The sequence below is a fragment of the Robertkochia sediminum genome (assembly GCF_016786255.1).
Lineage (GTDB): Bacteria > Bacteroidota > Bacteroidia > Flavobacteriales > Flavobacteriaceae > Robertkochia > Robertkochia sediminum.
On the sequence record NZ_JADMKT010000062.1, the window covers coordinates 1 to 115,343 of the forward strand.

Annotated in this window: 88 protein-coding genes (1 of these 88 running past the window's edge); 45 read left to right on the top strand and 43 right to left on the bottom strand. The window is 46.8% G+C overall.

Going from position 1 to position 115,343, the window contains the following annotated elements:
- From IS446_RS00350 to IS446_RS00375, 6 genes are all read right to left on the bottom strand, one after another.
- Nucleotides 1-489 (bottom strand): hypothetical protein (locus tag IS446_RS00350; RefSeq protein ID WP_203057174.1); only part of this gene is annotated, 489 nt, incomplete at its 3' end.
- Nucleotides 490-640: 151 nt separating this feature from the next.
- Nucleotides 641-1,630 carry a TlpA disulfide reductase family protein gene (locus IS446_RS00355; protein WP_203057179.1) on the bottom strand — a complete coding sequence of 330 codons (990 nt, stop codon included), beginning with the start codon at nt 1,628-1,630 and terminating at the stop codon, nt 641-643.
- 387 nt (nt 1,631-2,017) lie between these two features.
- The gene (locus IS446_RS00360) at nt 2,018-3,298 is read right to left on the bottom strand and encodes a site-specific integrase (protein ID WP_203057180.1); all 1,281 of its coding nucleotides are present in this window, start codon (nt 3,296-3,298) and stop codon (nt 2,018-2,020) included.
- A gap of 444 nt (nt 3,299-3,742) precedes the next feature.
- Nucleotides 3,743-4,201 carry a GNAT family N-acetyltransferase gene (locus IS446_RS15580; RefSeq protein WP_394370932.1) on the bottom strand — a complete coding sequence of 153 codons (459 nt, stop codon included), beginning with the start codon at nt 4,199-4,201 and terminating at the stop codon, nt 3,743-3,745.
- Nucleotides 4,116-4,772, bottom strand: a complete 657-nt coding sequence (locus IS446_RS00370; protein ID WP_203057182.1) for a hypothetical protein — start codon at nt 4,770-4,772, stop codon at nt 4,116-4,118. The genes IS446_RS15580 and IS446_RS00370 overlap by 86 nt, the downstream gene beginning before the upstream one ends.
- A gap of 674 nt (nt 4,773-5,446) precedes the next feature.
- Entirely contained in the window at nt 5,447-6,619 is a 1,173-nt protein-coding gene (locus IS446_RS00375) for a hypothetical protein (RefSeq protein WP_203057183.1), read from the bottom strand.
- Nucleotides 6,620-7,048: 429 nt separating this feature from the next.
- Between IS446_RS00375 and IS446_RS00380 the strand changes: the two genes are divergently transcribed.
- The 3 genes from IS446_RS00380 to IS446_RS00390 all read left to right on the top strand — a co-directional run bounded on the left by IS446_RS00380 (nt 7,049) and on the right by IS446_RS00390 (nt 10,839).
- Nucleotides 7,049-7,525, top strand: coding sequence for a cupin domain-containing protein (locus tag IS446_RS00380; RefSeq protein ID WP_203057184.1), 477 nt, complete (start codon nt 7,049-7,051; stop codon nt 7,523-7,525).
- Nucleotides 7,526-7,554: 29 nt separating this feature from the next.
- A complete protein-coding gene (locus tag IS446_RS00385; RefSeq protein ID WP_203057185.1) occupies nt 7,555-8,394 on the top strand; it encodes an alpha/beta hydrolase in 840 nt (279 codons plus the stop codon).
- Between the two features lie 102 nt (nt 8,395-8,496).
- The gene (locus IS446_RS00390; RefSeq protein ID WP_203057186.1) at nt 8,497-10,839 is read left to right on the top strand and encodes an amylo-alpha-1,6-glucosidase; all 2,343 of its coding nucleotides are present in this window, start codon (nt 8,497-8,499) and stop codon (nt 10,837-10,839) included.
- 31 nt (nt 10,840-10,870) lie between these two features.
- Here the strand turns inward: IS446_RS00390 and IS446_RS00395 are convergent, their stop codons facing one another.
- A complete protein-coding gene (locus IS446_RS00395) occupies nt 10,871-11,212 on the bottom strand; it encodes a VOC family protein (protein ID WP_203057187.1) in 342 nt (113 codons plus the stop codon).
- A 177-nt stretch (nt 11,213-11,389) separates the two neighbouring features.
- Here IS446_RS00395 and IS446_RS00400 point away from each other — a divergent pair, with 177 nt between their 5' ends.
- Entirely contained in the window at nt 11,390-12,919 is a 1,530-nt protein-coding gene (locus IS446_RS00400) for an amidohydrolase family protein (protein ID WP_235996363.1), read from the top strand.
- 21 nt (nt 12,920-12,940) lie between these two features.
- Here the strand turns inward: IS446_RS00400 and IS446_RS00405 are convergent, their stop codons facing one another.
- Both IS446_RS00405 and IS446_RS00410 read right to left on the bottom strand, forming a co-directional pair.
- Entirely contained in the window at nt 12,941-13,747 is an 807-nt protein-coding gene (locus IS446_RS00405; RefSeq protein WP_203057189.1) for a DUF547 domain-containing protein, read from the bottom strand.
- Between the two features lie 27 nt (nt 13,748-13,774).
- Complete coding sequence (locus tag IS446_RS00410; protein ID WP_203057190.1) at nt 13,775-14,386, bottom strand: peroxiredoxin-like family protein; 612 nt, start codon at nt 14,384-14,386, stop codon at nt 13,775-13,777.
- A 288-nt stretch (nt 14,387-14,674) separates the two neighbouring features.
- Here IS446_RS00410 and IS446_RS00415 point away from each other — a divergent pair, with 288 nt between their 5' ends.
- Nucleotides 14,675-15,658 (top strand): glycosyltransferase family 2 protein, encoded by a 984-nt coding sequence (locus IS446_RS00415; protein WP_203057191.1) that lies wholly within the window; start codon nt 14,675-14,677, stop codon nt 15,656-15,658.
- Here the strand turns inward: IS446_RS00415 and IS446_RS00420 are convergent.
- A complete protein-coding gene (locus tag IS446_RS00420; RefSeq protein WP_203057192.1) occupies nt 15,655-16,110 on the bottom strand; it encodes a hypothetical protein in 456 nt (151 codons plus the stop codon). The two genes, IS446_RS00415 and IS446_RS00420, sit on opposite strands and share 4 nt — an antisense overlap.
- Before the next feature lie 169 nt (nt 16,111-16,279).
- Nucleotides 16,280-18,577, bottom strand: a complete 2,298-nt coding sequence (locus IS446_RS00425) for a glycoside hydrolase family 20 protein (protein ID WP_203057193.1) — start codon at nt 18,575-18,577, stop codon at nt 16,280-16,282.
- Between the two features lie 313 nt (nt 18,578-18,890).
- Here IS446_RS00425 and IS446_RS15540 point away from each other — a divergent pair, with 313 nt between their 5' ends.
- Nucleotides 18,891-20,852, top strand: a complete 1,962-nt coding sequence (locus IS446_RS15540) for a BspA family leucine-rich repeat surface protein (RefSeq protein ID WP_203057194.1) — start codon at nt 18,891-18,893, stop codon at nt 20,850-20,852.
- 341 nt (nt 20,853-21,193) lie between these two features.
- Here IS446_RS15540 and IS446_RS00435 read toward each other — a convergent pair whose 3' ends face one another.
- The 5 genes from IS446_RS00435 to IS446_RS00455 form a co-directional block, all read right to left on the bottom strand.
- Nucleotides 21,194-22,642, bottom strand: coding sequence for a glycoside hydrolase family 30 protein (locus tag IS446_RS00435; RefSeq protein WP_203057805.1), 1,449 nt, complete (start codon nt 22,640-22,642; stop codon nt 21,194-21,196).
- An 82-nt stretch (nt 22,643-22,724) separates the two neighbouring features.
- The gene (locus tag IS446_RS00440; RefSeq protein WP_317192147.1) at nt 22,725-24,251 is read right to left on the bottom strand and encodes an MFS transporter; all 1,527 of its coding nucleotides are present in this window, start codon (nt 24,249-24,251) and stop codon (nt 22,725-22,727) included.
- Nucleotides 24,252-24,305: 54 nt separating this feature from the next.
- On the bottom strand, nt 24,306-25,376 hold the full coding sequence (locus tag IS446_RS00445) for a glycoside hydrolase family 2 TIM barrel-domain containing protein (RefSeq protein ID WP_235996351.1): 1,071 nt from the start codon (nt 25,374-25,376) through the stop codon (nt 24,306-24,308).
- A gap of 4 nt (nt 25,377-25,380) precedes the next feature.
- Nucleotides 25,381-26,655, bottom strand: a complete 1,275-nt coding sequence (locus IS446_RS00450; RefSeq protein WP_203057195.1) for a glycosyl hydrolase family 17 protein — start codon at nt 26,653-26,655, stop codon at nt 25,381-25,383.
- Between the two features lie 13 nt (nt 26,656-26,668).
- The gene (locus tag IS446_RS00455) at nt 26,669-30,133 is read right to left on the bottom strand and encodes a hypothetical protein (RefSeq protein ID WP_203057196.1); all 3,465 of its coding nucleotides are present in this window, start codon (nt 30,131-30,133) and stop codon (nt 26,669-26,671) included.
- 631 nt (nt 30,134-30,764) lie between these two features.
- Here IS446_RS00455 and trxA point away from each other — a divergent pair.
- Nucleotides 30,765-31,127 (top strand): thioredoxin, encoded by a 363-nt coding sequence (gene trxA / locus IS446_RS00460; protein WP_203057197.1) that lies wholly within the window; start codon nt 30,765-30,767, stop codon nt 31,125-31,127.
- 103 nt (nt 31,128-31,230) lie between these two features.
- Here trxA and IS446_RS00465 read toward each other — a convergent pair whose 3' ends face one another.
- The gene (locus IS446_RS00465; protein ID WP_203057198.1) at nt 31,231-32,502 is read right to left on the bottom strand and encodes a cupin domain-containing protein; all 1,272 of its coding nucleotides are present in this window, start codon (nt 32,500-32,502) and stop codon (nt 31,231-31,233) included.
- Between the two features lie 23 nt (nt 32,503-32,525).
- On the bottom strand, nt 32,526-33,746 hold the full coding sequence (locus tag IS446_RS00470) for a hypothetical protein (RefSeq protein ID WP_203057199.1): 1,221 nt from the start codon (nt 33,744-33,746) through the stop codon (nt 32,526-32,528).
- A 263-nt stretch (nt 33,747-34,009) separates the two neighbouring features.
- Here IS446_RS00470 and IS446_RS00475 point away from each other — a divergent pair, with 263 nt between their 5' ends.
- The 3 genes from IS446_RS00475 (at nt 34,010) to IS446_RS00485 (ending at nt 37,220) form a co-directional block, all read left to right on the top strand.
- Nucleotides 34,010-34,756, top strand: coding sequence for a hypothetical protein (locus IS446_RS00475; protein WP_203057200.1), 747 nt, complete (start codon nt 34,010-34,012; stop codon nt 34,754-34,756).
- A 24-nt stretch (nt 34,757-34,780) separates the two neighbouring features.
- Nucleotides 34,781-35,836: a PCMD domain-containing protein gene (locus tag IS446_RS00480; protein WP_203057201.1), complete on the top strand. Its 1,056-nt coding sequence runs from the start codon at nt 34,781-34,783 to the stop codon at nt 35,834-35,836.
- 82 nt (nt 35,837-35,918) lie between these two features.
- Nucleotides 35,919-37,220: a serine hydrolase domain-containing protein gene (locus IS446_RS00485; RefSeq protein ID WP_235996352.1), complete on the top strand. Its 1,302-nt coding sequence runs from the start codon at nt 35,919-35,921 to the stop codon at nt 37,218-37,220.
- 36 nt (nt 37,221-37,256) lie between these two features.
- Here IS446_RS00485 and IS446_RS00490 read toward each other — a convergent pair whose 3' ends face one another.
- Nucleotides 37,257-39,743: a mechanosensitive ion channel family protein gene (locus IS446_RS00490; protein WP_203057202.1), complete on the bottom strand. Its 2,487-nt coding sequence runs from the start codon at nt 39,741-39,743 to the stop codon at nt 37,257-37,259.
- Nucleotides 39,744-40,139: 396 nt separating this feature from the next.
- Complete coding sequence (locus tag IS446_RS00495) at nt 40,140-40,889, bottom strand: hypothetical protein (protein WP_203057203.1); 750 nt, start codon at nt 40,887-40,889, stop codon at nt 40,140-40,142.
- Between the two features lie 375 nt (nt 40,890-41,264).
- Here IS446_RS00495 and IS446_RS00500 point away from each other — a divergent pair, with 375 nt between their 5' ends.
- The 12 genes from IS446_RS00500 to IS446_RS00555 all read left to right on the top strand — a co-directional run bounded on the left by IS446_RS00500 (nt 41,265) and on the right by IS446_RS00555 (nt 59,197).
- Entirely contained in the window at nt 41,265-41,579 is a 315-nt protein-coding gene (locus IS446_RS00500; protein WP_203057204.1) for a hypothetical protein, read from the top strand.
- A gap of 96 nt (nt 41,580-41,675) precedes the next feature.
- The gene (locus IS446_RS00505) at nt 41,676-43,148 is read left to right on the top strand and encodes a proton-conducting transporter transmembrane domain-containing protein (RefSeq protein ID WP_203057205.1); all 1,473 of its coding nucleotides are present in this window, start codon (nt 41,676-41,678) and stop codon (nt 43,146-43,148) included.
- A 5-nt stretch (nt 43,149-43,153) separates the two neighbouring features.
- A complete protein-coding gene (locus IS446_RS00510) occupies nt 43,154-45,529 on the top strand; it encodes a DUF2309 domain-containing protein (RefSeq protein ID WP_203057206.1) in 2,376 nt (791 codons plus the stop codon).
- A gap of 213 nt (nt 45,530-45,742) precedes the next feature.
- Complete coding sequence (locus tag IS446_RS00515; protein ID WP_203057207.1) at nt 45,743-46,858, top strand: DUF2914 domain-containing protein; 1,116 nt, start codon at nt 45,743-45,745, stop codon at nt 46,856-46,858.
- A 269-nt stretch (nt 46,859-47,127) separates the two neighbouring features.
- Complete coding sequence (gene pflB, locus IS446_RS00520; protein ID WP_235996353.1) at nt 47,128-49,383, top strand: formate C-acetyltransferase; 2,256 nt, start codon at nt 47,128-47,130, stop codon at nt 49,381-49,383.
- 65 nt (nt 49,384-49,448) lie between these two features.
- A complete protein-coding gene (pflA, locus tag IS446_RS00525) occupies nt 49,449-50,195 on the top strand; it encodes a pyruvate formate-lyase-activating protein (RefSeq protein WP_203057208.1) in 747 nt (248 codons plus the stop codon).
- A 19-nt stretch (nt 50,196-50,214) separates the two neighbouring features.
- The gene (locus IS446_RS00530; protein WP_203057209.1) at nt 50,215-51,480 is read left to right on the top strand and encodes an L-lactate MFS transporter; all 1,266 of its coding nucleotides are present in this window, start codon (nt 50,215-50,217) and stop codon (nt 51,478-51,480) included.
- 223 nt (nt 51,481-51,703) lie between these two features.
- Nucleotides 51,704-54,115, top strand: coding sequence for a penicillin acylase family protein (locus IS446_RS00535; RefSeq protein WP_203057210.1), 2,412 nt, complete (start codon nt 51,704-51,706; stop codon nt 54,113-54,115).
- Between the two features lie 4 nt (nt 54,116-54,119).
- Nucleotides 54,120-54,470, top strand: a complete 351-nt coding sequence (locus IS446_RS00540; RefSeq protein WP_203057211.1) for a hypothetical protein — start codon at nt 54,120-54,122, stop codon at nt 54,468-54,470.
- Nucleotides 54,471-54,739: 269 nt separating this feature from the next.
- Nucleotides 54,740-57,991, top strand: coding sequence for a WD40/YVTN/BNR-like repeat-containing protein (locus tag IS446_RS00545; RefSeq protein ID WP_235996354.1), 3,252 nt, complete (start codon nt 54,740-54,742; stop codon nt 57,989-57,991).
- Between the two features lie 471 nt (nt 57,992-58,462).
- A complete protein-coding gene (locus IS446_RS00550; protein ID WP_203057212.1) occupies nt 58,463-58,819 on the top strand; it encodes a DUF1508 domain-containing protein in 357 nt (118 codons plus the stop codon).
- Nucleotides 58,820-58,909: 90 nt separating this feature from the next.
- Nucleotides 58,910-59,197, top strand: a complete 288-nt coding sequence (locus IS446_RS00555) for a hypothetical protein (RefSeq protein WP_203057213.1) — start codon at nt 58,910-58,912, stop codon at nt 59,195-59,197.
- Between the two features lie 82 nt (nt 59,198-59,279).
- On the opposite strand, the gene katG is transcribed toward IS446_RS00555, so the two are convergent.
- The 4 genes from katG to IS446_RS00575 form a co-directional block, all read right to left on the bottom strand.
- On the bottom strand, nt 59,280-61,520 hold the full coding sequence (gene katG, locus IS446_RS00560) for a catalase/peroxidase HPI (RefSeq protein WP_203057214.1): 2,241 nt from the start codon (nt 61,518-61,520) through the stop codon (nt 59,280-59,282).
- Between the two features lie 332 nt (nt 61,521-61,852).
- Nucleotides 61,853-62,974, bottom strand: a complete 1,122-nt coding sequence (locus IS446_RS00565) for a serine hydrolase domain-containing protein (RefSeq protein ID WP_203057215.1) — start codon at nt 62,972-62,974, stop codon at nt 61,853-61,855.
- 52 nt (nt 62,975-63,026) lie between these two features.
- Entirely contained in the window at nt 63,027-63,608 is a 582-nt protein-coding gene (locus IS446_RS00570) for a Crp/Fnr family transcriptional regulator (RefSeq protein ID WP_203057216.1), read from the bottom strand.
- Nucleotides 63,609-63,619: 11 nt separating this feature from the next.
- Nucleotides 63,620-64,969, bottom strand: coding sequence for an alpha-L-fucosidase (locus IS446_RS00575; RefSeq protein ID WP_203057217.1), 1,350 nt, complete (start codon nt 64,967-64,969; stop codon nt 63,620-63,622).
- A 251-nt stretch (nt 64,970-65,220) separates the two neighbouring features.
- Here IS446_RS00575 and IS446_RS00580 point away from each other — a divergent pair, with 251 nt between their 5' ends.
- The 10 genes from IS446_RS00580 (at nt 65,221) to IS446_RS00625 (ending at nt 74,833) form a co-directional block, all read left to right on the top strand.
- Nucleotides 65,221-66,006, top strand: a complete 786-nt coding sequence (locus IS446_RS00580) for a carboxypeptidase-like regulatory domain-containing protein (protein ID WP_203057218.1) — start codon at nt 65,221-65,223, stop codon at nt 66,004-66,006.
- Between the two features lie 59 nt (nt 66,007-66,065).
- Complete coding sequence (locus tag IS446_RS00585; RefSeq protein WP_203057219.1) at nt 66,066-69,182, top strand: WD40/YVTN/BNR-like repeat-containing protein; 3,117 nt, start codon at nt 66,066-66,068, stop codon at nt 69,180-69,182.
- 485 nt (nt 69,183-69,667) lie between these two features.
- Nucleotides 69,668-70,081 (top strand): hypothetical protein, encoded by a 414-nt coding sequence (locus IS446_RS00590; RefSeq protein WP_203057220.1) that lies wholly within the window; start codon nt 69,668-69,670, stop codon nt 70,079-70,081.
- Nucleotides 70,078-70,281, top strand: coding sequence for a helix-turn-helix transcriptional regulator (locus IS446_RS00595; protein ID WP_203057221.1), 204 nt, complete (start codon nt 70,078-70,080; stop codon nt 70,279-70,281). The genes IS446_RS00590 and IS446_RS00595 overlap by 4 nt, the downstream gene beginning before the upstream one ends.
- 205 nt (nt 70,282-70,486) lie before the next feature.
- A complete protein-coding gene (locus IS446_RS00600) occupies nt 70,487-71,767 on the top strand; it encodes an acetyl-CoA hydrolase/transferase family protein (RefSeq protein WP_203057222.1) in 1,281 nt (426 codons plus the stop codon).
- 69 nt (nt 71,768-71,836) lie between these two features.
- Entirely contained in the window at nt 71,837-72,334 is a 498-nt protein-coding gene (locus IS446_RS00605; RefSeq protein WP_235996355.1) for a hypothetical protein, read from the top strand.
- A gap of 67 nt (nt 72,335-72,401) precedes the next feature.
- Nucleotides 72,402-72,797 carry a group III truncated hemoglobin gene (locus IS446_RS00610; protein ID WP_203057223.1) on the top strand — a complete coding sequence of 132 codons (396 nt, stop codon included), beginning with the start codon at nt 72,402-72,404 and terminating at the stop codon, nt 72,795-72,797.
- 104 nt (nt 72,798-72,901) lie between these two features.
- On the top strand, nt 72,902-73,675 hold the full coding sequence (locus tag IS446_RS00615; RefSeq protein ID WP_203057224.1) for a hypothetical protein: 774 nt from the start codon (nt 72,902-72,904) through the stop codon (nt 73,673-73,675).
- A gap of 258 nt (nt 73,676-73,933) precedes the next feature.
- Entirely contained in the window at nt 73,934-74,152 is a 219-nt protein-coding gene (locus tag IS446_RS00620) for a hypothetical protein (RefSeq protein ID WP_203057225.1), read from the top strand.
- Between the two features lie 180 nt (nt 74,153-74,332).
- Nucleotides 74,333-74,833 (top strand): hypothetical protein, encoded by a 501-nt coding sequence (locus IS446_RS00625; RefSeq protein ID WP_203057226.1) that lies wholly within the window; start codon nt 74,333-74,335, stop codon nt 74,831-74,833.
- A 159-nt stretch (nt 74,834-74,992) separates the two neighbouring features.
- Here the strand turns inward: IS446_RS00625 and IS446_RS00630 are convergent, their stop codons facing one another.
- The 8 genes from IS446_RS00630 to IS446_RS00665 all read right to left on the bottom strand — a co-directional run bounded on the left by IS446_RS00630 (nt 74,993) and on the right by IS446_RS00665 (nt 85,227).
- The gene (locus IS446_RS00630; RefSeq protein ID WP_203057227.1) at nt 74,993-76,510 is read right to left on the bottom strand and encodes a carboxypeptidase regulatory-like domain-containing protein; all 1,518 of its coding nucleotides are present in this window, start codon (nt 76,508-76,510) and stop codon (nt 74,993-74,995) included.
- Nucleotides 76,511-76,524: 14 nt separating this feature from the next.
- Complete coding sequence (locus IS446_RS00635) at nt 76,525-77,904, bottom strand: CsgG/HfaB family protein (RefSeq protein ID WP_203057228.1); 1,380 nt, start codon at nt 77,902-77,904, stop codon at nt 76,525-76,527.
- A gap of 11 nt (nt 77,905-77,915) precedes the next feature.
- On the bottom strand, nt 77,916-78,314 hold the full coding sequence (locus tag IS446_RS00640; protein WP_203057229.1) for a curli assembly protein CsgF: 399 nt from the start codon (nt 78,312-78,314) through the stop codon (nt 77,916-77,918).
- A 2-nt stretch (nt 78,315-78,316) separates the two neighbouring features.
- On the bottom strand, nt 78,317-79,114 hold the full coding sequence (locus IS446_RS00645; RefSeq protein WP_203057230.1) for a CsgE family curli-type amyloid fiber assembly protein: 798 nt from the start codon (nt 79,112-79,114) through the stop codon (nt 78,317-78,319).
- 12 nt (nt 79,115-79,126) lie between these two features.
- Nucleotides 79,127-79,639 carry a hypothetical protein gene (locus IS446_RS00650; RefSeq protein ID WP_203057231.1) on the bottom strand — a complete coding sequence of 171 codons (513 nt, stop codon included), beginning with the start codon at nt 79,637-79,639 and terminating at the stop codon, nt 79,127-79,129.
- Between the two features lie 84 nt (nt 79,640-79,723).
- Complete coding sequence (locus IS446_RS00655) at nt 79,724-81,787, bottom strand: hypothetical protein (RefSeq protein WP_203057232.1); 2,064 nt, start codon at nt 81,785-81,787, stop codon at nt 79,724-79,726.
- Between the two features lie 900 nt (nt 81,788-82,687).
- Entirely contained in the window at nt 82,688-84,496 is a 1,809-nt protein-coding gene (locus IS446_RS00660) for a pyruvate kinase (protein ID WP_203057233.1), read from the bottom strand.
- A 155-nt stretch (nt 84,497-84,651) separates the two neighbouring features.
- Nucleotides 84,652-85,227 carry a hypothetical protein gene (locus IS446_RS00665; RefSeq protein WP_203057234.1) on the bottom strand — a complete coding sequence of 192 codons (576 nt, stop codon included), beginning with the start codon at nt 85,225-85,227 and terminating at the stop codon, nt 84,652-84,654.
- A 232-nt stretch (nt 85,228-85,459) separates the two neighbouring features.
- Between IS446_RS00665 and IS446_RS00670 the strand changes: the two genes are divergently transcribed.
- Entirely contained in the window at nt 85,460-85,621 is a 162-nt protein-coding gene (locus IS446_RS00670) for a DUF1328 domain-containing protein (RefSeq protein WP_203057235.1), read from the top strand.
- Between the two features lie 782 nt (nt 85,622-86,403).
- Nucleotides 86,404-87,768, top strand: a complete 1,365-nt coding sequence (gene hemN, locus IS446_RS00675; protein WP_203057236.1) for an oxygen-independent coproporphyrinogen III oxidase — start codon at nt 86,404-86,406, stop codon at nt 87,766-87,768.
- Between the two features lie 64 nt (nt 87,769-87,832).
- Here the strand turns inward: hemN and IS446_RS00680 are convergent, their stop codons facing one another.
- The 8 genes from IS446_RS00680 to IS446_RS00715 all read right to left on the bottom strand — a co-directional run bounded on the left by IS446_RS00680 (nt 87,833) and on the right by IS446_RS00715 (nt 96,637).
- On the bottom strand, nt 87,833-88,543 hold the full coding sequence (locus IS446_RS00680) for a sulfite exporter TauE/SafE family protein (RefSeq protein WP_203057237.1): 711 nt from the start codon (nt 88,541-88,543) through the stop codon (nt 87,833-87,835).
- Complete coding sequence (locus IS446_RS00685; protein ID WP_203057238.1) at nt 88,543-88,989, bottom strand: FixH family protein; 447 nt, start codon at nt 88,987-88,989, stop codon at nt 88,543-88,545. The genes IS446_RS00680 and IS446_RS00685 overlap by 1 nt, the downstream gene beginning before the upstream one ends.
- A gap of 187 nt (nt 88,990-89,176) precedes the next feature.
- A complete protein-coding gene (gene ccoG / locus IS446_RS00690; protein ID WP_203057239.1) occupies nt 89,177-90,598 on the bottom strand; it encodes a cytochrome c oxidase accessory protein CcoG in 1,422 nt (473 codons plus the stop codon).
- Nucleotides 90,599-90,633: 35 nt separating this feature from the next.
- Complete coding sequence (locus tag IS446_RS00695; RefSeq protein ID WP_203057240.1) at nt 90,634-91,605, bottom strand: cbb3-type cytochrome c oxidase N-terminal domain-containing protein; 972 nt, start codon at nt 91,603-91,605, stop codon at nt 90,634-90,636.
- A gap of 3 nt (nt 91,606-91,608) precedes the next feature.
- The gene (locus IS446_RS00700; RefSeq protein ID WP_203057241.1) at nt 91,609-91,788 is read right to left on the bottom strand and encodes a CcoQ/FixQ family Cbb3-type cytochrome c oxidase assembly chaperone; all 180 of its coding nucleotides are present in this window, start codon (nt 91,786-91,788) and stop codon (nt 91,609-91,611) included.
- Nucleotides 91,789-91,791: 3 nt separating this feature from the next.
- A complete protein-coding gene (ccoN, locus tag IS446_RS00705; protein WP_203057242.1) occupies nt 91,792-93,996 on the bottom strand; it encodes a cytochrome-c oxidase, cbb3-type subunit I in 2,205 nt (734 codons plus the stop codon).
- Nucleotides 93,997-94,001: 5 nt separating this feature from the next.
- A complete protein-coding gene (gene ccoS / locus IS446_RS00710; protein WP_203057243.1) occupies nt 94,002-94,196 on the bottom strand; it encodes a cbb3-type cytochrome oxidase assembly protein CcoS in 195 nt (64 codons plus the stop codon).
- A gap of 71 nt (nt 94,197-94,267) precedes the next feature.
- Nucleotides 94,268-96,637: a heavy metal translocating P-type ATPase gene (locus IS446_RS00715; RefSeq protein WP_203057244.1), complete on the bottom strand. Its 2,370-nt coding sequence runs from the start codon at nt 96,635-96,637 to the stop codon at nt 94,268-94,270.
- 110 nt (nt 96,638-96,747) lie between these two features.
- On the opposite strand from IS446_RS00715, the gene IS446_RS00720 reads away from it, so the two are divergent.
- The 5 genes from IS446_RS00720 (at nt 96,748) to IS446_RS00740 (ending at nt 101,829) form a co-directional block, all read left to right on the top strand.
- Complete coding sequence (locus IS446_RS00720; protein ID WP_203057245.1) at nt 96,748-97,434, top strand: Crp/Fnr family transcriptional regulator; 687 nt, start codon at nt 96,748-96,750, stop codon at nt 97,432-97,434.
- Nucleotides 97,435-97,784: 350 nt separating this feature from the next.
- Nucleotides 97,785-98,372, top strand: coding sequence for a YceI family protein (locus IS446_RS00725; protein WP_203057246.1), 588 nt, complete (start codon nt 97,785-97,787; stop codon nt 98,370-98,372).
- A gap of 46 nt (nt 98,373-98,418) precedes the next feature.
- Nucleotides 98,419-99,759, top strand: a complete 1,341-nt coding sequence (locus IS446_RS00730) for a hypothetical protein (RefSeq protein WP_203057247.1) — start codon at nt 98,419-98,421, stop codon at nt 99,757-99,759.
- 120 nt (nt 99,760-99,879) lie between these two features.
- Nucleotides 99,880-100,467 (top strand): hypothetical protein, encoded by a 588-nt coding sequence (locus tag IS446_RS00735; protein ID WP_203057248.1) that lies wholly within the window; start codon nt 99,880-99,882, stop codon nt 100,465-100,467.
- A 453-nt stretch (nt 100,468-100,920) separates the two neighbouring features.
- On the top strand, nt 100,921-101,829 hold the full coding sequence (locus IS446_RS00740) for a bestrophin family protein (protein ID WP_203057249.1): 909 nt from the start codon (nt 100,921-100,923) through the stop codon (nt 101,827-101,829).
- A gap of 173 nt (nt 101,830-102,002) precedes the next feature.
- On the opposite strand, the gene IS446_RS00745 is transcribed toward IS446_RS00740, so the two are convergent.
- The gene (locus IS446_RS00745) at nt 102,003-102,611 is read right to left on the bottom strand and encodes a superoxide dismutase (protein WP_203057250.1); all 609 of its coding nucleotides are present in this window, start codon (nt 102,609-102,611) and stop codon (nt 102,003-102,005) included.
- Nucleotides 102,612-102,738: 127 nt separating this feature from the next.
- On the opposite strand from IS446_RS00745, the gene IS446_RS15545 reads away from it, so the two are divergent.
- The 6 genes from IS446_RS15545 to IS446_RS00775 all read left to right on the top strand — a co-directional run bounded on the left by IS446_RS15545 (nt 102,739) and on the right by IS446_RS00775 (nt 113,382).
- Nucleotides 102,739-105,858 carry a UvrD-helicase domain-containing protein gene (locus tag IS446_RS15545; RefSeq protein ID WP_203057251.1) on the top strand — a complete coding sequence of 1,040 codons (3,120 nt, stop codon included), beginning with the start codon at nt 102,739-102,741 and terminating at the stop codon, nt 105,856-105,858.
- 32 nt (nt 105,859-105,890) lie between these two features.
- Nucleotides 105,891-107,084, top strand: a complete 1,194-nt coding sequence (gene kbl / locus IS446_RS00755; protein WP_203057252.1) for a glycine C-acetyltransferase — start codon at nt 105,891-105,893, stop codon at nt 107,082-107,084.
- Between the two features lie 107 nt (nt 107,085-107,191).
- A complete protein-coding gene (locus tag IS446_RS00760; RefSeq protein ID WP_203057253.1) occupies nt 107,192-108,547 on the top strand; it encodes an OmpA family protein in 1,356 nt (451 codons plus the stop codon).
- 92 nt (nt 108,548-108,639) lie between these two features.
- Complete coding sequence (locus tag IS446_RS00765; RefSeq protein WP_203057254.1) at nt 108,640-111,417, top strand: PD-(D/E)XK nuclease family protein; 2,778 nt, start codon at nt 108,640-108,642, stop codon at nt 111,415-111,417.
- A complete protein-coding gene (locus IS446_RS00770; RefSeq protein ID WP_203057255.1) occupies nt 111,407-112,243 on the top strand; it encodes an alpha/beta hydrolase family protein in 837 nt (278 codons plus the stop codon). Before IS446_RS00765 ends, IS446_RS00770 begins: the two co-directional genes overlap by 11 nt.
- 143 nt (nt 112,244-112,386) lie before the next feature.
- Entirely contained in the window at nt 112,387-113,382 is a 996-nt protein-coding gene (locus IS446_RS00775; RefSeq protein WP_203057256.1) for a succinylglutamate desuccinylase/aspartoacylase family protein, read from the top strand.
- A gap of 39 nt (nt 113,383-113,421) precedes the next feature.
- Here IS446_RS00775 and IS446_RS00780 read toward each other — a convergent pair whose 3' ends face one another.
- Both IS446_RS00780 and IS446_RS00785 read right to left on the bottom strand, forming a co-directional pair.
- Entirely contained in the window at nt 113,422-114,138 is a 717-nt protein-coding gene (locus IS446_RS00780) for an SDR family oxidoreductase (RefSeq protein WP_203057257.1), read from the bottom strand.
- 105 nt (nt 114,139-114,243) lie between these two features.
- Nucleotides 114,244-115,343, bottom strand: partial view of a carboxypeptidase-like regulatory domain-containing protein gene (locus IS446_RS00785; protein WP_203057258.1) — the 3' portion only. 388 nt of this gene lie beyond the right edge of the window; only the last 1,100 of its 1,488 coding nucleotides appear in the window; the start codon falls outside the window, past its right edge — the gene reads right to left on this strand; its stop codon occupies nt 114,244-114,246.

Sequence of the window (115,343 nt, forward strand, 5' to 3'; positions counted from 1 at the left end):
CATTAAATTGATGAATCGTTCTTTTTCCTTTAATTCAAATTCAGAATATTTATCTAGAAAAAAGGATGTCTTAAATTCCATAAAACTTATTATTTCGGAACCCATAATTTCAGCAAGGGAGCCATCAGCCTTTTCGACAATTACGCGGAACACTTCGAAATAGAATTCTAAATCGGAAGTATTCTCACTGAATAAAAGATCAATGCAACTTATCGTTTCGTCATTGTCCGAAGGATAAGATTCACCGGATAATATTGTTTTAGCGTATTGTTTTATTAGTAATGTGTCAATATTCTTAAGACTATTTTGACGGATATTGTATCTATAATTCTTTGTTTCAATTTCCTGTCTAGGACCTATATTCTCCTGAAGATTTTCGTCAATTATAGATGTTTGTTTAGGTAGAGATTTACTTTTTTCCTCTTTTACCTCATTACAGGAGGGGAAGATTGTGATTAACAGGCATATTATTATGATCGGATTTCTCATATTGTGGCCAACGGTCGGGCTATGGCTCGTGGCGGGCGGGTTGATTGTTGCGTCCGATGAAAACGAATAGCTCGGTTAAGTTCATGAATATTTTTTCTTTTTTAGAAGTACCACACTAGCCATGAGATATAGCCGATGTTGGCAACTGGCATTATTTCAATAATTCTTTCAGTTTTTCGTTTAACTTTTCTCCACGTAAATTCCGGGCAATTATTGTTCCATGTTGGTCAATAAGAAAGTTGTCAGGAATTCCATTAATCCCATATATCAGTGAAGCAGTATTGTTTTTACTTAAATCGCTTAATTGTAACCAAGGTAATTTGTCGTTTTCAATTGCTTTAATCCAACTTTCTCTTTTTATGTCCTCTGAAACGGCAAAAATTTCGAAACCTTTGTTTTTAAAATCGTTATAAGTTTTCACTAAGTTTGGATTCTCTTTTCTACAAGGCCCACAGTTTGAAGCCCAAAATTCCAATAAAACAAGTTTTCCATCAAATTCAGATAGTCTTCTTTTTTTTCCTTTGATGTCCGTCATTCCAAAATCAACATACTTCTCTCCAATCTTGGGGTCTTTATTAAGTTTAATGTATCTCAATGCATTTTTACCAAATTCTGAATCCTTGTTTTTATCTGATAGGTTATTATATAGTTCAGTAGTTTTCTCTTTTCCCCAAGAAGTGGCATAAAATGATAATAAATAAGCACTGTATAGTTTGTCTGGATTTTCAGTTATAAAATCAGCCCTGTACTTATGCCTTTTACTTCTTGGTATCGTGTCTAGTTTCTGCCCTAATGTTGTACTCAAATTTTCTGTTTCAGAGCCTAAAACTTTTGCGTTTTTGAAATCGGTATTAGTTGCATCGAAAGTCATTTGATTATTTTCCAACCATACAAACCGATATTGGGAAAAGTCATTAGTTCTCAAAATCACCTCTAATGGCGATTTAGATATTTCGGTATTGAATACAAAAGCATTATTCTTAATTTCTGTTGAATCAATTATTTCGTTATCAAGTTCTAAATATAGAGATGTCCCATCTTTAAGTCCATTTGTCTTTCCGATCAATGAAAATTCCGCTTTCGGTTTTTTGTTACAGGCAATCGTCAATAATGTTATAATTCCAAATAAAATTATTCTCATCAATTTTGGTTTATGCTTGTTGCCAACTTGTTTATATAAGTAGTTTTGTGGTTTATATCCCCCTAAATCCAGAGGTAAAACACTATCACTTACGTTGTATCGAATATAGTTTATATATGCTATTATTCAAAGGTTCTTCCCTCCTTTTCTTAAACATCTTAGTATAAAAAGAGGCGGAATAGCGAGAGGGTAACACGCCAAGGCATGTTACGTATTACTACAAATTCCGCTTAGCCCCTGTAAACATTAAAGCTACCCTATATTTTAGCTTACTAAAACTTTAGGGTGTTGGTAGTAACATTTTAGTACTTGCATTTCATAGGCTAGTTATGGAAGATTAGGGGAAGACTGTAGTACTAATTATTGATATTCTAACATGAAGCTGGCTTAAAGCAACTGAAGGACTGCCTGGTCGATCTTTGAAGAATCAAGCTCCTTTAAATAAGCCTGCGTTACAGATAGATTTTGATGACCAAGTGATTCGCTGATGATATCGGTTGCTACCCCTTTTTGTTTTAGGCAATTGGCAAAGCTGTGCCGTGCCACGTAACTGGTAACGTTTTTATCAATACCACAGACTTTGGCAATTTCCTTAAGATCTCGATTGTACCTCCTCATTACCTTATGTTTTCGATCTTCAATCTGAACAGGAGTAAGATCATCTTTAAGCAATATTGGAAAAACATAACCCGTACCGGAATTGTCTTCTTTGAAGTAGTTCAGGATAGCTCTTACAGGCTCGATTATTTGAATTGTAAAATGTCCTTTTGTTTTTGACCGTATGTAATAGATCTTTTCATTCCTGATATCATCCCATCTTAATTTCATCATATCGGCAAAGTTCATCCCCCTTGTATAGAAACTAAAAACAAACAGGTGACGTGCAAGGGTAAGGTCTGGATATTCTTCAAGATTCATATTTACGATCTTATTTACCTCCTCCATAGAGAGCGCTCGCTTTCTGGTGTGCACTTTAAACTTTGAGAGTTTATAGGCTTTAAATGGATAAAAGGATTCTTTGACCCAGCCCCTTTCAATCGCCTTATTGTACATGGCTCGAATACCACGCATGTAAACAATGATTCCATTATCCCTCCATCCCTCTGATCTTAGGTATACTTCGTACTTATTTAAAAAACGAGGATCTAAATCCTGGAAGGAAAATCGCCTGTTGAAGCGGGTGAATTTAAAAACTGAGTTTTTGACATTTTTATAGTAACGCGCATTACCCATCCGACCGGACTCGATCATTTCCTGAACTAATTCCTCCCAGAAGGGAAATACCTTTTGGGAGGCTGGATTACTTTTTACCCGGTATTTAAATTCAAAATCGTCAAGGGTGAATCCTTCCTGCTGTAATTTTAATTCAGTAAGTACCTCCAGTGCCTTATCCTTGAATTTAAGCAGAAGTCGATTTTGTTGAAGGTAATTTTCATGCTTACTGTTAAAGCAACCTTCAGATGCGTTCCATTGATTCCGTCTGACACTAAAAATAGTTTTGAAGTATTTAGATTGCCTGTTTTTTGTGACCCGAATATAGACCGGAAACCTTCCGTCAGCAAGTGGCTTTTTTCTTATTACTGTCTTTATACTGGTCATAGAAAATTGATAATGGGTACAACATGGGTACAACAAATCGCCTATAAAAGGTACAATTAATGAAACCAAATACAAAGTCAATCTTCGGGAAACCCAGTGTTTACAGGTGTTTTGAAAGCATATGAAAATTGATGAAAACCCATTCAGCACGCCTGTTAATCAGAGGGTCCTTGGTTCGAGCCCAAGAGGGGGAGCTTAAAAGCAGAAAGCCAGCCGTAAGGTTGGCTTTTTTTATTTGTGATACCTCGAAGGGCGAGAAGCCTGTCCCGAGAAGCTCAGCGACGAGGGAAGCCCAAGAGGGACGGCCTAGTGTTAAGAAAAGGTCCAGTGGACCTTTTTAACGAACCTGCCTGACGGCAGACAGGGGAGCAAGCTGGCGCGCATGCATTAAAACATGAATAGCTACAATACAGAAAGTCCAACATAAAAAGTTGGATTTGTTTTAGCTCTTATCTATAAAATCCTATATAAAAAAGTACAAATCCTCAAAACTCATTTTTCATATGTTATATTTTACTCTATCAACCAGTTAACATAATATTCTGATTCAAATTTTGTCCCAACATCATTTAGAACAGTGTCAAAAAATTGTAGAGATGCTTTATTATGTTTTGAAATCTTAAATCTTAGTTGATTGTTCTTATTTTTCAAAAGTAAATTTATCGTCTTCTTTCCATATCCCAATCTTTGATAGTTTTTGATGATATAAATAGAATAGTCTCTATATGTTTTATTATCAAAATAATATCCGCCACCAACTATAGTAGAGCTATCATAAATTAAAAAAAAGACTAAACTTCTATGTTTACGTAAGCTTCCCAAAAACCATTTCAAATTCAATTTGTCTCTTTGAAAAAGGTTTAAAAAAGACTCTTTTGTAGATAATTTAATCTTCAACAAAATCGTCAAAATTGTTAGATATAGGTCCAGCAGCAACTGAATAAACCAGTCGTACTTGAGTAGAATTATCACAAAAGACAGTATAATTCTGTTCAACTGTATTATCGAAATCTAGATATGGTACATTCTCGCTTATAAAATCTTTGATTTCACTTTTTAATATATCTACTTGTTCTTCTGAAAGCTCAACATCAATATATTCATCATCACATAGATAAGACACTTCTAAATAATTAAAGTCTTTTCCATCGTAATCAAAAACAAAATCAAAATTTTCATATCTAAAATCATCACAATCAACTTTTTCTCTTAAAAAAGATATTTCATCCTTTTCGTCTAACGCAAAATAGACATCATCAAATTCATCTTCATACTCATGAAATGTTGTCAAAAATATTAACTCATTATCAAGTAACTCAAATTCAATCTCAAAATCATGCATTTCATTTTGTTCAAGCAAATAATCTGCGTAACAACTCATCCATTCATTAAGCATTTTTCCAAATTCATCAGAATAATCAAGCTTTTTATTATTAATGTAAACATAAACCTCATTACCCTTATGAGCATAAGTGAATGAAGCTGAAACAACATCTCCTCTTTGTAAAATATCTACTATAGATGCCTTAAAATTGTTTTTCATGATAAAAATATCTTTACAAAATTACTTGAAGCATGCTTTCAAGATAAAAAACTTTCTCTAAGTTTTTTTAGAGAAGAATTCTATAATGAAATCTATTATCTGTTCTGAAACCTCTCCAGCATCATCATGATTATTATATTCATGGAAAACTTCCATTTAAATGAGGCCATTTCTTTTAAAATGTAAAACTCAATTGAGTAAAAAACTTTATGATGTTTTTGATTTATGTATTTAGATCGCTATCACATGTAGCATCATAGCCTGTAAATGAAGGTAGGGTTGTAATTAACTCTCTGAACTTCCTTCTTTTGAAAGCACTTGACTTAGTTGGCCTATAATATTCTCTAATGTACCACTTTGAAACTCTGGGTGAGGTAAATCGGTCAATTGAATTATTACTGAATATCCTACATCGAGGGTCCTTGGTTTGAGCCGGCCGGCAGGCAGGCAGGCCCAAGAGACGGCCGAGCGTTCAAAAAACATCCTGTGGATGTTTTTAGCGACTGGGCGAGCTGGCGCGTGGGCATTACTTTCAATAAAACACCACTGTTTCTAAACCCCTTGTGTGGCTTTTTTTACTTGCGACCACTCGAAGGGCGAGAAGCCTGTCCCGGGAGCACAGGAATCCTTAAAGCCGGCCCACCGCCTCTTAGGTTTGTAGTATCTAATCTGTTTTATAGCAAAACAGGATGTCTTTCGAACTTTTTATTTCTATCGAATAAATACCGGTAGGTCACTAATGTTCGGGAGTGTTTCCCTCCTAAATTTTTAGAAATACCCAGTATTTTAGGATTGAAGTCACCTTGCCAATAAAGCTCCAGTTTTTTGTAGGATGTGGTGGATTTAATCACTTGCTCTGCTTCCACGATCAAGTAATAATCAAGACCTTTTCCTTGAAACTCGGGAACAACACCAAAGGCGAGACCTATAAAATTCTCATTTTTAACCAGTTTTTTAATGAGAAAGAATTTCAGCTTTGAAAACCACCCGAACTTTCCATGAAGGTGTTTGATCACCTGGTTGATATCCGGTAAATTAACCCACATCGCTACAGGTTCATCCTTGTAATATGCGAACCAAATAAGTTTCTCATCCAAAACAGGCTTTATGGTTTTAAAAAGTTTCAGTACCTGTTCGGGCGAAATATCCTTGTTCCCTTCATGTTGTGCCCAGGCTTTATTGTAGATAACACTTAAGTCCCTGGCATATTTTTCCAGGTTCTTTTTATTGATAAATTCAGCTTTAAAGTCAGGGTCTCCTGAATATTTTTTATGGGCTTCATAAAATTTGGGGGCTAATTGATGCGCTTCACCGGATACCGTAAGGCTCCAGCATAATTGATCATAAAAATTTCGAAACCCGTATGCCTCAAATAAGTTTTTATAATAAGGCGGATTGTAATTCATGTTGTAGATCGGAGGATGAAATCCATCTACCAACAAACCCCACCATTTATCTCTGTCACCAAGATTAATAGGGCCATCCATGGCCTCCATTCCTCTATCCATCAACCATTTTTTGGCAGTATTAAACAACAATGCTGCAGCCTTATGATCATCTATGCAATCAAAAAATCCGATACCTCCGACCTCAACATCATCACCTTTATTGGTATATTTTTTATTCACAAAAGCAGCAATTCTTCCTATCAACTTTCCTTGATCATCTTTCAATACCCATCGCATGGCTTCAGCTTTTTGTAAGAGCTTGTTTTTTGATTTGTCGAATACTGAAAGAACATCGTTATCCAATGGCTGGATCCAATTTGGATACGCCTTGTTAATCAGGACATGAACCTCCAAAAAATCCTTCTCTAATGCTTTGGTGTTGACTTCAAAATTCTTCATAGAATCAGTATTGAATTAATTAGTGCTATTCTGAATATTTAAAACAAATATTTAAATACCGTTTCTAAAAAGAAAGTTATTTGAAGAAAACTTAAAATCAGTAGATTTTCCCCTTCTTTTCGTTTAACGACTTGTCGTCACCAGCGGAAACGCAATTAAAGAAGTGCTATCCCACTCTCCTATACATCCGCATTCAGATACCCTATATTCAGAAGAGATCATTATTCGGTAAACATCACCCAAGTGCCTTCCGAGCGTTTAGAAAACATCCTGTGGATGTTTTTATCGAAGGAGCGAGACGGCGCGTCAACCATAAAACATAAATAGCCACAATACAGGAAGTCCGACTTGAAAAAGTTGGACTTTGTTGCGTTTAGCCCCCAATACTTTAGATTCCGACCTATTCATTATCTTTAATCAAAAACCACGATGAAAACTTTTCTCTTCTTCCTTTTTAGCCTTTGCATTTTATCAGGATACGCTCAAAGCACCAACTATACCATCGCCTCCTATGAAGAAGAGGGCACCAAAGCCCCAAATACCCACTATATAGGCGAAGCATGGCTTCATCATTTGGTAAGCGCAGACAAAGACCTTAGCTACAACATCACCAAGGCTACATTCAAGGCAAACTCTACCTTAGACTGGCATCATCACGATTCTCCCCAAGTGCTTATCGTTGTTGAAGGTGAAGGGTATTACCAGGAAAGAGGTAAGGAACCTATCCGTATGAAGGAGGGCGATGTGATCCAGTGCCCGAAAGACACCGAGCACTGGCACGCTTCCTCAAAGGAACATGATGTGACCTACCTAGCTATTTACGGTGGTACACAACCCACCACCTGGACCGAAGTTTTGAGCCGGGAATACTACAACCAGGTCGCAGAAACATTAAAGGAAAAATAAACCAACAGCATCACACCTCATCTCAAGCTATGCCTCCACTTTCATCCGTTAAGTATCTCTCTGCCCTTTTCCTTGTGCTCACCATAACACTGCAGACTACACGGGCTCAAACAACCGACAATGTCATTTCGTACACCTTGGAAGAGAATATCCCTTACGCGACCGGAGATGACCTGATCGCGGAGTATTGTAAGCTCGATGCGTTTTATCCCAACGATCGGTCCGATCTGCCCGTCCTGGTCTATTTTCATGGGGGCGGACTCAAAGGAGGTACCAAAAACATACCCGAATATTTCAAAGAGAAAGAGATCATTGTGTTTACAGTAAATTACCGTCTTTATCCGCAAGTCGCTACCAGGGAGATCCTTGACGATGCGGCTAAGGCGGTGAAATGGGCTTTTGACCATGCCGAAGATTATGGTGGTTCCACAGAAAAGATCTTCCTCTCCGGGCATTCTGCCGGGGGGTATATAACCAGTATGCTCGGACTGGATAGCACCTACCTTGAAAAATACGACCTGCATCCCGATATGATCGCCGGACTCATCCCGCTTAGCGGACACACCATTACCCATATGACCGTTCGGGAAGAAATGGGCATTCCCGAAACCCGCCCGGTAGTAGATGCCATGGCCCCTTTGTACCATGTTAAAAAAGAGACACCACCGTACATCATGATCACGGGAGACAGGGAGCTGGAACTCCTCGGACGCTATGAGGAGAATGCCTATATGCTGCGAATGATGAAGCTCGTTGGCAATACCAACTCAGAATTATTCGAACTTCAAGGGTATGGCCATGATATGGTGTATCCGGCAGCCCCGATCGTTGTTAAAAAGATCAAAGAGATCTGCAGTGGACTTAAATGAGTAATGCCTGAACCTCAGGTTACACAACACTCCTGATTCCTGAAATAACATGACGTCAGCAACTTAGAAGCCAAAGTCCGTCCGATTTCCTATTTTTAGTCTATGAAAAGGATACTTCTTTTAGTACTGATCATGTTTTTTAGCTGCAACGAGCAGCAACCCGCTCTTCACGAAACCCTGGGAACATTAGAGGGAATCCCCGGAAAGGAAACCTACAAGCACTCCCCCTATATTACCGCCGGCGACCGCTTTTACGCCATAGGAGCCCAGGACGGTTCGTTTCCTGAGATCGGGTGGCATATCGACAAGGAAATGGGCGGATTGTGGAATCACCCCATCAAGGTAATGGATGGTTTCGAGGCAAATATTCTGGAAGGTAACAATACCTTCCCCCTAAAAGACGCCACCTTCATAAACTACCCCATCGGGAGTACATTCACCTATGAGATACCTGGCTCTAACCTGCAAGTAGAACAATTCCAATTTGCCCCGGACCAACAACAGGGTATGGTTGTGGAGTACATCCTGAGTAATGAAGGCAAAACGTCATGGAGCGGATCGCTCCAGTTTCAGGCGCATACAGACCTTCGCCCCACCTGGTTAGGAGAACGGTCGGACATGATCGATGCAGCAGACAGCCTTTATATGATCAAAGGCGAGAACACCATTATAGCCAAAGACCTCAATAATGATTGGTACGGTGTAGTAACCTCTTCAGAAGCCATTCAAGACTTTACCATTGAGGAAAGCCCCTACAAGGGAAAGGGGAAGTCTGCAGTAATGAATATCCCCGCAACGATAGACCCGGCCGGGAAACAGGTGATATCCATCTACCTCGCCTCTTCTTACACCTCTCTGGAGGAAGCCATGACCGAACTCGCAGACATCAGGGACAACGCCAACATCCTTCTACAGGAAAAGGTCCAGAGCGCCAATTTGCTGGAACGCCAATCCAGGCTCACCACCTCCGACCCTGAATTTGACAAGGTATTTCGATGGCTTAAATACAATGCACAGTGGTTTATCCGCGAGGTACCGGAGCACGGAAGGGGCATCGCCGCCGGATATCCCGACTACCCCTGGTGGTTTGGTTGTGACAGTGAATACGCCCTGCAAGGGTATCTGGCCACCGGTAATTTTGAGATCACCCGGGCTACCATCAACCTGCTTGCATCCCTTTCGGCAAAGTCCAATGACAACGGCCGCATTGTTCACGAAGCCTCCACCAATGGGGTGGTATTTAATCCGGGCAATGTGAATGAGACTCCGCAATTCGCATCACTGCTGTGGAACTACTACCTGTGGACCGGTGATGTGAACGTCTTAACAGACCATTTCGAACTGATCAGAAAAGGCCTGGATTGGATCACAGAAGAGCAAGACCGCAATGGCAATGGCTTTCCTGAAGGTTCCGGAATGATGGAGATCCACGGACTGGACAGTGAAATGATCGATGTAGCCAGCTACACCCAACGCGGACTGGAAGACGGAGCCAAAATAGCAGAGGTCGTGGGAAGGCCGGACATTGCCGCCCAATACAAGACGCAGGCGGAAGCACTAAAAACAAGGATCAATGAGGTATTTTGGGTAGATGACTTTAACTCCTATGCTGATTTTATTGCGAATGATCAACAAACCCTGAAGCTCATCGAAGACGCCATTATTCGTGCCGACACCCTGAATAAACCCTGGGCGGTAAAAGAACTGGAGGAGACCAAAGCATATCTGCTAAAGCATCCTTCTGCAAAAGAGCGTCCATTCGTTTTACATCACAATTGGGTAGTAAACACACCCATGGAAATGGGGATCGCCGATAGGGATAAAGCACAAAAGGCACTGGAAACAGGAAGGCAATTTGTAAATCCCTTTGGGGTTTTCGTCACCGGGATCGACCGGGACGAGTCGGCCGGGACAGATATCGGTTCTTTTAAGGGAAGTAAGGTATTCTCTTATACCGGAGCAGTGATGACCCTCCCTACCGGCGTTTCTGCAGTTGCCGAAAACAACTATGGGAACCCCGACCTGGCCCTGGATTACCTTAAAAGAATGGGACGCAGCTTCAGCTATGCCCTACCGGGAAGTATCTATGAGGTCTCACCCGATTACGGCATGTTTGCCCAGGCCTGGAATATCTACAGCTATGCGGTACCCGTGGTCCAACAATTCTTCGGGATACAGCCACTGGCTTCCAAAAAATACATCCGCATACAACCCTTAATGCCATCAGATTGGGATTTCGCCCACCTGGAAAACGTAAAGATCGGAGCCAATGAGGTCAGTATCCGGTATGAAAAAACAACCTCAGGATATTCCCTTGAGGTAAGCCAAAAACGGGCAGACTGGGAACTCGATATTCAACCCGCCAATGGTTTTGAAATTGTAAAAGAGCAAGTAGAAAACCCCCTGTATTACACATTGTACTACCGGAAGGCCGACCGTCCCTAGCGCACAGAAGTACGATTTCGTATACGAAAGGCTACCCCGACCAAACGGCCAGTTCGTTCCCGGAAGGATCTTTAAAATGAAATCGTCGGCCGCCGGGAAAAGAGAAAACCGGAACGGTGACCTCACCTCCTGCTTGTGCGACCTTTTCCTGCATCACTTCAAGATCTTCATGATAGAGCACGATCAGCGCGCCATTCTCTACAGGCTGGTCCGACTTTTCAAATCCGCCGAAGACGCCGCTCCCTGAAAATGAGGTATAATCGGGGCCGTAATCTGTAAACACCCAGTTAAAGCATGCCGTGTAAAAGGTTTTTACGGCTTCAATATCGTTTGCTTTGAATTCGATATAGTCGATGTGATTATTTGTACTCATACCTCTAAAGTACGTTTTAATCGGATAATAACAGACACTTCTATCACTACCTGTATGGACTTAAATTATTTCATATGCGCATAATGCTTTATATTGAAGGAAAATTCCACCATAAGAAACCCAACTTCGATGAAACGTCTCTTCTTTTTCCTTTTCAGTTTTTGTCTTTCGTTTGTCATGCATGCACAATCCACAACTACGCTACACGACGAGGGACCCTTTGAGCAACTCATCATTCGCGGAGTTACGCTCATCAATGGGAATGGAGCGCCACCAATGGGGCCGGTAGACATTGTTATCGAAAAGAACGTGATCACCGGAATTCATAATGTAGGCTTCCCCGGGGTAGCGATCAAAAAAGAAGACCGTCCGCAACTCAAAGCCGGAGGGAAAGAACTAGACTGTGAAGGCATGTATTTACTACCCGGATTTATCGATATGCACGGGCATATTGGAGGGGAAGCACAGGGGGCCGACTGGGATTATGTTTTTAAATTATGGATGGCCCATGGGGTCACCACTGTGAGGGAACCCGGAGGTCGCGGACTTGACTGGACTCTCGACCTGAAAAATAAAAGTGAAAAGAACGATATTATTGCTCCGAGGATCTTTGCTTATACCGTATTTGGCCAGGGTAGTGACCAACCTATAAGCACCCCTGAAATGGCCAGAGCATGGGTTCAAAAAAATGCTAAGAACGGTGCCGACGGGGTGAAGTTCTTTGGCGCTGCCCCTGATATCATGCAGGCGGCCCTGGAAGAGAATAAAGCACTCGGACTGGGTTCTGCCTGTCACCACGCTCAGCTCAATGTAGCCGGGTGGAACGTATTGCATTCAGCACGCGCGGGACTCACCAGCATGGAGCACTGGTACGGGTTGCCTGAGGCCCTGTTCACCGACAGGACTGTGCAGGATTATCCGCTGGACTACAACTACCAGAACGAGCAGCACCGCTTTGAGGAGGCCGGTAAATTATGGCAGCAGGCGGCCCCTCCGTATTCGGAACACTGGAATGCCGTGATGAACGAGCTTCTCGAACTGGACTTCACCCTCGACCCTACATTTAATATCTACGAAGCCAGCCGTGATCTGCAACGCGCCCGAAGAGCCGAATGGCACGAAGATTACACCCTGCCCTCCCTTTGGAAATTCTACCAACCCAGCAAGGTGTCTCACGGCTCCTACTGGCACTTCTGGGGAACAGAGCAGGAAGTGGCCTGGAAAAAGAACTATCAGCTATGGATGACCTTTATTAACGAATACAAGAACCGCGGCGGAAGGGTGACGGTGGGCTCAGACTCCGGATTCATTTTTCAGTTATACGGCTTCGCCTATATCCGCGAAATGGAACTACTCAGAGAGGCCGGATTCCACCCCCTGGAGATCATTAAGGCCGCCACCTTGAGTGGTGCCGAGGCCCTGAAGATGGACGATAAGATCGGAACCGTAAGCATCGGGAAACTGGCCGACCTGGTGATCGTAGAAGAGAATCCGCTGGTCAATCTAAAGGTCCTCTACGGCACTGGTGCTATCAAACTAACCGAAAACAACGAGGTGATTCGTGTGGGGGGTGTAAAATATACCATCAAAGACGGGGTGGTCTACGATGCTAAACAACTACTACAAGATGTCAAAGTCATGGTAGATCAGGCTAAAGAAAGTGAAGGATTCGAGATCGTACAGCCCGGAATAAAGGGCAATGAATGATCGGCTGTCTGAAGAGCTTGATCACCAACTCCCGTTAAGACTCCAGTCGTAGGGCCTGAATTCGATCTCAGCGCTACTTGAAATGTTGAACCCTACATAGGGATCTAGAAATCCTATGAGGTCACCATCATTAAAATCGCCTTTGAACCATTGAAAGATCTTAGACAGCTCCAGGCGGTCTTCGGTGATGTGGTTCTTATCAGAATTCAAAAATCTTCGGGTTGCCCTATCCAATTGGGTATCCAGGTGTGCTGCTGTATAGGCACTATTCCATAGATCGGGACAAGACTTTGACGCACAATTGATCGCAAAATGAATACGAGGTTCGTTCATCTTACGGAGCAGACTATGCTCCAGTGCCCCCAAAGAGAACTCTTTCGCGCCGATCTTTATAAAGGGAACCGCCCAGGTTCTTGGTACATCCTGAATGCTTTGTACAGGGTAGTGATCAAGGATCAATTTAACGGTAGCGGCATTGTATAAATTAATGTAATACGCCAGCTGTTCCTGCACCGACCAGGCATCATCAGGAACATGAGCGGCAAGGAACTCCAGGTAATCGTCCAGTTTGGCTTTGTCCTGAATTAATCCTCCGTAATTCACAACTCCCTTGGCATCGACATGTGCTTTAAGCAATCCGTCCCAGACGGTATGATCTACAGAAACAGACGAGGTGGTATCGGCATTACCCAGGCGATGCGTCACCTGCTTTACCTCAAGGCCTTTATTATCAAATCCTGCAAACGCCAGCACTCCAAAACTGTACTCTGCATAGACCACCGATAGAATGAGGATCAATAACAGAACAGGAATGACCTTTTTTTTCATACTGAGGAGTTTAAGCGTTATCGTTGATTATTTCTTCAGGCCTTTCAATACGTCCAGTAAGGCATCAGCCTCCATTCTCACCTTATAGTCAGGATTGAAATAGGTGTAGCGGATCTCCCCTTCTGTGGTGACCACCATAACTCCGGGCACCGGGATCACGTCGGCCATATTACCTGCCTGGGCTGTCGAGGCAACATAACCTTTGACCTTCTCAGGGGTCTGAAAGGCAATTCCAAGATCGGTGATGAAGCTACCGCCCGGATCTGAAAGTAACGTATAGCCCAAACCACCCTTATCAATGGTCGGGTCCAGATTCCCGAAATCGTCCGGACTAATCGCCAGGATCTGATACCCAAGATCGGTAATAGCGCTCTCTGCGGCAGCCAAGGATGATAAATGCAAATTGCAATACGGACACCAGCCTCCCCTGTAAAATACCAATACTGCGGGAGTGGTGCCGATCAACTTTTTCAGGGAAACATCCTCCCCTTTCGCATTTCTTAATACAGCCTCCGGCAGCACATCGCCCACTTCTACAGGGGTAATATCCTCGGGGTTAAGGGCAGCCGATTGAGCAAATGATTGGGAGAGGCACATCACGAAGCACATAATGGCCATTAATGTCAACTGATGTTTCATAGGTTCTATGTCATTAAATTCTTAAAACGGTTATCGGTCGTTATACAAGCGTGACCATCTGTGACACCCCTATAATGTCCGGGATCGCAATTTCCTACGTGGCTATTCAAGGAATTAAGGTGTCAAAAAGAAATATACGTATAATCCTCAGAACTATAACAGCCCCGGAGAATATGCATTACAATATTTGGAATGGAAGGGGGCAGCCTATCGTTAAAGATGAAAGATGAGCGAATTATGCTTACCTTAAGATCAGTTTTTACTGATAAAAACTCAGGTCTAAGATCTATGGAAAACGTATATGACATAGCCGTCATTGTGATCAACTACAATAATGCGGGGTATACTATCGAGTGTGTTCAAAGTCTTATGGAGAAGTCCACCTCTGAGTTATCGGTGCAATATATTATCGTGGACAATAGTTCTGAAATGGAGGATTTCCAAACCCTTAAAGCTTTTACAGAACAGCTTGACCACCCCAACCTAATCCTATTCCGGAGTCAGCTCAACGGCGGATTTGGTGCCGGGAATATGCATGGTGTACAATGGGCTAACGCCAAATACTACGCCTTCATTAACAACGACACCCTGATGATCGACGATTGTTTAAAACACTGTTTCCGGTTTATGGAAATCACCCCGGAGGCTGCCGTCTGTGGCCCGCAGATCAGGATCGACCAAAAACGACAGGCGCGAAGCTTTGGGCATTTTATCTCTCTCCCCAAGATCATGTTCGGAAACACCCTTATTGAAAGTGGGGCATTTGGTAGAAAGCCTTCCCGAAAAAAGGAATATGCTGCACCGGTAGAGGTCGATTACGTCAACGGGAGTTTTATGTTCTTCCGGGCGGAAGATTTTCACAAGGTAGGCGGCTTCGACACCAACATCTTCCTCTTCTACGAGGAAAGCGATATTTGTTATCGCCTGAAAAAGCAAGGGAGATCCACCTGGTACCTGCCCGGGGCTCGATACATTCATTTCGAGGGCAGCAGCCATAAGGCACCCATTGCCATCAAGAAAGAGCTCAAAATGTCCATGCTCTATGTCCTCAGAAAGAATCGCGGGTACCTCAACTTCCTTGTCGCACGCTATTTTTTAGTGATACGCTATTTCTTCTCGACCCTGGTCAAACCCAAATACTTCCCGTTACTTAAGGCTTGTATCACCGGGAATTACATCACCGATTCGCTAAAACAGCAACAGGTGATCCATAAAGAAAAAGCAGGGGTCTACACCTGCATGCCCAAAACAACAGATCGTCAGATCTCCTAGTTCTTCTCTGCTTCTTCAATTTTTTCACCGATCCCAAAGCGACGATACACCGACCTTAAGAATTCGCCGTACATTTCCTCATGCTTAACATATTGCTCAGGGGTAAGGATCTTTCGCACCTCCCATTCCTGCTTACTCAGATAGGCTTTGAACTTTTCCTTGAGCTCTTCTTTGGTCCACTCCTGGTCCTTATCGTCCAGACGAGCCATCTTTACTGCGTAATAGGTAAGTGTACTCTGATATTGAGCCTCTTGCTCTTCGGTTAATCCCATCTCCTGAAGCCCACGGTAATACCAAAGCTGAAGGTTATCGCGTTCCTCTTGGGTAAAGGTCTGCACACGGTGTGCATTCTTATCGACCTCCATCCCCTCAGACTCCTGTTCCGGAGTTTCCTGGGCCATTAACGGAGCACCAACGATCATAAACAATAAGATAAGTGTAAAGCGTTTCATAGGGTATATTTTTGGTGTTACGCTTATGAAAATACTTCTTTTTTCTTAACCAACACCACAACACCTGCAAACACCCCATCGCATCAACTAAAGTTATCACATTAGCGCATTATAAAGACAGGGCCTGACTCAACTACTCATCCCGCAGGGCAGATTCATGTTACTGCCTCTATTCTACGATGATCTCATCGGCAAAGATCCAGGCAGGCTTCCCTGATCCCGGATGACCTTCCGGACATAGGGTGTTCTTTGCAGACACCCGAATATAGCGAACATTCTTTAGCGCCTTGGTCAGGGTAAAATCATGTTGCACCTCCCCGGCATCCCGGGCTATCGGATTGGCAACCGTCGCCAGCTCCTTATACTTCTTACCGTCTTGAGAAACCTCAAAGGTCACTGCTTCCGGCATAAAGATCCAATCCCTGTATTTTTGCAAACAACCCAGGCTAATACGCCTAACAGACTGCTGCTCTCCCAGGTCAATAGTAGCGATAAGGTCTTTGCCGCTAAACCCATGCCAGTATTTGCCCACGGTTCCGGTACCACGAACCCCATCGGTAAGGGCATTAGGTCCGTCGGCTGTGTAATACCTGCTTACCGGATTTGTATACTTCACCTCACGCCCGATCGCCTCATGAACAGCAAAATGCTGCGATGCCGGCTGGTATCCTTTCACCTCGTTATGCACCACATTTACAGCTTTAAGCTCAGTGGTTTTATCAATAATAATGGGCTGGGTATACAACAAACTTTCAAGTGTAGGATCACTACCATCAAGGGTGTAATGTATTTTCGCCCCCAAGATCTCTGTGCCAAGGGTCGCCTTTAAAATTCCGTTAGCCGATTCAGGGGTGATCGCTACCGTGAAATTTCCAGGACAATAATTGAGTCCGCGTTGCTCGAAGCCTCTCAAGTGACTTTGCAACCTGCGGTTGAACCCTTCCCAAGTTTTATCTTCCAGGGGTGTCCACACAGCTTCAGCAAGGGCCAACATTCTCGGCAATACCATATACTCAAGGTGAGCGGCCGTTGTGATATACTCGGTCCACACATTGGCCTGTGCCCCCATCACGTATTTGGCCTGTTCAGAAGAAAGTTCTTCAGGAATAGGATTGTAATCATAAACATGCTTCAGGGTATTGAATCCGCCAATAGCCCTGGGTTCCCCTTCCGGCCCTGCCTGGTAGTGGTCAAAATACAAGGGCTTCCCGGGGGTCATCACCACATCGTGACTCATTTTGGCGGCTTCGATCCCGCCGGCTTCTCCCCTCCAGCTCATCACCGTTGCATCAGGAGCGAGCCCCCCTTCAAGGATCTCATCCCACCCGATCATACGGCGTCCTTTGCCATTCAGGAATTTCTCAATTCGGGTGATAAAATAACTCTGAAGTTCGTGTTCATCCTTTAACTTCTCGTCTTTTATACGACGCTGACAGCGGTCGCAGTGCTTCCAGGCTTCTTTGTTTACTTCATCTCCTCCAACATGAATATATTCTGAAGGGAACAGATCAACAACCTCCCTCAATACATCTTCCAAAAAGTCGAATACCGCATCGTTCCCGGCACAGTAATTCGATGACATATTGGTGTAATTACCCCCGGTCAAAGGCAGCTGAGGGATCTGACTACAACTCAGTTCCGGGTAGGCTGCAATGGCAGAAGCTATATGTCCCGGCATTTCGATCTCCGGAACTATAGTAATATTTCTTTCGGCTGCATAGGCCACGATCTCACGAATTTGCTCCTGGGTATAATACCCACCATAGGTTGGCTTTTCATCTGCTTTGGCTTGCGGCCGATCTCCCCAGACCAAATGTGTCTGATCTACCCGCCATGCTCCGATATCGGTAAGCTTCGGATACTTTTTGATCTCCAGCCTCCAGCCTTGGTCATCAACGAGGTGCCAGTGAAAGGTATTGAGCTTATAAGCCGCCATGAGGTCGATATACTGCTTGATCACCTCCGGTCCAAAAAAGTGCCTGCTCACATCGAGGTGCATTCCGCGCCATTCAAAACGCGGATAGTCGGTTATTGACAAACAAGGGATCTCAAGGGCAGCATTGGTACGCATCGCAGGCAATAACTGCAACAATGACTGCATCCCGTAGATGATCCCTGCTCTTAAATTTGCGCGAAGTAGCACCTTTTCCGGGGTTACGTTTATGGTATACCCTTCATCTCCGATCTCGGGCAAGGATTCCAGCTTAAGTTCAATAGTTCTTTGAGCTTTATCCTGCAGTGGCAATGCATATCCCGACAGTTCTTCGATAGCCGAAGAAAAGAACCTGGCAGCCTCTTCCAATCCATCATTGGCCTGATCAAAAACAATAGCCGTTTCTGCATCGATAACAAAGGTACCCTCATTGACGGTTACGGATACCGGCTGGGGAATGATCGGCAATACATCCTGCGCCATAAGTAATACGGAGCTGCAAAGCGAAAAGAGTGCGATAAATAGCTTATTCATGTTGGTTCGTTGGTTTTTAGGCATGTACATATCCATTAAAACCTGCAGCCATTTGGCCACAGACCTTTTGCGTCTACAATTTTTGATTTTATCCGGTTCCTGCCAAGAAATTAAGCCGAAGGGTAAATGATTTAGTATATTTTCTACATTCCACCAAAATTCATGGAGCCCCCAAGCGCCTTTTGCAAGCACCTCATAAAACCTATCTGGCTGATATACAAGACGAAAGAAAAAACTCCGAATTTAACCCTCCAGCCAATAATCATTTTTAATCTTGAAGCAATATATTCGTGACACCAACTAATTCATAATCATGCTTAAAAAACTACTACCTCTCTTTATTCTACCCTTGCTATTTACCGGTTGCAAGAAGGATGAAATTCCAACCTACACCCTTACCGTAACGGCCGGGGAAGGGGGAACAGCCACCCCTGTAGAAAAGATCTACAACGAAGGACAAAACGCTACGATCACCGCTACCCCGGATGATCTATATGAGTTTACGGGATGGACAGGCGACGTGACCTCTTCAACGAATCCGTTTACCTTTAAAATGAATGACGACAAGAACGTTGTTGCCAATTTTTCGAAACGGGATAGCGATGGTGACGGTGTTCCCGATGATGCCGACCAATGTAATAACACCCCTCAAGGAGCCGAAGTAGATAGCAACGGTTGTGCCGCCTCACAAAAGGATTCTGACAACGACGGGGTAACCGATGACAAGGACACCTGTCCCGATACACCTTCAGGTGAAACGGTAGATGAGAACGGATGCAGTGCTTCGCAAACTGATTCCGATAATGATGGGGTAACCGACGACAAGGATACCTGTGCAGACACCCCTGAAGGTGAAACTGCAGATGCCAACGGTTGCAGCCCTTCCCAAAAAGATACCGACAATGACGGGGTAACAGACGATAAAGACACCTGTGCAGAAACACAGGAAGGAGCAGCTGTAGATGAGAATGGATGTTCCCCTTCGCAAAAGGATTCCGACAATGATGGAGTAACCGACGACAAAGATACCTGTGCAAATACTCCGGAGGGAGAAACTACCGATACCAACGGATGTAGCCCTTCTCAGAAGGACACCGACGGAGACGGGGTTAATGACGACAAAGATATTTGCGCAGACACCCAGGCCGGAGCCATGGTCGACGAGAACGGGTGTAGTACATCGCAAAAAGACACCGATGAAGACGGGGTTACCGATGACATCGACACCTGTCCGGATACCCTCAAGGGATTAAACGTAGACGCCAATGGTTGTGCGATCCAGGCCGTTTACCTCGACACCAACGGAATTACCATTAAAGCCGAGTCATGGGCTGTAGCAGGTGACACCGGTGCCATCAACGGGAAAGCGTATACCGTGGTTGATGAAACCATGCTGAGGGACATGATCGCCAATAATGAAGATATAAGCACCACCGTAACCACGCTGGTGACTAATATGAGTAGGTTATTCTATAACAAAACAGCTTTCAACCAGGACATCAACCATTGGGATGTGAGCAACGTCACCAATATGGCAAGTATGTTCTTTCATGCTGAGTCCTTCGACCAAGACCTGGAGCAATGGGATGTAAGCAAGGTGGAAACCATGGAATTGATGTTTTATAATGCCCTGCTTTTTAACGGGAATATCTCGCTGTGGAATACCAGCAGCGTCACCAACCTCAAGAATATGTTTAATAGTGCCATCAGCTTCAACCAACCCATTGGCGTGTGGAACGTTTCTAACGTTACCACCACAGAATACATGTTTTACCGCGCTTCTTCATTCAATCAAAATCTGGGAGACTGGAATATGAGTAATGTTATTCGCTTATCGGGCATGTTCGCAGAAGCAACCGTCTTTAACCAGGATATAAGCGGATGGGATACAAGCAATGCGATCAGTTTATACGGTATGTTTAAAGAGGCTACTTCCTTTAACCAGCCCATCGGTAGCTGGACAACCTCGAAAGTACAAGACGCCGATGAGATGTTTTACGGAGCTACTTCTTTCAACCAGGATATCAGTAACTGGGATTTGAGCAGTGCTGGTGACATTTCGGCCATGTTTGCATTTGCAACTTCCTTTAACCAGGACATCAGTGGCTGGAATGTAAGTTCTGTACAAGGGATGTATGGCATGTTCGAAGGGGCTACCGCCTTTAATCAGGACCTCAGCAGTTGGGACGTCTCCAACGTTTTGTATTGCGGAAACTTCGCACTTGGAGCGACCAACTACACCCTTCCAAAACCTAATTTCTCCAATTGCGAGTAAGAAGGTCTTGCAAACACTCATTATAAAAAGGGCGGCCGGTTCATTCAGGCCGGCCTTTTTTTTGACTCTTCACTTTTTCACCCTCCGAAACCTTGGCGAAGAAGGGCTATACCTCCTGTTATGAGATCGCCGCGCTCCCTGCGCTCACTCGCGAAGACATTACGTCTTACAAAGAAGCTCTTCACCCCTTCACACCTTCACCTCTTTACCCCTTTACCCATTTACCTCTTTACCCAAAACAAAAACCCCGGCCGAAGCCAGGGTCTTTATCACTGAAAAACTACCAAAAAAATCGTCTTTTCAACATGCATTCCTGCTTTGGAGGCATGTTTTAATATGTGTTATTCCGCAGGGATAAGTACGGTTTGAACTGCCTGTCCGCTAATGGTAATATCTTTTTGCTTTTCGCCGAGCTTTAGGGTGAAGGAACGTGCGTCCTTACCTTCATTGAAGAGCACTACCGCGATCGAATTATCGGGATTTTGAGCAGCGGTTACCATGAGTCCGTCGTCTGTTTTGTCTGCTTTGATCACCTTAGCCCCGGGACGGATGTACTTACTAAAATGCGCCATGGTGTAATAGATAGGCGTGTAATACACCTCATCTTTTTCAGGATCAACGATCACAGGTGCCACACACCAGTTCTCAAACCAGTTAGGGCCACCTTGTGTATCGAGCACCATATTCCAGTCTACCCATCCGTCTACCCAGTTATTAAGACATCCGATGATATCGCGGGCATAACGGTTTACAGGAGCGTATTTAGGGTGGAGGTATTTCTTCTCAGGCTCTCTCCAATCAAAGCCCCAGTCGGTAGCTTCCTTTTTCCAGTACCACGCATCGTCTTTCCAATGTGGCACTTCAGAGTCTACACATGCTTCGGTTTGGATCAGGTATTTTTCAGGTGCCTTGGCATGGGCGTATTGCAATTCTTCAGGGAAATAATCGTAGGTACTCTCATACCAGTGAATAGCAGTACCATCAAAATATTTTGAAGATTCCTCATCTTTGTACATCACATCTACCCACTCTTTGAGCTCCTGACGGTTCTGATCATATCCCAACACCACAAGATCGCCCTTTCCTGAATTCTCAAGAGCAGGCCCAAGGTGATCAACCACAAAGTCGGTCATCTCTTCGGGCGTAAAGTGCATACTCTCCCAGTTATTTCCGTTACCCAGCGGTTCGTTCTCTACGGTGAATCCCCAGATATCGATCCCTTCGGCCTTATAGGCATCGGCGTATTTCACAAAGAAGTTGGCCCAGGTATCGTAGTATTCAGGCAGGAGTTTACCTCCTACCCACTCGTTATTATCTTTCATCCAAGGAGCGGCAGTCCATGGAGAAGCAAAAATACGAAAGCCATCTTCTGAGGCCGCCATGGCGTCTTTGATCATAGGGATCAGGTCGTCCATATCTTCCTCAATGGTAAAATGCGCTAATTCCTTATCACCAGCCACGGGAGCATACGAATACTGCCCCAGCGAAAAATCGCAGGAGTTCATATGGGTACGCGTCAGGGAGTACCTGGCACCATCCTTACCAAAATAGGCCTGTATGATCTCTTCTCTGTTCGCTTTACTCATCCTGTTAAGCAGGGAAGCCGAAGCTTCGGTAAAGGCTCCTCCGAATCCGGAGATGGTCTGAAAGGTCACCGAGGGATCCAGGATCACCTCAGAGCTATTCTCTGAAGGCTGGAACTCGGTCACCTGTGTCAGCTTATTTCCACTGGCAGAGGTTTCTAAAACAGTAGCCTCCAGCGGTGTCTCATTCTGGCAGGATGCTACCATACCTCCCGCCAACAGGGTTAAAATTACTTGTCTGAACATGGTTCTGAATATTTTAATTTACGCGTAGTCTGTTTGGTTCAGGTTACTCAGAAGGCTGTGGTCCTTGCTCCTTAGCCGCTTTTCTCCTTTTTTTCAATTCTACAGAGATCTCATTTACCTTTTCCTCGGTCAGATCATAATTTCTCATGATATACATGGCCAACAGGGTTCCTGCTATCGGAAGTAAGGTATAGAACAATCGCAATCCTGTGATCGCTTCTTCCGGTTGTGTATCTGCTCCCTGGGTAAATCCAACAAGCCCCATGATGAGTCCGGTAGAAAGTCCGGCGATCGCCTGTCCGAATTTTACCATCCACCAATAGATCGCTCCAAAGGTTCCCTCTTTACGCGGAAGACCAAATTTAAGTTCATCCAGATCACAAACATCGGCTGTCATACTCATCATCAGGGTAAACAAACTACCGATCCCGAAAGAGAAGAAAGGCAGGGCAAAAATGAACAGCCAGGGTTTTCCGGGTACAAAAAGGAACCAGAAAAGGATGTATCCTATAATGGAGATCCCTTGTGAGATCATAAAGGTTTTCTTTTTCCCGAACTTCTCAGACATCTTGGTCACGATAGGGATCACCAGGAAGGTTGTTGCCAAAGCTCCAAGGCTACCGTGCAGGGCAGGCCAGTTTCCTGCAGCACCTGCATCACCACCAAACAGGTGATATACGATAATGAAGAAAGAGAACGCCGCGATGGTATTAAAGGAATTGAACACGAGGAAGGTGGCCCCACAAAGCTTCATAAAAGGTTTGTTCTTCCAGGCTTGTTTGAATCCGTCACCGATCTCTACAAAGCTCTCTTTAATATGACCAAGGGTTATGGGCTTTAGATTGGTATCGTTAAGGGTAGACCTGCTCTTGATAAAGATCGAAGGGATCATCGCGAGGAACATACACCCGATCCCCACGTAGATGGACACCTCACGTGCTCCGGCATCGGCGGTCTCAAACCACTCAGGCTTATAGAGCACCACCCAGAACCAGGGTGCGATCACCCAGGCCCATTGCCCGATCCATTGAGCTACGGCCATAATACGGGTACGTTCGTGAAAATCGTCACTCATCTCATACCCCATGGCCACATAGGGAACACTAAATATGGTAAGCCCCAAATAGAAAACGATTGAGAGGGAAAGGAAATACCAGAAATTATAGGCGAGTCCGTTAGCTTCGTAAAGCTGCCACATGGCTACAAAGGAGAATCCCATGATCAGGGCACCTATAAAGACGTATTGACGGCGACGCCCCCACTTAGACTTGGTATTATCTGAAATGAATCCCATAATAGGATCGGTGATAGCATCAAAAAGACGCGGTACAAAGAAAATGAGTCCCCACAACAAGGGAGGGAATCCGAGGTCTTCGACCAGGATCACCATAAAGACCCCCAGGGCTGCCGGGAACATCTGGTTGGCCAGCATCCCGAATCCGAAGGCGATCTTTTGCCCCCATGATACTTTTTCGCTTTCGTCATGAGTACTATTCATATTCATGTTATTTGCGGCGTCCTCAGGTGCCATAGCCACCTTATCGCCGGTTAGTTCTTGAGCATTTTTCATTAGGTATTGTTTGGGCCTGTCTGCAATGCTCACACCGGAGCATGATGCACAGGGTTATTGATTATTAAGGAGTTCCAGGTACTTTTCTTTTACCACAAAAAAGGCCTCCTTTTTATTTCTGTCTATATCCACAAGGCCCCAATATTCTTCGTTTGGCGCCCCGTCGTAGGGCACTCCTGAGCTGTTTGGCGCCCATCCACCGGTGTCCTGCTGATCCGGATTTCCGGCCTTCCACCATTCATCAGAAAAGGCGAAGAGGGTTACTCCAAGTGTAACATCTTTATGAGCGAATACCTCATCGAGAATATTCGCATTGGCATCGGCCTGAGCTTTTTGATTCTCGCCCTGAGCATAGCCTTCTGCAGCCACGGTCATATAACTATCACCACCGGCTTCCGAAAGATACATCGGTTTTTCACTAATGGCGGCCCATTGACCAAAAATATCTCCGGGGCTGTCCCAGCGGTATACGTTCATACCCCATACATCGACATTTGGACAAAGTTCAAGTATTTCGTTCGTTGGAAGTTCCCCATGAGCTGTAGCCACCGGGTGTCCGGGGTCTGCCTGGTGGATCCGATCGGCTGTCGTATTCAGTGACCGATACCAGGTGTTTATATTATTACCAAACCACTCGGGATGGTAATTGTATTCATTCCCTAACTCCCAAAACAGGATAGCCGGGTGATCCTTATACTTATTTACATAGTCGATGCAGGTCCCGGAAAGAATATCGAATACCCCGCCTTGGTTATACCCAAAGCCTACGATCACCTTAATACCGGCATTGTGAAACTTATCGAGAACGCCTTTACTGTCTATGGGGGCATAGATCCTTACCGTATTTACCCCTGCTTCTTTCATGAGGTCAAGATCGCGATCCATGTCGTTAAAATCCCTTTCGGTGCGGCCTTTGGCTACCGGGTTATAGCACAACCCTCTGATCTCATATGCGGCACCATCTACCAGCACCTGTCTACCGGAAACGGTTACCTCAGAAACAACCGGATCCGGATCCGGGTCGGGAGCAACAGTATCTGTGGTTGAAGATTCTTTTGAACACTGCCCCAGTCCGCCGGCCACAGCGACAAGAAGCGTAATACCAAACCAATTCATGAGTTTCATAAGTTTATTTATTTAAGACGAGGGGCTTTAATACGGTGATCATCAGGCTATCGACATGGCCCTCAAAAGTTTTTTCTATAGTATTTCCATTTCTGGTGAGTCCCTCAAAGGCACCCTGATCTACCAGGTCCCAAAGGGCATATTTCGCCTTACCATCTACGGTAAGCAATCCGAAGTGATTTTCTGAACCACCGGGGTTTTGCGCATCCTTCCAGGGCTCGTCAAAGGCTTCAAAATAAAAGCAGCTTATTCCTTCAGCATCGGTCCACGCCCGAATATATTCATGGTACAGGGCTTGTTTATACTCATCGGTAGCCCTTGAGCCTTCATCGCCATACAATTCGGTGGTATAACTGGCCCAACCGGTCTCCCCGATATGCACCGGCTTCTGAACGCCGATACTGTCGAGGTAGTCTTTAACGCTCTCGTATTGCATCCTGGCGTAATCGATTGCGGAAGTCATCGAAATTTCAGCTTGTTCAGCAGCTGTCAGGCTATCTCCATCTGCAATGGCATTATGCCAATATTCCGGGGTATAGTGGGTATCGTGAAACGGATAGGTATGCGCCGAAACAAAATCGACGGCCTTGGCAAGCGCTTCCAGGTCTTCCTTGTGATAAGAGGCATCTCCACCTCCCCAGGAAGCAAAATTATCAGAACTGGTCACCCATAGGTCAGCTGGCAGCTCCCCTTTTTTCTTCAGGTCCTGCACGTAGTTCACATACTTGAGGATCACTCCGGGTTCTACCCAATAACTCCAGGCCCAGTGCACCATGGCCTCATTACCAATGGCGATGATCTTTACGATATCCGGATACGTTTTCGCCAATTCCACAGCGGTGTTCACCTCTTTGGTATTGCGATCTGCATCTTCTCCGGTGTGATCGGGTTCTGACGTCCAGGCATTCTTACAATCGATCCAGGCTCCGAGCATCACATACATCTCAAAAGATGGATCTTCCTGTTTAAGTTCCTTAATAGCCTTTAGGATATTTCCGGCCTGTGCAAAATGTACGTTATACGTTCTTAGCAGGTGAATGTCCATAGCCTCCATGATCAGAAGATCTTCCTTGAGCTCTTCCAGGGTAGGCTGAATATCCCTGCTAGTCTGGCGGTAACCTCCATAAGATATGGCCCTGAAATCAGGGTTCCCCAGAATGTCAGCCGCAGTTCTATCGGTTACGGTTTCAACATCGGCCTTAGGCTCCTGCTGCTTGCATGAGGCAAGCAACAGGATTCCCAATAAGGCATATAGTGTATTGGATAGGATTCTTTTCATTCCAACGGATTTATTAAAGGAGTACTTCCAGGGCTTTAACAGCTCCGGTACGCTCAAATACAGCTGCAGTGGTCTCCTTATCCAACTCCATTCCTGAAAGCTCTTTTACGTCACCGCTGGCAAAGTGAACCTTCACGACACGGCTACCGGCTTTCTTATAAACCACCGGCACCTGGCAGCAGGTAAACCCAAGTGAACCGGCCTCCAGTGCGATCGACCGGGTAGCTCCCTCGAGATCTACATAGTTAAAGGTAGTCCCTTCTGTAAGGAATTCAGCATCTTTTAGCAGTGCAGGATTAAATCCGAGCAATCCGTCTTTTACGTAAACACCAAGCTCTCCGAAACGGCTAAGCACATCTTCTTTCACCTGACCGGTCATACCCGGCTGCTGCGCTCCCTTATTACCTGGAGTATGCGAATAAGGATCGGTCGGGAAAGCTCCGTAATTTTCCGGTGATTTATCTGCTCCGATACCGTCGTTTACTGCAAAATAGTGTGCTTTGATCTTTTCAACAACGCCTTTATCAAGTTGCTCCTCCACGGCACGCTCACTGATCTCGTAAACCGCTAACAACAGTTTAGATACCATGTGCCAGTAGATCGACCCAAGCCCCTCATACCCGAAGAAGGTCCCTGATCTACCGGTAAAGGCCTTGTGATTAAAAACCTCTTCATAGATCTCAGCCAATAATCCTTCTTCCTTTTGAACAAGCACCTCGTACTTCTCAGGAAGCTCAGCAAGCGCTTTCTTCAGGAAATTGACATTATTCATATACCCGTTAAAGTGGTATCCGCCGTCTTTATCGGCAGAGATCACCTGATGGTTTCCATCGGCCACCAACTGCTTGAGCAGCTCAGAGCGCTCTACGCTGTTGGACGGAATGGTATTTTTATGCATAAACCTTGGCAGCTCCTTGTTCGGATAGAGGATATAACTGTTCTGGTCTTCACGATATAGCTTACTATTTCTTAGGCTATCGAGCACTTCGATACTTTCTGCTACAGAAAGGTATCCTGAACTCAATACAGCTACCTGTCCTTCGAGCATTTCAGGCAGGTAAGAGATCGCCACCTTATCATCCCCTTTAACGGTCATCAGGTTATAGGCGTGATATAGGTTATCTGCTCTCTTGTTGGCTCTGATCGAATGTTCCATCCATTCGTTGGCCAGGGCAGCAAACTGTTTAACAGCAGCCAGGTCAAGCGATCTTTTCGCCCCTGAGAATCCGTTCTCATAAACTCCCGTGCGGTAGGTACTACCGGCTTCACCCAGCAGGTCCATAACGCTCTTTCTGTCGGCATCAGAGATCGCCCCTTCCAACATCCCATTATGGGCTTCGAACGCTTTAACCACTTTCTGGAAGAAATCGTACAGTTCTTCAGAGATCTCGGTAGAAGATTCTCCATTACGCTCCATAAGGTCTTCCATAAACTTCAGGAATCTTCTCAGGTAATAGAGGGTAACCATTGACACCCCGTTACCCACCAAAGCGTTATTGGCATCGTTCCACTCCGGACGTTGGGTATTCATCCAGATACCTCCTTCAGGAATAAAGTTAGACACCTTAGCCAGGACGGTGGCAAGGATCTTCTCCATGAAGTTTACACGATAAATACCGCCCTTTTGATCCTTGATCAGCGCTCCGTCGGCTCCCATTTCATCACGTGAAGTGCGAATGGCCTTATCTCCCGCCTCATCAAAGTCGATGGTATTTTTAGGGTCTTTAAGGATCTCACTGTATGCTTTAATGCGGTATGGTACGTTAGCGTACACGAACATATCGCGGTTAAAGTATTGCGCGAGGGTTTTCGGATAGTAATCTTCTGCAAATTCAAGGAATTTAAGCAGGTAAATGATCTGGTGATCTCCCCAGTATCCAATATACGACCACGGATTGTCCGGCTCGATGGTCTCCCAGTCAAATCCGTCCTTGGTCACACGATACGGATTGTACCCGTCAAAGGTCGTAGCGTTGAGGAATTTATGGATCATACCTTCGATAAACTCCGGGTACGAATGCGCCAGCGCCTCCCAGTTCTGGAAGATGTCACGCCAGTTCCCCTGGTAATCCAGGATCTTGGAACCGTCAATTTCGTTACGGGTATTGATCGAGAACTTGTTCCAAGGCCTACTTGGGTCTCCGTGTCGACGGCTAAACTTCAACGGAAGGTACTCGAGGCACAGACGTTTAAAGTCCATGTCTTCTGTCTCTGCAGCCATCATTGAGACCGCCTTAAGGTCGAATACTTCAGGCATCGCCTCAAGGGCTGCTTTATTCGCAGCGTATACCGCTTTATTGGCTTTCTTGATATAAGGTAGGAAGTCGGATTTTTCGATCTGATAATTATGATCAAAAATACCACCCCTCATAATGTTGAACATGGTATTGGCAAAGTGACGGGTAATACGACGCTTATCGGCAGTAGCCTGTAATCCGTCGGCAGCACCAACCAGTGCAACCAGTTCTTCTGAACCGGCCTCTACATCTTCGAGGATCACTTTGTGAAGCTCCCTATTCTCTTTGATCTCAGCTTTAAGGCTTACGATATCAGACACCGATTTATTCACATCGGCGATAATGCTCCATTCTTTATTTGCTCCCGGTTCCAGGGTTACGGCTGCGTTTAGCATATAGGCGCCTTTCTCGGCACGCATATCCACTTCTGTTTCGATATCGGCTCCCTGTCTGAAAGCGTCTATCTGAAGGGAAGTAAGTAAGTACTTAGGATTCTCAAGACCGTGCGACCAAACAATATTAGAACGAAGGGCCTCACTAGGCTCTGCCTTATCAACAATGATCGCGCTCAGGCTGTAGATCCCTAATCCGGTATCGGTCTCGAGTTCACATTTTTTATAAGCGTCAACCAGGTTACTGCTGGCATTTTGCAACGCATCTTCAACCCCGTAAGGTAGGAGATTCTGCAATCCGTCAAGCAAACGCACTTCGGCAGCCGCCTTCCCGGTATTGCTAAGGGTGGCCTTACGAATAAAGCCATACTGCGTGCTGGAATTCCACTCGTAGCGGAAGCTCAGCTCCAGGTCATGGTTGATCTCTTCAAAGATCACCTTATTCCCATATGCGTTCTTGTAGAGGTTATTCGTTGTTTTATAAATTCCCTTTTGTCTGATCGAAAAAGGCTCCCAAAGTTGGGTCTTCCCGTTCTTCTTTACCAAGAAAACAGACTTGCTACCGGTGATCTCTGCCGATTCTGTGATCTTATCGTCTGTATAATATGGAAAGAGGGCGAAGTTACTATTCTTTCTACCAGCTGTTAAACCTCCGTTACTGGAGATAAACATCCAGTGGTTGGAGTTACTCACGATACTCATAAAAAAAGGCCTCATGTTATCCACATGGGCGATCTTAAAATAGGTCTCGTTATTAATGTCCACTTCTTCTAATTGCACATTTGATCTCCCGAATGAAGCGGGCTTATCTCCCAGAAAAATTGTCTCAGATCGACTCGATTGACTCATAGAAAATTTATATATGTTTTTTTATCTCTTCAGGGCCATTTTCACACCTTTACAAGGCCTGAAAACAACCGTAAAAGCTCGCAAATGGGTCTACCCCAATTTTAAGTCCGAAATTTAACTATTATTTCACGAAAATAAGACCGCATAACTCATAAAAAGATTCAAAGATTTTTAGTAAATGGCACTTTCCCGAGAAAAAAACACAACATCAGGAAATGACTGACGGTATTGCCTTACAATTAGACAGTTACATATTTTAAACGCGTGAAAAATGACGTAAAACGGTCCTGATATCCGGGAATACAGTAGCTGTAAAAAGAAATAAAATCATGTGCTTTTACCTCACCTTACTGCTAAAGCACCTGTTAAGCGAAAAAAAAGATGCCATGTACATTAAAAAATACCACAACAATGGTATCAATCCACCTCAACATTGGGCTTTTATGTAAAGAGATAAGAAACAGCTGAAAGCTGCACCTTTTAGTCACTCTGGCTTTACTCCGGGCCTCCAGAGTTTTATGTTGAATATCAATACCTTAACGAAAACACCTATTTTAGAAACGTAACATTTGTTACAGCACACTTTTGGCTACCATTGTACTTTTACACCATAATACAAACAAGGAATCATATGCCTACAGTAAAACTTACAACAGCGCAGTTTAAAGAAGACATCTTCGATTATACAAAAGAGAGAGAATGGAACTATAAGGGAGATAAACCTGCTATTATCGACTTTTATGCCGATTGGTGCGGACCGTGTAAAATGGTGGCTCCGATCCTGGAAGAACTTGCCGATGAGAATCCTGATATTATCATCTACAAGGTCGATACCGAAGTAGAGCAGGAGCTTTCGCAGGTATTTCAGATCAGAAGTATTCCAAGCATCCTGTTCATCCCGATGGACAAGCAACCTATGATGCAGGCAGGAGCCCTTCCAAAGCATGCGCTACAGGAGGTCATAGACAAAGAACTATTAAGCACGGTTGCTTAATACTTGATCATTTTGAACGAAAAAACCGGATCCTATGATCCGGTTTTTTTCTTCCTAAAAGCGGGAGGGTATACCAGATAATCCTCCTCAAAACCTACACATGCTAATAGGATAGTTTATTGAGCTGGCAACGCACCTTCTTACCTCGTACGGCAGGTGTATTGGGTTTATCGGCGCATTCGCACAATCGTGTACCTCCATAATCGTTAAAGATCTCATGCGCATCACTTCGCGCCCATACCGATACCAGGGCCATCTTTTCAGGATCTTCCACACAACTGCCATCCACATCAAAGGCGTGAATGGTATTCTCATAAAAATACACCAGGTTATTCTTGGTATTGGATCCGCTTGACCATTGGCGGAACTCATTCTGCATACCCGCATCGAATTCCACGATCCATTCGTCTTCGGTTTGTCCCACGGTCTTTACCTGTTTATTGATATCGCGTGCTGCAAAGGTCTTGAACTGGTCCGGGCATGCCGGCGTGGTCATGGTATAATACATCTCAGAAATCGAATGGTTGTGGTACGGATACAGGCTGTTGACCATTTGAACAGTCATCCCTACTTCAGCCCCTACTTTATGTCCGCCGATCTCATCGATACGCAGGAGACCCCAATGTCCGAGGATCTCTCCGTATGCGTAGCCCCCACGCACCTCCATAAAGTTGCGCTTGTTGCGTTCGCTGTCTTCTGCATACATCGGGAACCAACCTACCGATGCCCATAGATTGGGCAGGGAGCGCGCACTAACATCATAAGGGAAGTTAGGCGGGGTCACCACCTGCTCTCCGGTAACGATATCATAGAAATTATCGGTAAGCACCTTACCATAGGCCTTTACCGAGTCGTTGGTGACCTTGGTATCGAAGAACTCCTCAAAGGTGGTGCGCTTCATCCATTTGGCTACCGGAGATTGCTCCTCAAGCTTTCCTCCGGGACTGTAAAGCCAATCTACTTCTTTTCTGGCCGCAAAGCATTTTTTTGCAGCTTCCTGATTGTAGAGGATCTGGTAGATCTGTTTCACCAACAATTGCATATCGCGACGGTCCATGATACACATTCTTTTAACCCCTCCCAGGGTTTCGAACACCGCTACATCAGACTGGCGGCATCCGCCTTCTTCAGGATTCTTGGTCAGGGCCTCCGCCAGACCACGCAGGTACAGCATAGACTCTTCCCAAAGAATATCGATATACTTTTGTTCGGCCTTGGAGTACTTCACCTCTTTTTCAAGGCATTTACAATCTACATCCACCACATCTTCCTTAGCGATAAAATCGGGCAGCACCAGGTCATCCTGTGCATGCCCCAGGGATCCGAGCAGCATAAAGCAGCTGCAAATAATCATACTTAATACGTTAACTCTCATATCAACTTCTTTGTTTTTGTTATTTAGAAATACCACTGTACAGACAAATTACCCCTAAGCTCCCATTTATCAGGATTCACCGAACCGGCACCGGGACCACTATTGTCAAAATTATCATTCATCCACCAGGCGTTCTGTCCGAAGAGCATATCGAACCAGATATAGAATGGCCCTGCCTGCAAGACTGCTCCCGGATTGATCATCCTGGAATCATGGAAGGTGTCTTCATCCTTGATCACGGTGCTGTATTCCATATACACATTGAGCTTATCGAAAAGCCACCATTCAATATCCCAGAACCTACGCACATTCGCAACATAGGTGGTCGCCTTTGACGCCACCAGACGTGTATCGGAGAAGAACCCCATAAGCACGGTGCGATCGTCTACGCTATCGGGATTATTAGGATCGTATTCATATCGGGTGGCCTGAAAATTAAAGTTCCAGTCGTTGTAGTTCCCCACATAGTGAAAAGCAGCTGCCCAATGGTTCCCGTTTCCGTCCTTTAATGGATTACGAATCTGCCCCCACTGGCCTGACACTCCGAATTCCGTTGTTTTCGTAGTGCCGTAGCCAAAGACTTTGGCATATCGCAAATTCACCTGGTGGCGTTCAAAATTCTGCTGGTCACCAGAAACCACAAGATCGGGGGCCCAGCGATTGGTGGCTGTTGGATCGTTGTACTCTTCATTCCGGAAATAAGCCGCGTGAAAATGATTCCCTTTATTTTTATAGATATATTGAAATCCGGTATCGTGATCTCCCTCAAGGCCATGATAGTAGTTCAAGGAATACCAAAAGCTGGAAGAAACGGAAGGCAGGGCACCAAAAGGCGCTTGGGAGATCCCGTATAACAACTCGTGATTTTCATTGAATTGTATCCCTACCCACATATGTTGCATGGCAAACATATAACTCCACCATCGTGCCTGAGCCGAAAACTTCAATTTAGCGCCTTCCCCTTTTTTCATGCCGTGTTCCCCTGAGACCGACAACCTGAACTGATCGAAATACGAACCTCTGCGGTTGGCGCTGTTATCCTGTTCCCAATCCTGAAACGAAGACCGAAGCCAAATGGCGCCCCCAACTTTAAATGAGGTATATGGTGTAACATCGATACCGATATTCTGACCAGGAGATTTTTCATCGGGTTTCAAAATATTGCGCTCCTGGGCGAAACTATATTGCATAATAAAGAGGACACCTAGTACGATACAGGTCCTTAGAAGGGTTTTAAAAAACATTTTGTTGGCTGATTTTTAATGAGTTACGAAATTATTAAAAAGATCACACCCCATGACCGCATTCCGACATAATGCCCTATTTATCAGATAACAAAGAATGTAGAATAGCAGGTAAAGTAGTACAGAAAATCACTTATTCACCTAAATCATTACATGCAAAAAGTCTTACAGGGGATACGAATGGCGTTTTATCGATAAGCGGAATTCCAACAATAATATTTCCTTATTTTTAAGAGATATATCTGCCTGAAAACATGGTTTTTATGAAAAATACAAGACGGAAATTCAACTTCAAAACCGATAAAATACTCCTGCTGTACATGCTTTGTTTGCTGCTTTGCCCTCTGGGGGTCTATGCTCAGAACCAACAAGATGATCCGGGAGATCCTCCTATGGTTGCTAAAGGCCGTTTTTACACCAACCTGGCTTTTTCGCTGGATCAGCGAAACGCCAAAAATGAGGATCAGCTGCTGCGCGAGGTCATCGACCAGGACAAACTCAACTTTCGGATATCAAGTGCCGCGGGATATGCGCTGAAAGATAATTTCACGATCGGCCTGGGCCTTAGCTACGGAAGGCTGCAGGAAGACATCACCTTTATCAATGAAGACGATCAGGAACAGACCAATTGCAGCCTGGGACATGACGTCTCCTTTATACCCAACATCCGGCAGTATGTGCCGGTGAACAAAAGCTTCCAAATATTCGTGCAAGCCGATTTCCGATTCTCCATAGGGGAAGAGCTCACCCGGAAATTTCTCCCGAATGAGATCGAAAAAATAGAAGGTAATTTTATTGAAACGCGACTGGGAGTAACACCGGGGGCAGTTTTATTCTTTAACCGCAACTGGGCATTTGAAACCTCTGTAGGCCTGGTCGGACTTTCTTCGAAGTGGTCTGAAGAGACTGTTAATAATGATGAAGCGAACAGAGCCCGGATCACCGAAAACAATATCGACCTTAAAGTAAACCTGCTCTCCCTTAACCTCGGGGTGGCCTATTATTTTTAATCATCAAGCATAACGCCTATAGTCATGAGGAACTTCAGCATATTCATACTTTTAAGTTTTCTGTTCATCCTTTCCGGATGCATCTCAGACGACAAATTCGGCTTATCGCCTTATAAAGAGATCAAGACTTTTGAAATTGCGGGGCAGGCTGCTCCAACCGTTATAGACAAAGAAGCACTAACCATTACCATCCCTTTCAATGAGGGTGAAGACGTCTCCGCGAAAACACCTTCTAATATTGTCATATCGAATCTGGCCACTATAGACCCTCCGGCCGGGGAGGCAAGGAATTTCACTGCTCCGGTGCTTTATACGGTAACCGCAGAAGACGGTTCCCAGGCACAATGGGAGGTTATTGCCAGCGTCGCCGAACCACAACCCCAACTCCCCAACAGCAATTTTGATCTATGGTACGATACAGGGGGCTATATGCAACCCGGAGAAAATGCCGAAAGTACCATCTGGGATACGGCCAATGCAGGGGTAACGATCGCCGGGCCGGCAAATACAGTACCGGAAGACCTGGGCAATGGCGACCTTGCTGTAAAAATGGTGAGTACGAGGGCTCCTTTATTGGTTCGAATGGCAGCGGCCACGCTCTATACCGGTAGTTTTACCGATGGCTTCCCGGATCCTGTTGATCCTCGATCGAACATCGATTTCGGAACCCTCTTTTCCGGACAACCCAACGCCTTCCGGGTCGACTACCGCTACCTCCCGGGAGACGAATACCTCGACGGTCGGGGTAACCCATTACCCGGAGGCGACCAGGCCGACATCTACGTCTTACTGGAAAACCGGGATGGCGACCAGGTACAACGCGTTGCTACCGGTTGGTACCGCAGCAATATGGAAGTAACCGATTGGACCACCCTGGAAGTGCCTCTTACCTATGGTGAACTCCCTTCTTCTGACCCCACCTTTGAATACGCCAATATCAGGGCAGGCGAAGCCTGGGCCCCTGCAGGCACAAGGCCTACGCACATTACCGTGGTATTCTCGTCAAGTGCACTCGGGGATGATTTTACCGGAGCCATAGGAAGCGAATTATGGATCAATAACTTTGAATTAGTCTACTAAATAAAAATAATGTTCAGGGATGCGCAACAAACCGGAGCAAACATCACGATATCACGACATCACCATTTAAAATCATCATACAATGAAAAGATCACTAGTTATACTCTTTGCCACGATGCTTCCCCTGGGTGCATTGGCACAAGACAAACCTCTTAGCGCCAAGGATTCGGAACCTCAAAAGATGGGGTGGATGCAGGGCTTCCCGCCGCCAGCCGACAGAACGATATCGGCCGTTGACGGCAGCTTCTTTAAGTTCCCGGCACTGCGCTACAGCGTGTGCCATATGCGTCAGTTTATGCCAACGGCAAATGTGCAGGCAGGCAATGAGAACCTGTATACTTTTGAGGTGGCCAATGATCCCAATATCGACGCTTTAACCTTTACACCGCTTGGCGAAAAAGGCACCATGACCTGGAAGGAGTCCCTGTATAAGAATTACACCGATGGAATGCTCATACTTCACAAAGGAAAGATCGTATACGAAAAGTACTTTGGCGCCCTGAAACCCGATGGTGTTCACGCTGCCATGTCGGTAAGTAAGACCTTTACAGGAACCCTTGGAGCCCTTTTGGTGGTTGAAGGCTTACTGGACGAAGACCAGGTGGCTTCCCACTACATCCCCGAACTCGAAGGCTCGGCCTTTGGCGATGCTACGGTGCGACAGATCCTGGATATGACCACCGGATTGAAGTATAGTGAAGACTACGCCGATCCCAATGCAGAGATATGGGCATTTTCGGCTGCCGGAAATCCGTTCACCCGTTCTGAAGACCCTAACGCTCCATCCAATTATTACGAATACCTGCAAACTGTAAAAAAGGAAGGCGAGCACGGAAAGGTCTTCGGGTATAAGACCATTAATACAGATGCCATGGGGTGGCTGGTATCCCGGGTTACCGGGAAGAGCATTCCGGAGCTTATTTCTGAGCGTATCTGGAAACCCATGGGCGCCCATTACGACGGCTATTACCAGATCGACGGCTCAGGGATCGCCTTTGCCGGGGGCGGCTTCAGTGCCAATATGCGCGACTTTGCCATGTTCGGAGAGATGATCAGGAACAACGGTTGGTTCAACGGCCGACAAGTATTGCCTTCAGCCCTTATCGACGATATCCGGGAAGGTGGAGATCGGGAGGCTTTTGCCAACGGAAATTACAAGAGTTTAAAAAATTGGAGCTACAGGAACATGTGGTGGATGAGCCATAACAAAAATGATGCTTTTATGGCACGAGGGGTTCACGGACAAGTAATTTATGTAGACCCTATGGCCGAAATGGTGATCGTGCGTTTTGCTTCTCACCCTAATCCGAAGAATGCGTACATCGATCCTTATTCGCTCCCGGCATATGAGGCGGTAGCCGATTATTTGATGGGCAAAAAATAAAAGACTACATCCAAAAGACCTGAAGGGTCCGGGGAATTAATTATTCTCCGGACCTTTTTGTTCCTGTGCCGTTCTGAAGATCAACGGATCGACAGACCGCAGATGCAGGTCGCGTTGAGGGAACGGGATCTCGATACCGTGTTCGTTCAGGGTATCGTATATCTTAAAGATCACTTCGCTGCGTATACGTACCCAATCGTCAAAGTTATCGGTCCAAAAAAGCATTCTGAATAGCAGCGAACTGTCGCCCATATCATTAAAGAATACCAGGGGTTTAGGGTGCTTTTTGGCTTCCGGATGACTGGTGATACACTCCAGAAGCAACTTTTGCACCAGGTGGGCATCAGACCCGTAGGCTACCCCGGCTATGATCTCAATACGTCGGTTCTTATCGGTATGCGTCCAGTTGACCACCTCCTGAGAAATAAGCTGACCATTAGGCACGATCACTTCGGCCCCGTCAAAGGTCTGCACGATACTGGAACGTATCCCCATAGACCGCATGGTTCCGGTCAAAGTACCCACCTCCACGGCATCGCCTATCTGTATGGGACGTTCGAACAGCAGGATGATCCCGGACACGAGGTTGTTGAAGATATTCTGCAATCCGAAACCGATACCCACACTAAAGGCACTAAAGATAATCGTGAGCTGATCCAGCGGCATGCCTATGGCGCGCACCGCAAAAAGGATCCCCAGTGTGATAGCTCCGAACTGGGCAATCGCCATGATCATTCTCGGCACCCCCCTTTTGAGCTTTAACCTGCTTAGCACATCTTCCTGAAGTAAGACCTTAATGATACGGGAAACCATGACCGAAAGCCAGATGATAAATACAAAGAGTAAAAGCTTGAACAGGGAGAACTTCATTGACCCTATGGCGTATTCTTTGGTTAAGAAGTTGCTTATCGCGTCGTAGACCAAACTCTGCACGTAAAAGATCCTAAGGATGGCATCGATCCAGAATATGGTGAGTCCAAATATGGTAATGCGTACCACCAGGTCTTTCAAATAGGCCTCATGGGTTTTGATAACCAAGAGCTTTTCGGCATAAGGACTTTCGATAAACAGCTGTAAAGCCCCAATAAGAATCACCGTAAAGAAAAAGAGCACAGCTCCCAGCAGGGCACTGTTGAGCAAGGATTCGAGAGCGATCTGAGACAAGCTCATATACCCAAGTAGATTGGCGACGATCCCAATGCAGACCACGACCAGGTGAAAGACCACCAAGAAGCGGATAAAACGGGTCAGGCTGGGGCTCATCAAATGCAGGGCGTCCCGGTTCTTATAAAGTCGGTATAAAACAAAAAACTCGATCACCCCGAGGCCCAGGAGGATATAGCGATATAAAATATTATTTACGGGCACGAGATGACTTAACAGGAAGATAACCATTAACCCGGCAAGGATGTATAGCAAGGTGTGATCCTTGCCCCTGGTAAGATAAAGAGTGATATCGATAACAGGAAGCAATATCAATAAAATGGTAATATCGTTAAACAGTGTGGGCTGGTCGGGAAAGAATACGGCAGCAAAAAAGATACTGAACAATACCCCTGCACTAATCGGTCGTTGCAAGATCGCTTTCAGGGTGCGCTGGTAATACTCCAGGTTGTCGGGCTTAAGGCGACGTACCCTTTTGCTCAACCAGATAAAAAAGAGCAGCACGCCGATCACAAAGATCATGTAAAGCCGATACGTACTTTTGTTACCGTTGTAATGAAACTTCAAGGCATTCCATTCGGAACGGAACGAACGCTTCACATTAGTCATGAACCCGCTATCTGATTCTGAAAAACTTTCAGGGAGAAACAAAGGCGGCGTAGTTTTAGAGTACACCTGGGCCGATTTATCCATCAGAGCCTGATCAATACGATCTAAAAGCAATTCGACCTCAACCCCTGTTTCGATATTCTTATTCAAGGGATCTATGAGCAGATTAGAACGCAACTCCATTTGCCCCCTGAGACTGTCCAGCATGTTAACGGTGCGGCCGATCACCGGTTGGAGACTCTCATAAGAATTCAGTGAATCCCTGAAGGAAGAGGTTGCCCTCCAAAGTTGTATCTCTTTTTCAAGACCTACCTGCTTTTCCTGAAGCGACCGGATCCGCTCAGAAAGCCGCTTTTTCTGTGTATCGACGTGACCATAGGCACTCTGCCAATTGATCTTTTCGTTAGAAAGAAAACGCTGGTCTTTTTGCTCCAGGTCCATCAGCTTCACCCGATCAAGGGCGGCCTTCACCATAGCGAGAACCGAGTCGTTAGCCTTGGTCTCTGCTGCAATGGTTTCGGTACTCACCAGGGATTCTGATAATTTTACCGCGCGTACCCTGGCCTCTCCGGCAGCAATGAGCACATCGTTAAATGGGATCACCTTTAGGGTGGTATCAACCGACTGTTCGTTGAGTAGCTGAGATTCGATCTCATCCAATACCTGGGCATGGCTTAATGGACAGCATGCAAGAAAAACAACCAACGATACCCAGCGGCACATCAGGGAGTTCAGACGTAATTTCATCATATAAAAGCTAATTTTTTGATCTCGTCAAATACACTAGTAAAGACTTCAGCTAGGCGCTTTTCTCCAACTCCCCTCATGCTTCATCTAACGGCCTCAATCTTCTGTAACGCAGTAAATTCCCGCTAACGTGTAATTTAGTTCTTTTTAACATGTATGAAAACATTTTCCTGTCTATGGCTTTCTTCTTCGGTTTTCCGACACCCCACCCGATGTCCGGCTTGAACAGGAAGGTGCCTCTTGGGATGCAACCACGCCCTGGTGGAGGTTAAAGAATTAGTGATCAAAACAAGGTAGCACGCGCCGAAATAAGTAGCTACGAACAGACCATCCTTAAAATGAAGGACAAAAAAAAGAGGCCCGTTCAAAGGCCTCTTAGAAGTAATAGCAAATATTAGTTTAGCTTGGTACATACGTGTCACCGCCATTTTCTTCGTCTCCTCCTCCATCAGTACCACCACCTTCGTTTCCATCTCCGGAGTTGTTAGTACTGTTGTCGGTATTGTCATCGCCACCGTTACCTTCATCTCCTTCTCCATCGCTGCTGCAAACAACACCATGGAAGATCACATAGACCGTGCCAGACAATCCTGTAACCACCTCATCAAAATGAGCAACGCCCTCTTCGAAGGTTTCCTTGTGCGGATACTGTCCCGGAGCTACGGTCTCATTACCATTCACATTTAACGGATAAGGATCGTTGCCTACATAAAGATGTGTTTCAGACAACGTAAAGCCCTCGAGCATGCTTACACTTACAGAAACAGTGCCATCGGTGTAATTGATCTCTGCAAAACCTACGAGGGTACCTTTCTCGGTATCGCATTGGCCGGCTCCGGCATAGAGATTAAAGGTATACGCACCTTCCTGAGTGAGCTCATTGGTCCACCCCCAACGGTTGAATCCGTCGTTGAGAAAACACATGGCCTGCTCGTCGTTACCACGTGCAAAAAGGGTTTCACAGGTTACTGTTTCGGTTTCAGTTTCAGAATTGGCTTCCTCTTCGGTATCAGAGGAACTTTCTTGGCCGTTCTTGGCAGCAACGGCCTCTTCTGATGCAGCACCTGCATCAAGAGAGACGGTCTCCAAGTCGACCTGACAGGAGCCCAAAAGGAGTCCTGCACAGAGGAATACATAAAATAGTTTCATAATAAGATTGGGTTTATCTTGATAACAAATATAACATTTGTAGTATTTATCTTATAAAGTTTTCGATAAAATACGTCGGAGATCATAAAATTAACTCGCTGAAACAAAAATACATACATGCACTCACCCCCCACATAAACACCACAAGAAAACAGTTTCCTCCCACCCTGTATTCTTCTGCTACATCTCTCATCCCAGCGCATTCCCACCTTTTTTACACGAGAACCACTCCATGGTGCCCTGAACAAGTCCTTCCGGCGAATGAATATATTATAAATATATTTTATGCTTCTGATAATTTAATTAAATAAAAATTAATGAATTGAAATCGACATCTTTGCACCGAAGAAGAAGTACTAAATAAAAATTACCAGAATGAAAACCAAGGCAGTAACAGTACCAACAACACAAGAGCATCAAATTGGTCTGATCAAAGGAAACTTTTCTCCGGAAGAGGCCAGAGAGATCCTCGAATCACTGATCGACCAAAAGATCAAATTCAATGAAGTACGAAAATTTCAGCGATGGACCAACGATCACCAATGTGATACCAGCGACCTGGATGCCCGCATAAAAGAGTTAAAAGACGAACGATCTGAACTGCTCAAATTCATGGAAACTCTTATCGGATCCGGTAAGACCATACGTATAAGCGGGGAAGTGAATATCGAAGTAAAGGATCATGAGTAGGTTCTGCGCAACACGAACTTCAAAGACGCAACACAACGCCATACAGGCTCCCAGATCAGGACGCCTGGACCTTAGGTAACATTTAAAAAAACAAAAATGACTGCAATTTCCGAACACGTTCACGGGAGATCGATTCCGCACGCCCAAAAATCAGCGGCAAAACCTCTGGCCAGCAAGGTTGTCCCCACGCTTTTGTGGGTGCTTTTTACCCTGGCTTCTGCCGCAGCGATCTTTAAACTTTTTGGCATGCCCGACTGGAACTTCAGAGAACTCATTCGCATTAACGGTTTCACCTTAATGATCTGGGCGACGGTAACATTCTTTAGTGCCCTGATGACCACCTATGGGAGAACCTACCTTCACGGGTTTCGCTACGAGAAAAAATTCATGCTGCTTACCCTGGGATTCACCTTATCGGTAAGTGTGCTCATAGCAGCAGAAAACCTTATTCTCCTTGCGATAAGCTGGATGGCTATGGGATTGTTCATGGCCAATCTTATCGGGGTGAATTCAAAATGGGGAGAGGCCAGGGAAGCCAGAAAGGTGAGCCTGAGACATTTTATAACCAGTGCCTTGCTACTGGCCGGAGGAATAGCGATCCCGGCCTGGACACTACAAACCCTTAGCCTAACCACCATGATGGCCAATATCGAAGAACTACCGTTCACACTGGCGGCTGTTTCGGTACTGCTCATCATCACTGCAGGACTTATACAGTCGGCCATTTATCCTTTTCACCGATGGCTGCTTTCGAGCATGACCGCACCAACCCCGGCTTCCGGACTTATGCATGCCGGATTCGTAAATGGGGCGGGGATCCTGCTTACCCTTTTCGCTCCCTTGCTTATCGTATCGAACTCGCTGACCTTATTATTCATCATCGGCGGACTCTGTGCGGTGGTATCACAGTTTGCGAAACTACTTCAGGTAAGTGTTAAGCAGCGACTGGCGTGTTCGACCATGGCGCAAATGGGCTTTATGATCATGCAATGCGGTCTTGGATTCTTTAACGCAGCAGTGGCCCACCTCATTCTACACGGATTTTACAAGGCTTACCTCTTTCTTTCTGCAGGAGAAGGTGTAACACATACCCATCCGAAAACACCTCCAAAGATCCGCATCAAACCCCTGCAGACGGTATTCGTTCTGATCAACGGACTGGTTGGAGCTTATCTTTTCAGCCTGCTAACCGGAAAAGGACTCAACGCCGACAGCGGGATCTTCCTCACCCTTATTGTGGCGATCACGGTAGGACAGGTTACCTATAACTTCATCAAACAAAAAGACCTTCCGGCACTACACCGTACGGTACTGCCGGTAGTACTTTACCTGGCGGGGATCACGGTATACGCCCTGGCCTATAATGGGGTAACGGTCTTTATGGAAGGAACCCCCTTCGCGTTAGCCCCTCAGGAACTTACCCCTGCGCAGATCATCTTTGGAGCGGTATTCCTTATCGGATTCTTCCTGATGAAACTGGGATACTACAGAAACCACCCATGGATCTATGTTAAACTGCTCAACACGACCCAACCTTTTAAGAACACAGTACTAAGATTTAAAAAATGATCCCTATGAGAACGCAACACATAGACACGCTTATTCAAGAAGCTTCGGCCTTCGTTGGCAATACCTGGCCCCTCTACGGGTTCGTTACCTCGAATCCGCTATCAGGATATGAGAAACAACCCTTTGACCGCGCAGTAAGCCAGGCAGGTGAGATCCTCGGTGCCCGCGTATATCCCGAAGCTGCTCAATATCGTCAGGCCTTCCATAGCGGAGATATCGATCGAAGCAAACTAAAGGAAATGCTTCAGGAGCAAGGGTTTATCCAGGAACCTGAATACTACCTGGAGATCTTAGAAAATGAACCTGTGACCACGACGGTTAATCCGTTTCACGATATCGATCGCATCACCACCAAATGGCTGGCAGCCTTTATGGATGAAGGGCTAGCCGAATGGAGCATGCCCGGTAAGGAAAAAGGATTCTTTCAGGCCTGGAAACTCCTTGCCCGCTACGATGAAGATCTCAAGGGAGGATTCAGATCAGAAACCACAGCAAGCACCGCTTCTGAGGTGATCGCTAATGTGCTAAACCACTTTGACGAAGAAGATCAACTGAAACTTATTACGACCCACCTGGCTGCCCTTCCGGGATGGACCGGATACATCAAACTTAGAGCGGAAACAGGCTCAGACTGGCAGGAATACTATCCTGTAACCCTTGAAGATTACCTGGCGGTAAGGTTCTGCATTGCCCAGGCTATCGATGCACCCCTACTACCCGAAACACCACACCAAAACACCAATGAGGTACTGCCTCAATTACAATCTATATGGTTAAAAGCTTGGGAAGCGACCTGGCAGGAAAGCACCCTGGCCACCCTGAAAAGCAACAGGGAAATGGCTGCAGCAGCTAAACAGGATACCACCCTTCCCGATGCCCAACTCGTTTTCTGTATCGACACCCGTTCGGAGCCCATAAGACGTCATGTTGAGGCAGCCGGTAATTACGAGACCTTCGGGTATGCCGGATTCTTTGGGATCGCCATGGATTACGTGAATCCTGACGACGGCCATGCCAGAAAATCGTGTCCGCCCATCGTACCTTCAGCCTATAAGGTAGAGGAGCAACCGGCAACCGATCGCCAAGCAGCCTTCGAAGACTATCGCAAGAAGACAAAGGTGAACAACTTCATCAACTACTTCCTGAAACGCATGAAGAACATGCTGCCATCTACCTTTGGATTTGTAGAGGGTAGTGGTCTGGCTTACGGCTTCGGGCTTATGGTGCGTACCTGCTTTCCCGGAGCATGGTACCGAAGAAACCAAAATAAGGCTTTGACCCATGAAGGGATCTGCGCTCCCGGATTACACATCAACAACGAAGATGCCACCAGCCATATTCCGCTAAACGACAGAGCCGGCATCGTGAAATCGGCCTTTGACCTGCTGGGGTGGACGAAATTTGCACCCCTGGTGGTCTTTTCAGGACACGGTAGTCACACGGCGAACAATCCTTTCGGATCGAGTCTTGATTGCGGGGCATGTGCCGCCAGTCCGGGTAGACACAATGCCCGAATGCTGGCCAAGCTGGCTAACGACCGAGAAGTTCGCGAAGTCCTCTTCAACGAGCACAATATCGTGATCCCGGAAAGCACATGGTTCGTTGGTGCCGAGCACACCACGACCACCGACCGCATCGAACTCTTCGATGCAGATGTTCCAAAGAGTCACCTTCAAATACTGGAGCAACTCAAAAAAGATCTGGGCATTGCACAACAAACCGCAACGGCCGAGCGACTGCAAACCGAAGGTAATGGAGTGGCCCTGGCGGAGACCAAAGCCGGAAACTGGGCAGAGACCCGTCCGGAATGGGGACTGGCAAAAAATGCCGGATTCATTATCGCTCCGCGAACAACGACCAGAGATATCAACCTCCAGGGACGTTGCTTCCTGCACTCTTACGACTGGGAGCACGACAAAGAAGGGAAAGCCCTCGAAGGCATTATGCAGGGCCCCATGGTGGTAACCCAATGGATCAACAACCACTACTACTTCTCTTCGGTAGATATCGACAGATTTGGAAGTGGTTCGAAGATCACTCATAATGTTACGGGAATGTTCGGAGTGGTTCAGGGTAATGGAGGAGACCTAAAAACAGGACTCCCTCTGCAATCGCTCAGAGCTACAGACGCCGAGATCTACCACCAGCCTTTACGCCTGTCGGTCATGATCGAAGCCCCTGTAGAGCGGGTAACCGATATTCTGAAGCGAAACGAAAACCTCAGAACCCTATTGGACAACCAATGGATCTACCTGATCGTTACCGATCCGTCCAAAGAGCTGAAAACGTATCGCTATACCGGAAACCTGGAATGGGAACCCCGGGTGATACCGGTAAAAACCGCGACGCGCGTTCGCAAAAGAGCGCAGGTCCCAGCCTGATAACAAGAGGCAAAACAAACACTTATACCGGGTCCTTAATTTGACTTAATAGCAACCTCAACCCGGAATACCCAGCCCACTCATGCATACTGCCCATGAGTGGGTTATTTTTTTTCAGACCGACCATCACTACGTAAAAACCGGACCGCTAAACGGAGGACAAACCCCTGTATGCCAATAAAGTTTTACTTTTAACACTCCAAGTAAAAGGGCATGAACAGCATTGCAAAAAGCGTGCGCAACACGGCATTTCACCGGTGGTATAAGCGCAATGAGAAATACGCTCCCATTCTATTCTTTATAGGCGGATTTATCTTTGATTCGCTTACCCTGGGGCGTATCGACCGGTTATACGACATCACCGTACTATGCCTGTACATGATCATGGCTACCTTTTGCCTGTACCTATATAATAAACCCGAAACCGGACGATGGCGATCCCGGTTTGCTTTTGCCTACCGCGATTACCTGCCACTGGCCATACAATTTTTCTTTGGAGGGCTCTCCAGCGCCTATGTGATCTACTTCTCGCGGAGCGTTTCCCTGAGTAAGACCGCGTCCTTTTTCGTGATCCTGGTCCTGTTGTTCTTTGCCAACGAACTCCTGAGAAACCGCATCTCCAACCGCTATATGCAATTTGGCATGTATTCCTTTATAAGTTTCACCTTTTTCGCCTTTATGGTCCCGGTATTCATAAGGGAGATGAACGAAACGATCTTCCTGATCTCCGGCATGCTCAGCCTGACGTGTACCTTACTCTTATTACTGTTGATATTTCGGGCCGGAACTGAGACCAGGCAACCACGTCATCTTATACAACTTACAGCCCTTATCTTCCTGGTCTATGGGGCCATGTATACCTTTTACCATTTCAGGCTGATCCCTCCCGTACCCCTGGCGTTAAAAACAGGGCTGGTAGCCCACGAGGTAAAAAAGACCGGCGACACCTATGAGGTTATCTACCAGCGCAGTGGCGGCCGGGGCATCTGGAAAGCCTACGACCAAAGGTTCTATTACAAACAAGGTGATCCCGTATATGTATTCTCTTCGGTATTTGCTCCGACAGCCCTGAAAAAAAGCATTGTGCACCGATGGGCCTGGTATAGTGCAAAGAAAGACCTCTGGCAGGCCGTAGACAGTATAAGCTATGAGATCACCGGTGGACGCGACCAGGGCTATAGGGGGTACACCTTTAAGACTAATGTCTGGCCCGGCCATTGGAAGGTCGAGGTACTCACCGATGAAGACCAGGTATTGGGGATCATCGATTTTGAGATCGTTCCCCTTTCTGAAGACCAGACGCTCAGACTTCTTAAAAAAGATTTCTAATCCGGAGAAAACATCGGTTGGACATCGTAATTCTTCCCTGAAAACACCCTCTGCATAACACCTGAGATCCGTTCAAAATAGGTCTTTTAAGACTGGAAAAGAACACCGTTCAAAAAAAATCAAAAAAACTTCACTTCACTCAAACGTTAGAGTACTACTGATCTGAGCGGTCCATTTAAAAACTATCATTTGTCATGTTTTTACCCTTATTAGCCCAGTAATTTAGTCGTCTAAAATCAAGGAAAGGTTATCCTAAAAATTCAATTCATATGACAAATTCCACTCTAACCGCTCCCATCAAAATTTCTGATAAATTTCAGGAAGGTGACTGGACGAAGACCGTTAACGTAAGGGATTTCGTAATTAAAAATATCACTCCTTATCACGGAACTTCTGAGTTCCTTGAAGGCCCCACCCTAAACACCATGAAACTCTGGGAAAAATGTACCCAGGCCATGAAAGAAGAGCGTGCGAACAATGGCGTAAGATCGGTGGATACTGAAACCGTATCAGGCGTTGCTTCACACAAGGCAGGTTATATAGATAAGGAGAGTGAAGTGATCGTTGGTTTACAAACCGACGAGCTGCTTAAGCGTGCTATGAAACCTTTCGGAGGGTTTAAAGTGGTACAAAAAGCACTTCAGGAGCATGGACTGGAACCTGCACCACAGGTAACAGCAATGTTCGAAAATCATATTAAGACGCACAACGACGGGGTATTTGACGCCTACAATGCAGAGATCAGAAAATTCCGTTCTCTCGGGGTGATCACCGGATTACCGGACAACTATGCCCGTGGCCGTATTATTGGAGACTACCGAAGAGTAGCCCTTTACGGTATCGACTTCCTTATTGAAGAGAAGAAAAAAGACCTTGAGAACATTACCGGACCTATGAGCGATAAGGTGATTCGCCTTCGCGAAGAGGTTTCAGAGCAGATCAAAGCCCTTAAAGAGCTTGTAGTGATGGGATCGTACTACGATCTAGAGCTTCACAGACCGGCAGCTTGTGCCCGCGAGGCGGTTCAGTGGACCTACATGGCTTACCTGGCTGCGGTAAAAGAGCAGGATGGTGCAGCGATGTCTTTAGGTAATGTTTCTTCATTCCTTGATATCTATATTGAGCGCGACCTTCAATCCGGTTTGATCACCGAGAAAGAAGCTCAGGAATTCATCGACCAGTTCGTAATGAAATTACGTATGGTACGTCACCTGAGACCGGCCGCTTACGACGAACTCTTTGCCGGAGATCCTACCTGGGTTACCGAAGCCATCGGGGGAACGTTCTTTGACGGACGAACCAAGGTAACCAAAACTTCGTTCCGTTTCTTGCAAACCCTGTACAACCTGGGGCCATCTCCGGAACCTAATATTACCGTACTTTGGTCTGACGACCTGCCTGAGAACTTTAAGAACTACTGTTCTAAAGTAGCCATCGACACCTCGTCTATCCAGTTCGAGAACGACAAGTTGATGCGCACCACCAGACATTCTGACGACTACGGTATTGCATGTTGTGTTTCTTTCCAGGAGATCGGAAAGCAGATCCAGTTCTTTGGTGCACGTACCAACCTGGCCAAAACCCTGCTTATGGCGATCAATGGCGGACGCGATGAGATCACAGGAAAACCGATCCTTAACGGTATCCCTGATTGTGACGACGAGTACCTGAACTATGTGAAGGTAATGGCCAACTTCCGCGTTGCCATGAAAGAAGTAGCCCGTGTGTATAATGATTCCATGAACATTATTCACTACATGCATGATAAATACTACTACGAGAAAGCACAAATGGCGCTTATCGACACCGATCCGGAGATCAATATCGCTTATGGTATTGCCGGTCTGTCGATCGTAGCAGACTCCCTTTCGGCGATCAAATACGCTAAGGTAAAACCAGTTCGTAATGAGCAAGGACTTACCACCGACTTCATTATCGAAGGTGAGTTCCCTGCATACGGAAACGATGATGACAAAGTAGACAGCATTGCTGCAGATGTGGTTGCGACCTTTAACGCCGAACTTCAAAAACTAAAAGTGTACAAGGATGCCATCCCTTCACTTTCAGTACTAACCATTACCTCTAACGTAGTGTACGGTAAGAAAACCGGTGCTACACCTGACGGTAGAGCCATGGGAGTGCCGTTTGCTCCGGGAGCAAACCCAATGCACGGCCGTGACAAGAATGGGGCTATCGCTTCGCTCAATTCGGTAGCCAAGATCGATTACGAAGATGCTCAGGACGGTATTTCAAATACCTTCTCTATCGTACCTAAATCTTTAGGTAACGATGAGCCTCAGCGTATCAACAATCTCAGAACCATCCTTGACGGTTATTTCAACAAAGGAGCACACCATATGAACGTGAACGTTCTTAACAAGGAAACGCTTTTAGCGGCCATGGAAAATCCTGAAGAGTATCCACAACTTACCATCAGGGTTTCAGGCTACGCTGTAAACTTTATTCGCCTTACGCGCGACCAGCAGATGGAAGTGATCGCAAGATCGTTCCACGAAAGCATGTAATTCCACAACCAAGGTGCCCAAGGGTCTATAACAGGGCTTTTGGGCACCTTTTTTAATGTATTGATATGCATACACCCGATAATACTCTGGCGGTACATTCCATCGAATCTTTTGGCACCCATGACGGGCCCGGCATCCGATTGGTGATCTTTTTACAGGGATGCAAGCTAAAATGCCGGTATTGTCATAACCCCGATACCATAAGTACTACGGGAGGAACGCTCTACACCATCGAAGAGATGGTAGACAGGGCCGTAAAAATGAAACCCTACTTCAGCAATGGCGGTGGCGTTACCGTATCGGGAGGAGAACCCCTCCTGCAGGCTAAGAACCTGATCCCCCTGTTTAAAAGACTGCAAGAAGAAGGGATACACACCAATATCGACACCAACGGACGCATCATGAACCACTTTAGCGAAACGCTGAGTGAGATCGCAGACCTGGCCATGTTAGATATTAAACACCCTACAGAAGAAGGCTACCGGGATATTACCGGTGAAAAAAATAAAGACATTGCCCTGCGCTTTGCTGCCATGAGAGAAGCCCAGGGAAAACCGATGTGGCTGCGTTATGTCCTTATTCCGGGCATTACCAACACACCGGAAAACCTCCACGCTCTGGGACAGCACTTTAAAGATTACCGCCATATTGAGCGCATCGAATTACTGCCCTACCACAAACTGGGCGTACATAAATGGGAAGCTCTGGGCTGGGAATACACCATGCACGACACCAAAGAGAATACCGATGAAGAACTGAAGATGGCCCGCGAGATCATGGAGGAGTATTTTGACCACATTACGGTGAACTAATTGATATAGCAGAAGGAATATGAGCACAGGGAAATTAAAGAACAGATGGCTTATTGCCGCCTCGGCAGTAGGAATTCACCTTTCGATAGGATCGATCTACGCCTACTCGGTAATGACCAATCCGGTAAAAGATGTGTTTGGCGCAGAAGCCAGCGACATCAAATGGGCCTTTAAACTGGCCATTCTCTTTTTAGGACTCACCACGACCTTTTTAGGAAAATGGGCCGAAAAGGCCGGACCCCGAAAAAGCGGTATGGTTGCCGGACTGCTCTACGGTATAGGTACCCTCGGATCGGGATTGGCCGTGCAAATGGCTTCCCTGCCCCTGTTCTATATAAGCTATGGGGTGATAGGAGGTATCGGACTCGGACTGGGGTATATGGCGCCGGTGAGCACCCTGGTTAAATGGTTTCCCGACCGCAAAGGTCTGGCTACCGGACTCGCCATTATGGGCTTTGGTTTCTCCGCACTGATCTTTGGCCCCTTCATGCAACAACTCTTTGAAAGTGCCGGGATACACAACGCATTTTACATCTTAGGATCCCTGTACACCACCATCATATTGTTAAGCTCATTATACCTGGCACCTCCCCCGGCCGGGTATGCCCCCGAAGGCTTCAGGGAAGCAAAGACCAAGGAAGGCTCTTTCCCCCAAACCGCCGAAATATCGGCTTCCCAGGCCTTAAAAACCCCGAAATTCTGGTACCTGTGGGTCATGATGTTCATTAACATCTCCTGTGGTATCGCCCTGATCTCTGCTGCCAGTCCCATGACCCAGGAAGTGCTTGGATTCACAGCCCTGGAAGCTGCAGCCATCGTGGGAGTGATAGGGATCTTTAACGGTCTCGGACGTATTTTCTGGTCCAGCCTTTCAGACTACCTCGGAAGAGATAACACCTTTATCCTCTTCTTCCTGTTTCAGGTAGTTGCCTTTTATTTTCTGCCTAAGACGGGTACTGAATGGATCTTCCTGGCCTTATTGTTCACGGTGATCTCCATGTACGGTGGCGGATTTGCCATCCTACCGGCATTTATCGGAGACCTTTTTGGCACCAAAAGCCTTGGAGTGATCAACGGTCGCATCCTTTCTGCCTGGGCACTTGGAGGGGTGGCAGGACCAACGCTCTACGACCTGATCAAAGGGCAAACCGGTTCGCTCAATACCACCCTGAGCCTGTTCTCTGTGCTGTTTTTTGCAGCCCTGATCGCAGCATTCCTCATTAAGTCGTCTGTAAAGAAGACTTCAAAGAGCGAAACCCCGGCCTTTACACGAAAGGCGGCATAGAAATTTAAGTGATATAACAACATACCCCCCGGGCCAAAGCCAGGGTGGGCGAGACAAGACTAATAGCGTATATTGATTTAGCAGTTTTCATACGTCCAAGGGGTAAAAAGTAGGGAATATACTTCCCTAATACCCACCTTTATTAGTATATTTTGCGAGCTTTTCCATACGGGTTGATCCCTGAGGAAGAGCTCGCATCGTTTTAGGACCATATCACAAACTCATGAAATACATTAAAATCTTCTTATTGCTCGCCGTAAATGCAGCACTTTTTTACGGCCTTAACACCCGCTTCGGATCTACTCCGGCGCTCGGCAAATTCCTCTCGCCCAACCAGGGGATCTGGCAAAATGAAACCTCAGACGTCGAGGCGAACACCCTTCAACTTGAGGGTCTTTCGGCTCCGGTAACCGTTCATTACGACGACTACCTTATCCCCCATGTTTTTGCAGCGAATAAGACCGACCTCTACAAGGCTCAGGGATATATCACTGCCCAGCACCGCCTGTGGCAAATGGAATTCCAGACCATGGCTTCGGCCGGACGACTCTCAGAGATCTTTGGCGAGGCGGCCCTGGAATACGACCGCCGTCAGCGCAGAAAAGGAATGGGCTTTGGTGCCGAGAACGCACTTAAGACCATGGCTTCTGATACCGAGACCATGGGATACCTCGAAGCGTATAAAGAAGGGGTCAATGCCTATATCGCTACCCTTGATGAGGCAAGCCTCCCGGTAGAATACAAGATGCTGGGATACGCTCCCGAACCGTGGACCCTGAAAAAAACCGCATTACTGCTCATGTACATGACCGATATGCTGGCAGGGCGCGATTCGGATTTTGAATACACCAATGCGCTGAGCCTTTTTGGGAAAGAGCGATTTAATATGTTGTTTCCCGACTATTTTGACCGTGTAGACCCGGTGATCCCATCAGAGCGTGAGTGGGACGACTGGCTGGTGAGTATTCCTGAAGCCCCTGCCGATAGTCTTCACCTGGACCAGCTGGCCGCTACCATAGAAAGACCACACCCCGATAACGGGAGTAACAACTGGGCCGTAGGACCTCAGAAGTCGGTTTCCGGGAATCCGATCCTGGCCAACGACCCCCACCTGGGACTCAACTTACCTTCGATCTGGTATGTGATGCAGCTGGCCACTCCGGAACAGAATACCTTTGGAGCAACCCTGCCCGGAGCAGTGGGTATCGTGATCGGATTCAACGAAGACATCGCCTGGGGAGTGACCAATGCTACCCGCGATGTACGCGACTGGTACAAGATCTCCTTTAAGGACGATACAAAAAAGGAGTACCGCTATGGCGACACGTGGAAACCAACCACCCTGCGCGAAGAATATATTGAGGTAAGGAACGGGGAAACCTTTATCGACTCGGTATATTACACCCACTACGGTCCGGTTACCTATGACGAGACCTTTAAGGGAAATCGAGGAGCTCAGGGCTATGCCATGAAATGGACCGGCCACCTTGGAGGTAACAACCAACGCACCTTACTCGAGCTCAATGCCGCCCGTAATTACGACGAATACGCCGCAGCCCTGAAACACTTCCTGGCACCGGCACAGAATTTTGTCTTCGCCTCAAAAACCGGAGACATCGCCCTTTGGATACAAGGAAAATTCCCGAATAAATGGAAGGGACAAGGAAAATTCCTCCTCGACGGAAGCAATCCCGACCACGAGTGGCAAGGCTATATTCCGCAGAAACACAATGCCCATATTAAGAATCCAGAACGCGGATTCGTAAGTTCGGCCAATCAGCATCCTACCGACCAAACCTATCCGTACTACGTGTTTAACGATGGGTACGATACCTACAGAAGCCGGGTGATCAATAACTTCTTCAGAAGTAAGGAGAAATTTGATGTTGCCGATTTTAAATCGCTCCACAACAACAATTACAACCTCATGGCGGCAGAGCTGCTTCCGGTAATGCTCGACTCGATGGATACAGAGACCCTGACAGCCGATGAAATGGAGCTCTTTAATGAAGTGCGCGCGTGGGATCATTACAACGATATTGACAAAGCTGCACCATCGATCTTTGAAACCTGGAAGGATATTCTGAAAGACATGCTATGGGATGAATTCGAAAACGAAGACCTGGCATTAGACAAGCCCTTCAATTACCAGACCGTGTATATGCTAACGCATTACCCCAATGATCCGTTCATGGACATTACTGCTACAGAAGAAACAGAAACCGCAAAAGACCTCTTCTTGAAGTCGTTCAAGCAGGCGGCGACAACCCTGATCTCCTGGAAAGAACGCAACGGCAATTACCAGTGGGGCGACTACAAGGCTACCTATGTTGGCCACCTCTTGCAAGACCTGCCGGCCTTCTCAAGGTTTAAGCTGCCAATTGGAGGGAATTCGGGTATCGTGAACGCTACCTCTGAAGATCACGGGCCTTCCTGGCGAATGATCGTAGAACTGGGAGAAACCCCTAAGGCACTGGGGATCTATCCCGGCGGACAATCAGGAAATCCGGGAAGCAAGCACTACGACGACATGATCGACAAATGGGCGGCAGGAGAATACATTGAACTGGACTTCATGCCATTCGGAGCAGCCCCCAAAGCAATGATGACCACCCAAACCCTTAATTCAAAATAATCTTATGAAAAATATACTCAACCTCATCCTCACTGCTGTAGCCGCATGGGCCATTTGCCTGATCACCCCGTGGTGGGGCATCATGATCGCAGCCCTGGCCATTTCCTTTTTAATACCCCTTAAAAAAGGAGCCGCCTTTTTGATCCCCTTCCTGGCCGTTTTTCTTTTATGGGGCATTCAGGCATACCTCTTAAGCAGTGGTAATGACCTCACCATGGCGAAGAAGATCGCCACCCTGTTCTCACTAAACGAAAATGCCTACCTGCTTATGGGGATCACCGCCCTGATCGGTGGTTTGGCCGCCGCTTTCTCCGGACTTCTGGGGAAACAACTAAGAACGGCTTTTACTGCATAGCACCTCACGCTCACCGGGCAGCACGTTCGCAATTGATCGATAGAAAACCTGCCTCGTATACTGAAGAGCATATACAACCGGGAATACTGTTTACACAGGTTCCCGGTTTTTTTTGAACTCACAACAACCTCCTCCAGGCTACGTTGCTACCCCTTCAATGGCCAATACTTAGCAAACCCACCTGTATCCCTAACCTACCGGCCTTCAGCCTCCTACTTTATTTATTAGTAGAATAATCTTACATTTAAGGAGTTAAACCACCAAGTTTTATGAAAAAAATTCTTATTGCCGGACTCAGCCTCTGCCTCATGCTATTAAGTCCGGATGCGCAAGCACAGCGAAAAAAGCGCTCAAAAGAAAAAGCCGATCCAGAGGTTACACTACCTCTCCAAGCTTTTAAGATGCGAAATATCGGTCCTGCCTTTTTATCAGGAAGGATCTCTGATATCGTATTTCACCCGGACAATGAAAACGTATGGTATGTAGCCACAGGTTCGGGCGGGGTATGGAAAACTGAAAATGCCGGAACCACCTGGAATCCTCTCTTCGATGGTCAGGCGTCGTATTCCATAGGTTGTATAGCCCTTGACCCCTCGAATCCCGAGATCGTTTGGGTAGGAACCGGAGAGAACGTGGGAGGCCGTCACGTGGCCTATGGCGACGGGATCTATCGTTCTGCCGACGGCGGAAACAGTTGGAAGAATATGGGATTACCCGATTCCCAGCATATTTCAGAGATCATTGTACACCCCGACAATTCTGATGTGGTTTGGGTAGCGGTACAAGGACCACTGTGGAATAAAGGTGGTGAACGCGGGGTTTACAAAACCACCGATGGCGGTAACACCTGGAAGCAGGTATTGGGGAACAACGAATGGACCGGTGCTACCGACCTCATTCTCGACCCCAGAGATCCGCAGGTACTTTACGCCGCCACCTGGGATCGTCACCGTACCGTAGCCGCTTATTTGGGTGGTGGTCCGGGATCAGGCATCCACAAGTCGACCGATGGTGGTGAAACCTGGACAAAGCTCACCAACGGACTCCCTCGCGGAAATATGGGTAAGATCGGGATGGCCCAATCGCCACAACAACCCGATGTACTCTATGCGGCCATTGAGCTCGATCTTAAAAAAGGGGCGGTTTACCGATCAGACGACCAGGGTGCTTCCTGGAAGAAAATGTCGAATACCGTATCGGGAGGTACCGGTCCGCATTACTACCAGGAACTCTATGCGAGTCCGCACAAGTTCGATCGCCTCTACCTCATGGACGTAAGGGTGCAAACCTCCGAAGATGGTGGTAAGACCTTTACCCAGCTTCCGGAAGCCAAAAAGCACTCCGATAATCACGCCATTGCCTTTAAGAAGAACGACCCGGATTACATCATGCTGGGTACCGATGCCGGGATCTACGAGAGTTTTGATCTGGCCGAAAACTGGAGGTACATTAAGAACCTGCCGTTAACCCAATTCTACAAGGTAGCGGTAAACAACGCCGAACCTTTTTACCACATATTCGGGGGGACCCAGGACAACGGCTCTGCCGGAGGGCCATCGGCTACCGATGAGCGGGAAGGTATTGCCAACAAACACTGGTATAAGACCCTTTTTGCCGACGGTCACCAATCGGCTACAGATCCTGAATACAACGACATTATCTACGCAGAGACCCAACAGGGCGGACTCCATCGCATAGACCTCACTACCGGAGAGCAGGTGGCGGTACAGCCACAGGCCAGTCCCGGAGAACCTCACGAACGTTTTAACTGGGATGCACCCATCCTGGTGAGTCCGCATAATCCGGAAACGATCTATTTTGCATCGTACCGTGTTTGGCGTTCGGACAACCGTGGAGACAGCTGGACCCCGATCTCCGGAGACCTTACACGTAACGAAGAGCGTTTTAGCCTTCCGATCATGGGCCGCCAACAGTCGTTTGATAATGCATGGGATGTGAATGCCATGTCTAACTACAACACCATTACTTCTCTGAGCGAATCGCCGGTGAAAAAAGGCCTGATCTATGCAGGTACCGACGACGGATTTATTCAGGTAACCGAAAACGGGGGAGAAAGCTGGAGAAAGATCCCGGTAACCCAACTCGGACTGCCTGGTCGTAGTTTTGTGAATGACATCAAGGCTGATCTCTACGATGAGAATACCGTATACGTAGCCCTTGACAATCATAAGGAAGGTGATTTTAATCCGTACCTCTTTAAGAGTACCGACAAGGGAAGAACCTGGAAGTCTATTGCTTCGAACCTGCCCAAGCGCACCCTCGTATGGCGTATGGTACAGGATCACGTAAAGAAGAACCTGCTGTTCGCTGCCACCGAATTCGGGATCTATACCTCTCTCGACGGGGGAGGTCATTGGCAAAAACTGGGTGGTACGCCAAATATGAGCTTCCGCGACCTGGTGATCCAGAAGCGTGAGAACGACCTGGTAGCGGCTTCCTTCGGAAGAGGATTCTTTGTATTGGACGATTACAGTGCGCTGCGCGACTTTACGGAAGACAAGCTGAAGAAAGAAGGGGTGCTTTTTGCGCCAAGAACAGCCAAATGGCATGTACCAAGAAGCAATGTAGGGAATACCGGCGCCGACTATTACTTTGCTCCCAACCCCGAGTTTGGAGCCGTATTCACCTATCACCTGGCTAATGACTTCAAATCGGCTAAGGCGGAACGCAAGAAAGCAGAAAAAGCACTTGACAAAGAAGGAAAAGATGTTCCCTTCCCCGGTTGGGAGGCTCTGGATCGCGAAAAGCAGGAAAGTGGCCCTATGGTATGGCTTACGATCAAAGATGCCCAGGGCAATATCGTCAAACACCTCAAGGAAAAAGCATCGAAGGGCAGTCATCGCATAGCCTGGGACCTTACCCACGCGAACAGGTTCCCGATAAACCCCGACAATGGTCGCGGATTCGGAAGGTGGTTCCGTGGTGCCATGGTAACGCCCGGAACCTATACCGCCACCCTCTACCTGGAAAATGACGGAGCGGTTACCCAATTAGACGAGCCCGTTTCCTTTGAAGTGAAGCCTATTCGCAAAGGTGTACTCCAAGGAGTAGACCACAAGACGTATAATGACTACATCACAGAACTATCTGAGGTATGGAGTGCTTCTATGGTCTTAAACAATAGTTTTGAAGATTCAAAAAAGCTGCTTGCAGCAATGAAGACTGCAGCATCGCGATCTAACCTGCAGCCGGGAGCTCTCGCTGCTGAATTCAAGGAAGCAGACGACCTGGTTTACGCCATCGAACAACAGGTAGACGGTAGCGCCTCTAAGAATGAAGTGGGCGAGCGCAATGCGCCAAACGTTTCTTCTTTTATGCAGACAGCGATGGGAGGTATGCGCACCACTTATGGCCCTACGCCATTACATCTGCAAAGCCTGGAGCATGCCAAAGCCCTTTCGGCCAAGGCTAAGGAGAATATTGACATTCTTGCCAATGAAACCCTTCCTGCCATTGAGGCCAGACTGAAGGCCGCCAATGCCCCGGTGATCATGAAGTAAATTCACTAGCATATTAATTGGAAATGCCGGCCATGGTGCCGGCATTTTTATTTTATAAGGTTATGAAGTAATCCAACATGACGAATAGTCCAACCACCCCGGCCTTAGCCATCGCACCAGCTGGCTCCTTCGTTAAAAAGGTCCATCGGACCTTTTCTTTACGCTTGGCCCTCCTTGAAAAGGAGGGGAGAAATCCAAACTACTAAGGGATGTAATAATAACATTTCCGATCTTCAAAAAGAGAACCTTCTCCTTCCACTTGCTAAGGGGAAGGTGGCCACGCCATGGGCGTTGACGGAAGGGGTTCTTCCCCACTCCCCATTCCCTACTTCCCTACTTCCCTCCTTCCCTCCTTCCCCATAACATTAATTTCTACAAAAACAACCTTGACTGCTCATTCATTTCCATTAGATTTACCTCCTTCACAGCTATGTGAACACCCCCCGAACAGCATTCAAAAAATGATGGCTTATGGCAATGTTTGTGATCAGCAAGCGCACTAACGGACATTATAAATTTGACTTTACCTCACGAAGGGGAACACCTATATTCAGTAGTATTTCCTGTAAACAAAAGAATGATTGCGAGGCGATCATTCACGGGATCAAAGGCAATTTTGACGACTTCACCCTCACGCGAAAATCCACCCCTGCGGGGAAGCATTTTTTCCGCCTTTCGCACAACGGACTCGTACTGGCAACCAGCAGGTATTTTTCTACGCCCCTCCGGCTGGAAAAGGGACTGGAAGAGATACAGAAATACCTCCATGAAACCGAGATCCTCGATTTTTCAGAGAACGGAGATATCTTTGGGGAAGAAGAAGAATAGACACGGCCTTTAATCAAGTCCCAATTAAACGCTCACCGAGCTGTTTCCGGACAAAAAATGCTTAAATTACGGGGTAAGGATCAGATAGCTATGAACACTACCAAAAAATACCCTAAAGGCACCTTTATCGCTCTTGGCATGCTCATCTTTGTTCCGGTTGGCATTGCCCTATCTATAGGCACCGGAAACCCCGGACTCATAGGTATAGGTCCGGCGATAGGCCTTCCCATCGGACTCGCATGGGAAGAGCACAAAAAAAAGCAGGGAAAGATCAAAGACGACGTGGAAGGAGAAGGTGTTGGAAAACTTTCCTGGTGGACCATCGCCCTGGGGGTCATCTTCCTTCTTGGAATCCTTGTCATGCTCTTTTACTTTTGATCCGGCACTACATGAGCGCCTCATAAAAAAAGCCACCTTTTTACGGGTGGCTTCTTATTTTTTAAGATCATTTAATTACCTCTTAGAGATCAAAACGATCGAGATTCATCACCTTATCCCAGGCTTTTACAAAGTCTTTCAGGAATTTCTCTTCGCTGTCGGCACATGCATAGACCTCAGCCAGCGCTCTCAGTTCGGTATTCGACCCAAAGATCAGATCTACTCGGGTTCCCATCCACTTCAACTCTCCCGTCTTGCGATCGCGGCCTTCAAACACTTCCTGATCATCAGAAACTGCCTTCCAGGTGGTTCCCAGGTCGAGTACATTCACAAAGAAATCGTTGGTAAGCACCCCGGGACGTTTGGTAAACACTCCATGGGTAGACTTATCGCAATTTGCCTCCAATACTCTTAATCCGCCCAACAATGCGGTCATTTCCGGAGCAGTCAGGGTAAGCAGCTGAGCGCGGTCAATGAGCATCTCTTCTGCAGAGACCATATAGTGCTCTTTAATATAGTTTCGGAATCCGTCGGCTAGTGGCTCCAGTGGTGCAAATCCTTCGACATCGGTTTGCTCCTGGGTAGCATCGCCACGTCCAGGAGTGAACGGAACGGTAATATCGTGCCCCGCATCTCTGGAAGCCTTTTCAATAGCCGCACATCCGCCAAGAACGATAAGGTCGGCCATAGAAACCTGCTTGTCGCCATTGGCATCATTAAAGGCTTTTTGAACACCTTCAAGAGCCTTGAGCACTTTTTCGAGTTTTGCAGGTTCATTCACCTCCCAATCTTTTTGTGGTGCCAGGCGAATTCTTCCTCCGTTAGCACCTCCGCGCTTGTCAGAACCTCTAAAGGTCGAAGCCGAAGCCCAGGCCGTACTTACCAGTTCTCCAACGCTGAGCCCGGTATCGAGGATCTTCCCTTTAAGTGCAGCCACATCATCTGCATCAATAAGCTTATGGTCTACTGCAGGGATAGGATCCTGCCAGATAAATTCTTCTTTAGGAACTTCCGGTCCGAGGTAACGGCTTACCGGCCCCATATCCCTGTGCGTAAGTTTGAACCAAGCCTTAGCGAAGGCATCGGCAAACTCATCGGGATTTTCGTAAAAGTGTCTTGAGATCGGCTCATAAACCGGATCCATACGCAGGGCAAGGTCGGTGGTGAGCATGAACGGATCGTTCATTTTTCCTTTCACATGGGCATCAGGAACAGTACCTGCCCCGGCTCCGCCTTTTGGCTTCCACTGATGGGCTCCGGCCGGACTCTTGGTAAGTTCCCACTCGTAACCAAAGAGGTTTTCGAAGAAATTATTACTCCATTGGGTTGGCGTTGTGGTCCATGCTCCTTCGAGTCCGCTGGTAATGGTGTTTTCAGCATTTCCACTACCCAGGGTATTCTTCCACCCCATGCTCATCTCTTCAATAGGAGCTCCTGCAGGTTCTGCGCTTACGTATTCTTCAGGGTTACCGGCTCCGTGTGTTTTCCCAAAGGTATGTCCGCCGGCGATCAGCGCCACCGTCTCGTAATCGTTCATCGCCATTCTACCAAAGGTCTCACGGATGTCTTTGGCGGCCTTTAGCGGATCGGGTTCTCCGTTCGGACCTTCCGGATTCACATAGATGAGCCCCATTTGAACGGCAGCCAACGGATTCTCCAATTCGCGGTCGCCGGTATAACGTTTATCGCCCAACCATTCACCTTCAGAACCCCAATAAATATCTTCTTCGGGTTGCCATACATCGGCACGACCTCCGGCAAATCCGGCCGTTTTGAATCCCATGGTTTCCAGAGCCACATTCCCGGCAAGGATCATGAGGTCGGCCCATGATAGCTTCTTCCCGTATTTTTGCTTGATCGGCCACAGTAATAACCGGGCCTTATCGAGGTTGGCATTATCGGGCCAGCTGTTAAGCGGGGCAAAACGCTGGGTTCCCGAACCTCCTCCTCCGCGACCGTCGGCAATACGGTAGGTTCCGGCACTATGCCAGGCCATACGAATAAAGAACGGACCATAATGTCCGTAATCTGCCGGCCACCAATCCTGGGAGTCGGTCATGAGGTCGGCAAGGTCTTTTTTTACCGCCTCCAGATCGAGGCTCTTAAAGGCCTCGGCATAATCGAAGTCAGGATCCATGGGATCGGTGAGCTCCGAATGCTGTCGGAGAATGTTCAGATTTAACTGGTTGGGCCACCAATCGCGATTGGAAGTACCCCCACCGGCTACGCTCTTTAACTGCCCCCCTAAAAACGGGCACTTTGACGCATCGGCATTTACGTTGTAACTTTTGGCGTGATCGCCTGAGTGATTCTTATTGTCCATTTGATTAATTTGTTTATTGTCAACACTCTAAAGTAGGCCTTAATCAATAAAAAAATACCTTCAGCTAATCGTTATTCACAATCAAACCATCAACAAACCTTATTTGAAATTAAAACACAATCAAATAAAGCTATACTAAAGGCCAGCATCGAATCATAAAAAAGGGGTAGTGTGGCAAAATGCACTTGCATGCATCATACCTCCCTTAAATATAATGAGAATAGCAGGTCCTGAAAAATAATCCAGCCCTGATTATCAACAAAATAAAATTTTGACAGGAGAATTTTTCAGGAGCACATTTAAAAGATATAATTCCTTAAAAACCATACACTTTAAGGAAACAGCAACAACAAATTTTCCAGTAGTTCACGCATACTGAACCCTACTTCGGTTTGATTCACTGATAGGCAAAGGGTTCTGCCGGAATCCGGATGGTAGAAGACTCCGCTTCCCCAGTACCCAGTATGTCCATAGTACACAGTATCATTAAGTTGAAATCTACCTATGCCCAATCCGTAATCGCCATCACCACACATCTCCTCCAGGGTTGCGGGATTCCTGAACAACTTCCCGCTGAACAGGCCTTGCATAAAAAGCGACAAGTCGTTAGTCGTAGAGACCAATCCGCCTCCGGCCCAATCAAAAGAAGTGTTGATCAAAGCTGTAGCATCGATATCTCCCACAAAGGCATGCACCTGTGGATTCACTCCCGGATTGGCCTCATAATATTCAAAATAGGTTTGCTTCATCTCCAACGGGTCCAGTATCTTATCGCGAAAAACCTCCGGAAGCGAACGCCCCGTTTTGGCCTCAACGAGCAATCCCAAAAGAAAATAACCGGTATCGCTATAAGCATATCCTTCTCCCGGCGCAAATTTTGCCGCCTTAGGTAACTGCATCCTGTAGTAAAGGGTAAAGAGATCTTCCACAGACCACTGGTATTGTGGATCATCCATGATAACCTCAAAGAATTCTGCTTCCTTATCGGTAAACAAATCTGCGAGTCCGCTGCGATGTCCTAATAGCTCGCGTACCGTGATCTCCTTTCCAAACGACCTTCCATTAAATTGGTGAAGCGAATCGATCTTAACGAATTCAAGATCTTCCAGGTATCCGGCAATGGGTTCATCGAGGTCGACAACTCCCTTTTCCGCAAGTTGGAGCACCGCTACCGCAGTGAACATTTTCGTGATACTGGCGGTCTTAAAGGTATGGCTTGTTGTGGCAGGAAGGCCATATGCCAGATCAACATAGCCAAAGGCACCCTGGTATTCGAATCCGCTTTTCATATCGCTAAGATCACATAAAATATTTACCACAGGAGCTGCCCCCGTTGTGTCTATTAGCTGTTGTAATCGAAGTTCGATCGAATCGGATATTTTTGAAAATGGTTCTTGCGCTTTGAGAGAAATCTGAAAAAAAAGCATCCAAGCGATCACATAATATCTGTACATGGTCCTAAAATTTTATTCAAAAATAAGAGGCTCCGGCCATGGACCTTTTGACCTAGATCAAATCGGGATGTTTTTTTCTGATTCGACTGAGCCGTTCCCGGGAAATTCCAAGGTAAGATGCCAGATCCTGGACCGGAATACTTCGGCCTTCAACCGGTTGTCTTTTCAGTAATTCGAGGTAACGGCTTTCTGCAGTTTCCGCCTTAAACTCAACAAAGCGCTGTGCCAGGGTCTCTGCATAGGTACTAAGCAAATGGATCATAAAATCTTTAAATCCGGGAAAGGTTTGAGCCAGGGTCTCAAAATGATCCCGGTGTACCCTGATCACCTTGCTCCTGCTAATAGCCTGTATCGTATCTTTACCCGGCAGACCATACAGGAAGGAGTGCGGACAGGTATCCAGGTCACCCTTAAAGGTAAACCCAAGGATAACTTCCTTTTCATTGACGAAACGAAGTGTACGGAACATCCCGCTTTCAACGTAAAAGATGAACTCACAGGTATGTCCTTCAGTGAGGATATTATCGCCGGCCTCTACCTCCATGGAAACTCCTCTTTTAAGCAATTCTTCGACAGATGCCTGATACTGGGAAAAATCATCTCCATGAAGCTTCATGTTCGGATTTATGTACATATCTGCTTTCTTTAATTACTCTCTACAGCCCCGGTTTCTTCCTTGAACAAACTGATCTCTCCATCGAGGACGAGACCGATCACAGTATATTCCTCGTCGATCTCCGATTCGGGAATATCGATATAGGTCACTCCGGGATACTTATTCCAATACACCTTATAAAAGGTTTTTTGGGTAAGCAGCGTTCCGCGCCCCACAACATAGGCCCGATGGATCTTATTATTGATCCCCTTCAGGAAAATTTTACCGTCTTTGGGAACATCACGTACAAAGACATAGAGGGTGCGATTATCAGGAGATAAGGTGGTAGGGCCCATAAAATGCTCAAAAGGGATGCCCGATTTACTTCCGTAGATCGCTTCCTTATGTTTTGAAGTCCACCGACCAAGATCTTTCAGTATTTCCTGCTGGGCTTCCGGGATGCTGCCATCGGCTTTTGGCCCGATATCGAGAAGAAGGTTTCCTCCCTTGTGCAGGCAATCCACAAAAAGGTCGATGATCTGTTGGGACGATTTGTAATTCCGGTCGTTCTGTTGATACCCCCAGGAATCGTTCATGGTCACACACAATTCCCAAAAATCGGCTTGAGGCTTATATACCGGAACTCCGATCTCCGGCGTTTCGTAATCGCCCTGTCCGTTAAGCCTCGAATTGAGGATCACATCGGGACGATCCTTAAACAACAGTTCCCTGATCCCTGCAACATCCCATTCTTCTGCCGTATGCTCCCAATCGCCATCAAACCACCACAGGTCCGGGTCAAACGCCTTCTTAAGTTCCACCAATTGTGCGTTCATATACTTTTGAAAGGCCTTCCACCGCTTGGGTTCCTCCTCAATAGCATAGCGCTTCTGGATTCGGGTAAAGTCAGTATAATCCTCAAAAGACCAGTCGGGCAAGGAATAATACAGGCCTACTTTCAGATCTTCCTCCCGCAAAGCTTCCACAAAGGGGGTGAGCAGATCACGACCGGCAGGACTATGTCTTTTCGCATTAAACACCTTATCCTTACTATCCCATAGTGCAAATCCGTCGTGATGTTTGGAGGTGATCACCGCATATTGGGCGCCACTCTCCCGGATCAATGCAGCCCAATCCTGCGGACGGTAATTTTTGGCCGTAAAGGCATCGGCCTGTTTCAGGTAATCTTCATGAGATATGGTCTCATTGAAAAAAGACCAGGACTCAGGGATCCCATTCACCGCATAAATACCCCAATGTATAAAGATCCCCAGTTTGGCATTGGCAAACCATTCCATTTTCGCGGAATTGTCGGTACTTGACGGTTCGGCATTCTGAGCAGGAAGCTGTAAAAACAGGAAGCACAGACACAAAAGAAGGATACGATCTTTACGCAGCATGATCACAAGATTAAGTATTGGTGGTTTCAAAGTGGAAGTTAGGAATTTTCTTTCTTTTACAGCCCAACCTCACACCAGGTGTTTTCATATTTAACCGGCCATACGCAAGCACCTCGGGAATTCAAAACACCCTTCCCATACACAAGGCGTTGTGACTCATTGCCCTACATACCAAAATTCTGTTAAAAGTAGGGGCATCATTTTGCCAGAGGCGGCCATACCCCTAATTTGGAGTTTTAGAAACGAAGCTTTTGAAACACCTTTACCTTTTCATATTTCTGATATGCACTGTACCCGCAGGGGCCCAGGTATCTGTGTTTCGCGGAAAGGTTACCGATGGGGCTCAACCGCTCGAATCGGCTCATATCCTCAACCTGAGCAAGCAGCTGCAAACCATAAGTGATGCCGAAGGAAACTTTACACTCCGGGCATCGGTGGCCGACACCCTGGTGGTGACCTTTCTGGGATACCGGGACCTCAGCTTTCGCGTCACTCAGGAGCAACTCGAAAAAGACATGACCGAGCTCGTCATGACGGGGAGCGGTATTCCCCTGGACGAAGTTACGGTAGAGCAAAACCGCGGTCTCGATCCCGTAGCGCTGGGACTCATAAGTAAGCGCCCGAAAAAGCTGCGTACCAATGAGCGTAAACTCAAGGAGGCCGGCGATTTTAAGGCAGTGCAGTTATTGGGGATCGTAGGTGGAGGGGTACCGCTGATCCCCCTGCTGAATAAGATCACGGGAAGAACCAAACGCCTCAAGAAAAGGGTGGCTATGGAGAATGAGAACCTGCTTCAGGAATACCTTTCCTACCACTACAGCGACTATATCAACAAGCAATTCGGACTCGAAGAAGAGTGGATCGACCGGTTTCTGTACTACGCCGTGATCCATCATCAATGGGATGATCTCTATCCCAACGGGAACAAAGAGCAGTTTCATTTTCGCCTTATTCAGGTGTACCAGGATTTTACCAAGGCATTAGAAGAGGCTGTCAAGGCACAGCAAGCTCCCTCCAACACCACCACCGGTGGATAAACCTTTTTTAGCTTTTCCCATCATTTTTACCTTAAATTTACAGGAACTAACCATTTTCTATGAGAACTGTACTTTCACTTTTCCTCGTCCTCCTCTGTATAACATCAGGTATGGCCCAGGAGTTGGACACCTATCTCCAGGCTGCTAAATTTCGTAATATCGGTCCCTTCAGAGGAGGCCGCGCCAATGGTGGCAGCGGGGTTGTTGGCGACCCTTCCACCTATTATATGGGAACCACAGGAGGTGGCGTCTGGAAAACCGACGACGCCGGAAACACGTGGAACAATATATCAGATGGCTATTTCAATACCGGCTCGGTAGGTGCCGTAAGTGTGTCTGAAAGCCATCCAAATGTAGTCTATGTAGGCATGGGAGAACACGCTCCCCGTGGGGTAATGACGTCCTATGGTGATGGCGTCTATAAAAGTACCGATGCAGGGAAAACATGGACTCACCTCGGACTAAAGGAGACCCGCCATATCTCGCGTATCGTTATTCACCCAAACAAGCCCGATATCGTATGGGTAGCTGCTCAGGGAGCGCTCCACGGACCCAATAAGGAAAGAGGGATTTATAAAACCACCGATGGAGGAGAAACCTGGAAGCAAGTCCTGTTTGTCAATGAGCTTACAGGCTGCAGCGAACTGTCTGTAGATATTTCAAATCCGCAGGTACTCTACGCGGCCATGTGGGAGCATATTCGCAAACCCTGGCAGGTGGTGAGTGGAGGGGAAGGCAGCGGACTCTATAAATCGACCGATGGAGGCGAAACATGGTTTAAGATCGAAAACGGGATCCCGGAAGAAAAAGGGAAAATGGCCATCGCTGTTTCGCGAGCCAATCCCGATCGTGTTTACGCCCTGGTAGAAAGTGACAGTAAGGCTGAAAAAGGCGGACTCTTTGTTTCTGATAATGCAGGGGAAAGCTGGTCACGAGTTAGCGATGATCATCGCCTTATACAAAGAGCGTGGTACTATATCGAAGTATTCCCCGATACCAAAGATGAAAATACACTTTATGTGCTCAGCGCTTCTTTCTACAAATCGATAGACGGCGGAAAGACCTGGGAAGAGATCAACACCCATCATGGCGATTACCACGATCTGTGGATCAATCCTGACAACCCAAAGAACATGATGGTTACCGATGACGGAGGATCTACCATCACCCTGAATGGAGGCCGATCCTGGTCTTCCCAACAAAATATGCCCACCGCACAGATCTATCGTGTGGCCACAGATAACCTGTTCCCATACAATCTCTATGGCGGTCAACAGGACAATACTTCAGTAAAAATTGCAAGTATCGGACTCGGAGACGGTAGTATTGGTACAGACGATTGGTCCCCTTCAGCAGGAGGCGAAAGTGCCTTCCTCGCCTTCGACCCCGATAATCCGACCAAGGTCATGGGCGGAAGCTACCTGGGAACCATAGAGCTGCTGAATACCGAAGCGAAAGCCAGCACTAATGTGATGATCGAACCCAATCTCTACCTCGGTTTACCGGCGAGAGATATGAAATACCTCTACAACTGGAATGCCCCGATCATCAAGTCGGTCCATGAGCCCGACGCCTGGTACCACTGTGCCCAATATGTGCTTAGAAGCAGGGATGAAGGCAAAAGCTGGGAAGTGATCTCCCCCGACCTCACGACCAACGACGATAGCAAACAAGGAAACGGAGGAGGTCCGTATACCAATGAGGCTGTGGGGGCAGAGAATTACGGGACCATAAGTTATATCATCGAGTCGCCTCATGAGAAAGGGGTATTCTATACCGGAAGTGACGATGGGATGGTATATGTTACCAAAGACAACGGGGAAACCTGGAACAATATAACCCCTAAAAAATTACCGGAGACCCTGGTGAATGCGATCGAAGTATCACCCCACGATCCGGCTACCGTATATATCGCCACCACCCGATACAAGTTTAACGACCATACTCCCGGATTGTGGAAGAGCACGAATTACGGAAAAACATGGACCAACATCTCTGAAGGGATCCCGGTTGGCGCCTATACCCGTGTAGTACGTGAAGACCCCGTTCGTAAAGGGCTGCTCGTAGCCGGAACAGAACTTGGACTCTATATTTCCTTTAACGGAGGAGCTACCTGGGAGCCTTTTAAAAATAACCTGCCGGTAGTTCCGGTAACCGACCTCTTGCTGGAGCACGACGACCTGATCGTAGCCACCCAGGGACGTTCGTTCTGGATCTTTGACGACCTGCACCTGTTGAGAGCTTACGAGGCGGGAAGCAAAGGATTAAACCTGTACACGCCGGAACCGGCCATTTTAGCCAATTGGTACAGCGGTATGAACAGTAATGATGCCAGCGGAACAGGGACCTATGAGGGAGTAAATCCGGCAAGCGGTATGCCGATCTATTACCATCTTCCGCAGGCTTCAGAAGACACTCCGGTAATCCTGGAGATCAGAAATGAGGCCGGAAAATTGGTAAGAACGATCTCCTCAGAGGCCGATGAGAACTACAGATCTTATGAAGGGGCTCCTTCGCCTAAGCCTGTATTACCAAAGAGCAGCGGACTCAACAGATTTGTATGGGATATGCGCCATGAGATGCTCCCCGGAGCTCCGGAGGTGTATATCGAAGGAAGCTTCAGAGGCCATAAAGCCATTCCCGGCAACTATACCATTACCCTCAGAGCAGGAGATGCTGCGGTAGAAACCAAGGCAGTGATCAAGAACAATCCGTTGTTCCCAACTACGGCGGAAGATTATAAGGAATACGAAGAATTCATGAGCAAGGCGGAAGCCACCTATACAGAGATGACCAACATCACCAACAGGAACTACGACATGCTTGAGCAGCTCAGAGGATTCATGAAGCGGGTAGACAAAAAGAAACACGCAGAGGCCTATACCAAGGCAGAAGCGCTGGCGGCAAAAATGGACGCCTTTGACAAGCTTATGGTGCAACGTTTATCCAAGGCCTATGACGATGTGGAGAATTATGTTAATGGATTCACAGCCCACTACCTCACAGCGATCAACCAGACCGATAGCCAGATCCCGAGGGTGAATAAAGGTAACAAGGATCGTATAGCAGAACTCAATGCCCAATGGCAGGAGCACAAGAAGTTGCTTGATGAGATCAGCGCATCCTCGGAGGAGGTCATGAAGACCATATTTGCACTTTCGCTGGCGGGATACTAATTGATGATAGATTATAAATGGTGAATGGTGAATGGTGAATGGTGAATGGTGAAATTTAAGGCATTCACGATATAAAGTAAAGGGCAGGATCGAATATGGTCTTGCCTTTTTCTTTTAAATCAGCGGCCTTCCCCTTTCCCCACTTCCCTACTTCCCTATTCACCCCTTTCCCGGTTTACCCAGTTTTCTGAAAAAACTACACTATTTAGCAGATCGCCACGGTTTACTCCGTAAACCTCGCGAAGACGATACTTTTGTTTTTCCCGTTTCCCTATTTCCCTACCCCCCCTTTCCCTATTTCCCTACTTCCCTACTTCCCTACTTCCCTACTTCCCTACTTCCCTACTTCCCTACATACCCGTCTACCCGTCTACCCGTCAAAATGTAAACCAAACACGAATTTTTGTAAACTACACTTGACATTTAAAAAATTTGTATATCTTTGTGTCAAGTAAACATTACAATTCATCAAACACCATTTACAAATGAAAACGAACAGTAACGACTTCAAGTCACAAACCTTAAAGAATACCCGTAAGCTGGGTCTATGGACCGCAGCCTGGGTAATCACCATGGCATTAGCCTCTTTCGGACCCAAATTTTTATGGGACAACAACCCCGTATTAAGCAGTGCAGCCATTATCCTTAACCTCATCTTAGGGGTATTTATGATCATGGCCAACCGCACCTACATTAACGGACTCGATGAGTTGCAGCGCAAGATCCACCTCGATGCCATGGCCATTAGCCTGGGAGCCGGAGTGGTGGGCGGACTCTCCTACTCCCTGCTCGATACTACCAATGTGATACCGTGGGATGCCGAGATCTCCTTTGTGGTGATCCTCATGTCGCTGGTCTATTTAGTAACCGTTGCCATCAACCAAAAGCGCTACCTATGAAGAATCGGTTAAAAGTATTACGCGCAGAGAAAGACCTCACCCAGGGCGATCTGGCCGATGCGCTGGGCGTATCGAGGCAAACGGTCAATGCCATCGAAAAAGGAAAATTCGATCCCAGTTTACCGCTGGCGTTCAAGATCTCGAGGCTATTCGAACAGCCTATTGAAAACATCTTTCAATTTGAAATGGAAGAATCATGATCTATATCCTGATATGTATACTGCGATGCATCATTCATATCGCATTACAGCTTTTTTAAACACCAACAGCCTCTCTGAAGTATCGTCATGGTAAAGCAGGGAGGCTTTTACCATAAGGCCTTCGAACAACTTGGTCATATGAGAATTATCATATGCGATACGGGCTTTTTATATGTAAATTCACGCAGATAAAAAATTGAGTCCTATGAAGATGATGTCTGCCTCGGAGGCCGTTACCCATATCCGATCGAATACCCGTGTATTTATGCAAGGGGCTGCCATGACCCCGAACATTCTTATTAACGCCCTATGCGAACGTTATAAAGAATTAAAGAACGTGGAGCTCATACAGATCCACACAGAAGGGAAGGCCTTATACACCCAGCCGCCTTACAGCGCTGCCTTTCGCGTGAACAGTCTCTTCGTGGCAGGAAACGTCAGGGATTCCATCACCTTTGAAAATGCCGATTACACCCCTATTTTCCTCAGTGAGATCCACCTGCTCTTCCGCAGGAACATCCTGCCTCTGGACGTAGCACTTATTCAGGTGAGTCCGCCCGACCGTCACGGATTCTGCTCCCTGGGTACCTCCATAGATGTTACCCTTCCCGCCATACAGAAAGCCAAAATGGTGATCGCCGAGGTGAATCCGCAAGTACCCCGAACCCATGGCGACGGGATCATCCACATAGATCATATCAATATCGGGGTAGAAACCGATCAGCCTATTTATGTTAAACAGGCTACCACTCCCACGGAAACCGATCGCAAGATCGGCGCCCATGTAGCCGGCCTCATTGAAGATGGTGCCACCCTGCAAATGGGTATCGGAAACATTCCCAATGCCGTTCTCGAGAACCTAACGAATCATAAGCGCCTGGGTATACATACCGAGATGTTCACAGACGGTGTGCTTCCCCTTATTGAGCAAGGCGTAGTAACCGGAGAAGACAAAGAGGTGAAAACCGGTAAGGTGGTGACCTGCTTTGCCATGGGATCACAAAAACTCTACGACTTCGTAGATGATAATCCGCTAATCCACTTCAAAGAAGCCGCCTATACCAACGATACGGCCATCATCAGAAGAAATCCGAAGGTTACAGCCATTAACTCGGCTATAGAGATCGACCTCACGGGACAGGTATGTGCCGATACCATCGGAAAAATGCAGTATTCGGGCGTGGGCGGACAAATGGATTTTATACGGGGGGCTGCGCTGTCTGAAGGCGGCAAACCTATTATTGCCATGCCTTCCATCACCAACAAGGGCTTCACCAAGATCGTACCCTACCTGCAGGAAGGTGCCGGAGTAACCACCACCAGGGCCCACGTGCATTATATCGTAACCGAGTACGGGGTAGCCTATCTCTTCGGTAAAAACCTAATGGAAAGAGCCAAAGCGCTTATTAACATTGCGCATCCGGACCATCGGGAAGAACTCGAAAAAGCAGCCTGGGAACGATTTGCAAAGAAGAGCATAGGTTAAAAGAAGTACTTTAGATACGAAAAAGGCTACTTTACTCGTTATCTGTTGTAAACCAAAATAGCAAATCCGATGATACCAAATTTAAAGAACCTTCGATTTAAACTACTCATTACGATGCTGGTGCTCCCTGCATTTATGCTATTAACCGCCTGCAGCGATGATGATGAAGATACAGAAACCAATGCCGATATCGCCATCGAACAGATCTACGACAGGGTGACTACAGGTACCTGGCGTATTACCCTTTACAATGATTCGGGTGTGGATGAGACCAATGATTACGCCAACTACTCCTTCTCCTTTGAGCCCGACGGAAAACTGGTGGCCGATAATGGGGTGGAACAGTATGCCGGAATTTGGTCCATGACTAAAGATGATGACAGCAGTGACGACAGCAGCAATGATGACAATGATATCGACTTCAACATTTCCTTCAGCTCTCCTGAAGTACTCGTGGAGCTTACTGACGATTGGGATGTGAGCAGCTGGTCAAATACCCGTCTGGAACTTTATGACGTGAGCGGAGGTGACGGCACCACCGACCTTTTAACTTTTGAAAAGAACTGAACCCTGCGGTTTCGTTATTCCTGAACCATCACTACCAGGATTCGCGAGATCATAACATGCTATTACTGTGAAACAGCCACCGGTTAAAGAGATCCAAAACAGGAACGACATCGCCCAACTGGTGGCTGCTTTTTATGCCAGGGTCAGGGAACACGAACACCTCGGACCTATCTTCAATAAGGTGATCACCGACTGGCCCGCACACCTGGAGATCCTGACCACCTTCTGGGAATCTCAACTCTTTCTCAACCGCAGCTACATGGGGAATCCCATTAAAAAACACCAGGATACCGACAAGGCCGTAAACCACAGCATAACTATGGAACACTTTGGGCAGTGGCTGGAACTGTGGATCGCCACCATTGATGAGCACTTTACCGGAGAGCGCGCCTGGATCGCACAGAATCGTGCGAGAAAAATGGCAACCATGTTCTTTCTAGAGATCTACAAGGCTCGCCAATAGTTTCACGATCATCTTAATCCAACCGACTCATTTTCAATTAACTACTTCGCATTCAGGGTGTTTTTATACGTAACTTTATGATTATCAACCATTAACCAATGATCATGAAAACGATTCTCCCAACCCTGTTCGCCCTTGTCTTCACCCTTTCTTCCTATGCACAGGTAGCGTATTTGCAATACCGAAAGGTTCCGGCCGACAAAACGGAGGAGTTTGTAGAAAAGGAAACACAATACTGGTCAAAAGTGGCCAAAGCCGCCATTAAGGAAGGTAAGATGAGTGGATGGTCCCTGTGGCGAAAGATCGGAGTGACCCATGAAGATGCACCCAACTTCGTTTTTGTAAATACCTTCGAGAATCCAGCAGCCATGTATGCCGATGATGTTTGGGCTAACCTTGAGGCCATCGAAGAGATCCTGGGGGTAAACCCTGCCACCGTAGAAACCAACTCCTTTACTACGGTGACCTTTGATTATGTGATGCAACTCGAAGCCATGGTTCCCGGGGACTATAAATACGCCTTGGTGAATTATGCCATGCCCGAAGACAGGAATGCCTTTATCCAGGAAAATATCAATCTATGGCGCCCTTTCCACAAAGCCAATATCGATAAGGGTGAGATGGGTATGACCTGCTGGGGAATGATGTCTGTTATGTATCCTACAGGGAACAAAGCCCGATTCTCGGTGATGACCTGGGACGGATTTAACCTGTTGAAAGACGTGATGAATTACCTCCGTTACCAACCGCAAAGCGAGATCACCCCGGAATGGGAAGCCATTATGAGCAAAACTAAAATGGGTGATATTCTTCCCAACGGATTTGAATGGAGCATCGTATACGAACTGGTCATGAGCATTGGCCCCGATAACGAATAAGACTTTTCTTGTTATAAAATAACCACCTTATTCCTTCATTTGTTCGATTCAAAACAGCAGATAATCGTTAACCAGCTGATTTATTGCGTCTTATGTGTATTTTGATTTAACGTTTCGGGGTATGAAGACCAACCCCGGGTAAGTATTGGTCGTTTTTGTCGACGAACAGCATGAATGGTCTTAAATTATTCATAAACTATATCAATTCTAAATAATTGAGCGTTAGATTATTTATAATTGAACACAAAACACTAAAAAATGGATTTAATTAGCGAAGCAATGGAGTTCGAACAAAACGAACCCAAGCCTAAAACGACCAGTGAACGCATCAGGTTTTCGCGAAAAGCTAAAGACCTTATTCTTAGCATCAATGAGATCTATAAAAAGAATAAGGACGAAAAGCTTATGAACCTGATGAAAAAGCTCACCGTTCGTAAACAACAAGCGGAAAAAAGGCTGAAAGGCCGTCCCGTATAGTGAAAGCTTAAGAATTTTCACCAAAGCTAAGACCGGACCTCTCATAATGGGAAGTCCGGTTTTTTTATGGGACATATCCAACACGCGTTGAGCGAGGCAATAACACTGCTTATCAATTGTATTAATACGTTTTTTCTTAAAAAATGCTATACTTGTGCTTCAAACCCAAAAACACTTACAATGAAAAAACTATTCATCACAACACTGATCACCCTATTATCGGGAGTGGCTTTACAAGCCCAGTACACCGGATGGAGTATTGCTGCCAACGGAGGAATTGCCACCGGTGAGTTCAGCGAGATCACCTCTGCCAATGTTGGTGCCGATTTCAATTTCCTTACCGCAGTTACCCCTAATCTCGACCTCGGTGGTACCGTAGGTTACGGACGCTTCCTCGGAAAAGACATAGAGACCGATTTCGGAACTGCCGAAGTTGAAGACTACTCTTATATCCCGGTTGCAGCTGCAGCCCGTGTTTATGCTACAGATAAACTATTTGCCGGACTTCAGGGTGGTTACGCCTTTGGAGTAGAAGAAGGTAGTGAAGGCGGATTCCTTTACCGTGTAAAAGGTGGTTACAAGGTCACCGAAAAGATCGATCTTTTTGCCATGTACCAGGGCATCAGCAACGATGGCGACAACCTCGGCGCTGTAGGTGCCGGGATCGCGTTTCTTTTGTAGTTATACAGTTACGCAGTTACGCAGTTACGAGGATATCAGGTCTGAAGCAGAGCTGCAAAGTAAATACCAAAAAAGCCGGGATAGTTTCCCGGCTTTTTTATATCCTAAGGACCCTTGTCAAGGGGAAGGTGGCTTCAGCAAAGCTGAAGCCGGAAGGGGTTACTCCCAATCCGGCATAAAGGCATTCTCAAAGATGAGTTCGCGGTTGAGTTCGGCATCAAAGGTGACCTTGTAAATATTTCTCTGTGAGATCCCATCATTCGAGGTATTCACAAAAATGATGGAGCCGTCGTCCGGGGAGTACCGCGGATTCAGATCCAGGGTTCCGGAAGCCTTATCCACATTGAGACGGGTGGTCACGTTGGTCTGCATATTGTATTCGAAAATATAGGTGTCCAACTGTCGGTATTGGGCATTCTCAGATCCGCTGATATCACGGGTATACAGCACGCGGGTTCCCCCGATCGAAAAATCGAGTCCGCCAAGAGCTCCCTGTTTTCCTGATTCTACCACTTCCAGGGTGGTATCTGTATTCGGGTCGATCACGAGGATCTCGGCCCCATATCCATCACTGTCGTTCACCTGAATGGCTACCTGCTCATTCACGGCATTCACGGCTACCTTGGTGATGAACTTTCCTGTTGGTACGGTATATGCCAATTCTACCCCCGTACCATTGGCATTGATGGCGTAGAGCTTATCAAAGTTCGGATAGTAGAGCTGTGCCCCGTTATTGAACCAGGCAAAGTCGATCTCTTCCAGGTTGAATCCGGCCACCGGGATATCGCGGGTGACCTGCATCACATCACTTCCATCGCTGTTCATGGTGAACAGGTGTGTTTCTGCACCAACGGTACGTAAAAAGGCGACCTTTCCGGAGTTCGGGTCACGCCTTGGCCTGAAGCTGTTCTTATCGGTAGCGGTAACCGCATAAGCCTCTTCCGAACTCACATCGGTTTCGGTGTCGGCTGCTCCATAGATCACATTATTACCGTCTACCTCTCGGGTAAAATACACCCTGAAATTCCTGAAATCGGGGGTTACCGTACTAAATCCGGCAATGGCGCTGCTCACCTCCTCATTGATGCCGTCATTGGCGGTAACCTGCCAGAAGTAGTTCACACCCATTTCGAGATCGGTAACGGTGTAGGTGGTATCGGTAAGGGCTTCAAAAACCTCCACGGCGTTGGTCTTCCCATTACGCAACTGCAGGTCATAGAGCACTTCATCCTTATCATTATCAGAGGCATTCCACACCAGGGTCACCTCGGTAGGCACCCCCTCCTCCCCATCGGCCGGGCTTACTAAGACAGGCGTCTTAGGAGCGATGTTCTTTGAAGAAACAGAATCCATTTCAAAGACCACGTTCACCGTTTGTCCATCGATGATATTGGCGGGTTCAAAAGCGGTGACAAAATCGTCGAGTTCGGCCTGTACCGAATATTCTCCGACTTCGAGGTTATCGATCATAAAATTCCCTTCGGCATCGGTAAAAATGGTAGTCGATACCGGGGTAGTTGAGATCTTGACATTTTCCAGGGGTTCATTTCCCACTGCGGTGACCACCTTTCCGGTGAGTGTTCCTTCGCCCGAAACGTCGATGGTATCTTCGCTACAGGCAGTGATCCCTGAGAAAACCAGGGTGAACAGACATATATTCTTGAGTAGTGTTTTCATAATTTGGTGGCTGTTTAACGTAATCCGAATTTATAGTGAAGTCGTAGTCCGAAGTTGTAGTAAAAATCATCCCGCTTTCCGTTAACCACCCCTTCCAGGGCATCGGTAAAGCTAAAGTTGTTCTCGGCGTAAAGGGCCAGGTCCCAGCGGTTGGATAAACGAACATTGAGTCCGCCCCCAAATTGCACCTTGGCATAAAGTGCACTTCGCAGGTCATCATCGGCAATATCCTCCAGCTCATAGATCAGGCCAGGACCCCCATAGATAAATGGAGAGACCTTATCCTTAGGCAGGAACATAAGTTCGAGATTCAGGTCGTAATCCAGGAAGGTTCGTCGCCAGCTTTCGCCTCCTTCGAGCTGATTGTAATCGGCTTGGAGGCCAAGTCCCAGCATTTTTGAAAGTTTACGGTGGTAACCAAAAGACCCGTTAAATCCCGGACGTTTTTTGGTGTAGTCCCCATCAAATAGCGTCACTCCCCCACCAAAACTAAAGCTGTTCTTATAGGTGGTATCAAACTGCTCACGGTCATAAAGCAGGGTTGACTGTTCTGCCGCTTTTTCCTTGTTGTAGTTTTCCACCAACCAGGCGTCCTTATCGCGACCGTCGGCCGTAGACCAAAGTCCGGATTCGATCCCTTCAATGATGAGGGACTCCACCGCCTTTTCGATGGCATCTTTCATAGCCAGCTGTACGGGTTCGTTCTTGGTGATCCCGGTTTCTACTTCTAGGAGACGCTGGAAGTTCACGTAGCGAAAGAGACTCGCATCGATAGCCTGTGAAAGGATGGTCTTGGAAACGTATACCGTTTTGAGGATCTTCCCGTTGGAAGTCGATACGGCACGCAGGTAGATGGTAAGTCGGTCTTCCCTGTACTGGGTAGATCCACCCACCCCGAAGTACCGCGCTCCGAGTCCGCCGGTCACGATATTGGTATCGTAACTCACCACGCCTCCTTCGAGGAGGATCCCGGCAAACAGTAATGGCGGCAGGTTGGGTTTGTTCTGTGGTTGTCCGCTATACTCACTTCGGGTAGAGCGTATGATGTTTCGTTCATTGAGGAGGTTCGAAAGGTTCTCCCTTTCGATAGGGGTAAACCAACGGGAATCTTCCAGGGCTTTGACCAGCATGGTGGTACCTCCCTGGGATACGGCGGTAGAGAAGGTACTTCCGTTCTCCACGGCTTTGTACTGTCCGGTCTGGTCTTTGAAATTATAAACACCCACCACCACCGGTTCTTTGGGCAGGGGGAGGTTGGCAAGGGCACTGGTATGGGAGGTCACTTCTCCCGTGCGTGCCTGTTGCTGACTCAGGGGCTGACTGAAATATGTGCCACAAGAAGACAGAAGCAGGACAGCGGCCGTAGCCGTTATGCGTTTCAGGGCTATTCTCATCTGTTTTAGGTTTAGTTAGGGACGATCACCTGGGTTTGTTCTCCGGTGGTCTTATCGAGGATGTTGATCACGAGGCCTTCTTCGGTCTCGAAGACTTCGAAGAGGAAACTCCCGGCATCAAAGCTACCTTCCTGCAGTTCCGGCCCGGTTTGGGCGGCCAGGATGGCGCGGTTGAGCTGACTCAATAGCTGACGATCGATGCTTTCCTTAAAGCTGTCCAGGCGGGATTGCTCTTCCCGGGAAGAACCTTTGGCGGTAAAGCTGTTCTGGGCATTGGCCGAGCTGAGCAGCCATTGGTAGTTAAAGGTATTACCCCCGAAGTTCGGATTCTTGGGGGTGTATCGGAGCTCTTGTGCCGAAAGCTGAAAGGCACCAAGAAAGCATACGAATGCGAATAAGGTCTTATACATGGTTAATAACGTTTTTGGAGGGTCTTATTTTTTCTTAGGTTTCTGAAATACTGGTTGGTACGCATGATCGCCTGGCCGGCCATCTGCTCGATATAGGTGGCTCGCGGATTCACAAAGAATTCCATGATCACATTTTGATCGATGATCACCTTGATCTTGGTATTACTCCCCATGCCCAGGTCTTCTTTGATGGTCACGATCTGTTCGCCGTTGATGTTATTGGCGAGGTATTGGGCGTAATACTCCTTGTAGAAATCACTCCCGGGTTTGGTCTTGGTATCTTCCACCACCATGCCACGCAGGGTGATCCCATCGCTGTTGCTTTGGTCTACATCCTGAATATTGCGTTGTGCTTCCTTTTGTTGTTGTTGCAGGGCCTCTTTAGAGATCACCACCGGTTGCTGGGCATCGTTGCCATTGCGGCCATTGATCACTACGCGGTCTTTACCAACCACTTTATCGTCCTGGTAGAGGATCAGGAAGGCTATGGTACGCTGGTCTTGAGCGATCACCATGGTCTGCTCGCTTAATACTTTTTTGATCCCGGAGGGCAATACCTGAAAGCCTGATTGCTCCAAACGGTTCTGATTTCCACCCTCCGCAGCAGGCTGCACTACGACAAATTCGTAGCGGATGCTTTTATTGATCTCGGTGGTATTATAAGCAGTGGCCAGGAACTTGGTAAAGGTTCCCTGGGATTGCATATCGATCTTGGCTTGAAGATCACCGGTAACCTCATCCTGACTGAAGAGAGAAATTGAAAGCAGTAGGAAAAGGGACAGGAAAAGATATGGGCGCATTTTTCCGTTCATTTACTGAAAGTTACGAATAATTAACGATTGTGCTTCACCTTCCATGGTGATCTTGAGTTTATCCATAATACTATTCTTGCCATGTACCACGAGGTCACAATTATTCCCGGTTTGGGTCACGTTGTGATCTACCACTTCGGAAAGTCCGGGCGCAAAGGCTGCATAGAAGTTGTGATTCCCCGTTTGGGTGAGGTTGTATTTCACCTGGTCGGCTATGAGAAAGAGACCGGCGGTGTTATGATCGCCGTTCTGCGTCACAGAAACATCCTGATTACGGGCCTTTACAAAGAGTTTAGTGGTGTTATAATCACCCACCTGCTGAATGAATACGCCGTTGTTATCGATCTCCGGAAGATCCCGTGTGTTGTTGGTTTGGTTACTGATATAATTGAGGGAAGCCTCCTTTTGGAGGAATAATTCGTTAATGTCTGAGGGAAGGGTATTGTCTACTATCTGAGCAAAGCCAGTGATGGAAAAGCATAAGGTTATAAGTGTTATAAATATGTGTCTCATATGCTATTGCTTTTACGTAAGAAAGAGAACAGGGAATGGTTCCCTGTTCTCATGATTCCAAAAAATGGTTAAATATTACACCTATTAATTCTCAGGATAGGTTGCTTGCCCACTTTGAGTAACATTAATTGTGTTACCTTTACCATATTGTTGAGCATTGAATATATTATGATTACCTGTCTGATAAAGTGTGTTCGTGTTTGATGCTCCATTTTGAATTAAGAATGCATTGTTTGCGTTACCCTCTTCTTGCGTCATAGTATTCACATTACGACCTTCACCGTCATATACCGTATCCAACTGCTCAACCTCAGCAAAGTTATTCTCTCCCATATACTGATAAATAGTACTAGTTTGTTCCATACCTTTTTGTGAGACCCAAGCAGTATTAGAATATCCTTGTGTTCCTTGATTAATAGTACTTGTGTTCCCACTATCCTCCTGATACACCCAAGCACTGTTATTATCACCGTCAATTTGGTTAATAGTACTTGTGTTAGAACCAGATTGTTCTACATAGGCATAATTTCCATACCCTCCAGTCTGAGTTACGGTACTGGTGTTCGAACCAACTTGATTGACATCTGCCTTATTACCTTTTAAAACTTGATTTTCATCCTCATCTAAGCTACCATCCTTTTGAGTAATCGTGCTTGTATTTGAACCACTTTGAGTCACCTCAGCTGAATTACCTAAAGCTCCTTCAATTTGATCAATTGTATTGATATTAGTCCCTGTTTGTTCTACAGTCGCTGAATTTTGCTGACCGTTTTGAGTAATAACACTAGTATCATCAAAATTTTGACGGACCTCTATAAAGTTGCTTGTACCAGTTTGAGTAGTGGTACTCTCATTAGAAAATTCATTATCGCCTGAAGAATCAGTAAGAAGTGCAGGATCTTGATCTACAGCAAGAGTGTAATCCTGGTAAATATTTACTGTGTTATCATTTCCCATTTGATCAGCATCGGCCCAATTGTTAGATCCAGTTTGCTCGACATATGCATCATTACCCATATCATCAGCACTACCTTTTTGTTCAATATCACTCATATTGTATTCTCCAACTTGCTTCACCACAGCTGCGTTATCAAAGTCCAGCTGCAGAATATTGCTAGTATTATCATCACCGTATTGAATCGCTCCTGCATAATTCCCTTCAGCAGCTTCTGGACCTAAATAAACATTATTATCATACGATAGTCCATCTGGACTAAATTCGGCTCCTTGTTGAATAGTACTGTTATTATTTGCACCTCTATACAATTTAGTCGCATCACCCTGTGATGTTTCTTGGCCTGCTTGATATGACCAAGCTGTATTGGAATCACCACCTTGCAAAATAGTTGAAGAAGAATAATCTCCTCCAATTTTCACATTGGCTTGATTGTTATCTCCTTCCTGAGTCAAAAAGGCATCATTTTCACTTCCTGAAATATCCACATGATCAGAAAAACCAAGAGTGTTTCTAAAACCATCGCTTTGAGGGTCATTATTGTCTCTGAAAAAAGCACCATCAATATCTGCATCTTCACCAGATTCAGGTATCCAAGCACTCTCATCATCCTCTATATTCACAGAGCCATCCTTTAATTTAGACTCATATGTATTGTTACCAGCTCCCTTTTGTCTTACATCAACATTATGATCTCTACCTGAAAGATCCACGGTAATAACATTACCACCTTCATTTGAATCTGGATTATCGTATTGAGTTATCTCGACTGTATTATCAGAAGCTGGATGAGCTCCTTCAGCATGAAATGTTGCAGGTTTACCAACAACTTCTATCAAAGCTACACTTCCTGTAGATTGAACGGCAGTATTTCCTTGTGTAACATCGACATTATTTCTAACTCCACCTTGATAAACACTCGTGAAATTTCCAGTTCCATCCTGGTTCACGGTAGCATCGTTACCATCTTCAACATTCACATTATCACGTCTATCATCTGCCTTATAAGCATCTTGGTTAATAAAAACCTCATTAGTGCCATTGGTGGCAGTAGTTCCTTTAACGTAAGGCTGAACGCCCACTTCGCCTTCACCAGGATAGGGCACCCTTCTTGCATCATTTTGCTGCTTCTCTTGGGCAGACAATGCAAATGTCATTAATAGCGCCGTGGCACCTAAAATCACTTTTTTCATAAAGCTTACTTAATTTAAAGATTAGTACTAGTTATTAAATTCTCTTTTTGGCGCTATCGATCAATTCAATCCAAGGGGTTGGACTGCTGGCTGGGGGATCACATAGACGCCATGCCGGATGCTAAAGCCGACAGACTAACAACTAATGGTGGGGGATATACCATAAAGGGGGAGTGTAAGCATTAAAAAAGCTCAACGTAAGATTGGGTGGGCGCCCTTCATAATTCGCTACAGCTCTGTGTGGTAGCCTCCTTATTTCAGGCTTCCCGAATATAGAATCGAATAGACGATATTCCATAAGAAATAGATGAAATGTCAATTTTATCTTTCTTTCGATGAACTGCATATTGCATTTCTTTTCTTACAAAATGAAATTGTGGATACCCGTAACGTTTTTGGATATGAAAAGGCGTAACAAAGTCCAACTGAAGGTTATTCTTTTGGACAAAATATACGTTTTAAACAACCCCATCCGTCCTTGCCTTCCGCAAGGACACCTTCCCCTCGAAGGGGAAGGAGATCGTTGTTTGATCGAACGTTGTACTTAGTAAATGGTCGAACCATTAAGCGTAGTGACCCTCCTTCACTGAAGCTACAGAGGACGAAGAGGTGAATAGGCGAAACTGCAAAATCGCTGAATTGCTGAATTGCCGAGTCGCGAAGAGGTGAATAAAGGCTATAGTAGGCGCAAGACTAAATGATATGAGAAAGCGAAATCGCCCACAGAGTACGCAGGTCAGGATCCACTGGACGAAGTTGCCGCATGGAGCCAAGTGCTGTTTGAGGCAAGCTTAGCTTGACGAGTTCAGCTGGCTTAGACTACAAGGCGTAAGTGGATGACCGAGAGCTCAGTGCTAGACTTTTTTGTTACTTTTTGTGGCAATGACAAAAAGTAAAAGTCTACTCTATTCTTGGCAACATCCGTTCTTTCTTGCTTCGGAACTTCTCGGTTTCTTTCAGGATAGAATCCAAAAGTTTGATGGCATCTATAATATAAGGTCCCTTATTCAGCATCACGCATTCCGCTTGCAGGGAGTTGGTGGCATCGGTGATCTCCGACCGCGAAGGCAATCCTTTTTTGGCGAGGTTTTCCAATACCTGGGTGGCCCAGGTTACGGGCACATGGGCAGCCCCACAGAGCGCGAGAATCTCTTCCTGAATGAGCCCCATATGCTGCCATCCGGTTTCCACCGCCAGGTCACCCCGGGCGATCATCACCCCGATCTTTTTCTTACGCATGGCCCTGGCTAGGATCTCATAAAGGTGGTCGTAAGCCTTTCCCGTTTCGATCTTCAGGATCACTCCTATAGATTGTAAAACATCCAACTGCTCCAGTTCATACAGGAGGTCTTCCACATCCTTTGCGGAATTCACAAAAGAGAAATTCACAACATCGGCGTGTTGGGCGATAAACTTCAGGTCTTCCCGGTCTTTATCGGTGAGTCCGCGTACCTTAAGATCTGAATCCGGAAAATTGATGCCCTTTTCCGACTTGAGCCAGGAACCGTTTTCTCTGGTACGGGTAATCTCTGCCGTAAATCCGTCTTCTTCTACTTCCCTGATCACCCCTTCGATCTTACCGTCGTCGAACAAAACGCGTTCGCCTGCTCTCAGACTCTTAAACACCTCAGGCATCTGGCAGGGCACCAGGGCGGGTTGGGTAAGGGTGCCGTCCCAGGCCTTAACCGCATTGCGTCCCACTTGATCGGGACCGGTGACTTTGAGCATTTGTCCCGTTTTCAGGAGTAATGGCCGTTCGGCTCTTGGTAATTCTCCCACATCACTTACGAGTCCGTCCTTTTTATGCAGGGCCGTTCCCGTGCGTATGTATGATGTTTTATAGAGGTAGGCCTTCACCATTCCCGGGGTGACCTCTGCCACCTCCAATTGCCTTTTCTTACCGCGCTCATCTTTAAAAGACACCTTATCGCCCACCGCCAGGTTTTCAAGTAGGTGAACACTTACCGGCAGGACGTTCGAAGGGGAATTTTCCTGTAGCTTTCTTTTGAGCAATACCGTTGCCGGTTTTACAACGTGTCCGCCCTCATCTTTTTTGGGAGAGAACTTACGCACCCGCATTCCGGCCTCTAAGACCCCGGTACGGATCTTAGGTCCCGATAGGTCCATAGCAATACGAACGGTCTTGCCCATTTTCCGGGCTTCCTCCCGCACGTTATTGATGATCTTTAGCCATACCTCGGGATTGTCGTGGGCACAGTTTACCCGGGCACAATCCATTCCCGCCTCCAGCATTTGCCGCACCAGTTCGGGGTGATAGGCCGACTCGGTGGGTTGGGTAACCATGATGCTTACCCTTCGTCCCTCGACAACATCCCCCAAAAGGTCGCGACTGTGTTGCTCCATAAGCGCTTTCGACCTATCGGCAGAGGTAACTCCATCGACCTCAAAGGTCGTAACCTGCCCGAGTAAACTTTCGAGGAGGCGTTTGCTGTGAAGGAGGGAACTCATCACGTGCCCTTCGGCATGTGAAAATCCGGTGATCCCCAGGTCACGCAGAATGCGCTGAAGGTTTGTTAGATTAAATTTGCGAAAGGTGGTATAGTGAATGAGGTTTACCGCACTTTCCCGATAGCTGCTATCGACCTTTTCCAAACCTTCATGGCGGTCGTTAACAGCTTTTTCCAGGCGGGCGATGATCTCCTCCAGTCGGGCAATAGCCCCTTTAATTATTTTCTTATCAATTTCCATAATACGATGTTTGGAAGGTAATGATAAGGGGTCCTATAAAGGTACCAACTTCCCCGGCAATGGCGAAAATTCCTATATTAAATTTTGGTGCACTATGGTGTGATCCAACCCATAGCACTATGATGTAGAAGAATAAGGAAGGTAGGTCTGCGAGATCAGGATCCTCTCCCGGTAAACGAGGTGGCCAGCCCTTCAAGTGTTTCCACCGGAAAGTCGGTTGTTGTTCGTGCACCTCTGAGTGCCAGTTCCGGATGTTCAAGCAATCGGGCTTCTTTGATATGTATCTTCGACCATTTTGTGGACCCGGGCAGGGGCGGACTCACCCTCCACCCCCATAGGCGGCCATGGGTAGCCTGAAAGGTGATGGTATGTTCGTCATGCTTCAGTTGAAAGCGTATTTCGGCCAGGGCACAGTCTTCAGGAAAATCATACAGGGTATCTTCGGCCAGTGGCATATCACGCTCTTCACACAATTCGACACCATTGCTCTCTTCCCCCTCAAACCGCCAATATTTTCCGTGGTTCATAAAATACCTGACCTGTGCATCGAGCTTATTGGCCATCTCCGATTCGAGGAGTCCGCCAAGAATGCGAAGTAATCGCATTTCCGACTTCCGGAAAGTACCGCGATGAAAGGTAGGAAGGGTATTGCGCATACTCTCGTATAGGGCGAGTCCGCAAAAGAGCACGATCAGGCCGAGAATAAGGGGTATAAGGAAAAGTAGTCCCATGGTTTCTAAAACTTACGCCAACTTACACACCTGCAATTCAGCGTATTAATTGGGTAATGCATCGATTAAAAATACAGAAAATTCCTCTAAAAAAACAAATCTGTAAGGATTAACCGAGTGGTTTAGTTAAGAGCCCCATAGCTTACTTATGCCTACAAAATTCAGAATATAGTGCATTTTTATTCGTATCTTGTTGGTAATTAACTTTTTACGAACCAATAAACAAAACACTATGTTACGCTGGACCATTATTTTTGTGATCCTGGCCATTGTGGCCGCGATCTTCGGATTTGGAGGCATCGCTGAAGGTGCTGCCGGTATCGCTAAGATCCTGTTCTTTATTTTCCTGGTACTTTTTATTATCTCTATTGTCACCGGAAAAAGAAGGGTATAATCTTCAACATCATTTGGCATGGATAGGAGCCAAAAAAATGAGTGGTGGCCGCTGCGGGTGTGCCACCATTTTCTTTTTTATTATTCTGTATTGGCTGCTGGGGTACGTATTTGAGATGTTTTAATGAGAGTCAAGAGGCAAGAACAAAGAGCAAACAGGCAAGAACAAAGAGCAAAGAGGCAAGATTAAAGACAGTTTTGAGGTAATCTATGGGCCACACGGTCCTATTGCTTCGCTATCACCCCAAGGGACAGTGTCGCCTTTTCACCTTCAGACGCCCTTTCTCGGGAAAACCATCCCGCCCTAACGGGAGTTCTTTCGGTAGGCAGAGCCTCCTTGAGAAGGAAGGAAGAAATTACGACTGCTAAAGGATGTAATAATAACTTTGCCGACGTTTAAAGCGTTGACGAAAGGGGTTATTTCCCGTCTGCCCATATACACATTTCCTTACCTTTCAAAGATTGCCACGTCGGAGTTTTGCTCCCCCTCGCAAAGACATCAACTCCCTATTGCATCGACCGAAGCTTTAGCGAAGGTTGACTTCCCTACCTCCCTACTTCCCTACTTCCCTACTTCCCTACTTCCCTACTTCCCTACTTCCCTACTTCCCTACTTCCCTACTTCCCTACCTCCCCACCTCCCCGCCTACCCTCCAACTTCCTCACAACCACCTGGCATTCAGCACCCCACCAAAAAAAATATCACCTTAAATCCCACCTACATGACATATGTCATAGGATGCGGGCGCCTTGCGGTGGTAATTTTACCCCAAATTGCCAATCATGAGTATCCGTTTAATTGACAAGTACAATGTGCCGGGGCCCAGGTATACCAGTTACCCAACGGTACCTTACTGGGATGGCTCTGGCTTTAATGAAGACCTTTGGAAAACACTTTCCAAGCAAACCTTCAAAGCAACCAATGCTTTAGAAGGGATCAGTCTGTATATCCACTTACCGTATTGCGAAAGCATGTGTACGTTTTGCGGTTGCCACAAGCGCATTACCACAAGACACGATGTGGAGTCTCCTTATATTGAAGCCGTACTTAAAGAATGGAAGCTTTACGTTGACCTTTTTGGCGAAACCCCGGTGATCAAAGAGATCCACCTGGGCGGAGGTACCCCCACCTTTTTTTCTGCTAAGAACCTGACGAGACTTATTGAAGGGATCTTTGAGCACGCCACCCGTGCCGAAGACTATGAATTTAGCTTCGAAGGCCACCCTAACAACACCACCTACGAGCACCTCAAGGCGCTTCGCGAGGTTGGATTTACGCGGGTGAGCTTTGGGGTTCAGGACTACTCTCCAGTGGTTCAAAAGGCCATTAACCGTATTCAGCCTTACAACAAGGTGAAAAAGGTTACCGTATTGGCGAGAGATCTCGGGTACGAGTCTATAAGTCACGACTTGGTTTTTGGATTACCCTTCCAGCACCTGGGTGATATCGTAGACACCATCAACAAGACCATTCCACTCATGCCGGACCGCATTGCTTTTTACAGCTATGCCCATGTACCATGGGTAAAAGGGAACGGCCAGCGCGGATTCGATGAGGCCGATATTCCTTCAGGAGAAATGAAGCGACAGCTTTACGAAACAGGGAAAGCCCTGTTAAAGGAACTGGGGTATGTAGAGATCGGTATGGACCACTTTGCGCTACCTTCAGACGGCATGTATAAGGCCATGGAGAACAACACCCTCCACAGGAATTTTATGGGCTACACCGCCTCCAAGACCTCTCTAATGATAGGACTGGGCGCTTCTAGTATAAGTGATAGCTGGACGGCATTCGCACAAAATGAAAAGAATATAGAGAAGTACATGACCAAGGTAGACCAGGGCAAGATCCCGGTGTACCGCGGCCATATTCTCAACGAGGAAGATCTCAAAATTCGCAAACACATTCTCAACCTGATGTGCCGTATGGAGACTTCCTGGAAAGATGAAAATCAGTATTTTGATTTACTTCCGGAAACCCTGTTGAAACTTGCTCCAATGGAGGAAGATGGCCTTATAGCCATAGGTAAGGATAACCTCAGGATAACGGAAGCCGGAAGGCCTTTTGTACGCAATGTGTGTATGGCCTTCGATCTGCGTTTACAACGCAATAACCCCGATACCAAGGTGTTCTCAATGACCATCTAAGTATCACGCAAGATCTCATCAATGGTTGGCTCCCCGCTCGGATTTTTTTTCGTCGGGGAGTTTTTTATGGCACCACACAATCCGGGGCCGATTTCACCATTAAGTTCATATCAGAAGGTGAGACATAGGGTATACCAAGGCCTAAGCCGCGAAGAATGAACAATACCCCGATAAGGATCACGAAAATGGGAATAAGCCTGCTGAGTTGCGTGCGCAATTTTACCGACAACACATTACCGCTATAGGCAGCTACGCTCATCAGCGGAATGGTACCAAGGCCAAACAAGGCCATATAGAGTCCGCCGCTTAGCACATCGCCCAGGGCGACGGCACCGAACAGCGCCATATAAACGAGTCCGCAAGGTAGGAATCCGTTTAAAAACCCGATGGTATACAGGGTACCTGCAGTACGCTTTTTCAAGCGTTCTCCCAGGGCATTCTTTACCTGACCCACGAGGGTGTAGAAGGGTCGCATGAGGGTTGCAGCGCCTGTTTTCCCGAAATAAGGAACAACAGCGGCCAGGACCATGATCACGCCGAGTACTAATGAAAGACGTTGTTGCATGCCCGCGATAAAGAGTCCGCGGCCAATACTACCAAAAAGGAGTCCGATAAGCGCATAGGTCGTTAAACGCCCGAGGTGATACCCCATGAGCTGCAGAAATCTTTTAACCGGATTCCCGCGGTCAAGGGGTAACACAAAGGCGATGGGACCACACATACCGAGGCAGTGTAAACTCCCGAAAAAACCAAGTATAACGGCACTCAGTAACACTAATAATTAATGGCTTTCTTTACCAAATAAGACTTCCCTTCGCAGGTCCATCTTATTTCAATGTTCCAGCGGCCATCCAATAAACGGTCCTTAGGTATGAGCAAATGTGGATCAGACAATGAAATAGCAACCTCAAAGTCTAAATGTTTATTAGATGGCCTGTAAAGGAACACTTTTCCTTTTATGTCTTCAGGAAGCTGATCTTCCGGAAATACCAGTTCCAGCCCCTCAGCGGTCGGGGTAACGGCCACATCGACCCCGGCGTCTTTGGTGAACTTTTCGGTATCTATTTCCTTCTGAAAGTTCAGTTCCTTCTTATAATAATCTTTTGTCACCAATTCGTGCTCCAGACTTTCGTCGGTCAGGCTACTCACCACGAAGTACATGATGAAGCTGATAAACAGCACGAAGGCGATCACAATTCCGGTTCCCCAATTTATTTTCATAGCGCTCAATGGTTATGCGGTTATGCAGTTATGCAGTTATGCAGTGAAATGACACTCCCAACTAACTACTCCCTCTAACCGTCTTTTCTCTTTACTCTTGACTCTTTATTCTTTATTCTCCACCCATGAGATTGCCACGCTCACTGCGTTCACTCTTCACTCATATCTCATCTCACATCTCTTCACCCTACCTGTAGCTATGCGGCCCCAGGAAAGACGTTGTCGTGGTTTCAATAAGTTCGTCTCCACTGTATACGCCCAGGCGAATCTTCATGCGGTCGTCGTCTAACAGGGCCCTGTCGATCTCAACGAAAAGGGTTCCTTCTGCGAGGCCTTGTTCAGGGATGGTGATCCGGCTTCCGGACACCAATTGCACCTCCCCCTTTAATCCTATAAGCTTGATCTCCACATCATCGATCTCCTCGATGGTCTTATTAACGATCTTATAGGTATACACATTAGAGATCATATACTCCCCTTTCATTTCATAGAGTTGCCCCGGCAAACGCAATACGGTAGCTTCCACATCATTTCTCAGGAATAGCATCCCAATAAGGACGGCGGTAAGGATCCCTAATACGGCGGTATAGCCTTTCATTCGGGCAGTGAACTTAAAGGGCGCCTTTTTCTCTATATTGTCTTCACTGGCATAGCGAATGAGCCCCTTAGGCAGATTCACCGATTCCATGATATGATCACAGGCATCGATACAAGCGGTACAATTCACACACTCCAGCTGGGTGCCGTTTCGAATATCGATCCCGGTAGGGCACACATGCACACATTGGAAACAATCGATACAATCCCCATGACCCAATGCGTTGCGGTCTTCCCCCTTACGGATCTTTTTCCTTCCGTTCTCTCCTTCCCCTCGAACGTGGTCATAGGCCACTACGATAGATTTATTATCGAGCAGTACCCCCTGCAAGCGTCCGTACGGACAAGCAATGATGCATACCTGCTCGCGGAACCAGGCAAATACGAAGTAGAACACTGCCGTAAAAATAAGCAGGGCAATAAGCGTATTTGTATGCGCCATCGGGCCATCGGTAATATAAGTAATGAGCTTGTCGCTACCTATAAGATAGGCCAGGAACACATTGGCAATAAGAAAGGAAAACACAAAAAAGATAAACCACTTAAAAGTCCGCTTTCTGATCTTCTCGGCATTCCACGCCTGTTTGTCCAGGCGTATCTGCGCCCCACGGTCGCCTTCGATCCAGTATTCAATACGGCGAAAGACCATTTCCATAAAGATGGTCTGCGGACAGATCCATCCGCAAAATATCCTTCCGAACACTACGGTAAAAAGGATCACGAATACCACCCCGATGATCATCGAGATCACGAACAGGTGGAAATCCTGCGGCCAGAAAGGAAACCCGAAAATATTAAACCTGCGTTCCAGCACATTGAACATGAGGAACTGGTTGCCATTGATCTTCACGAAAGGAGCCAGTACCAGGATGACGAGTAAAAAATAACTCACATACTTACGGTAATCGTAGAACTTTCCGCTGGGCTTTTTCGGATAGATCCAGCTTCGCTTTCCTTCTTCGTTTACCGTTCCTATGGAATCCCTGAATACCTCTTTTCCCTGATCAGTCATGGCGTTCGGGTTTATTGACTATTTATGGTTTCCGTTTACTCTTCCTCAACCCCGGCTTCGGCTTCTACAGCCTCTGCCTCAGGTTGCTCAACAGCTACAGAATCGGTCACTGCTTCAGCAGGAGCTTCTTCTGTCGCCTCATTGGTCCAGATCTCTTCTCCTTCCGGAGCTTTCGGATTGGCCGGTGTGGTTCCCTGAAGGGTCAACACATAGCTGGCCACCTGGGCCATTTCCACCGGCTTAAGCACCGAACTCCAGGCGATCATCCCTTTTCCGGAACGCCCACCTTCGGAGATGGTTCTGAACACATTCTTAATACCACCACCCAGGATCCAGTTGGCATCGGTAAGGTTTGGTCCGATACCCCCACCTCCATCGGCCATGTGACAAGCCACACAGTTGGTCTGGAAAATGGTTTTTCCTTTGCTGATGTCAGAAGCGTCGGTCAATACCTCAACCGTATTCACATCGATCAGGTCCTTAGCGGTCTTTTTATACTCTTCGATAGCGATTCGCGCCTCGGTCATTTCCTGCTGGTATTCTGTAGCCTGGTCAGGAGCTCCGATGATATGGAAACGCACCAGGTAGATGGCAGCAAATACGATAGACACGTAAAATCCGTACAACCACCAAGGCGGAAGGCTGTTATCCAGTTCCTGGATCCCGTCGTAGTTGTGATCGAGGATGATCTCACCCTCTTCTTCAATGGGTTTACTCTTGGTGAGTGCCTTATATAATTTTCTGTACCAGGCATTTTCTCTAGCAGCGATCTTTCTGGCCTCCAGCGCTTGTTTCTGCTCCTCGGTCATCATGGCCTGAGAGATATTGTGCATCGCAGCCAGCATCACCTCGATCCCGATCAGGGTAATGGTAAAGAGTACCAAAAAGAGCGATACTTCCGGATATTCTATAAAGGCAGGCTTATCAGAATCGATCATCCACTCGGCCCCAAGAAAGACCAGGGTGACGATTACTATAACTCTTAAATATGATGCAAAGTCTTTCATTGTTTATTCATTTTCTTGGTTGTCTAATGGAAAACGGCTCACCTTGTTGATATAGTCTTTCTTGGCAGAGAACACCCACCAGAAAAGTCCTATAAAGAACACGAAGAATATCGAGAGGGATATGATCGGATAGATCTCGATCCCGTCTATGGTAGCCATATGGTCTTTTACAAATTTCAACATGGTCTATTCGTTTTTAGCGGTGAGTTCTTCATTCCCATCTTTCACCTTGATATCGGTTCCCAGGCGCTGTAAGTAAGCGATAAGGGCCGTGATCTCGCGATCTTTCATCTCGATGAACGCCTCCCCGCGCGTCTCTGCTGCGCGTTTATCTTCCTCGTAATTCGTCACGAATTCAGGATCACTGTAGAGGTTTTGCTGGATCTGTGCAGCCTGGGCCTCCATAGACGCCTGGGCATTGGCAATATCCTCATCGGTATACGGCACACCAAGAGTGACCATGGTCTCCATTTTCGCTTCGGTCTGAGAGCGGTCAAGCGCCCTTCTGAACAACCATTTATAGGCCGGCATGATACTTCCTGCAGAAGTGGTTTGCGGATCGTACATATGGTTCAGGTGCCAGTTGTCAGAGTATTTCCCTCCAACCCTCAGCAGGTCGGGACCGGTACGTTTACTACCCCATAAGAACGGGTGGTCGTAAACATATTCCCCGGCTTTGGAATACTCTCCATAGCGCTCGGTCTCACTTCGGAACGGACGAACCATCTGGGAGTGACATCCCACACAACCTTCGCGGATGTAAATATCACGACCCTCCAGTTCCAGCGGTGTATAAGGCTTCACACTGGTAATGGTCGGAATGTTCGATTTCACCAATAAGGTCGGTACGATCTGAATTACCCCTCCGATTAGAATAGCAACGGTAGCCAGTACAGTAAGCTGTACCGGACGTCTTTCTAACCAGGTGTGGAATGGCTCACCGGCAAGACGACCCTTACGCACTTTGGTAAGCGCAGGAGCTTCTGCCAGCTCATCTTCAACCTTTGTACCCTGACGGATGGTCATGATCGCGTTATAGATACCAATAAGCACACCGATCAGGTAAAGAGAACCACCAATGGCACGCATCCAGTACATCGGAATGATCTGGGTAACGGTTTCCAGGAAGTTACCGTAAATAAGCGACCCATCAGGATTGAACTGCTTCCACATAGACGCCTGGGTAAACCCGGCAACGTACATAGGCAGTGCATATATGATAATACCAAGGGTACCGATCCAGAAGTGGAAATTAGCCAGTCCCTTAGAGAATAATTGTGTTTTGAACATCTTCGGCACCAGGTAGTACATCATACCAAAGGTGAGGAATCCGTTCCATGCCAAAGCACCAACGTGAACGTGAGCGATCACCCAGTCTGTAAAGTGCGCAATAGCATTAAAGGTTTTAAGTGAGAGCATCGGCCCTTCGAAAGTAGCCATACCATAACCGGTAATAGCCACTACCATGAATTTAAGAACAGGATCGGTACGCACCTTATCCCATGCTCCTCTCAGGGTAAGAAGACCGTTGATCATACCACCCCATGACGGAGCGATAAGCATAATTGAGAAGACTACTCCCAGGTTCTGCGCCCAGTCGGGAAGTGCAGAATATAATAAGTGGTGCGGTCCTGCCCAGATATAGATAAAGATGAGCGACCAGAAGTGCACGATAGAAAGTCGGTATGAGTATACCGGCCTGTTGGCAGCCTTAGGCACGAAATAGTACATAAGACCCAGAAAAGGCGTGGTCAGGAAGAAGGCCACGGCGTTATGACCGTACCACCATTGCACCAGTGCATCCTGTACCCCGGCGTAAGCCGAATAGCTTTTAAGTGCCGATACGGGAAGTTCCAGCGAGTTAAAAATATGTAATACCGCAACAGTAATAAAGGTTGCCAGATAGAACCATACCGCCACATAAAGGTGACGCTGTCTTCTCTTGAGAATGGTTCCGATCATGTTTACCCCGAATGCTACCCAAACCAGGGCAATAGCAATATCGATAGGCCATTCAAGCTCGGCGTATTCTTTTGAGGTCGTATACCCCAGTGGCAGCGTGATCGCGGCCGATACGATGATGGCTTGCCAGCCCCAGAAATTAAAGTTTGAAAGGGCATCGCTAAACATACGCGCTTTGAGCAAACGCTGTAACGAATAATACACCCCTGCAAAAAGCGCATTACCTACAAAGGCAAAGATCACCGCATTGGTGTGCAACGGACGAAGACGGCCAAAACTCAGCCAGGAAATTCCGTCGGTAAGGTTAGGGAACACGAACATAAAGGCCAGTAAAAGCCCAACTAGCATCCCTACAGCTCCCCACAACATTGTCGCGTAGAGAAACTTTTTAACGATCTTATTATCGTAATAAAATTGCTGTACTTCCATAGTGTTTATTGATTATTATTGCTTGGATCCGATTGTTTAGTGTCGCGTTCATCGGGTATGAGCTCATCTTCAAAAAGCATACGGACGCCAGGCGTATAACTATCGTCATACTGCCCGCCTCTGACTGCCATTACAAAAGCGACAAAAAAGATCACCGCCACGATAAGGCTTACCGTGATAAGAATATAGATAACACTCATACCTATTAAGAATGCTTTAACAAAATTATTTTTTCTCACCGCCAAAAAACATGACAATTGTCATGACGCGGTCATTTTAGCTTTTTTCCCACCCAGGATGTAGCCAATGTCGTAAAGGCTACCACACTTAAGGAACTAACAGGCATAAGGATAGCGGCTACCACCGGAGACAGGGCTCCTGTAACAGCAAAATACAATCCGACGATGTTGTAGAGGAAAGAGAGTATAAAACTCACCTTGATAATGGTCACCGCACTACGTGCAGCCCCGAGGTAGCTGTGTAAATGTTCCAGCTTAGCGGCGTCGAGTATGGCATCACAGGCCGGGGAGAACACGTTCACGTTCTCGGCGATAGCCACTCCCACATCACTTTGTTGCAGCGCCCCCGCATCATTGAGTCCGTCGCCCACCATCATGATCTTAGCCCCTTCTTTTTGATGAAAGGAGATATACTCCAGCTTGTCATTGGGCTTCTGGTTGAAGAACATTTGGGTTCCGGACGGAAGTAATTTTTCGAGGTTGACTCTTTCGCTGTCGTTATCACCGGAAAGCAGAGCCAGGTCGTAATGCTTTTTAAGTTTTCTGAAAAGCTGCGCCATCCCGGACCGGTACTTATTGTAGAAGGTATAAGCCCCCTTATACATTTTATTCACCCGGATATGTACGGCAGTTTTTGCGGTAGTGGTTGCCGGCTTTGACCCGACAAAATCGGGAGACCCCGCCTTTACCGAGGTATCGCCATACACCCCTTCGACCCCTTTTCCCGTATATTCATTAAAACGATCTAAGGGAAGAACATCAAAAGGCTCGAGCATCTCATAGAGCTGACGGCTCAAAGGGTGGTTCGAATTTCTCAGGGTTGAGCGCAGTAAACTTTCTTCTTTAGGATCAAGCGCCTCACCCTCATAACTGATCTCATTGCTGTTTCCGGCAGTAATGGTCCCCGTTTTATCGAATACCACCGTACCCACAGCTGCCATACGCTCGATCACCTGGGCATCTTTAAGATAGAATTGTTTACGACCGAAAATGCGCAGCATATTCCCTAGGGTGAAAGGGGCGGAGAGCGCCAGGGCACAAGGACAAGCCACAATAAGAATGGCCGATATCACAGGAATGGCCTTTGATGCATCGATAACATACCAGGTTATCCCTGAAACCAGGGCAATGAGCAAGATCACGATGGTAAAGTACTTACTAATGGTATTGGTAAGGTCGCGAAAGCGCGTTTTCTTATCGGTTTGAAACACCTCGTTACTCCACAATTGTGTGAGGTAACTCTGAGAAACATCCTTCACCACCTCAACTTCTATAGCAGCACCCATCTGCTTACCTCCCGCAAAGAGTTGCTCCCCCGAAACCTTTTTTACCGGGTCCGATTCCCCGGTCACAAAGCTGTAGTCTACGCGGGCCTCTCCCCGAATGAGGATCGCATCGGCAGGAATAAGCTCTTCATTACGGATCAGGAGTCGGTCGCCTTCCTTTACTTTATAGATATCTACAGGCTCTTCTTTAGCACCTGCTCCGATACGGGTAACCCCGATCGGGAAATAACTTTTATAGTCTCTTTCGAACGAAAGGTAATCGTAGGTGCGTTGCTGAAAATAGCGCCCTAAAAGCAGGAAGAACACCAGCCCGGTAAGACTGTCAAAGAAACCCTGCCCGGTATGGGTAAAGATCTCCCAGGAGCTGCGCAGGAACAATACCGCGATACCCAGGGCAATGGGCACATCGATGTTCAGGATACCGGCGCGAAGGCCTTTCCAGGCCGAAGTAAAATAGGAGGATGCTGCGTAGAACACCACCGGCAATGACATACAGAACATGATCGCCCTGAAGAAAGGCTTATACTGATTAAGCCAGAATTCGTCGATCTCAAAATACTCGGGAAAGGAAAGCAACATCACGTTGCCAAAGGCAAATCCGGCAACCCCCAGCTTATAGATCAGGCTGCGGTCGGCCTTACCCTTATTCTCTTCGCGATCATCCAGGCTTATATGAGGTTCGTAACCTATTGTAGAAAGCAGTATGACTAAAGCCTTTAGCCCCAGTTCGTTCTGAAAGGTGATACGGGCCGTTTTCTTCGGAAAGTTCACCTGAGCGCTACGCACCCGGTGATCCAGCTTATGCAAATTTTCGAGCACCCATATACAGGAACTGCAGTGCATTTGAGGTATATACAGGTTGACGATACTTAATTGTCCGTCGTCAAAATCAAGAAGTTTTTGCTGAAGGTCGGGATTGTCGAGAAAGTTAAACTTATCGGCTCTGATATCCGGACTGATGCCGGGATTGCGCTCCAGATCGTAATATCCGGAGAGTCCGTTGCCTGAAAGGATCTCGTAAACGGTCTTACAGCCGTTACAACAAAACTCCTTATCCTCAAAAATTACCCGATCGTTTCCGCATTCTACCCCACAGTGATAGCACGAATGATCCATAGTTTGCTCAATTACCGAAACAAAAATGAGACTCTCAAATTGCAATTTATATGATTTTTGTCATGATATTTGTACCTTAGAATTGCAAAACGAACACTTTAGGTATTATCATGAGTAAATGTGAACAGTGTATTATAAGACAGTTCAGCTCACTTAACGCCCTTAACAAATCAGAACTCATCCGCATTTCCGAGTGCAAGGAGACCGTCACCATTAAGAAAGGTGAAGAGATCTTTCGCGAAGGACAACATCTGGATGGGGTCTATTGTATCAAATCTGGTATATGCAAACTTACCAAGTTAAGTGACAATGGCCGACAGCAGATCATCAAGTTTGTAAAAACCGGCGACCTCCTCGGGCAACGCACGGTTGTTTCAAACGACACCGTTAATCTTTCTGCCATCGCCGTTCAGGACATGGAGGTATGTTTTATTCCCAAACAAGAGATCAATCAGGCTTTTCAGGAAAATCAGAAGTTTTCCGGAGAGGTGATCAAAGTATTGTGCAATGACCTCAGGGAGGCCGACAACACTATTGTGAGTATGGCCCAAAAACCGGTAAAAGAAAGGTTGGCTTATTTCCTGCTGCACTTTAATGACGATTTCGGAGTAGACGATGAAGGGTTTCTGGCCGTACAGCTTTCTCGTGAGGAGATCGCCGGAATGGTGGGTACTGCAACCGAATCACTGATACGTATGCTTTCTGAATTTGGAAAAAAAGGACTTATCCAAACCAAAGGCAAGCGCATTAAGATCGTAGACAATGCCGAACTGGAACGTCTGGCCGAAGGCTTCTAAACACAAATTATCCTATATAAACAAACCGGGAGGAAGGTGTAAAATCACCCTCCTCACGCTTGGTTATTTTACACTACACCCAAAATTTCTCACTGTTCTCCCCCCGAATCCCGATTGGGAAATTCTCAAAATCATCCCATTATTCACTCCTGAATTTGTTAAAATCTACTTTTTTTAGAGTTTTTTCTGCATTAATCGAAAGCGTTTGCGACATCGCTTAACCCACCTAATCACTAGGGTTTTAGGCATTTTGCAGGGTCTTCCGTACAATACCTGCATGACAAAAGTCATATTTTAACTATAACTGTGTTTTCATCTTTGTGTAACAATAGTCACAAAACCATTTGATTATGAAACACACAGAAACACCCCGATTTGCCTTTTTGGCCGCCTTAATGACCATGTTGTTCGTTGGGACCTCTGTATTTGGTCAAACCTACACCTTAGATAATACGAAATCGGAACTCACGATTTTCGGAACTTCTAATATTCACGATTGGGAGATCACCGTAGAACAGCAGGAAGGGAAGATCACCTTCAATGCCGGAGAAACACCAACAGTTACCGGAATGGAGATCAGCATTCCTGTGGAGAGCCTGAAAAGTGGTAAGTCCGGTATGGACAAGAACACCTACAAGGCGATGGATACCAAAAAACACAAGCTGGTAACCTTCACCCAAACAGGCGATGCGACCTTAACCGCTGCAGGGGAAAACACCTGGAAGGTTAAAGCCAAGGGCGACCTGACCATTTCCGGCGTTACCAAAGCATCTGAACTCGAGTTTACCTTAAAGGTTGCTAACGGTAGCCTTATGCTTAACGGTGAGAAGTCGATCGACATGACCGCCTTCAATGTAGAGCCACCAACGGCGCTACTGGGCACGATCACCACAGGGAAAGACGTAACCCTGAAATTCAACACTGTACTTTCAAAGTAATTTTTCACAAATATCTAACTAGAATACACTATTTAATACAACAACCATGAGAACACTTTTATCTAAAATTCTTGTAGTTACTCTGTCCCTGACCGGACTGAGCATGTTCGCACAACAACGCGATCTATCTAATTTCCGTGCTCCTGACCAACGTGGTCTGCACGTATTCGAAGCTCCTAAAGACTCTGTTCAGGAATTCGATGGCGTAAAAGTTCGTGTAGGTGGTTCATCTACCCTGCAATTCCAAGGACTTAGCCATGAGAATGCCTGGGAAAATGCACAAGTAGGAGACGCCGGAATTCCTGATCAGGATGCACTTGATCAATTACAGTTGATCGGTATCGAAAGCAACTTCAACCTGGCTACAGCTAACCTCGACCTCGATGTGCAGCTGGCTAAAGGTTTAAGAATGCACTTGAGAACATACCTTTCTTCTCGTCACCACCCGGAACCATATGTAAAAGGTGGGTACTTCCTGATCGACGATCTTGGATTCATCAGCGAAGGTTTCATGGAAAACCTGATGAAGTACGTAACCATTAAGATCGGTCACATGGAGAACAACTACGGTGATGCGCACTTCAGAAGATCAGACAACTCTGCTGCCATCTACAACCCATTCGTAGGTAACCTCATCATGGATGCCTTTACTACTGAAGTAGGTGCAGAAGTATACTACAGAAGAGGCGGATTCATCGGAATGCTCGGAGTATCTAACGGTAAACTGAACCAGTCTGTTGTTGAGTCTGACACTAAGCCTTCTTTCCTTGCGAAGTTAGGATATGACAACTACGCTACAGGAGACGATTTCAGATTCCGTTTAACAGGTTCTGTTTACACTACTTCTGAGTCTTCAAGAACATACCTTTACGCTGCAGACCGTGCAGGTTCAAGATACTACCTGGTGCTGGAGTCTGTGAAAACTAACGGAAGAGGAGGATTAGCCGGAACTAACCCAACCAATCAGTTCAGATCAGGACGTTTTGATCCGGGATTCAGCAACGAGCTTACTTCCTTCATGTTCAACCCATTCCTGAAAAAAGGCGGACTTGAGTTTTTCGGTACTGTAGAACTATCAAGCGGTAAGAGCAACAGAGAATCAGCAACCCGTAACGCTACTCAGTTAGCCGGTGAGCTTATCTACAGATTCGGAACTAACGACGACATCTACGTAGGTACCCGTTACAACACAGTAAACGCTGAGCTCGGTTCAGGAGATGTAGATATCAACAGATTCAACCTTTCTGCAGGATACTTCTTCACTAAGAACATCCTTGCAAAACTGGAGTACGTGAGCCAAAACCACGACGGTGACGGATATGCCGGAACTAAATATCAGGATGGTTCTTTCAACGGAATCATGATGGAAGCCGTTATTAGCTTCTAAACCATAAAGACAACTAGTTTTTGATTTGGATTTTTTTAAAAAAAGCAAGCCCCTTAACTATTTAAGGGGCTTGTTTTTATAACTGTATTTCATTAATTTTGCGCAATTAACCTATTGTCTATGAGAGCTTTATATCTTTTGTTTCTGGCAGGGATCCTTCTCTCCTTTTCCGCATCGGTCCCTGAGGTTGCAGACACCGCTATTCGGATTAAAGACAGCAGTTCGCTGAATATCATTGGGAAGACCAATGTGCATACGTTTACATGTAAATACGATGTTGCAGAACTCACCGAACCTGTAAAAGTGGACTACACTGCTACAGGAGACGCCATGGTATTTGGATCGGCCGTATTGCGTCTGCGCAATGAGAACTTTGACTGCGGGGGGCGTGGCATCAATAACGACTTTAACAAACTTTTGAAAACCCCGGTATATCCGGAGGTGATCCTCGGCCTGCAAAAGATCGTTGCCCATCCGCATATCGACGACAATTACATTGCTTCGGTAGCCTTAAGCATCGCGGGCACTACCCGACACTATGACCTTTTTCTCAAAGTTACCGGGCAGGACAACATGGAGATCAAAGGCGTCATGGAGATCAAACTACCTGATTTCGGTCTGGAACCACCTCAGCGAGCCTTAGGAATGATCAAGGTACAAGAGAACCTGGTGATCGAATTCCTCCTGGACATGGAAGAGGTGGGGTAGTTAGTAGTTAGTAGTTAGTAGTTAGTAGGGAGGAAAGGCGAAATTGCTGAAGGGCGAAATTGCAAAACTGCGAAATCGCGAAACTGTAAAATTGCTGAAGGGAACAATTGAGAAATCGCAAAACAGCCACTGGAAAACTCAAACTATCACATTCTCATCTCCCATCTCACCATCCTCTATTCTCTATTATCTTTTCTCTACTCTCCACTTCTTACCGGTAATCCGGCAGGTATGTGGGTTTTGTGGGTATCGTGGGTATATGGGAAAATATAAATTCCTTTTGTCTTTATTCTTTGTTCTTTACTCTTCAATCAACTCTCTATTCTCCACACTCCTCCCCGTCATCTATAATCCTCCTTACCCTTTCATCCCCGTATTCATGCCCTTCGTTTAATCGTTTAGGCACTGATATTCAAAACCTATACCTTAGGAGTTCCGATTAAACAGTTTACTATGCTACTCAATAAGAAACTTCCGGTTCGTTTTCTTCTGGGCCTGGTTAAATACGAGCTTGTTCTGCTTATCATATACGCTACCGTGATCGGTGCCCTGAGTGACCAAATGCGCACCAACGGATTGTTTATTCCAGTGGGTATTCCGGCACTCCTCGGCACAGCGATCTCCCTGATCCTCGGTTTTAAGATCAACCAATCCTATGACCGCTGGTGGGAAGCCCGCAAGATCTGGGGCGCTATTGTGAATGACTCTCGCACCCTGATGCGTCAGAGCCTTTACTACATCGGTAATGACAATGATCCGGAGGGTGTAAAACAATTACAGGAAGATATTAAATCCCTTCAGCAAGCCTGGTGCTTCGCCCTTGCGCGATCACTTCGAGGCGAGGAGCAGAAGGAACTGCCACGATTGCTTTCAGCAGACTTACTGAAAAGAACAGGGCATTTCGACAATATCCCAAATCACTTGCTAAAACACCATACACAACTGCTACAGGAAGCACGAAAACAGGGATGGATCAACGATTTCAACGCCACCCTCATCGACCAGACACATACCCGGCTTTGCAACTCCATGGGGATGGCAGAGCGCATAAAAAACACCGTATTCCCGAGGACCTATGGCCTCGTTGTACGATTCTTCATCTATCTTTTTGTCCTTCTGCTTCCCTACGGACTCATAGAATATTTCACCATTCTGGAAGCTCCCCTGATCGTGCTTATCTGCATTCCCTTCTTCTCCCTGGAAAAATCGGCCGTCCTCCTGCAAGACCCCTTTGGAGGATACCCTACAGATACTCCGGTGCTCACCATCGCCTCCACCATAGAGAATAACTTGAATACCATGGTGAACGAACACAGCGAGCTCAGACCGCTCCCTCCAAATCGCGGTTATTATATTATTTGAGAAGACCATATAAGGAGGTGGAGATGTGATCCCGAAGTTTTGCTGAATTGCTGAAGGGCAAAACTGCAAGATCGCCCTTTTTACCCGATACACTTTACTTCTTTACCCCTTTACCCTCTATACAAAAAAAGCGGCCCTAAAGCCGCTTTCAAGTTCATTATCGTGTGAACAGTTTATTTGTTCGCTGCGTAAAGTTCTGCTACCTTATCCCAGTTGATCACGTTAAAGAAGTTCGTGATATAATCCGGTCTGCGGTTCTGATAGTTAAGGTAGTAAGCATGCTCCCAAACATCGAGTCCAAGGATCGGGAATCCTCCGCATCCGATACCCGGCATTAGCGGATTGTCCTGGTTGGCAGAGCTACATACTTCTACCTTTCCTCCCTTATGAACACAAAGCCATGCCCATCCTGAACCGAATTGTCCGGCTGCAGCAGCAGAGAATTTATCTTTAAAAGCCTCGAAAGAACCGTAAGCCGCATTGATCGCGCCTGCAAGTTCTCCTTGTGGCTCACCACCTCCGTTCGGAGACATTACCTCCCAGAAAAGACAGTGGTTGTAGAATCCACCCCCATTATTTCTAACAGCCGCGTTAGACATATCCATTCCGGTAAGGATGTCTTCGATAGACTTTCCTTCCAGATCGGTACCTTCAATTGCGCCGTTAAGCTTGGTGGTGTATCCGTTATGATGCTTAGTATGGTGGATCTCCATAGTTCTTGCATCTATGTTTGGCTCTAATGCATCGTATGCATAAGGCAGTTTTGGTAATTCAAATGCCATAGTTTCAACAATTTAATTATTAGTGTTTTTGTTGAACAAATTTAACGAAAACTAACACAATTTAGCATAACAAATTGTTAAGAACTCCACGCCGATTTTCTTAATTTGCAACAAAAGCCAAAAACACGTGAAGGAGACCACATTTCAGATCTACAATGCTTCTGCAGGATCGGGAAAAACGTTCACCCTGGTAAGGGAATACCTCAGCATACTTTTAGGGACCTCGAACAAAGACCGTTTTAAGCAGGTTCTCGCCATCACCTTTACCAATAAGGCGGTGAACGAAATGAAAGAACGGGTATTGAAAAGCCTGGAAGAATTCTCTGATCCGGAAAATCTAAGCAACCCTTCACCCCTCTTCCTCGCGGTTCGCGAACGCCTTAACCTGCCGGCCGAACAGCTGCAGCAACGCGCCGGAAAGCTATTGCATTACATCCTTCACAATTACGCCTTCTTCGATATCGTAACCATCGATAAGTTCACCCACCGTCTTATTCGCACCTTTGCCAAGGACCTGGAGCTTCCGCAGAATTTTGAGGTGGTCATGGACACCGAAAGTTTACTGCGTGAAGCTATAGACGACCTGCTATACCAGGCGGGAGAAGAAAAAACGCTCACCAAAGCCCTCATTCAATTTGCGATCGAAAAGGCCGATAACGATAAACACTGGGACCTGAGTCGCGACCTCTTCAACACCAGCCGCCTCCTGCTTCGCGAAAACGACAGGCCCTACCTGGAAGCACTGCGCGATAAGAGCATGACCGACCTCCTGGCCATTCTCGACGACATACGCAAAAAGAGTGAGATCCTCAAAACACAGCTTAGCGAACTGGCCGCGTCAAAATTGCAACAGATTGCCGAGGCGGGTCTCGAACACGGCGATTTTTCCCGCAGCAGCCTGCCCAATTTCCTGGTACAGATCAGCGAAGGTAATACCGCTGTAAAAACAAACGCTAAATGGTTCGGCAAGGTCGATACAGCCCCTTTATATTCTAAAAACACCAAAGGGTGCAAGGCTACCATGGATGCCCTGCAACCTGAACTCAGTGAAGCCATTAAAACAATATTGACAGGATTAAACCGCCATCGATTGCTTATGGAGGTGTATAAGAACCTGGTACCCATGTCACTTATCAATGCTGTAAATGGCGAAATGGAGCGCATCGAAAAAGAACAGCAACTTCTACCTATCTCCAAGTTCAACAACATGATCTCTGAAGCTATCAGAGAACAGCCTGCGCCGTTTATCTACGAGCGACTCGGAGAGCGTTATAAAAACTATTTCATAGACGAATTTCAGGACACCTCGGCCCTGCAATGGAACAACCTTATCCCTCTGATCGCTAACGCCCTGTCGGGAGAATCGCTTAGCGGACAACGCGGAAGCCTCATGATCGTAGGTGATGCCAAACAATCGATCTACCGCTGGAGAGGCGGTAAGGCCGAACAATTCATCGAACTATACGGCGATGAGGAGCACAATCCGTTTCAAACCTCCAAAGAGGTCACCAACCTACCGGTAAATTACCGAAGCTTTGACGAGGTGATCACCTTCAACAATGACTTCTTTAAATTTATTTCACGATTCCTGAGTCATCCCGATTACCGGGCCTTATTCGAAGCATACAGCAGTCAGGAGGTCAATGGCCGTCCCGGAGGTTATATCGAATTTAATTTTGTGTCCCAGGATGCAGACGACAGCGATTCAGAGCAGCTTCAGCTTTGCCTGAGGACCATCGAAGATCTCAAGGCCCGGGGCTACAACCTGGGAGATATCGCCATTCTCAACCGCAGCAACAAAAGCGCTCTTAAAATTGCCCAGCACCTTACCGATAACGGGATCGCTGTGATCTCTTCAGAATCGCTTTTACTCAAGAACGATCCGAAGGTGCAATTTCTCGCCAGCATGATCAAATATGCCTACCGGGAAGAAGACCGCGAAAACCTTGCAGAACTGCTTTGGAACCTGGCAGATATGAGAAACGAAAGTGACACCCATGCTTTTTTATCGGCAAACCTCAACACCCCGGAACCGCTCTTTGACGAATATGATTTCAGTATCGACCGGTTTTGCGAAATGCCCTTTTACAACGCCCTGGAATACACCCTGGAGTGCTTTGACCTTTGCCGGGGAGACGAAGCCTACATGCAGGCCTTCCTGGACACCGTCCTCGACTTCACACAAAAAGAATCGGGCAGCATAGGCGATTTTATCGAATACTGGGACAGTAAGAAGGGTAAGCTGAGCCTGTCGGCTCCCGAGCAGGCCGATGCAGTACAGATCCTCACCATTCACAAATCTAAAGGCCTGGAATTTCCGGTGGTGATCTATCCGTTTGCCGATGCCAGTATTTACCACGAGGTAGACCCCAAACTGTGGATACCCCTGGACAATGACTCCTGGCAACTGCCCTATGCCCTGCTCAACAAGAACGAAGAGCTCAAGAACTTCGGTGACGAAGCCGCAAGCGCCCTCGAAACCTACAAACAACAACAGGAACTGGACACCTTTAACGTGCTCTATGTAGCCTTTACCCGGGCCGTGGAACGTTTATATGTGATCTGCGAGGAGAAAATGAACAAAGACGGAGAAAAACTCGATACCCTTCCCGGCGTTTTCACCAACTACCTCAAAGAAAAAGGCGTTTGGGAGGCAGACAAGGCAACTTACAGCTTTGGAGATCCCGAAAAACACACCGTGAAAAAAACCTCGCGAACAAGCGAAGACCCCGGCATTCCATTTATTGCCAATAAAGGACTCCTCGACACCTACACCATCGTAACCCGCTCCGGAAACCTCTGGGGCACCGATGCCGAGGCCTCTATCGCAAAAGGATACCTGTATCACGACATCCTTTCCCGCATGCGCTACAGCGAAGAGCTGGATGATATCCTTGAAGAAGCCCTGCTTAGGGGCGACCTCACCCGGAACCAGGAAGCCGACACCCGCCGCTACCTGCAAAACATACTCGAACACCCCGAACTTGCTGCATTCTTTGGACGTGACTACGACATTTACAACGAAAAGGAATTGATGACCGCAACAGGAGAGATCCTGCGCCCCGACCGGTTCATGACCCGCAACGGAAAGGCGTGGATCATAGACTACAAGACCGGGGAGCCCCACCCGAAATACGAGCAACAGCTAGAAGGGTATGCACAAGCGTTACGAGAGATAGGTTACGAGGTAGTCGACAAGCTACTGGTATACATAGATGAAGAGATACGGGTAGAACACTACGCTTAGATCAGGTTTTATAACTTTGTAAAAAAAATAATATGTACGGTAAGATCAAGGAGCACCTGCAACAGGAGCTCAAATCCATTGAAGAGGCAGGACTCTATAAAAAAGAACGCATTATTACCTCTGCACAAGGAGCAGAGATCACCATTTCTACCGGTGAAACAGTGATCAATTTTTGCGCCAACAACTACCTGGGGCTATCCAACCATCCCGAAGTAGTGCAAGCGGCCAAAGACACCCTTGACTCTCACGGATTCGGAATGTCGTCTGTTCGCTTTATCTGCGGAACACAGGATATACATAAGGAACTCGAAGAAAAGATCGCTTCGTTCTACGGCACCGAAGACACCATTCTTTACGCCGCGGCCTTTGACGCCAACGGAGGAGTATTCGAGCCCCTGTTAGGTCCGGAAGACGCCATTATCTCAGACTCCCTTAATCACGCCTCTATTATCGACGGGGTACGACTGTGTAAGGCTGCCAGATACCGCTATCAAAACAACGACATGGCCGACCTCGAGGAAAAGCTCAAGGAAGCCAATGCCAACGGGGCCCGCTTTAAGGTGATCGTCACCGACGGAGTGTTCTCTATGGACGGACTCGTAGCCCCACTAGACAAGATCTGTGACCTGGCCGACAAGTACGACGCAATGGTCATGATCGACGAATGTCACGCTGCTGGTTTCATTGGAGAAACAGGAAGGGGAACCCTCGAAGAGAAAAATGTGATGGGACGCATCGACATTATCACGGGTACCCTCGGTAAAGCGCTCGGAGGAGCCATGGGTGGTTATACCACCGGGAAGAAAGAGATCATCGAGATCCTGCGCCAACGTTCGCGTCCGTATCTCTTCTCCAATTCCCTTGCGCCGAACATTGTAGGAGCCTCTATCAAGGTGTTCGACATGCTCGCCACCGATACCGAATTGAGAGACCGACTCGAAGCCAACACCAACTACTTTAAAAAAGGGATGAAAGAAGCCGGCTTCGATATTATAGACGGGGATTCGGCCATAGTACCTGTTATGCTTTATGACGCCAAACTCTCACAAGAAATGGCAGATAAATTGCTCGAAAAAGGAATTTATGTTATAGGATTTTTCTACCCGGTCGTGCCTAAGGAGAAGGCCAGGATCCGGGTTCAATTATCGGCCGCACACACCAAAGAGCACCTCGACAAGGCTATAACTGCCTTTGTAACAGTAGGTAAGGAGTTAGGTGTAATTTAACCGATATTTATTAGGAATATTCCAAAAAATTATATATTCGCTTTGTTAAGTAGTTGTAACGACTTACATTTGTTAGAGAATTAACACTTAAAATTAAATAATTGAACATGAAAAATCTTGGCAAAATCTTAGTTGCTTTTCTCCTGATCGCAGGATTAAGTAGCGTACATGCTCAAGACCACAACAACCCGTGGCAGGTGAGTTTTGGTATAAACGCGATTGACGTTTACCCTACCAATTCTGACAAGCCTTATGCTGGTGGATGGTTTGATGAGTATTTCAACGTTGAGGATCACTGGAACATACTTCCTTCAATTTCTACAATTTCTGTGTCCCGTTATGTAGGAGATGGATTCTCTGTAGGAGTTCGCGGATCCCTCAACAGAATCGATAAACTTGGTGATGTTGAAACTGACGATCTTTCTCACTACGCTATCGATGGTACGATCAAGTACAATCTGGTTAAGGAAGCCTTTATTCAGCCTTACCTTGAGATCGGTGGTGGATATACCTGGATCGACGATATCGGAGCAGGTACTCTTAACGGAGGTCTTGGACTTAATTTCTGGTTCACCGAAAACATTGGTATGAACTTACAGTCTACCTATAAGCACGTTTTCGAAGACTATGGAGTTGAGCACTTCCAGCACCTGCTTGGATTAAACATCAAATTTGGTGGAACCGACACCGACGGTGACGGAATCTACGACAAAGATGATGCTTGCCCTGAAGTTGCCGGATTGCCACAATTCAACGGATGTCCTGACAGCGACGGGGACGGAATCGAAGACTCTAAAGATGCTTGTCCTAACGAAGCAGGTTCACTTGACATGAATGGTTGTCCTGATACAGACGGTGACGGAATCGCCGATAACGTAGACGAATGTCCTGAGGTTGCCGGATTGGCAGAATTCAACGGATGTCCTGATACCGACGGTGACGGAGTGCCGGATAACAAAGATGAGTGTCCCAACGAGGCAGGTCCTGCTGAGAACAACGGATGTCCATGGCCAGATGCAGACGGTGACGGAGTGCCGGATAAAGATGACCTTTGTCCTGAGGTAGCCGGTACTGTTGCCAACCAAGGTTGTCCTGAGGTAACTGAAGAAGTTCAGGCTGCGCTTAACAGCTATGCTAAGACTATCTTGTTCGATACCGGTAAGTCGTCGATCAAATCTGAGTCTGAGCAAGTTCTTGCAGACATCATCGGAATCCTGAACCAATATCCGGCTTCTAAGTTCATGATCGAAGGTCACACTGACTCTACAGGTAGTGAATCTCTAAACCTGAGACTATCTAAGGAAAGAGCTGCTGCAGTAGAGGCTTACCTCGAAAATGCAGGTATCGCTTCAGACAGACTTACTTCTGAAGGATACGGTGAGAGCAACCCGATCGCTTCTAACAGAACCAGAGATGGTAGACGTCAGAACAGAAGGGTAGAGATCAACCTGATCAAAGAATAAGGAATAACATTCCCTTAAATACTAAAAAACGCTCCGGCATTCCGGGGCGTTTTTTTTATTTTTATGCCTCATCATATTCTCAAGAACCGGCTATGAAAAGTTTCCTGTCTGCCATCATCACAGAACTCTATTCCCGCCATGCCAACGAAATGCACAAACTGGTATTGGTACTCCCTAGTAAACGTGCAGGCGCGTTTTTAAGGAAAGAATTGCGGACTGTGATCACCAGGACCACCTTCATGCCAGAGATCTACAGCATCGAAGATTTTGTGCAGGAGATCTCCAGTCTGGAACAGGCCTCAGGACTCCACCTCCTTTTCGAGTTCTACAAAACCTACGAGCAATGCACCCCCGAAGAAAAAAGAGAACCCCTTAATGAGTTTACCTCCTGGGCCCAAACCGCCATTCAGGATTTTAACGAGATCGATCGTTACCTCATAGATCCCGACCGCATCTTTGACCACCTGTTCAGCATTAAGGAGCTGGACCACTGGACCCAAACAGAACCGCAAACCGAGATCCAGAAGAACTATCTCGATTTTTGGAGGCAACTCAAACAACTCTATCACACCTTTCGCGAAAACCTCAGCGCCAAAAACCTGGGATACCAGGGCATGATCTATCGCGAAGCCAGTGAACAGGTTGAATATTACCTCCAGGCCCATCCCGACAGGCCTCATTATTTTTTAGGCTTTAACGCCCTTAACAGCGCCGAAAGCACCATTATTCAGGAAATTCTGGCCAACTCCCCGGGAGAGGTCTATTGGGATACAGACCGCCACTTTATGGATGATCCCGATCACGATGCCTCCCTGTTCTTAAGACGCATCAAAGAGGAATGGCCGCACATCCAAAAGAACGGATTTAAATATATCGGTGATCATTATAGTGCCCCCAAGAACATCGAGCTTATCGGTGTTCCCGGAAATATTCAGCAGGCCAAATACATGGGAAACCTCATCGACAAGCTCAAAGAACAGCCCGGTCTGCTCGAAAGAACGGCCGTTGTACTCGGACAAGAAGCGCTCCTTCCTGCCTTGCTCAACGCTATCCCCGAAGGTGTGGAACACATCAATATCACCAGCGGATTCCCCCTGCAATACACCCCTTTCGCCAGCTTCTTCGAGACCCTGATCCACAGCTGGTCCCGCAGTGGCAGCAACAAATGGTACTACCGCGATATAGACCGTATCTTATCGCATCCTGCCTGCCGTGGCCTGTTTTCCCCCCAAGGAATCGACACGCTGCTCAAGACTATGGGATCACAAAACCTGATCTACCTGGAAGCCGAACAACTCTATGCGTTAATGCAGGAGGAACACGAACGAGAAACCCTCAAAAAACTTTTCCCAAAGAACCTCCACCATACAGGAGCGCTCATTGAATACTGCGTATCGCTATTACTTCAGCTTCGCGATCATTACGCCACACAAGAGCACAGAAATCCGGTATTCCTGCAATACCTCTACCGTTTTTACCAGTTATTTAATCAGCTGCAACATATACAAGGCACCTACCGGTCACTAAATAATATAAAGGCCCTGCTCCAGGTATACCGCGACCTTTTGGTAAAAGAGACCGTTGATTTCAAAGGAGAACCGCTATCCGGCCTACAGGTCATGGGAATGCTCGAAAGCCGAAACCTCGATTTCGAGACCGTGATCATAAGTTCGGTCAACGAAGGGGTGCTACCCGGAGGAAAGCAGCATAATTCCTTTATTCCTTTTGACCTCAAACTGCAATACGGCCTGCCTACTTATAAAGAAAAAGATGCAGTGTACACCTATCACTTCTACCGCCTGCTGCAACGCGCGAAGAACGTTTATATCATTTACAATACCGCTACAGACTCCCTGGACGGAGGAGAAAAGAGCCGCTTCGTACAACAACTCCTGCTGGAACGGCTGCCAGGACATCAAATCAAAGAAGTACTTGCCAGTCCGCAGATCGACAGTCCGCAGATCCTTCCGGCCAGCATTTCCAAATCGCCATCACTCAACGAACGCCTCAGGCAAGTGGCCGCAGAAGGCTTTTCCCCTTCATCGCTCACCAATTTCATCAGGAATCCTATAGACTTCTATAAGCAGCGCGTGCTGGGCATCAGGGAACTCGACCTGGTAGAAGAGACCGTGGCGGCAAATACCATGGGAACCATTGTTCACGACAGCCTCGAAGCCCTGTATATTCCCTTCATCGGGAAATACCTGACCTCAGACGACCTGAAAGCGATCAGAAAAAGAATGAAGGAAGTGGTCACCGAAAAGTTCAGTGAGTATTATTCAGATCCGGCAACCGTGCGCGGACAAAACCTCATTAGCTACCATATTGCCGAGAAATACGTGGAGAAATACCTCGACCACGAACAAAAACGACTGGATAAAGGCACCTCGGTGCGTATTATCGCCCTCGAAGAGAAAGCGCCCTGCGACCTTCAAATTCCCGGCCTCGACTTTAAGGTACGTATCAAAGGAATGGTAGACCGCATAGAGGAAGTCGATGGGGTATGGACCGTAGTCGATTACAAGACCGGAGCCGTACAACCATCTGAACTCAAGGTTTACGACTGGGATCTGATGCTGGAAGATTACAAATACAGCAAGGCCTTCCAAGTGCTCTGCTATGTGTATATGATGCGTCACAAGATCCCCGCCAACGCCAGGGTACAGGCAGGTATCGTATCTTTGAAGACCATCAGGAACGGATTCATGCCTTTTGCCCAAACAGAAAAGCCCGGAGCGAGAAGCGCTGACCCGGAGATCACTCCCGAGGTGCTGGAAACCTTTGAAGAGAAACTCTTCGAACTTATTCGCACGATCTGTGACCCTGCTCAACCCTTTGTAGAAAAAGAAATAAAGACCTATGATCACTAAGACTCCGCATATTATTGACGGCCGCCATGAGCGCCCTATCCTTATGGACCTTCACCAACCGAAAAATCCTAATGGCCACCTCGTGATCTTTAGCCACGGATATAAAGGTTTTAAAGACTGGGGCTTTTGGGATCATGTGGCCCGAAAATTTGCCGATAAGGGGTTCCAGTTCCTGAAGTTTAATTTTTCGCACAATGGTGGTACCATCGAACAGCCTGTAGACTTTCCCGACCTGGAAGCTTTCGCCCTCAATAATTTCACCAAAGAAATGGACGACCTCCAAACGGTGATCGACTGGAGCACAAATGACGGCAGTAAGAAAGGGGTTGTAAATTTTGATCAAATACACCTGATTGGCCACTCCCGTGGTGGCGGTATCGTTACCCTGAAAAGCGCCGAAGAACCCCGGATCAACTCCGTTACCAGCTGGGCCGGGGTAAGTGATTTCAAGGCCCGGTTCGCCGATGCCAAAACACGGGAATACTGGAAAGCAAAAGGCGTGATCCATATCGAGAATACCCGTACCAAACAACAACTCCCCCATTATTACCAGTTCTACGAAGACTTTATCGCTAATGAGGACCGCTTTACGATTAAAAGGGCTGCACAGGCATTAGAGATTCCCCACCTTATTGTTCACGGCACCCAGGATCCTACCGTAGACCAGAAAGAAGCACAGGCATTGAAATCCTGGAATCCCAAGGCTCAACTGGAGATCATAGAAGGAGCAGATCATGTATTCGGGGGCGGACATCCATGGGCACAACAAAACCTGCCTCCACATATGGAGAGAGTGGTACAGGCTACCCTGAACTTTTTGTCCTGAGAGAACAGGCCGGAGAACGTAGCAAACAGGCAAGATCGATCTTGTTAACGCATAAACAATTGATTTTTCATTACTTACAGCTATTTTTTGCAGTGAGCGAACACATTTTTGTATAGCTTCGTGTGGATTAAAGCAGTATCGTTATGAAATACACGAAAATATCTTCCGATAAGCATTTTGACCTGGCAAAATTCCCGAAGGGTGAGATCTCAAAATTCTGGCTACACATTATCAACAACGGCTTGGGAGAACCGATCAGGGTGCCTATCCTGGTGGCACGCGGACAAAAAGAGGGGCCCGTACTCGGACTAAATGCCGCACTCCACGGGAACGAGCTCAACGGGATCAATGTGATCCAGCGCGTCTTTGACCGGCTCGACAGTAGTGATATTGTATTAAAAGGGACCGTTATCGGCATCCTGGTAGCCAATGTGCCAGGAGTACTTTTGGGGCAACGCCGGTTTAATGACGATTTTGACCTGAACCGACAGGCACCGGGTTCAGAGAACGGTATTGCCAGCAGCGTATACATTCACCGTCTTATCGACAGGGTTATCAAACACTTCGATTACTTTCTGGACCTGCATACCACGGGATACGGAAAACAGAATTGCTGGCATATCAGGGCCGACCTATCCGATAAGGAAACCAAGAACCTGGCCCTGCTGCAAAATCCGGAAGCCATTCTTCACAGTACGCCCGATGAAAAGACCCTGAGGGGATACGCCTCTTCCCTGGGTATTAAATCCCTTACCCTGGAGCTTAAAGACCCATTTATCTTTCAACCTGAGGTAGTCAACGAATCGGCAGTAGCCATATGGAATGTGATGAACTACCTGGACATGGTACCGAATCCGCGATCCAATCCCTTTGAAGATACCTGGCTGGTAGAGAAATCGCGATGGATGCGCTCCAATGCAGGAGGGATCCTCACCGTGTTTCCCGAAATCCTGAGTAGTGTTGAAGAAGGCGAAAAGATCGCAGAGGTACGCAATATTTTCGGGGAACTCAATATGGAATTCTTTGCCCCCAACAGTGGGATCGTGATCGCAAAAAACGTGAATCCTATAGCACAAACAGGGTCGGCCATCCTCAACCTGGCCCATAAAATAGAAAGGGTGCCCTGCCATATTACATAACAGACCACCCTGAACTATTGTATTCCTTTCGATATGAGATCACTTCTTATCAGGCCTTGAAGGTCGCACCTCCACCTTGCTTGGCAGGGTTCGGGGATGCATCTTTAAGAGGTCCAGCACAAGCTCACCCAGATCTTCAGGCTGTATCTTCCAGGCATCGGCCTCGGCATCCGGCGTATGGTCATTGAAATGAGACGCCACCGATCCGGGCATGATGGTGGTTACTTTGATATCGTATTTTCTAAGGTCCAGCATAGCCGCCTGGGTAAATCCTACCACTCCGAACTTAGATGCGTTGTACCCGGCACCATTGGCAAAGAAATTGGTTCCGGCGAGACTCGCCAGGGTCATATAATATCCCTTTGAAGCCTTTAATGCCGCTACGGTAGCCTTGAGCGTAAAGAAGGCTCCGGTGAGGTTGGTGTCGATCATGGACTTCCAGTGTTCGGGATCCAGCTCATCGACGGGAGCAAAATGCCCCAATCCCGCATTGGCCAGCACCAGATCGATCTGTCCGAACTTCTTTGTGATCGCTTCCACCGCCTTTTGTTCAGACGCCAGGTCGCGCACATCAGATCCCACTCCAATAATACGATCGGGATCGGTGCATAAAGCTGCCGCTGCTTTTTCGGCATCGCTCTGGTCACGACCACTTATGGCCACCCGCATTCCCGCGTCGAGGAGGGTTTTGGCAATTCCATATCCTATTCCTTTGGTTCCGCCTGTGATATAGGCCACTTTATTCTTTACATCCATAAATATGCTTTTTCCTTAAAGATAAGGCTGCAAAAAGGAAGTACAAAAAACAAGGAGTAGTTATTGGTTAACAGAGCGTAACCGGAAATACCCTGATGTATTTCTTCATCGCTTCACTTCCTTCCCATATTCCCGGATCTCCTGTATGGGCGCAATGATATTATACCCCTCCCAGATGGCAGGGTCGTAGCGTTCGATCTCCAGGGGAATAAAATTTTCCGGTTCTTCGAACGCTGCAAAGGCTTCAGCAGTTATCGCATTGCTTTCTGCAATATAGATCTCTGAGGTCGAAAGATTGTCGATCTCAAAGGTAAAATCCAGTTTAAACACCTGCCGGCTTTCAGAGCGATCTTCCTTGTTCTTGATAAACTTCATTGGCCTGCTAATGTAGGCATAGGTACCCGAGGTCTTCCTTCCGAATTTCAGGTAGTACTTTCCTTCTGCGTTCTTTCGGTACTCGGAGGTAACCCTGATGCGGTCTTCGCGAAATTTCAATCCCAACAACAATTTGAGATTAACACCCTGTAACTTCTCTCCTTCCAGCATCTCGTATTCCAGGCGCATCATCCCGTAGTCAAAAACATTGATGTACATCTTACCACGGAAAGAGGCACTGCTACGATCGGGTTCGAAAGCAATAACATAGACCGACTCTCCCGCTATGTTGGCATAACCTTCGAGGGAATATGTGTACCGCTTTAACTTCTGTAAGAAATCCAGGTTCTCTTCGTTGTAAAAGGCATTATGCGAACGCAACCTCCACTGCAGACTGTTCTTCACGAACTTGGTCTTGCCCTTTACTGAATCAATATCTTCTTCAAAGAATTCATCGGTAGTCAGCGAGTCTTCAATTTTTATGATCCCGGTCTTCACCTTATAACTGGCCCCTTTGTCCAGGTAGGGTCGAACGGTATTTACCAGTTTCTTCGTGATCTCCTCAGCAGAGATATCCCGATCCTTATCCTTCAGGATCACGGCCTTCTCTACATTCAACTTCGCCGAATCGCCCATGACCAGGCGCTCCCCGTAATACTCGGTAAAGAACCTGAATTTACTCCCGGTAATATTCTTTGAAAGGGTTTCGATCTCTTTGTTGATCGTTTTCAGATCAGACCTTGAGGTTTTACTGGCCTTATCGATCTCAAAGGTAAAGTCTAACAACTTCTGGTCGTCGCGATTACGCATAAAGAACGTCTGAGAACGAT

Bases quoted from the DNA above. Each gene is read 5' to 3' on its own strand.
- IS446_RS00585 (WP_203057219.1), top strand. From the start codon at position 66,066: ATGAGAACTGTACTTTCACTTTTCCTCGTCCTCCTCTGTATAACATCA.
- IS446_RS00540 (WP_203057211.1), top strand. From the start codon at position 54,120: ATGAAAAATATACTCAACCTCATCCTCACTGCTGTAGCCGCATGGGCC.
- IS446_RS00375 (WP_203057183.1), bottom strand. From the start codon at position 6,619: ATGAAGAATTTTGAAGTCAACACCAAAGCATTAGAGAAGGATTTTTTG.
- IS446_RS00645 (WP_203057230.1), bottom strand. From the start codon at position 79,114: ATGCGCCCATATCTTTTCCTGTCCCTTTTCCTACTGCTTTCAATTTCT.
- IS446_RS00420 (WP_203057192.1), bottom strand. From the start codon at position 16,110: ATGAAACGCTTTACACTTATCTTATTGTTTATGATCGTTGGTGCTCCG.
- IS446_RS00600 (WP_203057222.1), top strand. From the start codon at position 70,487: ATGAAGATGATGTCTGCCTCGGAGGCCGTTACCCATATCCGATCGAAT.
- IS446_RS00535 (WP_203057210.1), top strand. From the start codon at position 51,704: ATGAAATACATTAAAATCTTCTTATTGCTCGCCGTAAATGCAGCACTT.
- IS446_RS00465 (WP_203057198.1), bottom strand. From the start codon at position 32,502: ATGAGAGTTAACGTATTAAGTATGATTATTTGCAGCTGCTTTATGCTG.
- IS446_RS00660 (WP_203057233.1), bottom strand. From the start codon at position 84,496: ATGGAAATTGATAAGAAAATAATTAAAGGGGCTATTGCCCGACTGGAG.
- IS446_RS00445 (WP_235996351.1), bottom strand. From the start codon at position 25,376: ATGAAACTCATGAATTGGTTTGGTATTACGCTTCTTGTCGCTGTGGCC.
- IS446_RS00615 (WP_203057224.1), top strand. From the start codon at position 72,902: ATGAAAACGATTCTCCCAACCCTGTTCGCCCTTGTCTTCACCCTTTCT.
- IS446_RS00355 (WP_203057179.1), bottom strand. From the start codon at position 1,630: ATGAGAATAATTTTATTTGGAATTATAACATTATTGACGATTGCCTGT.
- IS446_RS00590 (WP_203057220.1), top strand. From the start codon at position 69,668: ATGAAAACGAACAGTAACGACTTCAAGTCACAAACCTTAAAGAATACC.
- kbl (WP_203057252.1), top strand. From the start codon at position 105,891: ATGTACGGTAAGATCAAGGAGCACCTGCAACAGGAGCTCAAATCCATT.
- IS446_RS00370 (WP_203057182.1), bottom strand. From the start codon at position 4,772: ATGAAAAACAATTTTAAGGCATCTATAGTAGATATTTTACAAAGAGGA.
- IS446_RS00745 (WP_203057250.1), bottom strand. From the start codon at position 102,611: ATGGCATTTGAATTACCAAAACTGCCTTATGCATACGATGCATTAGAG.
- IS446_RS00400 (WP_235996363.1), top strand. From the start codon at position 11,390: ATGCATGCACAATCCACAACTACGCTACACGACGAGGGACCCTTTGAG.
- IS446_RS00440 (WP_317192147.1), bottom strand. From the start codon at position 24,251: ATGAAAAATGCTCAAGAACTAACCGGCGATAAGGTGGCTATGGCACCT.
- IS446_RS00575 (WP_203057217.1), bottom strand. From the start codon at position 64,969: ATGCTGCGTAAAGATCGTATCCTTCTTTTGTGTCTGTGCTTCCTGTTT.
- IS446_RS00380 (WP_203057184.1), top strand. From the start codon at position 7,049: ATGAAAACTTTTCTCTTCTTCCTTTTTAGCCTTTGCATTTTATCAGGA.
- IS446_RS00385 (WP_203057185.1), top strand. From the start codon at position 7,555: ATGCCTCCACTTTCATCCGTTAAGTATCTCTCTGCCCTTTTCCTTGTG.
- trxA (WP_203057197.1), top strand. From the start codon at position 30,765: ATGCCTACAGTAAAACTTACAACAGCGCAGTTTAAAGAAGACATCTTC.
- IS446_RS00450 (WP_203057195.1), bottom strand. From the start codon at position 26,655: ATGAAAAGAATCCTATCCAATACACTATATGCCTTATTGGGAATCCTG.
- IS446_RS00405 (WP_203057189.1), bottom strand. From the start codon at position 13,747: ATGAAAAAAAAGGTCATTCCTGTTCTGTTATTGATCCTCATTCTATCG.
- ccoN (WP_203057242.1), bottom strand. From the start codon at position 93,996: ATGGAAGTACAGCAATTTTATTACGATAATAAGATCGTTAAAAAGTTT.
- IS446_RS00695 (WP_203057240.1), bottom strand. From the start codon at position 91,605: ATGAAAGACTTTGCATCATATTTAAGAGTTATAGTAATCGTCACCCTG.
- IS446_RS00630 (WP_203057227.1), bottom strand. From the start codon at position 76,510: ATGAAAACACTACTCAAGAATATATGTCTGTTCACCCTGGTTTTCTCA.
- IS446_RS00495 (WP_203057203.1), bottom strand. From the start codon at position 40,889: ATGAAACTATTTTATGTATTCCTCTGTGCAGGACTCCTTTTGGGCTCC.
- IS446_RS00735 (WP_203057248.1), top strand. From the start codon at position 99,880: ATGAGAGCTTTATATCTTTTGTTTCTGGCAGGGATCCTTCTCTCCTTT.
- IS446_RS00455 (WP_203057196.1), bottom strand. From the start codon at position 30,133: ATGAGTCAATCGAGTCGATCTGAGACAATTTTTCTGGGAGATAAGCCC.
- IS446_RS00475 (WP_203057200.1), top strand. From the start codon at position 34,010: ATGAAAAATACAAGACGGAAATTCAACTTCAAAACCGATAAAATACTC.
- IS446_RS00700 (WP_203057241.1), bottom strand. From the start codon at position 91,788: ATGTTGAAATTTGTAAAAGACCATATGGCTACCATAGACGGGATCGAG.
- IS446_RS00480 (WP_203057201.1), top strand. From the start codon at position 34,781: ATGAGGAACTTCAGCATATTCATACTTTTAAGTTTTCTGTTCATCCTT.
- ccoG (WP_203057239.1), bottom strand. From the start codon at position 90,598: ATGACTGATCAGGGAAAAGAGGTATTCAGGGATTCCATAGGAACGGTA.
- IS446_RS00760 (WP_203057253.1), top strand. From the start codon at position 107,192: ATGAAAAATCTTGGCAAAATCTTAGTTGCTTTTCTCCTGATCGCAGGA.
- IS446_RS00635 (WP_203057228.1), bottom strand. From the start codon at position 77,904: ATGAGAATAGCCCTGAAACGCATAACGGCTACGGCCGCTGTCCTGCTT.
- IS446_RS00390 (WP_203057186.1), top strand. From the start codon at position 8,497: ATGAAAAGGATACTTCTTTTAGTACTGATCATGTTTTTTAGCTGCAAC.
- IS446_RS00685 (WP_203057238.1), bottom strand. From the start codon at position 88,989: ATGAAAATAAATTGGGGAACCGGAATTGTGATCGCCTTCGTGCTGTTT.
- katG (WP_203057214.1), bottom strand. From the start codon at position 61,520: ATGGACAATAAGAATCACTCAGGCGATCACGCCAAAAGTTACAACGTA.
- IS446_RS00510 (WP_203057206.1), top strand. From the start codon at position 43,154: ATGAGAACGCAACACATAGACACGCTTATTCAAGAAGCTTCGGCCTTC.
- IS446_RS15540 (WP_203057194.1), top strand. From the start codon at position 18,891: ATGCTTAAAAAACTACTACCTCTCTTTATTCTACCCTTGCTATTTACC.
- IS446_RS00780 (WP_203057257.1), bottom strand. From the start codon at position 114,138: ATGGATGTAAAGAATAAAGTGGCCTATATCACAGGCGGAACCAAAGGA.
- IS446_RS00570 (WP_203057216.1), bottom strand. From the start codon at position 63,608: ATGTACATAAATCCGAACATGAAGCTTCATGGAGATGATTTTTCCCAG.
- IS446_RS00770 (WP_203057255.1), top strand. From the start codon at position 111,407: ATGATCACTAAGACTCCGCATATTATTGACGGCCGCCATGAGCGCCCT.
- IS446_RS00720 (WP_203057245.1), top strand. From the start codon at position 96,748: ATGAGTAAATGTGAACAGTGTATTATAAGACAGTTCAGCTCACTTAAC.
- IS446_RS00500 (WP_203057204.1), top strand. From the start codon at position 41,265: ATGAAAACCAAGGCAGTAACAGTACCAACAACACAAGAGCATCAAATT.
- IS446_RS00530 (WP_203057209.1), top strand. From the start codon at position 50,215: ATGAGCACAGGGAAATTAAAGAACAGATGGCTTATTGCCGCCTCGGCA.
- IS446_RS00670 (WP_203057235.1), top strand. From the start codon at position 85,460: ATGTTACGCTGGACCATTATTTTTGTGATCCTGGCCATTGTGGCCGCG.
- IS446_RS00565 (WP_203057215.1), bottom strand. From the start codon at position 62,974: ATGTACAGATATTATGTGATCGCTTGGATGCTTTTTTTTCAGATTTCT.
- IS446_RS00595 (WP_203057221.1), top strand. From the start codon at position 70,078: ATGAAGAATCGGTTAAAAGTATTACGCGCAGAGAAAGACCTCACCCAG.
- IS446_RS00415 (WP_203057191.1), top strand. From the start codon at position 14,675: ATGGAAAACGTATATGACATAGCCGTCATTGTGATCAACTACAATAAT.
- ccoS (WP_203057243.1), bottom strand. From the start codon at position 94,196: ATGAGTGTTATCTATATTCTTATCACGGTAAGCCTTATCGTGGCGGTG.
- IS446_RS00650 (WP_203057231.1), bottom strand. From the start codon at position 79,639: ATGAGACACATATTTATAACACTTATAACCTTATGCTTTTCCATCACT.
- IS446_RS00730 (WP_203057247.1), top strand. From the start codon at position 98,419: ATGAGAACACTTTTATCTAAAATTCTTGTAGTTACTCTGTCCCTGACC.
- IS446_RS00545 (WP_235996354.1), top strand. From the start codon at position 54,740: ATGAAAAAAATTCTTATTGCCGGACTCAGCCTCTGCCTCATGCTATTA.
- IS446_RS00655 (WP_203057232.1), bottom strand. From the start codon at position 81,787: ATGAAAAAAGTGATTTTAGGTGCCACGGCGCTATTAATGACATTTGCA.
- IS446_RS00410 (WP_203057190.1), bottom strand. From the start codon at position 14,386: ATGAAACATCAGTTGACATTAATGGCCATTATGTGCTTCGTGATGTGC.
- IS446_RS00725 (WP_203057246.1), top strand. From the start codon at position 97,785: ATGAAACACACAGAAACACCCCGATTTGCCTTTTTGGCCGCCTTAATG.
- IS446_RS00425 (WP_203057193.1), bottom strand. From the start codon at position 18,577: ATGAATAAGCTATTTATCGCACTCTTTTCGCTTTGCAGCTCCGTATTA.
- IS446_RS00765 (WP_203057254.1), top strand. From the start codon at position 108,640: ATGAAAAGTTTCCTGTCTGCCATCATCACAGAACTCTATTCCCGCCAT.
- IS446_RS00640 (WP_203057229.1), bottom strand. From the start codon at position 78,314: ATGTATAAGACCTTATTCGCATTCGTATGCTTTCTTGGTGCCTTTCAG.
- pflA (WP_203057208.1), top strand. From the start codon at position 49,449: ATGCATACACCCGATAATACTCTGGCGGTACATTCCATCGAATCTTTT.
- IS446_RS00665 (WP_203057234.1), bottom strand. From the start codon at position 85,227: ATGGGACTACTTTTCCTTATACCCCTTATTCTCGGCCTGATCGTGCTC.
- IS446_RS00775 (WP_203057256.1), top strand. From the start codon at position 112,387: ATGAAATACACGAAAATATCTTCCGATAAGCATTTTGACCTGGCAAAA.
- IS446_RS00470 (WP_203057199.1), bottom strand. From the start codon at position 33,746: ATGTTTTTTAAAACCCTTCTAAGGACCTGTATCGTACTAGGTGTCCTC.
- IS446_RS00550 (WP_203057212.1), top strand. From the start codon at position 58,463: ATGGCAATGTTTGTGATCAGCAAGCGCACTAACGGACATTATAAATTT.
- IS446_RS00605 (WP_235996355.1), top strand. From the start codon at position 71,837: ATGATACCAAATTTAAAGAACCTTCGATTTAAACTACTCATTACGATG.
- IS446_RS00715 (WP_203057244.1), bottom strand. From the start codon at position 96,637: ATGGATCATTCGTGCTATCACTGTGGGGTAGAATGCGGAAACGATCGG.
- IS446_RS00435 (WP_203057805.1), bottom strand. From the start codon at position 22,642: ATGGTAGCATCCTGCCAGAATGAGACACCGCTGGAGGCTACTGTTTTA.
- hemN (WP_203057236.1), top strand. From the start codon at position 86,404: ATGAGTATCCGTTTAATTGACAAGTACAATGTGCCGGGGCCCAGGTAT.
- IS446_RS00490 (WP_203057202.1), bottom strand. From the start codon at position 39,743: ATGATGAAATTACGTCTGAACTCCCTGATGTGCCGCTGGGTATCGTTG.
- IS446_RS00515 (WP_203057207.1), top strand. From the start codon at position 45,743: ATGAACAGCATTGCAAAAAGCGTGCGCAACACGGCATTTCACCGGTGG.
- IS446_RS00625 (WP_203057226.1), top strand. From the start codon at position 74,333: ATGAAAAAACTATTCATCACAACACTGATCACCCTATTATCGGGAGTG.
- IS446_RS00505 (WP_203057205.1), top strand. From the start codon at position 41,676: ATGACTGCAATTTCCGAACACGTTCACGGGAGATCGATTCCGCACGCC.
- IS446_RS00740 (WP_203057249.1), top strand. From the start codon at position 100,921: ATGCTACTCAATAAGAAACTTCCGGTTCGTTTTCTTCTGGGCCTGGTT.
- IS446_RS00395 (WP_203057187.1), bottom strand. From the start codon at position 11,212: ATGAGTACAAATAATCACATCGACTATATCGAATTCAAAGCAAACGAT.
- IS446_RS00555 (WP_203057213.1), top strand. From the start codon at position 58,910: ATGAACACTACCAAAAAATACCCTAAAGGCACCTTTATCGCTCTTGGC.
- IS446_RS00620 (WP_203057225.1), top strand. From the start codon at position 73,934: ATGGATTTAATTAGCGAAGCAATGGAGTTCGAACAAAACGAACCCAAG.
- IS446_RS00485 (WP_235996352.1), top strand. From the start codon at position 35,919: ATGAAAAGATCACTAGTTATACTCTTTGCCACGATGCTTCCCCTGGGT.
- pflB (WP_235996353.1), top strand. From the start codon at position 47,128: ATGACAAATTCCACTCTAACCGCTCCCATCAAAATTTCTGATAAATTT.